Origin of the sequence: Pseudomonas sp., from assembly GCF_002796985.1 — a bacterium.
Classification (GTDB): domain Bacteria; phylum Pseudomonadota; class Gammaproteobacteria; order Pseudomonadales; family Pseudomonadaceae; genus Pseudomonas.
In genome coordinates, this window is the sequence record NZ_PEKX01000020.1 from 515,757 (window position 1) to 616,866 (window position 101,110).

Annotated in this window: 86 protein-coding genes and 2 pseudogenes (1 of these 88 running past the window's edge); 36 read left to right on the plus strand and 52 right to left on the minus strand. The window is 64.3% G+C overall.

Features of this window, described 5'->3' with window-relative positions:
* The 4 genes from CTR55_RS24670 to CTR55_RS24685 form a co-directional block, all read right to left on the minus strand.
* Positions 1-83: the 5' portion of a NirD/YgiW/YdeI family stress tolerance protein gene (locus CTR55_RS24670; protein WP_296290219.1), read on the minus strand. It extends 295 nt beyond the left edge of the window; only the first 83 of its 378 coding nucleotides appear in the window; it begins with the start codon at positions 81-83; its stop codon lies beyond the left edge, outside the window.
* Positions 84-201: 118 nt separating this feature from the next.
* Positions 202-1,122: an SdiA-regulated domain-containing protein gene (locus CTR55_RS24675; protein WP_296290221.1), complete on the minus strand. Its 921-nt coding sequence runs from the start codon at positions 1,120-1,122 to the stop codon at positions 202-204.
* Positions 1,123-1,206: 84 nt separating this feature from the next.
* Positions 1,207-1,872: a fumarylacetoacetate hydrolase family protein gene (locus tag CTR55_RS24680; RefSeq protein ID WP_296290223.1), complete on the minus strand. Its 666-nt coding sequence runs from the start codon at positions 1,870-1,872 to the stop codon at positions 1,207-1,209.
* A 159-nt stretch (positions 1,873-2,031) separates the two neighbouring features.
* Positions 2,032-3,426 (minus strand): FAD-binding oxidoreductase, encoded by a 1,395-nt coding sequence (locus CTR55_RS24685; protein WP_296290369.1) that lies wholly within the window; start codon positions 3,424-3,426, stop codon positions 2,032-2,034.
* A 190-nt stretch (positions 3,427-3,616) separates the two neighbouring features.
* Here CTR55_RS24685 and serA point away from each other — a divergent pair, with 190 nt between their 5' ends.
* Positions 3,617-4,846, plus strand: a complete 1,230-nt coding sequence (serA, locus tag CTR55_RS24690) for a phosphoglycerate dehydrogenase (RefSeq protein ID WP_296290224.1) — start codon at positions 3,617-3,619, stop codon at positions 4,844-4,846.
* A 174-nt stretch (positions 4,847-5,020) separates the two neighbouring features.
* On the opposite strand, the gene CTR55_RS24695 is transcribed toward serA, so the two are convergent.
* Both CTR55_RS24695 and CTR55_RS24700 read right to left on the minus strand, forming a co-directional pair.
* Positions 5,021-5,452, minus strand: a complete 432-nt coding sequence (locus CTR55_RS24695; protein ID WP_296290226.1) for a DUF4399 domain-containing protein — start codon at positions 5,450-5,452, stop codon at positions 5,021-5,023.
* A 140-nt stretch (positions 5,453-5,592) separates the two neighbouring features.
* On the minus strand, positions 5,593-6,087 hold the full coding sequence (locus CTR55_RS24700; RefSeq protein WP_296290228.1) for a DUF523 domain-containing protein: 495 nt from the start codon (positions 6,085-6,087) through the stop codon (positions 5,593-5,595).
* A 253-nt stretch (positions 6,088-6,340) separates the two neighbouring features.
* On the opposite strand from CTR55_RS24700, the gene CTR55_RS24705 reads away from it, so the two are divergent.
* Positions 6,341-6,889, plus strand: coding sequence for a DUF6160 family protein (locus CTR55_RS24705; protein WP_296290230.1), 549 nt, complete (start codon positions 6,341-6,343; stop codon positions 6,887-6,889).
* A 4-nt stretch (positions 6,890-6,893) separates the two neighbouring features.
* Here CTR55_RS24705 and CTR55_RS24710 read toward each other — a convergent pair whose 3' ends face one another.
* A complete protein-coding gene (locus CTR55_RS24710) occupies positions 6,894-7,517 on the minus strand; it encodes a 2OG-Fe(II) oxygenase (RefSeq protein ID WP_296290232.1) in 624 nt (207 codons plus the stop codon).
* Positions 7,518-7,617: 100 nt separating this feature from the next.
* Between CTR55_RS24710 and CTR55_RS24715 the strand changes: the two genes are divergently transcribed.
* Complete coding sequence (locus CTR55_RS24715) at positions 7,618-8,358, plus strand: hypothetical protein (RefSeq protein ID WP_296290233.1); 741 nt, start codon at positions 7,618-7,620, stop codon at positions 8,356-8,358.
* A gap of 153 nt (positions 8,359-8,511) precedes the next feature.
* Here CTR55_RS24715 and CTR55_RS24720 read toward each other — a convergent pair whose 3' ends face one another.
* Positions 8,512-9,450 carry an alpha/beta hydrolase gene (locus CTR55_RS24720; RefSeq protein WP_296290234.1) on the minus strand — a complete coding sequence of 313 codons (939 nt, stop codon included), beginning with the start codon at positions 9,448-9,450 and terminating at the stop codon, positions 8,512-8,514.
* A 122-nt stretch (positions 9,451-9,572) separates the two neighbouring features.
* Between CTR55_RS24720 and CTR55_RS24725 the strand changes: the two genes are divergently transcribed.
* Both CTR55_RS24725 and CTR55_RS24730 read left to right on the plus strand, forming a co-directional pair.
* Complete coding sequence (locus tag CTR55_RS24725) at positions 9,573-10,148, plus strand: DUF6436 domain-containing protein (protein ID WP_296290235.1); 576 nt, start codon at positions 9,573-9,575, stop codon at positions 10,146-10,148.
* Positions 10,149-10,236: 88 nt separating this feature from the next.
* Positions 10,237-10,737, plus strand: coding sequence for a transcriptional regulator (locus CTR55_RS24730; protein ID WP_296290237.1), 501 nt, complete (start codon positions 10,237-10,239; stop codon positions 10,735-10,737).
* A 3-nt stretch (positions 10,738-10,740) separates the two neighbouring features.
* Here the strand turns inward: CTR55_RS24730 and CTR55_RS24735 are convergent, their stop codons facing one another.
* Positions 10,741-11,790, minus strand: coding sequence for an AraC family transcriptional regulator (locus CTR55_RS24735; RefSeq protein WP_296290239.1), 1,050 nt, complete (start codon positions 11,788-11,790; stop codon positions 10,741-10,743).
* Positions 11,791-11,897: 107 nt separating this feature from the next.
* Here CTR55_RS24735 and CTR55_RS24740 point away from each other — a divergent pair, with 107 nt between their 5' ends.
* Positions 11,898-14,285: a penicillin acylase family protein gene (locus CTR55_RS24740; protein WP_296290241.1), complete on the plus strand. Its 2,388-nt coding sequence runs from the start codon at positions 11,898-11,900 to the stop codon at positions 14,283-14,285.
* Between the two features lie 410 nt (positions 14,286-14,695).
* On the opposite strand, the gene CTR55_RS24745 is transcribed toward CTR55_RS24740, so the two are convergent.
* The 8 genes from CTR55_RS24745 to CTR55_RS24780 all read right to left on the minus strand — a co-directional run bounded on the left by CTR55_RS24745 (position 14,696) and on the right by CTR55_RS24780 (position 23,899).
* The gene (locus CTR55_RS24745; RefSeq protein WP_296290243.1) at positions 14,696-15,571 is read right to left on the minus strand and encodes an ABC transporter permease subunit; all 876 of its coding nucleotides are present in this window, start codon (positions 15,569-15,571) and stop codon (positions 14,696-14,698) included.
* Positions 15,568-16,449: an ABC transporter permease subunit gene (locus tag CTR55_RS24750; protein ID WP_296290370.1), complete on the minus strand. Its 882-nt coding sequence runs from the start codon at positions 16,447-16,449 to the stop codon at positions 15,568-15,570. The genes CTR55_RS24745 and CTR55_RS24750 overlap by 4 nt, the downstream gene beginning before the upstream one ends.
* A 26-nt stretch (positions 16,450-16,475) precedes the next feature.
* Entirely contained in the window at positions 16,476-17,630 is a 1,155-nt protein-coding gene (potA, locus tag CTR55_RS24755; RefSeq protein WP_296290245.1) for a polyamine ABC transporter ATP-binding protein, read from the minus strand.
* Between the two features lie 149 nt (positions 17,631-17,779).
* Positions 17,780-18,847, minus strand: a complete 1,068-nt coding sequence (locus CTR55_RS24760; RefSeq protein ID WP_296290371.1) for a polyamine ABC transporter substrate-binding protein — start codon at positions 18,845-18,847, stop codon at positions 17,780-17,782.
* Between the two features lie 255 nt (positions 18,848-19,102).
* The gene (locus tag CTR55_RS24765) at positions 19,103-20,203 is read right to left on the minus strand and encodes a polyamine ABC transporter substrate-binding protein (RefSeq protein WP_296290246.1); all 1,101 of its coding nucleotides are present in this window, start codon (positions 20,201-20,203) and stop codon (positions 19,103-19,105) included.
* Between the two features lie 118 nt (positions 20,204-20,321).
* The gene (locus CTR55_RS24770) at positions 20,322-21,689 is read right to left on the minus strand and encodes an aspartate aminotransferase family protein (protein ID WP_296290248.1); all 1,368 of its coding nucleotides are present in this window, start codon (positions 21,687-21,689) and stop codon (positions 20,322-20,324) included.
* 61 nt (positions 21,690-21,750) lie between these two features.
* Positions 21,751-23,109 (minus strand): glutamine synthetase family protein, encoded by a 1,359-nt coding sequence (locus tag CTR55_RS24775; RefSeq protein WP_138524425.1) that lies wholly within the window; start codon positions 23,107-23,109, stop codon positions 21,751-21,753.
* 40 nt (positions 23,110-23,149) lie between these two features.
* On the minus strand, positions 23,150-23,899 hold the full coding sequence (locus tag CTR55_RS24780; protein WP_296290250.1) for a gamma-glutamyl-gamma-aminobutyrate hydrolase family protein: 750 nt from the start codon (positions 23,897-23,899) through the stop codon (positions 23,150-23,152).
* A 278-nt stretch (positions 23,900-24,177) separates the two neighbouring features.
* On the opposite strand from CTR55_RS24780, the gene CTR55_RS24785 reads away from it, so the two are divergent.
* The 4 genes from CTR55_RS24785 (at position 24,178) to aguA (ending at position 28,944) form a co-directional block, all read left to right on the plus strand.
* Positions 24,178-25,557, plus strand: a complete 1,380-nt coding sequence (locus tag CTR55_RS24785) for a glutamine synthetase family protein (protein ID WP_296290252.1) — start codon at positions 24,178-24,180, stop codon at positions 25,555-25,557.
* Between the two features lie 246 nt (positions 25,558-25,803).
* Positions 25,804-26,865, plus strand: coding sequence for a polyamine ABC transporter substrate-binding protein (locus CTR55_RS24790; RefSeq protein WP_296290253.1), 1,062 nt, complete (start codon positions 25,804-25,806; stop codon positions 26,863-26,865).
* A 55-nt stretch (positions 26,866-26,920) separates the two neighbouring features.
* Positions 26,921-27,562 carry a TetR/AcrR family transcriptional regulator gene (locus CTR55_RS24795; RefSeq protein ID WP_296290255.1) on the plus strand — a complete coding sequence of 214 codons (642 nt, stop codon included), beginning with the start codon at positions 26,921-26,923 and terminating at the stop codon, positions 27,560-27,562.
* 272 nt (positions 27,563-27,834) lie between these two features.
* Positions 27,835-28,944: an agmatine deiminase gene (gene aguA, locus CTR55_RS24800; RefSeq protein ID WP_296290257.1), complete on the plus strand. Its 1,110-nt coding sequence runs from the start codon at positions 27,835-27,837 to the stop codon at positions 28,942-28,944.
* Positions 28,945-29,019: 75 nt separating this feature from the next.
* On the opposite strand, the gene CTR55_RS24805 is transcribed toward aguA, so the two are convergent.
* Both CTR55_RS24805 and CTR55_RS24810 read right to left on the minus strand, forming a co-directional pair.
* The gene (locus CTR55_RS24805; RefSeq protein WP_296290259.1) at positions 29,020-30,396 is read right to left on the minus strand and encodes an OprD family porin; all 1,377 of its coding nucleotides are present in this window, start codon (positions 30,394-30,396) and stop codon (positions 29,020-29,022) included.
* A gap of 540 nt (positions 30,397-30,936) precedes the next feature.
* Positions 30,937-32,295, minus strand: a complete 1,359-nt coding sequence (locus tag CTR55_RS24810; RefSeq protein ID WP_296290261.1) for an OprD family porin — start codon at positions 32,293-32,295, stop codon at positions 30,937-30,939.
* 938 nt (positions 32,296-33,233) lie between these two features.
* Between CTR55_RS24810 and CTR55_RS24815 the strand changes: the two genes are divergently transcribed.
* Both CTR55_RS24815 and CTR55_RS24820 read left to right on the plus strand, forming a co-directional pair.
* Positions 33,234-33,557, plus strand: coding sequence for a hypothetical protein (locus CTR55_RS24815; protein WP_296290262.1), 324 nt, complete (start codon positions 33,234-33,236; stop codon positions 33,555-33,557).
* The gene (locus CTR55_RS24820; RefSeq protein WP_296290263.1) at positions 33,532-34,626 is read left to right on the plus strand and encodes an integrase core domain-containing protein; all 1,095 of its coding nucleotides are present in this window, start codon (positions 33,532-33,534) and stop codon (positions 34,624-34,626) included. The genes CTR55_RS24815 and CTR55_RS24820 overlap by 26 nt, the downstream gene beginning before the upstream one ends.
* Positions 34,627-35,374: 748 nt before the next feature.
* On the opposite strand, the gene CTR55_RS24825 is transcribed toward CTR55_RS24820, so the two are convergent.
* From CTR55_RS24825 to desA, 20 genes and pseudogenes are all read right to left on the minus strand, one after another.
* Positions 35,375-44,692: a DUF637 domain-containing protein gene (locus CTR55_RS24825; protein WP_296290266.1), complete on the minus strand. Its 9,318-nt coding sequence runs from the start codon at positions 44,690-44,692 to the stop codon at positions 35,375-35,377.
* 64 nt (positions 44,693-44,756) lie between these two features.
* A pseudogene (locus CTR55_RS24830) lies at positions 44,757-46,796 on the minus strand (filamentous hemagglutinin N-terminal domain-containing protein); the annotation flags it as partial.
* A gap of 106 nt (positions 46,797-46,902) precedes the next feature.
* On the minus strand, positions 46,903-48,603 hold the full coding sequence (locus CTR55_RS24835) for a ShlB/FhaC/HecB family hemolysin secretion/activation protein (protein WP_296290268.1): 1,701 nt from the start codon (positions 48,601-48,603) through the stop codon (positions 46,903-46,905).
* Positions 48,604-49,032: 429 nt separating this feature from the next.
* Complete coding sequence (locus CTR55_RS24840) at positions 49,033-50,154, minus strand: polysaccharide biosynthesis/export family protein (protein ID WP_296290270.1); 1,122 nt, start codon at positions 50,152-50,154, stop codon at positions 49,033-49,035.
* Between the two features lie 31 nt (positions 50,155-50,185).
* Entirely contained in the window at positions 50,186-51,586 is a 1,401-nt protein-coding gene (locus CTR55_RS24845; protein WP_296290271.1) for an undecaprenyl-phosphate glucose phosphotransferase, read from the minus strand.
* 120 nt (positions 51,587-51,706) lie between these two features.
* Positions 51,707-52,582, minus strand: coding sequence for a glucose-1-phosphate thymidylyltransferase RfbA (gene rfbA / locus CTR55_RS24850; protein ID WP_296290273.1), 876 nt, complete (start codon positions 52,580-52,582; stop codon positions 51,707-51,709).
* Positions 52,579-53,697: a glycosyltransferase family 1 protein gene (locus CTR55_RS24855; protein ID WP_296290275.1), complete on the minus strand. Its 1,119-nt coding sequence runs from the start codon at positions 53,695-53,697 to the stop codon at positions 52,579-52,581. Before CTR55_RS24855 ends, rfbA begins: the two co-directional genes overlap by 4 nt.
* Before the next feature lie 20 nt (positions 53,698-53,717).
* Entirely contained in the window at positions 53,718-56,333 is a 2,616-nt protein-coding gene (locus CTR55_RS24860; protein ID WP_296290277.1) for a hypothetical protein, read from the minus strand.
* Positions 56,302-57,537: a glycosyltransferase family 4 protein gene (locus tag CTR55_RS24865; protein WP_296290278.1), complete on the minus strand. Its 1,236-nt coding sequence runs from the start codon at positions 57,535-57,537 to the stop codon at positions 56,302-56,304. The genes CTR55_RS24860 and CTR55_RS24865 overlap by 32 nt, the downstream gene beginning before the upstream one ends.
* The gene (locus CTR55_RS24870; protein ID WP_296290280.1) at positions 57,534-58,532 is read right to left on the minus strand and encodes a glycosyltransferase; all 999 of its coding nucleotides are present in this window, start codon (positions 58,530-58,532) and stop codon (positions 57,534-57,536) included. Before CTR55_RS24870 ends, CTR55_RS24865 begins: the two co-directional genes overlap by 4 nt.
* A 52-nt stretch (positions 58,533-58,584) precedes the next feature.
* Positions 58,585-59,106: a transcription/translation regulatory transformer protein RfaH gene (gene rfaH / locus CTR55_RS24875; RefSeq protein ID WP_296290281.1), complete on the minus strand. Its 522-nt coding sequence runs from the start codon at positions 59,104-59,106 to the stop codon at positions 58,585-58,587.
* Positions 59,103-59,852: a WbqC family protein gene (locus CTR55_RS24880; protein ID WP_296290283.1), complete on the minus strand. Its 750-nt coding sequence runs from the start codon at positions 59,850-59,852 to the stop codon at positions 59,103-59,105. Before CTR55_RS24880 ends, rfaH begins: the two co-directional genes overlap by 4 nt.
* Before the next feature lie 27 nt (positions 59,853-59,879).
* A complete protein-coding gene (locus tag CTR55_RS24885; protein WP_296290285.1) occupies positions 59,880-62,093 on the minus strand; it encodes a polysaccharide biosynthesis tyrosine autokinase in 2,214 nt (737 codons plus the stop codon).
* A gap of 31 nt (positions 62,094-62,124) precedes the next feature.
* Positions 62,125-63,054: a glycosyltransferase gene (locus tag CTR55_RS24890; RefSeq protein WP_296290287.1), complete on the minus strand. Its 930-nt coding sequence runs from the start codon at positions 63,052-63,054 to the stop codon at positions 62,125-62,127.
* Between the two features lie 2 nt (positions 63,055-63,056).
* Complete coding sequence (locus tag CTR55_RS24895; RefSeq protein WP_296290289.1) at positions 63,057-64,577, minus strand: oligosaccharide flippase family protein; 1,521 nt, start codon at positions 64,575-64,577, stop codon at positions 63,057-63,059.
* Between the two features lie 10 nt (positions 64,578-64,587).
* Positions 64,588-65,682, minus strand: a complete 1,095-nt coding sequence (locus CTR55_RS24900) for a DegT/DnrJ/EryC1/StrS family aminotransferase (RefSeq protein ID WP_296290290.1) — start codon at positions 65,680-65,682, stop codon at positions 64,588-64,590.
* A gap of 80 nt (positions 65,683-65,762) precedes the next feature.
* Positions 65,763-67,172 (minus strand): hypothetical protein, encoded by a 1,410-nt coding sequence (locus CTR55_RS24905; protein WP_296290292.1) that lies wholly within the window; start codon positions 67,170-67,172, stop codon positions 65,763-65,765.
* Positions 67,172-67,651, minus strand: coding sequence for a hypothetical protein (locus CTR55_RS24910; RefSeq protein WP_296290293.1), 480 nt, complete (start codon positions 67,649-67,651; stop codon positions 67,172-67,174). Before CTR55_RS24910 ends, CTR55_RS24905 begins: the two co-directional genes overlap by 1 nt.
* Positions 67,652-68,225: 574 nt before the next feature.
* Entirely contained in the window at positions 68,226-69,194 is a 969-nt protein-coding gene (locus CTR55_RS24915; protein WP_296290294.1) for a sensor domain-containing diguanylate cyclase, read from the minus strand.
* Positions 69,195-69,332: 138 nt separating this feature from the next.
* Positions 69,333-70,514, minus strand: coding sequence for a delta-9 fatty acid desaturase DesA (gene desA, locus CTR55_RS24920; RefSeq protein WP_296290296.1), 1,182 nt, complete (start codon positions 70,512-70,514; stop codon positions 69,333-69,335).
* A gap of 181 nt (positions 70,515-70,695) precedes the next feature.
* Between desA and CTR55_RS24925 the strand changes: the two genes are divergently transcribed.
* From CTR55_RS24925 to CTR55_RS24955, 7 genes are all read left to right on the plus strand, one after another.
* Positions 70,696-72,969 carry a GGDEF and EAL domain-containing protein gene (locus CTR55_RS24925; RefSeq protein ID WP_296290297.1) on the plus strand — a complete coding sequence of 758 codons (2,274 nt, stop codon included), beginning with the start codon at positions 70,696-70,698 and terminating at the stop codon, positions 72,967-72,969.
* Positions 72,970-73,108: 139 nt separating this feature from the next.
* Complete coding sequence (gene oscA / locus CTR55_RS24930) at positions 73,109-73,291, plus strand: sulfur starvation response protein OscA (protein ID WP_088419983.1); 183 nt, start codon at positions 73,109-73,111, stop codon at positions 73,289-73,291.
* Positions 73,292-73,448: 157 nt separating this feature from the next.
* Positions 73,449-74,447 carry a sulfate ABC transporter substrate-binding protein gene (locus CTR55_RS24935; RefSeq protein ID WP_296290300.1) on the plus strand — a complete coding sequence of 333 codons (999 nt, stop codon included), beginning with the start codon at positions 73,449-73,451 and terminating at the stop codon, positions 74,445-74,447.
* A 123-nt stretch (positions 74,448-74,570) separates the two neighbouring features.
* Positions 74,571-75,389: a sulfate ABC transporter permease subunit CysT gene (gene cysT / locus CTR55_RS24940; protein WP_296290302.1), complete on the plus strand. Its 819-nt coding sequence runs from the start codon at positions 74,571-74,573 to the stop codon at positions 75,387-75,389.
* A gap of 10 nt (positions 75,390-75,399) precedes the next feature.
* Positions 75,400-76,272 (plus strand): sulfate ABC transporter permease subunit CysW, encoded by an 873-nt coding sequence (gene cysW / locus CTR55_RS24945; protein WP_296290303.1) that lies wholly within the window; start codon positions 75,400-75,402, stop codon positions 76,270-76,272.
* A gap of 14 nt (positions 76,273-76,286) precedes the next feature.
* On the plus strand, positions 76,287-77,276 hold the full coding sequence (locus CTR55_RS24950) for a sulfate ABC transporter ATP-binding protein (RefSeq protein WP_296290304.1): 990 nt from the start codon (positions 76,287-76,289) through the stop codon (positions 77,274-77,276).
* Positions 77,277-77,436: 160 nt separating this feature from the next.
* The gene (locus tag CTR55_RS24955) at positions 77,437-78,186 is read left to right on the plus strand and encodes a sulfite exporter TauE/SafE family protein (RefSeq protein ID WP_296290306.1); all 750 of its coding nucleotides are present in this window, start codon (positions 77,437-77,439) and stop codon (positions 78,184-78,186) included.
* Positions 78,187-78,293: 107 nt separating this feature from the next.
* On the opposite strand, the gene CTR55_RS24960 is transcribed toward CTR55_RS24955, so the two are convergent.
* Positions 78,294-78,857: a TetR/AcrR family transcriptional regulator gene (locus tag CTR55_RS24960; protein ID WP_296290308.1), complete on the minus strand. Its 564-nt coding sequence runs from the start codon at positions 78,855-78,857 to the stop codon at positions 78,294-78,296.
* Positions 78,858-78,963: 106 nt separating this feature from the next.
* On the opposite strand from CTR55_RS24960, the gene CTR55_RS24965 reads away from it, so the two are divergent.
* Both CTR55_RS24965 and CTR55_RS24970 read left to right on the plus strand, forming a co-directional pair.
* On the plus strand, positions 78,964-79,692 hold the full coding sequence (locus tag CTR55_RS24965) for an SDR family oxidoreductase (protein ID WP_296290309.1): 729 nt from the start codon (positions 78,964-78,966) through the stop codon (positions 79,690-79,692).
* Between the two features lie 82 nt (positions 79,693-79,774).
* Positions 79,775-80,365, plus strand: coding sequence for a 2-hydroxychromene-2-carboxylate isomerase (locus CTR55_RS24970; protein WP_296290311.1), 591 nt, complete (start codon positions 79,775-79,777; stop codon positions 80,363-80,365).
* Between the two features lie 211 nt (positions 80,366-80,576).
* On the opposite strand, the gene CTR55_RS24975 is transcribed toward CTR55_RS24970, so the two are convergent.
* A complete protein-coding gene (locus CTR55_RS24975; RefSeq protein ID WP_296290313.1) occupies positions 80,577-80,978 on the minus strand; it encodes a hypothetical protein in 402 nt (133 codons plus the stop codon).
* A gap of 158 nt (positions 80,979-81,136) precedes the next feature.
* Between CTR55_RS24975 and CTR55_RS24980 the strand changes: the two genes are divergently transcribed.
* On the plus strand, positions 81,137-81,940 hold the full coding sequence (locus CTR55_RS24980; protein ID WP_296290315.1) for a helix-turn-helix domain-containing protein: 804 nt from the start codon (positions 81,137-81,139) through the stop codon (positions 81,938-81,940).
* A gap of 6 nt (positions 81,941-81,946) precedes the next feature.
* Here the strand turns inward: CTR55_RS24980 and CTR55_RS24985 are convergent, their stop codons facing one another.
* Entirely contained in the window at positions 81,947-82,471 is a 525-nt protein-coding gene (locus tag CTR55_RS24985; RefSeq protein ID WP_296290317.1) for an Mpo1-like protein, read from the minus strand.
* 74 nt (positions 82,472-82,545) lie between these two features.
* On the opposite strand from CTR55_RS24985, the gene CTR55_RS24990 reads away from it, so the two are divergent.
* The 3 genes from CTR55_RS24990 to CTR55_RS25000 all read left to right on the plus strand — a co-directional run bounded on the left by CTR55_RS24990 (position 82,546) and on the right by CTR55_RS25000 (position 84,962).
* Positions 82,546-83,235, plus strand: coding sequence for a Crp/Fnr family transcriptional regulator (locus tag CTR55_RS24990; RefSeq protein WP_296290319.1), 690 nt, complete (start codon positions 82,546-82,548; stop codon positions 83,233-83,235).
* A 219-nt stretch (positions 83,236-83,454) separates the two neighbouring features.
* Positions 83,455-83,952: a porin family protein gene (locus CTR55_RS24995; protein ID WP_296290321.1), complete on the plus strand. Its 498-nt coding sequence runs from the start codon at positions 83,455-83,457 to the stop codon at positions 83,950-83,952.
* A gap of 242 nt (positions 83,953-84,194) precedes the next feature.
* Positions 84,195-84,962, plus strand: a complete 768-nt coding sequence (locus tag CTR55_RS25000; protein WP_296290322.1) for a hypothetical protein — start codon at positions 84,195-84,197, stop codon at positions 84,960-84,962.
* A gap of 4 nt (positions 84,963-84,966) precedes the next feature.
* Here CTR55_RS25000 and ppk2 read toward each other — a convergent pair whose 3' ends face one another.
* Both ppk2 and CTR55_RS25010 read right to left on the minus strand, forming a co-directional pair.
* Positions 84,967-85,968, minus strand: a complete 1,002-nt coding sequence (gene ppk2, locus CTR55_RS25005) for a polyphosphate kinase 2 (protein ID WP_296290324.1) — start codon at positions 85,966-85,968, stop codon at positions 84,967-84,969.
* Positions 85,969-86,050: 82 nt separating this feature from the next.
* Entirely contained in the window at positions 86,051-87,016 is a 966-nt protein-coding gene (locus CTR55_RS25010) for a magnesium transporter CorA family protein (RefSeq protein WP_296290326.1), read from the minus strand.
* Positions 87,017-87,104: 88 nt separating this feature from the next.
* On the opposite strand from CTR55_RS25010, the gene CTR55_RS25015 reads away from it, so the two are divergent.
* The 3 genes from CTR55_RS25015 (at position 87,105) to CTR55_RS25025 (ending at position 90,627) form a co-directional block, all read left to right on the plus strand.
* Positions 87,105-87,383, plus strand: coding sequence for a hypothetical protein (locus CTR55_RS25015; protein ID WP_296290327.1), 279 nt, complete (start codon positions 87,105-87,107; stop codon positions 87,381-87,383).
* 68 nt (positions 87,384-87,451) lie between these two features.
* Positions 87,452-87,685 (plus strand): TIGR02647 family protein, encoded by a 234-nt coding sequence (locus tag CTR55_RS25020; protein WP_296290328.1) that lies wholly within the window; start codon positions 87,452-87,454, stop codon positions 87,683-87,685.
* Between the two features lie 92 nt (positions 87,686-87,777).
* Positions 87,778-90,627, plus strand: coding sequence for a class I adenylate cyclase (locus CTR55_RS25025; protein WP_296290330.1), 2,850 nt, complete (start codon positions 87,778-87,780; stop codon positions 90,625-90,627).
* A 42-nt stretch (positions 90,628-90,669) separates the two neighbouring features.
* Here CTR55_RS25025 and rnk read toward each other — a convergent pair whose 3' ends face one another.
* The 4 genes from rnk to CTR55_RS25045 form a co-directional block, all read right to left on the minus strand.
* On the minus strand, positions 90,670-91,074 hold the full coding sequence (rnk, locus tag CTR55_RS25030) for a nucleoside diphosphate kinase regulator (RefSeq protein WP_296290332.1): 405 nt from the start codon (positions 91,072-91,074) through the stop codon (positions 90,670-90,672).
* A gap of 184 nt (positions 91,075-91,258) precedes the next feature.
* A complete protein-coding gene (locus CTR55_RS25035; RefSeq protein WP_296290333.1) occupies positions 91,259-91,465 on the minus strand; it encodes a DUF1289 domain-containing protein in 207 nt (68 codons plus the stop codon).
* Entirely contained in the window at positions 91,443-91,778 is a 336-nt protein-coding gene (cyaY, locus tag CTR55_RS25040; protein ID WP_296290335.1) for an iron donor protein CyaY, read from the minus strand. The genes CTR55_RS25035 and cyaY overlap by 23 nt, the downstream gene beginning before the upstream one ends.
* Positions 91,775-92,836, minus strand: a complete 1,062-nt coding sequence (locus tag CTR55_RS25045) for an AraC family transcriptional regulator (RefSeq protein ID WP_296290337.1) — start codon at positions 92,834-92,836, stop codon at positions 91,775-91,777. Before CTR55_RS25045 ends, cyaY begins: the two co-directional genes overlap by 4 nt.
* Positions 92,837-92,989: 153 nt before the next feature.
* Here CTR55_RS25045 and CTR55_RS25050 point away from each other — a divergent pair, with 153 nt between their 5' ends.
* The 6 genes and pseudogenes from CTR55_RS25050 (at position 92,990) to CTR55_RS25075 (ending at position 96,636) form a co-directional block, all read left to right on the plus strand.
* The gene (locus CTR55_RS25050) at positions 92,990-93,130 is read left to right on the plus strand and encodes a lipoprotein (protein ID WP_081515193.1); all 141 of its coding nucleotides are present in this window, start codon (positions 92,990-92,992) and stop codon (positions 93,128-93,130) included.
* Between the two features lie 146 nt (positions 93,131-93,276).
* Positions 93,277-93,453 (plus strand): annotated as a pseudogene (locus CTR55_RS25055) (diaminopimelate decarboxylase); the annotation flags it as partial.
* A gap of 13 nt (positions 93,454-93,466) precedes the next feature.
* Positions 93,467-94,297, plus strand: coding sequence for a diaminopimelate epimerase (gene dapF / locus CTR55_RS25060; RefSeq protein ID WP_296290340.1), 831 nt, complete (start codon positions 93,467-93,469; stop codon positions 94,295-94,297).
* 11 nt (positions 94,298-94,308) lie between these two features.
* Complete coding sequence (locus tag CTR55_RS25065) at positions 94,309-95,010, plus strand: DUF484 family protein (protein WP_296290342.1); 702 nt, start codon at positions 94,309-94,311, stop codon at positions 95,008-95,010.
* Positions 95,011-95,071: 61 nt separating this feature from the next.
* Positions 95,072-95,947, plus strand: a complete 876-nt coding sequence (gene xerC / locus CTR55_RS25070) for a tyrosine recombinase XerC (RefSeq protein ID WP_296290372.1) — start codon at positions 95,072-95,074, stop codon at positions 95,945-95,947.
* Complete coding sequence (locus tag CTR55_RS25075) at positions 95,944-96,636, plus strand: HAD family hydrolase (protein WP_296290344.1); 693 nt, start codon at positions 95,944-95,946, stop codon at positions 96,634-96,636. Before xerC ends, CTR55_RS25075 begins: the two co-directional genes overlap by 4 nt.
* Positions 96,637-96,806: 170 nt before the next feature.
* Here CTR55_RS25075 and sutA read toward each other — a convergent pair whose 3' ends face one another.
* From sutA to glnK, 4 genes are all read right to left on the minus strand, one after another.
* A complete protein-coding gene (gene sutA / locus CTR55_RS25080) occupies positions 96,807-97,139 on the minus strand; it encodes a transcriptional regulator SutA (RefSeq protein ID WP_296290346.1) in 333 nt (110 codons plus the stop codon).
* 78 nt (positions 97,140-97,217) lie between these two features.
* Complete coding sequence (locus CTR55_RS25085; RefSeq protein WP_296290347.1) at positions 97,218-97,643, minus strand: secondary thiamine-phosphate synthase enzyme YjbQ; 426 nt, start codon at positions 97,641-97,643, stop codon at positions 97,218-97,220.
* A 107-nt stretch (positions 97,644-97,750) separates the two neighbouring features.
* On the minus strand, positions 97,751-99,085 hold the full coding sequence (locus CTR55_RS25090) for an ammonium transporter (protein ID WP_296290348.1): 1,335 nt from the start codon (positions 99,083-99,085) through the stop codon (positions 97,751-97,753).
* A gap of 42 nt (positions 99,086-99,127) precedes the next feature.
* A complete protein-coding gene (glnK, locus tag CTR55_RS25095) occupies positions 99,128-99,466 on the minus strand; it encodes a P-II family nitrogen regulator (protein ID WP_003457590.1) in 339 nt (112 codons plus the stop codon).
* A 403-nt stretch (positions 99,467-99,869) separates the two neighbouring features.
* On the opposite strand from glnK, the gene CTR55_RS25100 reads away from it, so the two are divergent.
* Both CTR55_RS25100 and CTR55_RS25105 read left to right on the plus strand, forming a co-directional pair.
* Entirely contained in the window at positions 99,870-100,160 is a 291-nt protein-coding gene (locus CTR55_RS25100; RefSeq protein ID WP_296290349.1) for an accessory factor UbiK family protein, read from the plus strand.
* A 38-nt stretch (positions 100,161-100,198) separates the two neighbouring features.
* Positions 100,199-101,110: magnesium chelatase domain-containing protein (locus CTR55_RS25105; protein WP_296290350.1), on the plus strand; the 912-nt coding region annotated here is incomplete at its 3' end.

Here is a 101,110-nt window from a genome sequence, read left to right on the forward strand (position 1 = left end):
CCCGGGCCGGTATAGCCGGCGGCCAGGGTGAGGGTGGAGAACAGGCCAGCGGCAGCGATCAGGGGGAGATGAATCAGTTTCATGGAAATGCCTCCTGTGGCGTTTTCGATGGGGTCAGCTTAGTGCCGGTGACTGAAATCAGCCTGAATCCGGACTTAACCCAACCTTAAAGCCCCCGAACGCCCGCTCCCCCGACCCAGGTCAATCCACCTTGGCCGACTGCGGCTCGCGTTTGAACACGTAGAACAGGTCCGGCTCGCTGACCATATAGATGGTGCCCTGCTCGTCGATGGCCACACCTTCGGCGCGCGGAATCTTCTCGTGCAGGCCGTTCAGCCCACCGAGCAGACTGATGAAGCTGACCGGCTCGCCCTTCTCGTCCAGCTCCAGCAGCAGGTGCGATTCCGCCGACAGCACCAGCGTATGGCCAGTACGCGGGTCGATGCTCAGCGCCGAGACGTTGGTCATCAGCAGGTCGCTGGGCAGCGGCTGCAGAGCGCCACTCAGGCTCGAACCACCATCGCTGGCCAAGCTGAACAGCGCCAGCGGGTCGCGCTCCTGTCCCAGCACCAGGCGATGTTGACGTGGGTCCCAGGCAATACCCTCGATACCCTTGTTCTTCTTGCCGCGCGGCCCGAGGTCGAAGCTGGACAGCTTCGCGGTGCTCAGCTCGCGGGTCTGTGGATCGACGTGGAAGATGGTCAGGGAATTCTGGCGCTCATCGGTTACCGCGACATTGCCGTTCTCCAGCACCGCCACGCCTTCGGGGTTGGACATGCCCAGCAAGGGGATCACCCGCAGCACCTCACCGGTCAGCGACAGTTCCGCCAGTAGCGGCTTCTTGCCGGTGACGGTGAACAGCGTACGGGTCACCGGGTTGTAGGCGAGGTCGGAAGTTTCCTGTCCTTCGATGCCGCCCTTGAGCGCCTTGCCCTGGATCACCGCGCGGTAGCCCGGCAGCCAGATGCTCTCGGCGCGCGCCTGCGCACTGGTGTCCTGCTCGCGCAGCCAAAGGCTGGCGCGGTCATTCCAGTGGAAGCGGAAAGTCAGGATGCCGAGCACCACCAGGGCGAGCAGCAGGGCCAGCAACAGCCAGCGAGGACGAAGGATGGACATGGTCATGACGACTCTTGTTGATCAGCACGGCAAGGTGTCCCGCAACAAGCGAAGGCCGCATGAACAGCGGCCCTCGGCGGAACAATGAGGTTAAAGCACGCGGCTTTCGAAGCGACTGGCGCCGGGAAGTTCCAGTACCACCTCACTGCCGCTCTTGAGCGGTCCGACACCCACCGGCGTGCCAGTGGAGACCACGTCGCCCGGCTGCAGCGAGAAGTGCCCGCAGATGTGCTGGATCAGCGGCACGATGGGGTTGAGCATGTCGCGGCTGTTGCCGTCCTGGCGGACTTCCCCGTCGATGGTCAGACGGATGCCGATATCGGTCGGGTCCGGGAAGTGGTCGGCGCTGACGAAGGGCGCCAGCACGAAGGCGCCGTCGAAGGACTTGGCCAGCTCCCACGGCAGGCCCTTTTCCTTGAGCTTGGCCTGGACGTCACGCAGAGTCAGGTCCAGCGCCGGGGCGTAGCCGGAGATCGCGTCCAGGACTTCCTCGGCGCTCGGCTTGCGCGACAGCGGTTTGCCGATCAGCACGGCGATTTCCGCCTCGTAGTGCACCGAGCCGCGGTCCTCGGGAATGGCAAAACCACCGGCCGGCGATACGGTGCAGGAGCCGGGCTTGATGAACAGCAGCGGCTCGGTCGGTACCGGGTTGTTCAGCTCCTTGGCGTGCTCCGCGTAGTTGCGGCCGACGCAGACCACCTTGCCCAGGGTGAAATGGATCGGGGTGCCATCGACATACTGATGCTGGTAACTCATGACCGACTCCTGAACGCTTGGAAGAGTGATCCGCGCGGGGCTCGTGGTCCCGCACGGTTGCCCGCATCCTGCCGGCGCACGCGCCACTTCCGGTGACGCTGACGTGCGAAGGGCCGGCCCCTCTATCCAAAGAGCCGGCCCTTCCATGATTACTGCGACTTAGTCGGCGAAGATCTTCCCAGGGTTCATGATCCCGTTGGGATCGAACACCGCCTTGACCGCCTTCATGTAGCCGATTTCAGCCTCCGAGCGAGAGTACCCCAGGTAATCACGCTTGGTCATGCCCACGCCGTGCTCGGCGGAGATGGAGCCGTTGTACTTCTGCACGGTCTCGAACACCCACTTGTTGACGGTCGCGCACTTGGCGAAGAACTCGTCCTTGGTCAGGTTCTCGGGCTTGAGGATGTTCAGGTGCAGGTTGCCGTCGCCGATGTGGCCGAACCAGACGACTTCGAAGTCGGGGTAGTTGGCCTCGACGATGGTGTCGATGTCCTTGAGGAAGGCCGGGACCTTGCTGACGGTGACAGAGATGTCGTTCTTGTACGGCGTCCAGTGCGAGATCGTCTCGGAGATGTACTCGCGCAGCTTCCACAGGTTCTGCAGCTGCTGCTCGCTTTGGCTCATCACGCCGTCCAGCACCCAGCCCTGCTCTACACAATGTTCGAAAGTCGCCAGCGCCTCGTTGGCCACTTCCTCGGTGCTCGCCTCGAACTCCAGCAGGGCATAGAACGGGCAGTCGGTCTCGAAGGCCGGCGGCACGTCGCCACGGGCCATGATCTTGGCCAGCGCCTTGTCGGAGAAGAATTCGAAGGCGGTCAGGTCCAGCTTGTTCTGGAAGGCGTGCAGCACCGGCATGATCGAATCGAAGTCCGGGGTGCCCAGCACCATCGCGGTGAGGTTCTTCGGCTGGCGCTCCAGGCGCATGGTGGCCTCGACCACGAAGCCCAGGGTGCCTTCGGCGCCAATGAACAGCTGGCGCAGGTCGTAGCCGGTGGCGTTCTTGATCAGGTCCTTGTTCAGCTCCAGCAGGTCGCCCTTGCCGGTGACGACCTTCAGGCCGGCCACCCAGTTGCGGGTCATACCGTAGCGAATGACCTTGATCCCGCCGGCATTGGTGCCGATATTGCCGCCAATCTGGCTGGAGCCCGACGACGCGAAGTCCACCGGGTAGTAGAGGCCGTGCTCTTCGGCGAAGGTCTGCAGCTGCTTGGTGATCACGCCCGGCTGGCAGACGGCGGTGCGGTCGAATTCGTTGAATTCGAGCACCTTGTTCATGTAGTCGAAAGCGACGACCACCTCGCCATTGGCGGCGACGGCGGCGGCGGAGAGCCCGGTGCGGCCGCCCGAGGGCACCAGCGCGACCTTGTGCTCATTGGCCCAGCGGACGATGGCCTGGACCTGCTCGGTGCTCTTGGGGAAGGCGATCGCCAGCGGCGCCGGGGCGAAATGCTTGGTCCAATCCTTGCCATAGGTCTCGAGGGAATCGGCGTCAGTCAGCAGCTTCCCGGCATCCAGCAGGGGCTTGAGCGATTCGATCAGGGCTTCGCGGGTCATCGGGTGAACTCTCAAAGGATTCATGGTCGTCCTGAGAACAGCTCAGGTCGCAACCGGGCAAGGAAAAGGGAGAACATGCTAGCATACGCACCCCACGCAGATCGCCACTTGGCGCCGCCCCTGGCACCGGCCAGGCCTGCCAGAGCTGTTCATTTTCTAGCCACATTCCGGGACTACAGGTTCAAAGCAGATGAGCAAGACTTCTCTCGACAAGAGCAAGATCAAATTCCTTCTCCTTGAAGGCGTGCACCAGAATGCCGTCGATACCCTCCAGGCGGCCGGCTACTCCAACATCGAGTACCTCAAGACCGCACTGTCCAATGACGAGCTGAAGGAAAAGATTGCCGATGCACACTTCATCGGTATCCGCTCCCGCACCCAGCTGACCGAAGAAGTCTTCGACGCGGCGAAAAAACTGATCGCCGTCGGCTGCTTCTGCATCGGCACCAACCAGGTCAACCTGAACGCGGCCCGCGAACGCGGCATCGCGGTGTTCAACGCGCCTTACTCCAACACCCGCTCGGTGGCCGAACTGGTGCTGGCCGAGGCGATCCTGCTGCTGCGCGGCATCCCGGAGAAGAACGCTTCCTGCCACCGTGGCGGCTGGATCAAGTCCGCAGCCAACTCCTTCGAGATCCGTGGCAAGAAGCTGGGTATCGTCGGTTACGGCTCGATCGGCACCCAACTGTCGGTCCTGGCCGAAGCCCTGGGCATGCAGGTGTTCTTCTACGACACCGTGACCAAGCTGCCGCTGGGTAACGCCCAGCAGGTCGGCAACCTGCACGAACTGCTCGGCATGTCCGACATCGTTTCGCTGCACGTACCGGAACTGCCATCCACCCAGTGGATGATCGGCGAGAAGGAAATCCGCGCCATCAAGAAAGGCGGCATCCTGATCAACGCCGCCCGTGGCACCGTGGTCGAACTGGACCACCTGGCTGCCGCGATCAAGGACGAGCACCTGATTGGCGCCGCTATCGACGTGTTCCCGGTCGAGCCCAAGTCCAACGACGAAGAGTTCGAAAGCCCGCTGCGCGGCCTGGATCGCGTGATCCTGACCCCGCACATCGGCGGCTCCACCGCCGAAGCCCAGGCCAACATCGGCCTGGAAGTGGCCGAGAAGCTGGTCAAGTACAGCGACAACGGTACTTCGGTATCCTCGGTCAACTTCCCTGAAGTGGCCCTGCCGTCGCACCCCGGCAAGCACCGCCTGCTGCACATCCACGAGAACATTCCGGGTGTGATGAGCGAGATCAACAAGGTGTTCGCCGACAACGGCATCAACATCTCCGGCCAGTACCTGCAGACCAACGACAAGGTCGGCTACGTGGTGATCGACGTCGACGCCGAGTACTCGGACCTGGCGCTGGAGAAGCTGCAGCACGTGAACGGCACCATCCGCAGCCGCGTGCTGTTCTAAGCGCCGCTCGGTGGTAAGAAAAAAGGAGGCTTCGGCCTCCTTTTTTCGTTTCTATGCCGGGTGTTTCGGCACAAGGGTAATGTCCTGCAGGAGCGAGCTTGCTCGCGAACAATCCCCGCAACGAAGCGGTTCGCGAGCAAGCTCGCTCCTACGAAAAGCACCAGCCTTCTGCACTCACTTCACATTGACGGTGATCTGCTGCGACTCCACCGGCGGGTCGAGCGGCACGTGGTTCTTGTCGCCCACCAGCAGTTGCAGGGTGTGCTTGCCCGGCGGCAGGGTCACCTGGGTTTCGGTCTGGCCCTTGCCGAAGTGCTTGAGCTGGTCGGTCATCGGCAGCGGCAGATTCATCGCCGGCTGCTCCTTGAGGTCGATCAGCAGGTGATGGTGGCCGGTGGCCGGCGAATCCACGCCGGCAGGCGCGACACCCATGCCCTTGAGGCCGAATTTGACGGTGAAGGTCTTGTCCACCGTGGCACCGTCGGCTGGCTCGATGAAGTACACCTTGGCGCCTTCCGGGGCCGGGGTGCGCGGGAATTCCGCGGCGATGGCGGAAGTTCCGGCGAGCAGCGCGGCGAGGCCGAGGCAAGGCAGCATGGTTCTCATGTTCTTCTCCTTCTACGTGAACATCGGAAGGCGAAGGACCCGCTCAGGCCGGCCTCACCTTCCGCATGGAACCGACAAGCATAGGCGCCAGAGCCGCAGGCTCAAGGAAAATAGTGCGTCTTCGAGTGTCGACAACCGCTCTAACCCCCGGCTTCCAGCCCGGCCAGGCAGACGGCGGCGGCGTCCAGTTCTTCCTCGCTGAACACCAGTACGCCCATGCGTTTCAGCGCGGCGGCGGTGACGCCTTCGCCGGCGATCTTCTGGCCACTGAAGCTGCCGTCGTAGTTCTCGCGGTTGCCGCAGGACGGGCTGCGCGCCTTGAGCACGGCCAGGCGGATGTCATGGTGGCGCACCAGCGCCATGGCCTCCTCGGCACCGAGCAGGAAGGCTTCGCTGACGTCTTCGCCCTCCACTGTCATCACCGGGCGCGCCCGTTCCAGCACGGCCAGGCCCTGGCCGCCGGGGATTTCCGCCGGGGCGCGGGGCGTCGGCAGGCCACCGGCGACTTCCGGACACAACGCGACCACTCGCCCCTGGTCCAGCCAGCGCGACAGCAGGTCGAACGGCCCGTGAGCGCCGCCGTCGTAGCGGACGCGATGGCCAAGCAGGCAGCGGCTGACGAGAACCTTCTGCATGGGCGAATCACTCCCTTTTGGAAGGGGACAGACTAGCCGCTCGCTCTTTTGCGGTCACGCCGGGTAACGCAACTTTCATCGGCGGGTCTGTCGCAGCAGGTTTCCGCCCCGCCGAAAGTCGGGCTCTTGAGCGGTACGCCGGCCGTCGGCTGAAACCTGAGCACAACCTTCGACGGGAACAGCCGCCCGGCACTGGCTGCACCGCGGGGTGCCGCTCAGACTCGCGCATCGGCCAATCTCCCTGGAGCCCCCCATGCCCCGATTCTTTCTCTGTACCGCCACTTTCGCCGCGTTGTCCTACCTGCCCCTGGCCTTTGCCGAGCTCCAGGCGCTGGACAATGAGCACCTCGGCGCCGTCACCGGCCAGGACGGCATCAGCCTGCGCGCCGACGTACTGGCGCGCATGGACAGCGTGGCGTGGAACGACGACGGTGGCAGCGTCTCGTTGCGCAACGTGTTCATCGACAACGGTTGCGTGAAGGCCGGCGACTGCCCGGACGGCCGTGGCGGCAGCCTGCCCTACGGGCCCACGCAGCTGGGCCTGAGCCTGCCGATCTTCGGTATCGAGCAGCCGACTCTGCAGGTGGACGTGGTGCAGGGCACCGGCGGCCAGCAGCAACTGGCCCTGACCCTGCCCGATCTCACCACCATCAACCAGCAGCTCAACGCCAGCGGGCTGCCCTCGCAGACCATCCGGCTGCGGGTCACCGGCGATCTTTACGTGGGCAGCGGGCGACTAGGGAACATCGAAGTGCGCGACATCCAGGACATCAGCGGCACCCTGAAGATCTGGGGACACTGACCGCTCAGAGCGGAGCGTCTGCGCGGCGGCGGAACCACCCGGTGAGCGACAGGCGCTCATGGCTGGCCGGCAATACTTCGTGGGGGAAGTCACCGGAGAGGAACACCACCAGCCGGCCGGCCAGTGGCGGCAGGTCCAGCGTCCGTTCGTCGGGGAGGTACATGCGCAGTTCTCCGCCCTGCGCCACCGGCCAATCGCGGTTGAGATAGAACACCGCCGACACGCTGCGACGGTCATCATCACGGAAGCGATCCAGGTGCTTCTGGTAGAACGCCCCCGGCGGATAGAGCGCGAAGTGCCCCTCGAAGTCCTCCAGACCGAGGTACAGCGAGCGGTTGATCGCCCGGCGCAACACGTCCAGGGCATTCAGGTAAAGGTCGCAGGCCTCGGACTGGCCGGGCTCGATCCACTGGATGCGGTCGCCGCGAATGCCTTCGCGCACGGCCAACCCATCACCCCGGCCGATGGCGGCGGCGGCCAGTTTGCCGGCCGCCTCGCGGGCACGGCACTCCGTCGCCAATTGGGCGATCAGGGCATCGGGAAGGAAGGCGTCCTGCTGCGACCAGCCCTGGACGGCGAGGTCGTCAACGATGCTTTGCAGGAGGGCAGAATCGGCGTCGAAATGCATGGCGCATTGTAACGTCCGGCGCCAGTGTCTCGACAAGCGGGGCAAGCCTTGCCGACAATAGCCCCCGGCGAGCGAACCCTGCCGCCCCAAAGGAGTTGCAATGCGCGTACTGCTGGCCCTCACCCTTCTTGTACTGGGCATGCCTGCCCTGGCCGACAACTACCAGCGCCTGTACCAGGCCGCCGGCTGGCCGGAACAGCGAGCGCACTTCAACGACGCCCTGCACGCTGCGCAGAAGCGTTATCAGGGCAACCTGCCACCGGCGCTGTACCAGACGCTGGTGGACAACAGCAACCAGCGCTTCGCCCCCGCCGATATCGACCAGCGCGCCTTGAACGGCCTGCGCCAGAACCTGCCGGACAGCACCGCAGCGGTGAACTTCTTCGAGTCGCCCCTGGGCCGCAAGGTCGCCGGCGCGGAGACACTGGCCACTCGCAGCGACCAGTTGCAGAAGTACGCCAACGGCCTGCCACGCCAACAGGCCAGCGCGGTGCGCCAGCAGGTCATCCATCGCCTGAGCCAGATCCTGCCGGCCCGCGAAGCCGGCGCCGAAGTCAGCCTGGCCCTGGCCAGCGTGGCAGCGGACAGCCTCAGCCAGATGCTTCCGGGCCTCCTCGGCGGCGGCACCACGCAAAGCATGCTCGAAGGGCAGCGGCAGAAGCTGATGGGGCAGATCGGTGCCGATCTCGACAACACCCTGCTCTATGTCTACCGCGGCCTGAGCGACGCCGAACTGGGTCAGTTCGCCGACTTCAGCGAGTCGCCGGCCGGCCGCACCTATTACCGCGCAGCACTGGCTGCCCTTAAGGCTGGATTAGCGGCATCGCCCAACAATCAGTGATCGGAATAAGCCTACTCGGCTTGCGGGCCATTCCGAGAAACTTCCCTCGTAGAATTCTTCCCGCTGTACAGAGGGTGGCGCCTGAGGAGCATGGCGCAAGGAGTGAAGGACACACCCTCAATCACAGCGCCGCCGTCCTCCGCTTTCCCTCCCCTACCCCATCCGCTCGCTGAGAAAATCGAAGTAGCGCCTGCGCAACGTCTCGCTCTCGTTTGCCAGATGGTGCCGTGCACCGGTGAGCAGCAGGCATTCGATCTTCTCGAACTTTTCCTCCAGCACCTTCAGGTTGTAGCGCCAGTCCACCGTCTCGTCGGCGTCGCCCTGCACCACCAGCAGGCTCTGCGCACCATGGCCGGCCGCCTCGATGCGCGGAATCCAGCGCGCCAGCGCACCGACCCAGGCGGTGGGCAGGATCTTCGGCTGCAACGGGTCGCGGTCACGCAGGAAGGCGAGGAATTCGGCATCGTTGGAGTTCTCGCTGAAACGCCGCGGGATCGAATCCACGAACGGCCGCAGCATCTGGTAGCTGAACTTCGACCAGCCCCAGGCGCGCGGGCGCACCAACGGTGCCAGCAGGATGGTGCGGCCCAGCTCCGGACGCGGCGCGCCGGTAAGCAGGTAGTCCAGCAGGATCGCCCCGCCGGTGCTCTGCCCGCAGAGATGCCAGGGTTGTGGCAGGTCCAGCTCCCGGGCCTGGTCCAGCAGCGCGCCAAGCACCACCTGGTATTCGGCAAAGTCGCCAATGCTGGCCGCAGCGCCGCCTGACAGGCCGTGCCCCGGCAGGTCGCAGGCCAGCACCGCGAAGCCCATGCCCAGCGCCCAGTCGATCACATGGCGATACAGGCCCATGTGGTCGTAGTAGCCGTGCAGCAGCACCAGAGTCCCGCGCGCCAGCGCCGGCCGCCAGTACTGTGCGGCGATCAGATAGCCGCCGGCCTCGAAGGTGCCCAGGCGGCTCTGCAGGCCCGGATGCCGTCCGTGCAGGTCCAGGCCGTAGAAGTGCTGGTACAGCGCGATGCCGACCTCATTCGCCTCTGCGGTCAGAGGTCGCAGCAGGGTGCGCAGCAGATCGGGCTGGAAAGCTTCAGGCATGGGCGTTTCGCTTCTGGCAGGCGGGTGACGAAAGGAACGCGTGGAGCAGCGGATATTCTGCCGCGCCCGTCCTCGTGGCAAGCTTGTCGGCTATCTTACCGACTCTGTCACTGGTCGCTGCCATGTCCTCACGCCGAAAATCGCTGTTCAGCTGGCTGATTGCCGCACTCTGCCTGGGCGCCCTGCTCGCCACCTACGGGTGGTACGAGAACCGTTTTATCCGCCCGTTCAGCCACCAGCCGCAGCTGTTTTCCGGCGACCACCTGATGCTGCCGGCGCAACTGGCCGGCCCCGGCAAGATCCGCCTGGTGCACTTCTGGGACCCGGCCTGCCCGTGCAACGTCGGCAACCAGCAGCACCTCGCCGAGCTGATCCAGCGCTTCGGCCCGCAGGGCGTGGAATTCTTCGCCATCCAGAAGCCCGGCACCCGCGGCCACCTGCCCGACACGCTGAAGTCGATGCGCACGCTGGACGCCCTGCCCGGCGCCGAGCAGTTGCCGGCAAGCCCCGCCGTGGCGATCTGGGATGCCCAGGGCAAGCTGGCCTACTTCGGGCCTTACAGCGAGGGCGCGGTGTGTACCTCGGGCAACAGCTTCATCGAGCCGATCCTCGACGCGCTGATGCAAGGGCGTCAGGTGAACGCGACCCATACCCTGGCAGTGGGCTGCTATTGCCCCTGGGATGGCGCGAAGCACTGAGCCGCATCAACGAAGACGATGGCCAATCCATGACTACACTTGGAACGCCGGCCCACGAAGGGCCGTTCGCTATCAAGGAGCTTTTCGCATGCGTCTTCATTCCGCCCTCGCCTTCTGCACCATTCTCGCCCTGCCCCTGGCCGCCCACGCCGACGACACCCCCAGCAGCAGCCAGCTCATGGAGCAGCACAAGCAGGCCATCAACAACCGCATCGCCGACATCGACTACAAGCGCAAGCGCATCGTCGAAGCCAACATGAAGCTCACCCCGCAGGAAACCGAAAAGTTCTGGCCGATCTACAACAGCTATCGCACCGAGGCGGACAAGCTGAGCAAGCAGACCCTGTCGATCATCATCGACTACGCCAACAGCTATAACACCGGTTCGGTGGGCAACGATGAGTCGGCCAAGCTGCAGAAACAGGTGCTGGAGCTCCAGGACGACCGCCAGGACCTCAAGGAGAAGTACCTCAAGCGCATCGCCAAGGAAGTCTCGCCGCAGCGCGCCCTGCGCTTCATGCAGATCGAAGACCAGCTCGACGCCATGGCGCTGCTGGAAGTGAGCCGCGAAATCCCGCTGGCCGAGTAACCCTCAGCCTTCGGTGCCGCCCTGCAGGCGCTGGCGATAGCGCTCGGGCGGCACCGAATACCAACGCCGGAACGCCCGGTAGAACGGCGACAGCTCGGCAAACCCACAAGCTCGCGCCACCTCACGAATCGCCACACCCCCTTCGAGCATCGCTGCCGCCCGCTGCCGGCGCACTTCCTCCCGTACTTCCCTGAAGGTCTGCGCCCGGCTCGCCAGGTTGCGCTGCAGCAGCCCCGGTCGCACGCCCAGCTCACGGGCACAACTCTGCAGGGTGCATTCGTCCTCGCCCAGCCGAATGGCTATCAGGTAGCGCAGGCGATTGAGCAGGTCGTTCTCGTCCAGCGTCCCCAACTGTTCGCGGGCGTGCTCGGTGAGTAACTGGTGCAGCACCGGATTACCGGTACGGGACGGTCGGGCTAGTAACGTGCGGTCGAACAGCAAGGCGTCGTTGGGCTTGCCGAAGCTCGGCGTCAGGCCGAAAAGCCGTCGGTGCTCGCCCAACCTGCGCGGCTGTGGGTGGCGGAACTCGATGGCCTGAACGCGGAATTCATCGTCAGTGATCAGCGCCAGCAGCTTGAGGAACAGCAACATCAGGCACTCCATCTGCTGGCGCAGGTTGCTGGTGCCCAGGTAGTTCAGGTCGAGAATCAGCCTTACCTGCTCGCCCTCCTCGCGCATCTGCGCGGCAAAACCGCCGGAGAGGATGTGCTGGAAGCGCAGGAAGCTGTACAGCGCCTCGCGCAGGTCGCCGCTGGCCATCAGCAGGTAGCCGACCACGTCCAGCAGGCGCGGCTTCATCGCCTCGCCCAGGTGCAGGCCGATATCGGCGTCGCCGGTAATCTCGTCAAGGGTCTCCCAGAACAAGGGGGCGTCGTCATGCACCAGGCGGCCGCTCTGCGCCGGCGCCGGCAGGCGAACCTTCTGCAGGGCCTGGCGGTAGATGTCGGTCGGATCGAAGCCCAGCACCGAGAGCGCCTCGTACAGCTGGCGACGCAGGGTGGCGGACTGGGTCATTGCCGGGGTGGCGGGGAAGTTCAGTGCGGGGGCGGACATGATCACTCCTTGAATTGACCAGAAAATCCCACCCACGAGACATTTGGTCAATGAGCGACAAGCGGTATCCACTGCAAAATCGCCGCATAACTACAAGGAGTTGCCGCATGAAACGCACTTTGACTGTCCTCGCTGTCGTCATCGCCGCTGCAACGGCCGGTGGCGGCTGGTACCTGCACGGCAAGCAGCCGGTACGCGACGGACAACTGCCCCTGGCTGGTCTTTCCAGCGAAGTCACGGTTCGCTATGACGAGCGCGGCGTGCCGCACCTCAAGGCGGGCAGCGAGGAGGACATGTACCGGGCGATCGGCTACGTCCACGCCCAGGACCGCCTGTTCCAGATGGAGATACTGCGGCGCCTGTCCCGCGGCGAGCTGGCCGAAGTGCTCGGGCCCAAGCTGGTGGACACCGACCGCATGTTCCGCAGCCTGCGTATCCGCGACCATGCTGCCGAATACGTCGCCAAGCAGGACAAGAACACCCCAGCCTGGAAAGCACTGGTGGCCTACCTCGACGGCGTCAACCAGTTCCAGGACAGCCACCCGCGCCCCGTGGAGTTCGACATCCTCGGCATTCCCAAGCGCCCCTTCACACCCGAAGACACCGTCAGCGTCGCCGGCTACATGGCCTACAGCTTCGCCGCCGCCTTCCGCACCGAGCCGGTGCTGACCTACGTGCGCGACGAGTTGGGCGCGGACTACCTGAAGGTCTTCGACCTCGACTGGCACCCCGAAGGCGTGATGACCTCCAAGGCGCTGGCCGCCGCCGACTGGCAGGACCTGAGCGCCATCGCCCGCCTCAGCCACGCCGCGCTGGAGAAAGCCGGCCTGCCGCAGTTCGAGGGCAGCAACGCCTGGGCCGTTTCCGGCAGCCGCACCAAGAGTGGCAAGCCACTGCTGGCGGGCGACCCGCACATCCGCTTCGCCGTGCCGGCGGTATGGTACGAGCTGCAGGCAAGCGCGCCGGGCTTCGAGCTGTACGGCCACTACCAGGCGCTCAACCCCTTCGCCTCGCTCGGCCACAACCTGCAGTTCGGCTGGAGCCTGACCATGTTCCAGAACGACGACGTCGATCTGGTCGCCGAGAAGGTCAACCCGGACAACCCCAACCAGGTCTGGTACCACGGCCAGTGGGTCGACCTGAAGAGTGAGGAACAGACGATCGCGGTGAAGGGCGAAGCGCCGGTGAAGATTACCCTGCGCAGCTCGCCCCACGGCCCGCTGGTCAACGATGCCCTGGGCACTGCCGCAGGCAAGACGCCGGTGTCCATGTGGTGGGCGTTCCTGGAGACGCAGAACCCGATCCTCGACGCCTTCTACGAGCTGAACCGCGCCGACACGCTGCCCAAGGCGCGCACGGCGGCGTCGAAAATCCAGTCGCCGGGGCTCAACGTGGTCTGGGCCAACGCCCGTGGCGACATCGGCTGGTGGGCCTCGGCGCAGCTTCCAGTGCGGCCGGACGGGGTCAACCCGAACTTCCTGCTCGACGGCGCCAGCGGCCAGGCCGATAAGAGCGGCTTCTACCCCTTCAGCGAGAACCCGCAGGAAGAGAACCCGGCGCGCGGCTACATCGTCTCCGCCAACTTCCAGCCGGTACCGGCCAACGGCCGCCCGGTGCCGGGCTACTACAACCTGCCCGATCGTGGTCAGCAGTTGAACAAGCACCTGTCCGACGATTCGGTGAAGTGGGACCTGCAGAACAGTCAGGCGCTGCAACTGGATACCGCCACCGGCTACGGCCCGCGCTTCCTCAAGCCGCTGCTGCCGATCCTGCGTGAAGCCGCCGCCAATGACGAAGAGAAGGCGCTGGTGGAAAACCTCGCCAACTGGCAAGGCGACCATCCGCTGGACTCGGTCACCGCGACGGTGTTCAACCAGTTGATCTACCAGGTGGCCGACGGCGCCATGCGCGACGAGATGGGCGATGCCTTCTTCGACAACCTGCTGTCCACCCGCGTGCTCGACGTGGCCCTGCCGCGCCTGGCCGCCGACGAGAGCTCGCCCTGGTGGGACAACCGCAAGACGCCGGCGAAGGAATCCCGCGCCGAGATCGTAAAAGCCGCCTGGAAGGACGGCCTTGCGCACCTGCGTAGCACCCTCGGCCAGGACTCGAAGCAGTGGCAGTGGGGCAAGGCGCATACCCTCACCCACGGTCATCCGCTGGGCCAGCAGAAGCCGCTGGACAAGATCTTCAACGTGGGTCCGTTCGCCGCGCCAGGCGGCCACGAGGTGCCGAACAACCTGTCCGCCCGCGTCGGGCCGGCACCCTGGCAGGTGATCTATGGCCCGTCCACGCGGCGGCTGATCGATTTCGCCGATCCGGCGCACAGCCTGGGCATCAACCCGGTCGGACAGAGCGGCGTGCCCTTCGACAAGCACTACGATGACCAGGCCGAGGCTTATATCGAAGGCCAGTACCTGCCGCAGCACTATGACGACAACGAGGTGAAGGCCAACACCAAGGGCGTTCTGCGACTGATCCCCGTCCGTCGCTGAGTCGCCTCGCTGGAAATGAAAAACCCCGCTCCTGCGGGGTTTTTCATGGGTGCAGTGGTAGAGAGTGTTGCGGGAGATGCCGAAGCTCCCTGGCGCTTTATTTCCCCAAGGGATAACGACCGGGGTGTTGTATTGGGCGCCGTCTCCCGCACGGAGTGCCAAAAGGCGTCACTGGAAGTTTGCCGGCGGCGCGATCCGATCCTGGTTCGGGGGGTGACCGGAAAGCGCTACCGAACGCTTAGAGCGTAGTTGGCATTCCGCTGAGGGTGAGTCTTTGCGACCCACGGATTTTTCCGATTACTCTCGACTTTCCAAGCACTTCGGAATAACGCGTGCGCAAAAAACACGGGCCACCCGAAGGTGGCCCGTGGTTCGACAATCGCCGGATACTACCGGCCGACAAGACGGCGTCAGGCGGTGGCTGTCGAACTCTTCTGCTGCCAGTCGGTCGCGTTGGACTCCATGGCTTCCTGCACGGCGCGCTTGCGACGTTCTTCAGCACGACGGGTGAAGTACCAGGCGAAGAAGGTGAACAGCGAAACGGTCAGCAGGATCAGGCTGGCGACGGCGTTGATCTCCGGCTTCACGCCCAGGCGCACGGCGGAGAAAACCTCCATCGGCAGGGTGGTGGAACCAGGACCGGACACGAAGCTGGCCAGTACCAGGTCATCCAGCGACAGGGCGAAGGACATCATGCCGCCCGCCGCCAGCGACGGGGCGATCATCGGGATGGTGATCAGCATGAACACTTTCCAGGGCTTGGCGCCCAGGTCCATGGCCGCTTCCTCGATGGACAGGTCCAGCTCACGCAGGCGCGCCGACACCACCACCGCCACGTAGGACGAGCAGAAGCTGGTGTGGGCGATCCAGATGGTCACGATGCCGCGCTCCTGCGGCCAGCCGATCATCTGCGCCATGGCGACGAACAGCAGCAGCAGCGACAGACCGGTGATCACCTCGGGCATGACCAGCGGTGCGGTCACCATGCCGCCGAACAGCGTACGGCCACGGAAACGCGGGATGCGGGTCAGCACGAAGGCGGCCAGGGTACCCAGGGCCACCGAGGAGATCGCGGTATAGCAGGCGATCTCCAGCGAGCGGAACACCGAGCCAACCAACTGCTGGTTATCCAGCAGGCCGACGTACCACTTCACCGACCAGCCACCCCACACGGTCACCAGCTTGGAGCCGTTGAACGAGTAGATGACCAGGATGAGCATCGGCACGTAGATGAAGAGCAGGCCCAACACCAGCATGATGTTGGAGAACGACCAACGCTTGTTCATACCTTGCCCTCCAGCTCTTTAGCCTGGTTCTTGTTAAAGAAGATGATGGGCACGATGAGGATCAGCAGCATCACCACGGCAAGGGCGGACGCCACCGGCCAGTCACGGTTGTTGAAGAACTCCTGCCACAGCACCTTGCCGATCATCAGCGTCTCGGGGCCGCCGAGCAGTTCCGGGATCACGAACTCGCCCACCGCCGGGATGAACACCAGCATGCAGCCGGCGATGATGCCGTTCTTGGACAGCGGTACGGTGATTTTCCAGAAGCTGACGAAGCTGCGCGCGCCGAGGTCGGACGCGGCCTCCAGCAGGCTCATGTCGTGCTTCACCAGGTTGGCGTAGAGCGGCATGACCATGAAGGGCAGGTACGAGTAGACGATGCCGATGTACACCGCGAAGTTGGTGTTCAGGATCGTCAGCGGCTCGTTGATGATGCCCAGCCACATCAGGAAGCTGTTGAGCAGCCCGTTGTTGGACAGGATGCCCATCCAGGCATACACGCGGATCAGAATCGCCGTCCAGGTCGGCATCATGATCAGCAGCAACAGGACGGTCTGCATTTCCTTGCTGGCGCGGGCGATGGCATAGGCCATCGGGTAACCGATGACCAGGCACAGGAAGGTGCTGATCGCCGCCATCTTCAGCGAGCCCAGGTAGGCATCGATGTAGAGCGGGTCGTCCGTCAGCATCAGGTAGTTGCCCAGATTCATCACGACCTGAAGCGTCTGGTCGGCGTACTGGAAGACTTCGGTGTACGGCGGAATGGCCACGTCCGCTGCCGCCAGACTGATCTTCAGCACGATGGCGAAGGGCAGCAGGAAGAACAGGAACAGCCAGAAGAACGGCACACCGATCACGGCATGCCGGCCGTTCGGCAGGCGTTTCATGAGCGATTTGCTGATGTTCATGATTGCAGTACCACACCGCTGTCGTCGTACCAGCTGATGTAAACCGGCTGGTCCCAGGTCGGGCGCGCGACGTGGCGCTCAGCGTTGGCCATGAAGGCCTGGACGATGAAGCCGGAGGTCAGCTTGATGTAATAAACCGAGTGACCACCCAGGTAGGCGATGTCATGGACGGTGCCCTGGGCGACGTTGAAGCCTTCGTGCTCGAGGTTTTCCGGCTTCTGCGCGCTGACCATGACCTTTTCCGGACGCAGCGCGTAGGTCATGCGCTTGTTCTCGGCACGGGTACTGATGCCGTGGCCGATGTAGATCGGGTTTTCCAGCTGCGGGCAGGCGATGACCGCGTGGTCCTGCAGGTCTTCGACGATCTCGCCGTCGAACAGGTTGACGTTGCCGATGAACTCACAGATCAGGCGGCTGGCCGGGGTCTCGTAGATGTCCATCGGGCTGCCGATCTGCTCGATGCAACCCAGGTGCATGATGGCGATACGCTGGGCCATGGTCATGGCCTCTTCCTGGTCGTGGGTCACCATCACGCAGGTCACGCCCACGCGCTCGATGATTTCCACCAGTTCCAGCTGCATCTGCGAACGCAGTTTCTTGTCCAGCGCGCCCATGGGCTCGTCGAGCAACAGCAGCTTCGGACGCTTGGCCAGGGAGCGAGCCAGGGCCACACGCTGGCGCTGGCCACCGGAGAGCTGGTGCGGCTTGCGCTTGGCATACTGGGTCATCTGCACCAGCTTGAGCATTTCTTCGACGATCCTGTCGATCTCAGCCTTGGGCAGGCCATCCTGCTTGAGGCCGAAGGCGATGTTCTGCGCCACGCTCATGTGGGGGAACAGCGCGTACGACTGGAACATCATGTTGATCGGCCGCTCATAGGGCGGCAGGTCGGTAATGTCCTGGCCATCGAGGAAGATGCGACCTTCAGTGGGACGCTCGAAACCAGCCAGCATGCGAAGCAGGGTCGACTTGCCCGACCCAGAGCCACCGAGCAGGGCGAAAATCTCGCCCTTCTTGATGTCCAGGGACACGCTGTCCACAGCCAGCGTTTCATCGAACTGCTTGCTGACCCGGTCGATTTTTACCAGAACCTCTTTCGGTTTCTGGTCGCCACTCAAGGCTTTCTTGTAGGCACCGGAGGCTATTGCCATTACCACAACTCCCAAATCATAGAGGCCCGGCCCCCGCGGCCGGGCATGCTTGGTATTACAGGGCTGGCGCAGTTTACGTGCGCCGCAGAGCCTTTCGAGAGGCCCTGCGACGCTCCGTGCCCGCGCGGACGGATTTGGGGAAAACCGTCTTACTTGCCCGACTTGATCTTGGTCCAGGAACGGGTCATGAGGCGCAGGATCTTCGGCGGCAGCTCGTGCTGCACGAAGAGTTTGTCGAGAACCTCCTGGGATGGGTACACCTCAGGATTGTTGCGCACAGACTCATCCATGAATTCGCCAGCCTTGAGGTTCGGGTTGGCGTAACCGACGTAATCGCTGACCTTGGCGATCACTTCGGGTTTGAGCAGATAGTTGATGAACGCGTGGGCGGCCTTCGGGTTGGAGGCATCCTTCGGCACGGCGAGGATGTCGAACCACAGGTTGGCGCCTTCCTTGGGAATGGCGTAGGCGATGTTCACGCCCTTGCCGGCTTCCTTGGCGCGGTTGGCGGCCTGGAATACGTCACCGGAAAAACCGGCCGCCACGCAGATGTTGCCGTTGGCGAGGTCGGAAATGTACTTGGAGGAGTGGAAGTAGGTGACGTACGGACGCACCGCCATCAGCTTCTCTTCCACCTTCTTGTAGTCATCCGGGTTGGCGCTGTTGGGGTCCAGCCCCATGTACTTGAGCACAGCCGGCATCATTTCGTCGCCCGAATCGAGGAAGGCGACGCCGCACTGGCTGAGCTTCTTCATGTTCTCGGGCTCGAACAACACGGCCCACGAATCGATCTTGTCGACACCCAGCACGGCCTTGACCTTCTCGACGTTGTAGCCGATGCCGTTGGTGCCCCACAGGTACGGCACGCCGTACAGGTTGCCCGGGTCGTTGGCCTCGAGCTGTTTCATCAGGTGCGGGTCGAGGTTCGACCAGTTCGGCAGCTGGCTCTTGTCCAGCTTCTGGAACGCACCGGCCTTGATCTGGCGACCGAGGAAGTGGTTGGACGGCACGACGATGTCATAGCCAGTGCGACCGGCCAGCAGCTTGCCTTCCAGGGTTTCGTTGGAGTCGAAGACGTCGTACACCGGCTTGATACCGGTTTCCTTCTCGAAATCGGCGAGAGTGGTTTCGCCGATGTAGTCCGACCAGTTGTAGATGTGGACGGTCTGCTGTGCCTGGGCCAGCGAAGTCAGACCGAAGACGGAGACTGCAGCGATCAGGGTTCTGCGGAAGGGAATGTGCACACGTGAGTCCTCTCGTTGTTTTGACTTCTTCAAATCGGTTGCTGCCGGGGTTTCGACGGCCGGTCCGTGGGTAGCGCCGAACCCTTCATCAGCACGAGAGCGCCAGGGCTTGCGCAGCCATTCCACCGATGGAAGCTGTTTGTTGCTGCCGGTAGCAGCGAGGGAGCGCACTCCCCCGCTGCTTGCCCGGAACATCCGCTGCCGCACCAGGCGGCAGCGGCTACCCGATTACTTGCCGGACTTGATGGTGGTCCAGCTGCGGGTCATCAGACGCTGGGTCTTCGCCGGCAGGTCCGGGAAGGCATACAGCTTCTTCATGGTTTCCGGGGTCGGATAGATGCCCGGGTCGTTGCGGATCGCGTCGTTCACCAGCGGGGTGGCCGCCGCGTTGCCGTTCGGGAACTGCACGACGTTGGTGATCTCGGACATGACCGCCGGCTCGAGCAGGAAGTTGATCCACTTCAGCGCGGCTTCCTGGTTCTCGGCATCCTTCGGAATGGCAACGGTGTCGAAGAACGCGCCGGCACCTTCCTTGGGAATGTTGTACTTCACAGTGACGTTGTTCTTGGCTTCTTCAGCGCGGGACTTGGCCTGGTACACGTCACCCGAGTAACCGACGGCCACGCAGATGTTGCCGTTGGCGATGTCGGAGATGTACTTGGAGGAGTGGAAGTAGGAGACGTACGGACGAATCTTCAGGAACAGCGCTTCGGCTTCCTTCAGCTCTTTCGGGTCCTGGCTATCCGGCTTGTAGCCCAGGTAGTGCAGGGCGGCCGGGAGCATTTCGGTCGGCGAGTCGAGGAAGCTCACGCCACAGGCCTTCAGCTTCTGGATGTTTTCCGGCTTGAACACCAGGTCCCAGGAGTCCACCGGTGCGTTGTCGCCGAGCACGGCCTTGACCTTGTCCGGGTTGTAGCCGAGGCCGATGGTGCCCCACATGTAGGGGATCGCGTACTGGTTGCCCGGGTCGCTGATCTCCAGGGTCTTCATGATGTCCGGGTTGAGGTTCTTCCAGTTCGGCAGCTTGGACTTGTCCAGCGGCGTGTACACGCCAGCCTTGATCTGCTTGGCGAGGAAGGAGTTGGACGGCACCACGATGTCGTAGCCCGACTTGCCGGCCAGCAACTTGGCCTCCAGCACTTCGTTGCTGTCGTAGACGTCGTAGACGACCTTGATTCCGGTTTCCTTGGTGAACTTGTCGACCGTATCCGGCGCGATGTAGTCCGACCAGTTGTAGACGTGCAGCACCTTGTCATCTGCCTGCGCCATACCAGCCACAGCGCCTGCCAGCGTTACAGCGAGCAGGGATTTGCCGAAGGTCTTGAACATGCGGGTAGCTCCGTTTGTTTTTTTTGATGTTCCGGGTGGCGTGGACATCTCCTTCCGTCACCACCCGGTGAGCCTGGCCAACGCACAGGCGCAGTCTGTCAAAGGTCCGGTGAAAGACTCAAGACAGAACGGCTGCGGCGGTTTGATCGAGGCACTTGCGCGCCAGGGTGATCAGGTCATCGATCTGCGATTTCTCGATCACCAGCGGCGGCGAGATAATCATAGTGTCTCCCACCGCGCGCATGATCAGACCGTTGCGGAAGCAGTGCTCGCGGCACAGCATCCCGACACCCTTGCCTTCGAAGCGCTCGCGGGTCTTCTTGTTCTTCACCAGCTCCAGTGCTGCCACCAGGCCTACCCCGCGGGCTTCGCCTACCAGGGGATGGTCGGCCAGCTCTTGCCAGCGCTGCTGCAAATACGGTGCCGTTTCGTTCTTCACTCGCTCGACGATCTTCTCTTCGCGCAGGATGCGGATGTTCTCCAGCGCCACCGCAGCGGCTACCGGGTGACCAGAGTAAGTGAAGCCGTGGTAGAACTCCCCACCCTCATTCAGGGTATGGACGATCTCGTCGCGAACGATCACGCCGCCCATGGGGATGTAGCCAGAGGTCAGGCCTTTGGCGATCGGCATCAGGTCCGGGGCGTTGCCGAAGTACTGGCTGCCGAACCATTCGCCGGTACGGCCGAAGCCGCAGATGACTTCGTCGGCGATGAACAGGATGTCGTATTTGGCGAGGATCTCGCGGATCTTCGGCCAGTAGGTTTTCGGCGGAATGATCACGCCGCCCGCGCCCTGCAGAGGCTCGGCGATGAAGGCGGCGACCTTGTCTTCGCCCACTTCGAGAATCTTCTTCTCCAGCTGCTCGGCAGCCCAGATGCCGAACTCTTCCGGGTCCATGTCGCCGCCTTCGCCGAACCAGTACGGCTGGGCGATGTGCTCGATACCCGGGATCGGCAGGTCACCCTGCTCGTGCAGTGCCTTCATGCCGCCCAGGCTGACGCCGGCGACGGTGGAACCGTGGTAGCCGTTCCAGCGGCCGATGACCACTTTCTTCTGCGGCTGACCCTTGATGCTCCAGTAGTGACGAACCATGCGCAGCACGGTGTCGTTGGACTCCGAACCCGAGCCGGTGAAGAACACGTGGTTCATGCCTTCAGGGGCGACGTCGGCAATGGCCTTGGCCAGTTCCAGCACCGGCGGGTGAGCGGTCTGGAAGAACAGGTTGTAGTAGGGCAGTTCCTGCATCTGCTTGTAGGCGACTTCAGCAAGTTCCTTGCGACCGTAGCCGACGTTCACACACCACAGGCCAGCCATGCCATCGAGGATCTTGTTGCCCTCGCTGTCCCACAGGTACACGCCTTCGGCCTTGGTGATGATGCGCGCGCCCTTCTCGTTCAGCTGCTTGTAGTCAGTGAACGGAGCCAAGTGGTGATCGCGGCTGAGCGCCTGCCAGTGTTGGGTGTTGGCGCTGGTCTGGTTAGTCATCTTGATAAAACCTCTTCTCTAAGAAACACGGGGCCCGGCCACGCGCCGGACCCCACGCCGATCAGACAGAAAGCAGGAGGAACTCGCGCTCCCAGGAACTGATTACTCGCTTGAAATTCTCGTGCTCGGCGCGCTTCACCGCGACGTAGCCTCGAATGAACTTGTCGCCCAGGTATTTCTCCAGGGTCTTGCTGCCTTCCATGCACTCCAGTGCGGCCTCGATGGTCAGCGGCAGGCGCAGGTTACGCCGTTCGTAACCACGGCCCTTGACCTGGGCACTGGGTTTGAAGCCTTCGACCATGCCGATGTAGCCACACAGCAGACTGGCCGCCAGGGCCAGGTACGGGTTGGCGTCGGCGCCGGCCAGGCGGTTTTCCACGCGACGGTTGTCCGGGGTGGAGTCCGGTACGCGCAGACCCACGGTGCGATTCTCCTCGCCCCACTCCACGTTCACCGGCGCCGAGGTGTCGGGCAGGAAGCGGCGGAACGAGTTGACGTTCGGCGCGAACAGCGGCAGCGCCTCGGGGATCAGCTTCTGCAGGCCGCCGATGTGGTGCAGGAACAGCTCGCTCATGCTGCCGTCGGCGTTGGAGAAGATGTTCTTGCCGGTCTTGAGGTCGACAATGCTCTGGTGCAGGTGCATCGCACTGCCCGGCTCGCCGGTCATCGGCTTGGCCATGAAGGTCGCGGCCACGTTGTGCTTGAGGGCGGCCTCACGCATGGTGCGCTTGAACACCACGATCTGGTCGGCCAGGTCCAGGGCATCGCCATGACGGAAGTTGATCTCCATCTGCGCGGTGCCTTCTTCATGGATCAGGGTGTCCAGGTCCAGGCCCTGCAGTTCGCACCAGTCGTACATGTCCTCGAACAGCGGGTCGAACTCGTTCGCCGCGTCGATGGAGAAGGACTGGCGACCGGTTTCCTGGCGGCCGGAACGACCGATCGGAGCTTGCAGCGGGTAGTCGGGGTCGTCGCTGCGTTTGGTCAGGTAGAACTCCATCTCCGGCGCTACGATCGGCTTCCAGCCCTTGTCGGCATACAGCTGGAGGACGCGCTTGAGCACGTTGCGCGGCGACAGCTCGATGGGGTTCCCCAGCTTGTCGTAGGTGTCGTGGATAACCATCGCGGTCGGCTCGATGGCCCAGGGGACGAGGAACACGGCATTCTCGTCCGGGCGGCAGACCATATCGATGTCGGCCGGGTCCAGCAGGTCGTAATAGATGTCGTCTTCGACGTAATCACCGGTCACGGTCTGCAGGAGAACACTCTCCGGCAGGCGCATGCCCTTCTCGTTGAGGAATTTCGCGGTCGGCGCGATCTTGCCCCGGGCAATCCCGGTCAGGTCGGCGATCATGCATTCCACTTCGGTGATCTTGCGTTCCTTCAACCAGCCGCTCAGCTGGTCTAACTTGCTAGTCATAAAGACCTCAGGGTTTGAGAGCCCGGCCCCAACGCCGGACTCAGCGGTTCCCCGCCCTCTTGCTGCAGGCTTTGCCGAATGCCTGGAAGATAGCGAGATAGTTGGGGTTCGTTTCGACCTGCCATTCCGGGTGCCACTGCACCCCGACGGCGAAGGCCGCACCTTCGACGGAGAAGGCTTCAACCAACCCGTCAGGCGCCAGAGCTTCTACACGAAGGCCGGGCGCCAGACGATCAACGCCCTGGCCGTGAATAGAGTTGACCTGGAACTGCGAGGGTAGCCCGATACCGGCGAAAACGCCGCCCGGCTGCACGTCGACGACGTGCCGCAGCCCATATTGAATGTCGATCGGCTCACCAGCAGGTTCGCGGTGATCCATGAAGCCCTCGACCTCGTGCACCTTCTGATGCAGCGAACCGCCGAAAGCAACGTTCATTTCCTGGAATCCGCGGCAGATGCCCAGCACCGGAATGCCCGCCGCGACGGCGCGACGGATCAGCGGCAGCGTCGTGCTGTCGCGCTCAGGGTCATGAGGGGTGCCTGCAATGCTGGCGGAGCCACTATAATGATGAGGTTCGACGTTCGATGCCGAACCTGTGAAGAGCAGACCGTCGAACGCGGCCAGCATGGCTTCCTGGTCGATGGCATCGCCCAGGGAGGGAATGATCAAAGGAATGCCCGAGGCCCCGGAGATCAGCGCTCTGAGGTATTTGTCGCCAGCAACATGGTAGGGTTTGGAACCGATCTGCTTGAGGCAGGCGGACACGCCGATTAACGGCAGGCGAGACATGGGACACCCGTGTTTGTAAGTGTTATGGGCTTGAGGCCGAGCTTAGCCTTGTTCATTTTTTTACACAATAGCCATGTAAAAAATCAAACACGCCCCACTGAACAGCCCGCCAACAAAGGCTCTCCGCTGACTAAAAGCGGCTCGAAACGCCCCAAAACCGGCCCATCACGACTGATGCGCCCCACTTTGGTGCGACATTGACAACCCTTGCCAATTCGGATTGACTCACACCTCAGCTTTCGAATGATTGAAATTTTTAACAATAAAGGTGTTACATCATGTCGGTACCCCAGAGTGCCGTGTCGCTCGAAGAAGCGAGTGAGTTCCTGAAGGAACACCCCGAGGTCCAATTCGTCGACCTCCTTATTGCAGACATGAATGGTGTGGTCCGCGGCAAGCGCATCGAACGCACCAACCTGCCCAAAGTCTATGAGAAGGGCATCAATCTCCCCGCCTCTCTCTTCGCTCTCGACATCACCGGCTCCACGGTAGAAAGCACCGGCCTCGGCCTGGACATTGGCGACGCGGATCGCGTCTGCTTCCCGATCCCCAACACCCTCTCCATGGAGCCCTGGCAGAAGCGCCCGACCGCGCAGCTGCTGATGACCATGCACGAGATGGAAGAGCGTCAGCCGTTCTTCGCCGACCCGCGTGAAGTGCTGCGTCAAGTGGTGCAGAAGTTCACCGACATGGGTCTGACCATCGTCGCGGCCTTCGAGCTGGAGTTCTACCTGATCGACCAGGAGAACGTGAACGGCCGTCCGCAACCGCCGCGCTCGCCGATCTCGGGCAAGCGTCCGCAATCGGTGCAGGTCTACTCCATCGACGACCTCGATGAATACGCCGACTGCCTGCAGGACATCATTGACGGCGCCCGTGCCCAGGGCATCCCGGCCGACGCCATCGTCAAGGAAAGCGCCCCGGCCCAGTTCGAAGTCAACATGCACCACGTTGACGACGCCCTGAAAGCCTGCGACTACGCGGTCCTGCTCAAGCGCCTGATCAAGAACGTCGCCTACGACCACGAGATGGACTCGACTTTCATGGCCAAGCCTTATCCGGGTCAGGCTGGCAACGGTCTGCACGTGCACGTCTCGCTGCTCGACAAGGACGGCAATAACATCTTCACCAGCGAGGATCCCGAGCAGAACGCCGCGTTGCGCCACGCGATCGGCGGTGTGCTCGAGACCCTGCCGGCGTCGATGGCGTTCCTCTGCCCGAACGTCAACTCGTACCGCCGTTTCGGTTCGGCCTTCTTCGTGCCGAACGCACCGAGCTGGGGCCTGGACAACCGTACCGTCGCCCTGCGCGTGCCGACCGGAGCAGCGGAAGCGGTGCGCCTGGAACATCGCGTCGCCGGTGCCGACGCCAACCCGTACCTGCTGCTCTCGGCGGTACTGGCCGGCGTCCACCACGGCCTGACCAATCAGGTCGATCCGGGCCCGGCGATCGAAGGCAACGCCTACGAGCAACTGGAACAGAGCCTGCCGAACAACCTGCGCGATGCCCTGCGCGAGCTGGACGACAGCGACGTGATGAACAAGTACATCAGCCCCGAGTACATCGACATCTTCGTCGCGTGCAAGGAGCATGAGATGCAGGAGTTCGAATATTCGATCTCCGACCTCGAGTACAACTGGTACTTGCACACCGTATAAGTGGTAAACGAAACGCCGGCCTCGTGCCGGCGTTTCCTTGTGCCTCTGGCACACAAGGGGACAGCGACAGCGTGACGGCGAGGAGGGGCGCCGCTGCGACCCACTGTTGCGTCTTTTCCTGCCCGCGATGTCTCCATCCGTCCGCCTGGGCGTCCATCGCGTCTGTCGTGTTTTTGCTGTTGTGCTTTCGAGCGGCGATTGAATGCCGCGTCCGCTGATTACGTGGTTCATTCAGGGAGATCGCCAATGCCACGCCTGTACGCCTTGATTCTGATGCTGCTGTGCCCGCTGTCCGCCTGGGCCGACCAGGTCATCCGTGTCTACAACTGGAACGACTACATCGCTCCCGAAGTGCTCAAGGACTTCGAGAAGGACACCGGCATCCGGGTCGAGTACACGACCTACAGCACCGACGAAGAACTTTTGAAGGCGCTGGAGAAAGGCGAAAAAATCGATGTCGCCGTGCCTTCGCACAACGACCTGCCCGCGCTGATCAAGAAAAACCTGATCCAGCCGCTGGACTTCGCCAAGCTGCCCAATCGCAGCCACCTCGACAGCCAGCTGCTGAGCAAGCTCGCGGCGGCAGACCCGAACAACCAGCACGCCGTGCCCTACCTGTGGGGTGCCGTGGGCTTGGCAATCAACGAGCCCGAAGCCGAGAAAGCTTACGGCGGCAAGCTGCCGGACAGCTGGAGCGTGCTCTTCGATCCGCAGCAGAGCCAGCGCCTGAAGAGCTGTGGCCTGAGCCTGCTGGACGCGCCGGACGAAGCCTTCTCGGTGCTGATGAACTACCAGGGCCGCAACTTCGCCCGCAGCGCTCCGTCGCAGATCCGGCGTGCCGGCGAGGTGTTCGCCGAGCTGCGCCCGAACCTGCGCTACATCGACAGCGAGCGCTATATCCAGGACCTCAACAGCGGCAAGCTGTGCGTCGCCATGGCCTGGGTCGGCGACGCCCTGGGCGCGGCCAATGCCGGCCAGCCGGTACGTTTCGTGGTCCCGCAGGAAGGCTCGGTGCTGTTCATCGACAACCTGGTGGTGCCCACCAGCGCCGAACACCCGGACCTCGCCCTCAAGTTCATCGACTACCTGATGCAACCCAAGGTCGCCGCGCAGATCACCGCCGCCACCCTCTACCCCAACGGCAACAAGGACTCCGCGCAGTACCTCGACGCCGCCCTGCGCGACCAGCCAGGCCTCTACCCGGACCAGGAGACCAAGCGCCGCCTGTTCGCCCTGGAAACCGCGCCGGAGAAGACTGCCCCGGTCATCACCGAAGTCTGGGGCAAGCTGCGCGACGGCGGCAGCTGACTTGCCGAGCCCCCCGGAGCTGGCGTCCAATAGCCGCCCAGCTCCGGAGACCGCCATGCCCGCCCCTTCTACCACTCGCAAGCCCCGCGCCAGCAGCCAGGCACGCATCGCCGTGATCCTCGAGGCCGCCCGCGCACTGTTGGCCGAGAGCGGCGCAGCCGGCCTGTCGATCTATGCGGTGGCCGAGCGCGCGGGCATCCCGCCCTCCTCCGTCTACCACTTCTTCCCCAGCGTACCGGCGCTACTGCAGGGCCTGACCAGCGACGTCCACGCCGCCTTCCGCGCCTGCCTGGAAGCACCCGTCGACCACGCTGCCCTGCGCGACTGGCGCGACCTCGCGCGGCTGGTGGAGCAACGCACCCTGGCCGTTTATGCCGAAGACGCCGCCGCGCGCCAGCTGATTCTCGCCAGCCACGGCCTCGCCGAAGTCACCCAGGCCGACAGCCAGCACGACGTGCAACTCGGCCAGGCCATGCGGGAACTTTTCGAGCGTCACTTCGAGCTACCGCCGCTGCCGCAGGATATCGAGGTGTTCAGCCTGGCCATCGAACTGGGCGACCGCGTCTACGCCCTCTCCGTGCAGCGCCACGGGCAGATTACCGAGCGCCTGGCCGAGGAAGGCATGCGGGTGATCGACGCCTACCTCTCGCTGTATCTGCCACCCTGCCTGCCGAAACGCTCCTCACCTCTGGAATAATCGATTTTTATCCGATAAATATCCGAATAGACGGGCGCAATATTTCAATTTCGCCCTTCATAAACCGATTTTTATCGGATATAAACTCTCCTATCTGGGAACACACCCGACGCGATGACAGGACAGGCGACCTATACTGGCCCTCTGCAACGCTCGACGGCGACGACCTCCCGAATGACATAACCCACTCCGTAGGATGGGTGGAGCGCTGCGATACCCATCGATGGATATCGGCTTTACCTTCCGCGAAGCAATCATCAAGGACCCGCCCCATGACCACGCTGACCAGCACTCCCCGCGCCGATGGCTTCCGCATGCCGGCGGAATGGGAACCCCAGACCCAGACCTGGATGGTCTGGCCTGAGCGCCCGGACAACTGGCGCCTGGGCGGCAAGCCCGCGCAGGCTGCCTTCAGCGCTGTCGCCCGGGCCATCGCCCGCTTCGAGCCGGTGACCATCGGCGTGTCCGCTGGCCAGTACGAGAACGCCCGCGCCCAACTGGCCGACGCGGCCAATATCCGCGTGGTGGAAATCAGCAACGACGACGCCTGGGTGCGCGACACCGGCCCAACCTTCGTCACCAACGACAAGGGCGACGTGCGCGGCGTGGACTGGACCTTCAACGCCTGGGGTGGCCTGGAAGGCGGCCTGTACTTCCCCTGGCACCGCGATGACCAGGTGGCCAGCAAGATCCTCGGCATCGAGCGCTGCGATGGCTACCGTACCGAAGGCTTCGTGCTGGAAGGCGGCTCCATCCATGTCGACGGCGAAGGCACGGTGATCACCACCGAGGAGTGCCTGCTCAACCACAACCGCAATCCGCACATGACTCGCGAAGAGATCGAGGCCGTGCTGCGCGAGCACCTGGCCATCGACACCGTGATCTGGCTGCCGGACGGCCTGTTCAACGACGAGACCGATGGCCACGTCGACAACTTCTGCTGCTACGTGCGTCCGGGCGAAGTGCTGCTGGCCTGGACCGACGACCAGAACGACCCGAACTACGAACGCTGCCACGCCGCCATGCGCGTGCTGGAAACCGCCCGTGACGCCAAGGGCCGCCAACTGACCGTGCACAAGATCGTCATCCCCGGCCCGATTCACGCCAGCGAAGCCGAGTGCGAAGGCATCGACCTGGTGATCGGCACCCAGCCGCGCGATCCGTCGATCCGCCTGGCCGGCTCCTACGTCAACTTCCTGATCGTCAACGGCGGCATCATCGCCCCACGCTTCGACGACCCGGCGGACGCCGAGGCCGAAGCGACCCTCAAGCGCATCTTCCCCGAGCACGAAGTAGTGATGGTGCCGGGCCGCGAAATCCTCCTGGGTGGCGGCAACATCCACTGCATCACCCAGCAGCAGCCTGCTCCGCAGAAGCGCTGATTCGCTGAAGAAAAAGGCCGTCGTCCCGAAGGGGGCGACGGCCTTTTTCATTGCAAGTCCAGCAGGAGCGCCGCGTTACAGCAGCGGAATGCTGTAGCTGACGATCAGGCGGTTCTCATCCTGGTCGCGCTGGCTGGCAGAACCAGGCGTGCTGGCCGCCGGCAGGCCGCTGCGCAGGGAAGCATTCTTCCAGGCGACGCCGAGGTTCTTCAGCGGACCGTCCTGGATGGTGTAGCCCAGGCTGATGTCGCGCTCCCACTCGGTCTGCCTGCCGTAGGCGGTGTCGACGTTGTCGCCGCGCAGGTAAACGGTCTGGAAGTTCAGACCCGGCACTCCCAGCGCCGCGAAGTCGTAGCCGTAGCGCGCCAGCCAGGTCTTCTCGCCGGCATGCTGGAACTTACCGATCTGCGAGTCGGTGATCAGGTAGGACGAGGCTCCGTCACCGTCGTTGATGAACGGGAAGTCGCTGTCGCCCGAAAGAGTCTGGTGCCCGATGCCAAAGCTGTGGCCCTGGAGGCTGTAGGTGAACAGGCCGCTGAAGGCCTGGTTGTCGACCTTGCCACGGGTCACACCGTTACCGTAGTAGCCGGTAGTCGCGTAGAGCGGGTTATGGCTGCCGTTACTGCCGTCGCTGCTGCTGTGGAAGTAGCGCAGGTCACTCTTCAGCGAGCCCACACCCACATCCCAGTTGTGCTGCAGGCCGAGGAAGTGCTGTTTGTAGAAGTCCTTCAGGTTGCCGTAGTAGTACTGGACGGTGGTGTCCTCGTTAATCCGATAGTCGGCACCACCGTAGTAGAACTTGTTGGTGTACTGGGCGAACTGCGACTTGCCGCCAGCATTCGCCCCGGCGATCGACAGCCCCTGGTCGGAGTTGCTCGAGTTACGCCCCTTCATGTGCTCCAGTTGGCCGACAACGAAGGTCAGATCCTTGAACTCGTTGGAAGTGACCTGCCCACCGCTGAAGGTCTGCGGCAGCAGCCGACCGTCGTTGTAGGTCACCACCGGCAGCTTGGGTTGCAAGGTACCGTAGCGCAGCTCGGTCGCGGAGACCTTGGCCTTGCCGGTCAGCCCCAGGCTGGCGAAATCGTCCACCGCACGGCCATGGCTGTCGGTGGGGAAGACAATGCCGCCCAGGTTGCTGCTGTCGGGGTTGTACTGCTTGCCCTTGCCACTATCGAGCTTGACGCCGAGCAGGCCGAGGGCATCGACGCCGAGACCTACCGTGCCCTGGGTAAAGCCGGAGGCGTAGTTGAACATGAAGCCCTGGCCCCACTCCTCCTGCTTGCTCGGCGCGGCAGACCCATTGCGGTTGTCCTGGTTGATGTAGAAGTTGCGCAGGCCGAGGCTGGCCTTGCTGTCCTCGATGAAGCCATCGGCGATGGCGGATTGGGCCAGGCCAACGGTGGCGATAGCCACGGCCAGGCTCGAGCGCTTGAGTGTGCGGTAATGCATGACGATTCCCCATGACATGTTAGTGAGCACGTCATCGGGCAACCGGCGCAATGCACTCGGATGGGATGACGGCAGTCCTGGTCACGACGAGGGGGAGAAGGTGAAAGTCGGCGCCAGCACGGGAGAATCCAAGGACGATCTGCGCCGTCTAGAGCTCCGCTGATGACCGGTTGCGCTTGATTATCGCGGCTCATTCCGAACGTCATCCGCTGCGTCGTTCCATCACCGCAAGGCCTGCTCGATGCCTCTCCCCCGGTCCGTGCGACCGGCGCCACGATAAGAGAAGGGCATGCCGCACGAGGGAAATCGGCGGACAGCTGGAAGTCCGTTGCGCGATCTTTGACCCTGCTCACGCTTGGTTTTTTGGCCAGGCACGAGCCGCCCCGGAAATGAATGGGAAGTCTCTGATCGCAGCAGGAAGAACACGGATTGGGCCTAGGAGATTTCACTCCGGAAAAACAGACTCCAGGCTCATCCGGGCGCCATGAAAAAAGCCGCCACCTCTTGCGGGGTCGGCGGCTTGTCTTCAGCCCGTGAGGATTACAGCAGCGGAATGGTGTAGCTGACGATCAGGCGGTTCTCATCCTGGTCACGCTGAGTCGCGGTGCCCGAGCCGGCGGTCGGCAAGCCGCTGCGCAGGGCAGCGTTTTTCCAGGTAAAGCCCAGGCCCTTGAAGGTGCCATCCGGAATCACGTAGGCCAGGGAAATGTCGCGCTCCCACTCACTCTTGTCACCGTACTTGGTGTCGATGTTGTCACCGTGCAGGTACAGGGTCTGGAAGGTCAGGCCCGGCAGGCCAGCCTGGGCGAAGTCGTAACCGTAGCGGACCTGCCAGGTGCGCTCGCCGGCACGCAGGAACTTGCCGATCTGCACGTCGGTGATCAGGTAGGCGGTCGCGCCATCACCGTTGTTGATGTACGGGAAGTCGCTGTCGCCGCTGAGTTGCTGGTAGCCAGCGCCGAAGCTGTGGCCGCTGACGGTGTAGGTGAACAGGCCGCTCCAGGCGCGGTTGTCGACCTCACCCTTGGTCACGCCATTGCCGTAGTAACCGCTGGTGTAGAAGTTCTTGTCGTGGCCATTCTTGCCGTCGTCGCTGCTGTGGAAGTAGCGCAGGTCGCTCTTGAGCACGCCTGGGCCGATCGCCCAGTTATGCTGCAGGCCGAGGAAGTGCTGTTTGTAGAAGTCCTGCAGGTTGCCGTAGTAGTACTGCAGCGTCAGGTCCTTGGTCAGCTTGTAGTCACCGCCGCCGTAGTAGAACTTGTTGACGAACTCACCTGTGCGAGCGTTGTTCGCGCCGGCAATCGACAGGCCTTCGTTGTTGCTGGAGCTGCGGCCCTTCATGTGTTCCAGCTGGCCGCCGATCAGGGTCAGGTCCTTGAACTCGCTGGAGGTGACCTGGCCACCTTCGAAGGTTTGCGGCAGCAGGCGACCGTCGTTGTAGGTCACGACCGGCAGCTTGGGCAGCAGGGTGCCGTAGCGCAGTTCAGTGGAGGAAACCTTCACCTTACCGGTGGCGCCCAGGTGGGCGAAGTCATCCACCGCGCGACCGTCGCTATCGGTGGGGAAGACAGTACCGGAAAAGTTCGAGCTGGTCGGGTTGTAATGTGTGCCCTTGCCGCTATCGAGGCGCACGCCCAGCAGGCCCAGCGCGTCGACACCAAAGCCCACGGTACCTTCGGTGAAGCCGGAGGTGTAGTTGAGCAGGAAACCCTGACCCCACTCTTCCTGCTTGCTCGGCTCATTGGAACCGTTGCGGTTATCGGTGTTGATGTAGAAGTTGCGCAGGGTCAGGTTGGCCTTGCTGTCTTCGATGAACCCACCAGCGACGGCGGATTGCGCGAGGCCTGCGGCAGCGATGGCGAGCGCGAGGCTCGATTGCGTGAGAGTGCGGCTTTTCATTGGAATTTCCCCATTTTATTGATCTTGAAAGCAGGCCATTCAGGGCGACGACTGACTCCAGCGGGGCCCAACCGAACGGCCAAGCAGCAGCCATGGCGCGGCAAGCACGCTCGGCATGCGGTATTCGGTGTGGTCTCGGCGCTCCCCTATACGGGGGACGTGCGCAGGCAAGCAGGCGGGAAGGCAGCAGTTGAACGGAATGGCATGGATCGGATCTCGTGTCTTTTTGTTGTGGCGATGCACTGGGCATGCGCCAGTAGCTAGGCAATCCCCAGGCCAACCGGCCTTACCTGCCTGACACCCCGCCAATTCCGACACTCGGAACAATCTGCAAGCAAATTCCTTCAGAAGAATCAGCGGAAAACCGCCATGAGCCCCCTTCATCCTGGCGGATACCCGCCACCCCACTTCGCTGCCACGGCAACGCTGGGGGCCACGATAAAAGAAGCTCTATAAATCAAAAAAGAATTAATTATTACTATGTAATTTCTTTTGGAAATATATGGTAGCACGCAGATGGGTCGCCGCCGCCTCCCTGAGGAGGTACCCAGTTCGTGTGAAATGTCCTGGCGTTAGGAAAACTGGCGAGGAATTTCCTGACAACTCATGGGGTTCTACACAGACCTTCCCGAGCCATCCCACCCCATCTGCGTCAGCCGATTCCCAAGACACTGCGGGACGCGGAGCATTCCGCCCAAGCTGCGCAGGCGCCCACCCCAAAGCCGATAAGCTGGCGGCCATTCGACAGCCACGCAAGTCAGCCAAGCCTGGCGCAATCGCCCTTGGCGGCATGAGCGGCCTGTCCCACGGAACATGATTCTGAAAGGCCGAACGGCGCGGATCAGGTAAAGGAGTTTGCGATAACGCAAAAGACGCGGGCCGACGGTGGTTGCACACCGTCGGCCCGCTAACCACAACCAGCTAAAACGGAGCTGACCATGGCTGACGCCAATCATACGTCACACACCGCCCCAACTGAACGCCGCAACGCAGAGCGGTTCACCCCTCTGGATGCGGCCTCGCAACACAGCATCAACCCACGCAATGCCACGCTGTACCTGAACGCGGAGGCACCCGCCGATGCGTTATACGACGCGGCGGAGTATCGCTTGATGTCACTGATCGAACTGCTCACCACGCTGCGCCAGGGCGACCCGGAGCTGAGTCCCAGCTGCGCGGTTAGCCGCTCGCTGTTGGTGCTGGCCTCTGATGCATGGTCGTTGTATCAGGCCGACCATGAGCAGCGAGGTAGGCAGCGGTAAATCGCAGGCAAGAAAAACCCCAGCCGTTGGCTGGGGTTTTTGTATTCAAATCCAGTTGTTAAAAGACGCACAACACTCGAACTATCCAGACTTGCTGGGCGCAGTTCGATGCTACCGCTTCCGCCTGGGCGGCATGAAGCGTCCTTTTTGTCAGGGACGCACAATGGTTTCACTCAGGGGGTGGCAAGCAATCTGGCGGTTGCTGATCGGCCTCTTCTGCACGTTCATTACCGGGCACTGTTCCGCGCCGAAATCGGGCTGGCGACGAACCCGACAAAGCACAGCGCTTCGCTCGCCACGCAAGCCCACCAGGGTCATTGACGAACTGGTCCACCTCAAAGCCTTGATGCCGGCGGCGGGATGTCGGCGGATCAGCGACACCTTCAATCGCCTGCATGCTCAGCGCCGGCAGATGACGGTGAGCAAGTCCTTTGTTGCCTACACCCTGCGCCGCGAGCGTTATGCAGTGGAACGCCAGCGTCGTGCATTGCGCAGGCGCAAACCGTACTCACCTGAACGCAACGCCGTGTGGGCGTTGGACATGACCGGCAAGCAGGACATTCAAGGGAGGCAATACGCGATCTTCGGGCTGGTCGATCACGGCACGCGGCGACTGCTTCGTTTGGAATGCCTCGCCAACAAAAACGCCTGGACCTTGCTGGGCCATGTGTTTCTGAGCATCGGCCGTTACGGCAAACCCAAGGCGATACGTACGAATAACGAGCGAGTTTTCACCGGCAAGGTGTTTAGTGGCGCGCTGCGGCTGGTGGGCATTCGTCACCAGCGCACCGACCTGGGTTGCCCCTGGCAAAACGGGCGTATTGAAAGGTTATTCGGCACGTTGAAGGCGAAACTCGATCAATGGCGCGTGCTGGACGGTGAGCAACTTCGAGTGGCACTGCGGGAGTTCGATTTTTGGTACAACCGAGTGCGGCCGCACCAGAACCTGGCAGGGCGAACACCTTGGGAAGTTTGGTGCGGGATCGATCCGTACCGGCGCGTAGTAAAACGCGTGGAATGGTTTGAAGCCTGGGACGGCTTGCTCTGCGGTTTTTACCTGGACGGGTAGGCGCCAAAGGATTTGCGCACGGAGAAATCACCTGTCCACGGAACGGGGGAGTTCAGCTGCGTGAGAGGAGGGGAAACGACGAAAATAGGGTAACTATTAGCGGCGGATCAGTAGAAAATCCGACGAGCGAGGCGCCGGCGAGGTGGAGAGTCGAGCAGAGCACTCGAAATTCCACCCCGCCGCGAGGCGAGGAAAGTGGTTTGGACACTTGGACGGGACAGACACCCCCCCACGGATAATCTATCGTTATCCCGCCAGGCCCTATACGAATTGTCCTCTTAGATATGTAGCAATAAACTGCTTGGCCATAGAAAGCCTGCACAGCCACAACCCCCCAAAATCTCCCCATTCACCTATAAATCTACATATATTCAAAAAACTAGCCACCGCCATAGCTATAAGAATGACCATACGGCAGCTGTACATAAATCTAGAAAACCTATCTATCAATACAAGATACAAATTACGCACAAGCCTATGCAGAAAACCATAAATGTAAACCGCCCAATCTGCTCCCCACCTGCATCACCAGCGTATCTCAAATAAAGATGCGGACCATACATTGTCATATCATATAAGTATGCAAAAACATTAACCAGCAATATGCTTTGCAAAACAATTCGCGTAGCTCCGTCAAGGGCTGACTTAGCATTAATTCCGCTCAACACAAAAATAACTATTGCCAAGAAAACTAAAAATGAAATCTTTAGTCGTTCATCCAACCTGTTTAGCAAAATATACTTGCGCATCATTTTTTATCATCCCTTAAGTATTCATTTATTTTGCCTTTTAAATCAAAAATACTAATAATCGCTCCAACCCTAGCTCCCGCCGAATCTCCTATTGCCTTTGATAATCCGGCGTTAATTGCAAAGTCCTCAATCACTCCCGAGGTGGCCGAAGGTAGGCCTCCACTGAAGTAACCACTTCCGATGGATGCAGCAGTATTCCCATAAGTAAGAACCTGCCCTCCTAAACCAGCTGGAAAAATTAAACTCCCATAGGTAGTAGCTGTTGCAGCGTCATTTAAATTCTTAACCAAAAGCGCTCTCAGATACTCCTGAGAGCCAGCTGCAGAAACATCTAACCCAGCACCATATACCAGACACGCCGCGTCACCACATGCGCTAAATTTCGGATAGTAAATAGCTCCTTCCACATTACTCCCGGCCACGTATTGGTCGCCCTCACCAATTACCTTTCCAGTTAACCAATCCCTCTTTTCAGAATCCAGCCCAACACCCAACCCACTATTAGGGAATATCTTCGAAAACCCAGTCTCCGCCTCACTGGTCCAGTTGTAACCCGCAGCATTCTCCTTGATGTAGGCAATGACCTCCGGATCGGCCTTTTCAAAGGTCTGGACATACAGTCCGCTATTACCTAACGGTATCCAGTTCCCCGCTGGGTCATAGATTCCCGGCAACCCTACGACCATATCTGTCGCGGGCGTTCTGCCATCGTCGGTAGAGGCAATGCGTAGGGCGGCTTCAATTTGCTCCTGGGTAAAGCGGCCATCACTTTCCTCAGCCAGGGCTGCTGCAAGCTTCTTCGCGCCCGCATGCAACTGCCTGTTATAGGCCATGCCACTCTTGGCAATATCTCCCCCCATCTGCAAATCGCCATCCACCGCATTGGCCGCCGCAATCCCGACGATCTGCGCCGCCGCCTGCTGCATGCGCTTGAGCTGTTCGGAATCGCCCTTGAGCATGCCGTCGGCGAGGATGTTGGCCAGGGCTTCGCTGGCTCCGGCGGCCACGGCGCCGGTCTTGAAGTCGCCGCCCATGGCCATGGAGAGCATGCCGCCGGCCAGGGCGTGGGCGGCGGCGTTTTCCAGGCCGCCTGGGGGCAGGTGGAGGTCGCCCACGTACTTGAAGGCGCTGGCCTGCATGAGGCTGTAGAGGCTGCCTTGCAGGGCATCGCTGAACGAGCCCTGGCCCAGGGCTTCGTTGGCGGCGCCGGTGAGTACGCCCTGGGTCAGTTGCATGCCGGCGAAGTTGCTCCAGCCGGCGGGGTTGGTGATATCCGGGATGGCGCCGACACCCTGCCCCACCGAGGTGGTGGTGTTGGTGCTGGGGTCGGTTTGGCCGCCGAACCACTCGGGCCCGAAGTGGGCCATGAAGCCGGCCACGCCAGCAGCGATGGCGGCCTGTTTGAGGCTGTCGCCGCTGAAGGTGTCGCTGAGCGCGGTACCCAGGTCGCCGTTGTTGTTGCCCAGGCTGACGGCGCCGGTGGAAGCCATGGAGGCCATGCCGGTGGATATCGCGACGTTGGTCCAGCCGGCAGACGCACCCGCCGCGCCGGCACTGAAGGCCGAGCCGGAGGCGGCACCTGCGCCAATGGCGGAGCTGGCCGCGCCGTAGGTGGCGACGGTGGCGATGATGGCCACGGTGAGGGTCAGGCTCTGGCCCATGCCGGAATGGCTATAGGAGTAGCTGTCGTGCAGCTCCTTCACCGCGCGCCAATCCACATCGCCACGAGCTTCGGCATCCTTGAGCCAGGCCAGGTTCGGATCGGCCTTGACCATGGCGTTGATGGCTTGGCTTACAGACTTTTGATCGAGCTGCTTGTAGTCGATCTTCAGGCCGTCCACGGCGTGGATGAGGATGTCGCCGTTGGCGAGCAGTTCGCTCTGGCGCAAGGTTTCGTCGGTGTTGCCACGGCCCTCGGCGCTTTCGCGGGTAAAGCTGCTGTCGCTCTTCTGGTGGTCCTCCTGATGCATGTCCTTGGTGGCTTCGAAGGTCACCGCGCCACCACTGACGATGGCAATGTCCCCGCCGCTATCGAGCTTGGCGGCCTGGTATTTCTGGTCCCCGCCGCTGAGCATCGTGATGTCGCCGCCGGCGCTGATTTCACTGCCCACAGCTTTGACGTCAGTGACTTCGTTGTGGCGGGTTTTGTCTTTGGACTTTCGGTCATACAGCGAATGGTCGCTATCGTTGGCGGCCTGCAGTTCGATCTGGTTGCCAGCCACCAGGTAGGCTTCGTTGCCAGCGCTGATCTTGCTGCTGACCAGGGTGATGTCCTCGCTGGCAGCAATGAGTACGTCACCACCAGCCTTGACGGTGGAGGCCTGTTGCTGAACGTGGTCTTCCTGCTGGGTGACTTTCTTGTTGCCACTCTTGCTGTAGGAGTAGCTGTGCTCTTCATCGGCGGCCGAGGCGAGCGTTACGTCACGACCGCCGCTGATGGCAATGTCGCGCTCCGCATCGATCTGGCTGGCGATGGCCTTGATATCCCGCCCGGCACGAATATCGATGTCGCCACCTGAGGTGACTTCCGAGCCATGCTGCGTGATGGATTGCCGAATGTCGCGGTTCTCCCATTGCTGGGCGTCGCGATCTTCCGTGGCGGTAATCTGCACGTCACGTCCTGCGTAAATAGCGAGATCTTCTCCGCTGCGCACGGCGCTGCCACTGCTATAGAAATCACGCCCCGCACTGATGGCAGCATCACCCGCCGCTTCGATGCGCGCCTCTCGGCCAATGGCAGTACGCTCCCAGGAGAAGTCGGCGGAAGGACGACCTTGCTGGTAGTTGATTTCGCGCTGGTTGTTGACGTCGCGTCCGGCTTCGATCGTGAGGTTTCCACCGCTACTGACGTCCGCACCGAGGTTGCTGAAGTCCCGGCCTGCGTTGATGTTCAATGCGCTGTCTGCCGTTATTTGACTCGTGCGGTGTTGATTGAGGACGTCGCCCTGCAAGGCTGCGATGTTGACGTTGTTGCCGCTGATGACTCCGCCGTTGCGGTTGTACAGGCTGTCGCTTACCAGCAAGTCGAGACGTTTGCCCTCGATGACTCCGCTGTTTTGAAGATTGGCCGAAATGCTCGCCAGGTTATCGCTGGCCCGTAGCGTGCCCTGGTTGGCAAGGTCGCCGCCGCTGATCAGGGTAACGTCCTTGCCCATGATCAGTGCGCCATTAGGGCCTAGGCGGTTGTCAGCCTGGGCCAGGTAGAGCACCGGCACCAGAACCTTTTCACCATTGATTTCTGCTTCTTCGAGCCAGACCAGGTCGTGGGTCAGCGCGGCAACCTGCTGGGCACTCAACCCCACGCCAAGGCTCAGCTGGAGCGAGTCCTTGTAGGCGATGGCGTTGTCCATCAGGTACTTGAACAGGTTTTCGTCGTCGCTGATGCCGGCGAGATAGCGCTGGCCGGTGCGGGCGGCCACGGCATCACGAATCAGGCGTTGTTCATAAAGGCCATCGCCCAGGCGTTTCTGGGACTTGTCCGGGTCGTAGCCGAGCAGGCTCAAGAGGTAGTCGGAGCTCAGGAAGCTCTTGAGGCTGGTGAGCTCGGGGTTGGTTTCGATGAGGTATTTGTGGCTGTTGACCGGGCGCGCGGTGCTGGGGACGCCCTGGACCTGGGCGACGTTCCAGGCGGGGGCGTTGGCGCCGTCCTGGGACGGGCTGGCGCCGTTGAGTTGGACGATGTCGGCCGTTTCGCCGGTGCTGCCGGTGCGTTGGCTGCCACCGCTGACACCGGTGGCATTCCACTGCAGGTCACCCGCCCGGCCGCTGGCGCCATCGAGGCTGCGCTCGCGCTGGGAGAGGTTGATGCTTTGCCCGGCGAAGCTGTAGCCGCCGCCGACTTCTATCGTCAGGGCGCCGCTCTGGGTGCCCTCCTGGCCGCTGAGGCGGAACAAGCCATTACTGCCGCTGGGCAGGCTAAAGCCCGGCAAGGTGATGGGATTGACCTGCTGGTGAGACAGGTCAGGTGGCAATTGGGCATTCAGGACTTGGATGGTTGGGGCATGCTCTTCCACCGTCGCGGCACTTCCTCGTGCGCTACCCGGTGTATAAGCCGTGCCGGGGTGGAGAACGCCGTTGTCGATCCGCTCGGACGCCTGGATGTCGATATTTCCAGCAGCTTGGATGATTGCATCGGCGCTTACACCGGTGTTGCTACCGGTTGGCTGCCAGAGGTCGGAAATCAGCGTATGCCGGGTCACTTCGTCAGGCAGGGGGGCGAGGTTGGTCGGGGTGTAATTGGGATCGTGCAGAGGCTCCAGCATCGGTATCGAGGGATCGACGGGGAGGTAGGCATATACGTCGCAACCGTATGCCTCGCAGCCACCATCCCACCGATAAACTGGAGCTGTGCTGAGCTGTTGTCCATCCCAGTAGTAGGCGAAGGAAGGATCGGAGTGATTGATGTCGTTGTAGCCAAATACGGGCGCCATCAAGTTCCAAGCATCGCCGACGTACAGCTCACCGGCGTCGAAGGCACGTACACGGACACCCGCACTGCCGCCGCCCTGGTTCGTCAATGTCGCGACCGATAGGCCAATGTCATTACCTGCCGCCAACACGCTGGCCGTATTTTCGAGATCCTGACTGGCAATGTTCAGGTTCCGACCAGCCTGTATGACTGCACTGGCTGAGCTCTCCTCGGAGCCGCCTTCGTAGACTTCGCGCACATAGTAAGTAATGGGGTAATTGCCACGGACGCCACGGTTTATGCCGTCGCATCCACCGCCACAATCAATCGCAATGAAGCCGGTGACCAGTTTCTGCTCTAGGCCAAAGATATCGCGGGTATTGAGCAACTGATTACTGAAGATGGAGAGGTTGCCAGCCGCTTCAATCGTGGCAGAGCGGTTCTCGAGGCGGCCCGTCCAGCCCCCCGCATCATTGGCCGCAATCTCCAGGTTGCCCAGGCTGTAGAGGTCGGCAAAGCGGTTGGTCAGGGTGCCACCGACGCGCAGGGTCATGTCGTCGCCGCTGAAGAGCAGCGCACCATTCTGCTGGCCGTCGTTGAGCAGGTCCCAGGTGTTGATACGCAGCTTTCCGGCACTGCCCAAGGTGCCGTAGTTGTTCAGCGCGCCGGTGTTGGCGGTGAGGTTGCCGGCGGCGGTGACGCGCCCGTAGTTGTAGAGGCTGTCGGCGCCAAGCGTGGCGTTTTGCCCGCCAGTGACGCTGGCGCCCTGGCTGATGTCGAGTTGGTTGGCGCTGAGGTTGAGGTCGCCCAGGCTGGTGACGCGGCCGGCGCCGCCGTAGCTGCCCGTCAGCTGGATATCGAGCGTGCCGTCACTGGCGAGCAGGCCGTCGTTGTTCCAGTTGCCGCCGCGCCCGGTCAGGGCCTGGCTGGCGAGCAGTTGGCCGCTGGCGGTCTGGCTGAACTGGCCGATGTTGAGGTTGAGCCAGCCGGCTTGCAGGACGCTGCTGTTGCTCCAGCTGTCGGCGCTGATGTCGAGGCGCCCGGTGGTGATGAAGCTGCCGCCGGCCTGGGTGATTTGCTCGGCGTTGACGCCGAACTGGCCAGTGCCGACATGCAGGAAGGTGCCGCCGGCGTTGGCGAGCCCGCCGAGGTTGAGGGCAAGGTCGGTGTTGGCGGTTTCCAGGCGGCCGTTGCGGTTGTCGAGATAGCTGGTGGTGAGTGTCGTGGCGCCGCTTTGACCCAGGTCGCGCAGGCGGCCGTTCTGGTTATCGATGGAAGCGGCGTTGAGGTTGAGGCTGCCGCTGCTTTCGATCAGGCCACCCTGGTTGATCAGAGCGTTGCGAAGGCTAAAGTCGATGCTCGCGGCGCCAATCTGTCCGCCCTGGTTGTAGAGGTTGTTGCCATCGAGGGCGAGGGTCTGGCCGGCGTAGAGTCCACCGCCCTGGTTGTCGAGGGTGGTGGTGCTGAGGCGGTTGTCGCCGCTGACGGCGGAGAGGTGGCCGCTGCGGTTGTCGATTCTGTCTGTGGCGGTGATGTCGAGGCTCTGGCCCTGGGTGATGCCAGTGCTGTTATTGAACCAACCGGTGACCAGTTTGAGCGCGCCGGTAAGGCTGACGAGGATGCCGCTGACGTTGTCGACGCTTGCGCTGTTGAGGTCGACCATGCCGCTTTGGCTGAGAAGGCGCCCGGCCTGGTTGTTGATGGCGCCGGAGACGTTGAAGGTGCTGTCGTTCTGCGCTTGCAGGGTGCCGCGAACGTTGCTGACGTTGGCGGCACTGACGTTGAGTTGGCCGGCTTTGCTGAAGATCAGGCCGTCTTCGTCGTTGAGCAGGTCGCCGTTGAGGTCCAGGGTCAGGTCGCCCTGCGCTGCGAGGGTGCCGGCCTGGCTATTGTCGAAGCGGCCGGCAAAAAGGCTGAGCAAGCCTTGGCTGACGAACTGCCCGCCACGGTTGTCGATGAGGCCTCCATAGAACAACAGGTCGCCGCCGCTGGCGATTTGGCCGCCAGCGTTGGCCAGGATGCCCACCCCTAGGGTGAGGTCGCTCTGGCTAAAGATGCGGCCAGAGGCATTGTTCAGGTCGCCATTGTTGAGCTGTAGTTGCCCCGCGCCGATTTCGCCGCTGGCGTTGTTCAGGTTGCCGGCGTTGATCTGCAGGTTTTGCTGGGCGCTGATCAGGCCGTCGGCGCTGTTGTCGACGGTGTTGCCGATAACGAGAAGGTCCTGCTGGCTGGAAATGATGCCGCCCTGGTTGTTCAGGCTGCCGACACGCAGGACTTGATAGCCCTGGCTGACCAAGGCGCCTTGGTTGTGGTTGTCCAGCACGCCGCTGAGGGTGAGGTCGAGGAAGCCAAGCTTGCTGGAGAGTGTGCCGCCAGCGCTGTTGTCAAGGTCGTCCGCATAGACGAGCAGACCCAGCCAGCCAGAGAGCAGGCCCTGGTTGGCGTTGCGCAGGGCGACGATGTCCAGGGTCAGTTGCTGGGCACTGATGATCCGCCCGGCATCGCCGTTATCAATGCTCGCCGCACGAAGCATGAAGCTGTTTTCGCTGGCAATTTCGCCGCCACGGTTGTCGAGGTGGCGCAGGTTGTCGATGCGCAGCAGGCCGCCAACGCTGAGCACGGCGTCGCGGTTGTCGAGGTCGCCGCCGGCGAGGTCGAGGCTCAGGTCGCCGCCGGTGATCAGCCGACCTTGCTGCTGGATCAGTTGCTGGACATGCAGTTGCAGCAGGCCGCCGGCGGAGAGTTCGCCGCCCTGGCGGTTGTCCACGCGGCTGGCGAAGAGGTCGAGCGCGCCCTGGGTGGTGATCAGGCCGGCGCGGTTGTCGATGTTCTGCGTGCCGAGGGTCAGGTGTTGCTGGCCGCTGATAATGCCGTTGCGGTTGTCGAGATCATCGGTGTAGGTGCTGAGCAGGCGTTGAGCGACGATGCGGCCGTTCTGGTTGTTGGCGCTGCCGCTGAGCAGATAGAAGTCTTGCGCACTACTGAGGCTGCCACTCTGGTTGTTCAGGCTGCCGACCTGGATATGCAGCAGGCCAGCGGCAACCGCGCCATCGTCGTGGTTGTCGAAAGCGCCGTAGGTGCGGACCTGGGCGCCACCCTGGCTGGCGATGGTGCCGCCGGTGCTGTTGTTCAGGTCCTGGCTGTCGACCGCGACCTGGTTCTTGCCGTACAGCACGCCGGCCAGGCTATTGTCGATAAGACCGCCCAGCACCTGCACGCTCAGTTCGTCAGCGGAGACGATGCGCCCGCCCTGGTTGTTCAGCCCGCCCAGGTTCAGCTCGAAGCGTTGTTGGCTGGATATCTCGCCGCCGCTGTTGTTCACCTGCGCGAGGTTGCGCAGCAGCAGTTGGCCGGGGGTGGCGAGCAGACCGCCAGTGCGGTTGTCGAGGTTGCCGCCGGTAAAGTCGAGGTTGATTCCACCCTGGCCGTACAGTTGTCCACCACCGTGCTGGTCCAGAACCTTCACCTGGCCGACTACGCGCCCGGCGGCTTCGAGGCGGCCTTGCTCGCTGTTGTCCACGCGGGTTTGAGTCAACAGCAGGTCGGCGCCGCTGAGGATGCGCCCGGCCTGGGCGTTGAGCAGTGTGGCGCCGCGCAGGTCGATCACGCCCTTGGCGATGAGCACGCCGCCCTGGCGGTTATCGAGGGTGGCCGCGGTGACGTGGAGGGTGGCGTCGGTCAGCAGTTTGCCGGCCTGGTTGTTCACGGTGTTGGCGTTGACGTTCAGCGCCTGCGCGCTGGAGAGTGTGCCGGCGCGGTTGTCGACCTCGGCCGCCACGATACTCAGCGTGCCTTCGCTGATCAGTTGGCCACGGTCACGGTTGTCCAGCGTTCCGGTGAGGGCTAGGTCAACGTTGCCCTGGCTGCTGATGCGCCCCTGGCGGTTGTTCAGGTCACCGCCACGCAGCGCCACGGCGCCCTGGCCGATCAGGTCGCCGGCCTGGTTGGTCAGATTGTCGCTGCGCACTTGCAGCGTGTCATCGCTGGCGATGCGGCCGGCGCTGTTGTCGAGTTGGCCGGCATCGAGGCTGACGGCGCCGTGGCTGCTGATCTCTCCGCTCTGGTTGAGCAGTTCGCCGGCGCGCAGGTCGATGCCTTGGGTGGCGCCGACCCAGCCGCCCTGGCGGTTGTCGAGGGTTTGCGCGGATAGCGTCAGGGCACCGCCGCTGAGCAGGTTGCCGCCCTGATTGTTCAGGGTCGCCAGATTCAGGGCGAAGCTGTTCTGGCTAGAGACTTCACCGCCTGCGCTGTTGTTGAGCTGCGCCAGGTTGCGCAGCAGCAACGGGCCCGGCGTGGTCAGCAGACCGCCCTGACTGTTGTCGAGGCTGCCGCCGCTGAAGTCGAGGTCGATGCCGGCGTTGCTGACCAGTTGGCCGCCGCCGTGCTGGTCCAGGCTATTAAGTTGGCCGCTGATGCGGCCAGCGGCTTCGAGTCGGCCTTTGTCGCTGTTGTTCACCAGGCTCTGCGTGAGCAGCAGGTCGGCGCCGCCGAGGATGCGCCCGGACTGGCTGTTGAGCAGCGTGGCGCCGCGCAGCGTCAGCGCGCCCTTGGCGCTGAGCACGCCGCCCTGGCGGTTGTCGAGGGTTTGTGCGGTGACAGTCAGCGCGGCGTCGGTGAGCAGTTTTCCACCCTGGTTGTTCAGGGTATTGGCGCTGATGTTCAGCGCTTGCGCACTGGAGACGGTGCCGGCGCGGTTATCCACCTGAGCCGCCGTGACGGTCAGCCCGTCTTCGCTGGTGAGTTGCCCGCCCGCCTGGTTGTCGAGTGTTTCGGAGAGTTCGACGCTCAGGCCGCGCTGGCTGTTGAGCACCCCGCCCTGGCTGTTGTCGAGCGTGGCGCCCTGCAGGCTCAGACCCTGCTGGCTGAGCAGGCTGCCGCCCCGGTTGACCAGACGATCCGCCTGCACGTGCAGGCCGGCATCGCCGACCAGTTGGCCGCCGCTGTTGTCGGCGCTGGCCGCCGCTGTTGTCGGCGCTGGCCGCCTGAACTGTCAGGGTGCCGCGGCTGGAGATCGCCGCGCCCTGGTTGAACAGCTCCGTGGTGCGCAAGTCGAGCGCGTTCATGGCGCCGATCCAGCCGCCCTGGCGGTTGATCAACTGCCGAGTCAGCACTTGCAGGCTGGCTTCGCTGAGCAGCTCGCCGCCGTTCTGTTCAAAACGCTCGACCTGAGCAAGGAGATTGCCCTTGGCCGCGAGTCGCCCGCCGCTGGCGTTCAGGACGGTGCGGGCGTTGAGTGTCAGGGTGGCTGCGTCGCTCTGGATCAAGCCCGCGTTAGTCAGACTATCCAGCGCCAGATGCAGGTCGCGCCGGGCAGCGACACGGCCTTTGTCGCGGTTGTCCAGGCTGCCGCCGGAGAGGTTCACAGCGGCATCGCCGACAATTTGGCCACCCCGGTTGTCCAGCGCAGCGGCCTGCACGGCCAGCTCGCCCTGGCTGGAGATCAACCCGCCGCCCTGGTTGCTCAGTTGACCGGCACGCAGGTGTTGGGCGCCATCGCTGAGCACGCGGCCGCCCTGGCTGTTGTTCAGCACACCGTCGACTTGAGCCACGAGGGTGCCACCGCTGGACAGGCTGCCCTGCTGGCTGTTGTCGAGGTTGCCGAGTGTCAGGTTCAGTGCCTGTGCGGCACTGAACAGGCCCAGGCGGTTGTCCAGGGAGCCTCCTTGCACCTGAATGAGCTGCGCACTCATTTCCCCGCCAAAGTTGCTCAACTGCTGGCTGGAAAGATTCAGCTGATGATTGGCCAGCACACGCCCCTGGTTGTTCAGGACGGTGGCATTGAGGAGGGTGTTGGTCGCTCGCAGGCTAGCGCCAGAGGCGTTGTCGAGCGTGCTGCTGGCGTTGGCTTCGAGGGTGCGGCTGGCGACCACACTGCCGCTATTGCGCAGGTTTTGCGTGGTGATCGCCACGTCGCCCTGGGCGTTGCGGCTGTTGTCCGGATTGACCCCGGCTTCGACGATGTCGCTGTTACTGATCTGCGCGGCGGAAAGCTGCACGCGCGAGCCGGCGGCTAGTTGGCCTTGGTTGCTCAGCGTGCCGTTGGCCGCTAGCTCGACGTTGCCCGCCGCATAGGCCGGGCCGTTGACGCTGATGTCCTGCGCCTTGGCGCGCAAACTGCCTGAGGCGGCCGCCTGCGCCAGGCTCAATTGGCCGTTAGCGTCGATCTGGATGTCGCCAGCGCTGGCGGCCATGTTGCCGGCCAGCTTCACGCCGACGCCCTGCTCGGTGCCGACCAGGCGGATCGCCCCGGCGTACATGCCGCCCAGTGCGGAGCTGTCGATGGCCAGTTGCGGTTTGGTGCTGCCGTCGTCGGGTTTGGCAGTAGTGGCCAGGGTGTCGGCGTCCACCTGGTTACGCCCGGTGACGACCGTCAGTTGGTTGGCGTGCAGCTCTGCGTTGAGCTTCGTGGCGCGGGCGATCAGCTCGAACTTATCCTGGTCGAGGCCATTCAGCCCTTTGCCCTCAATCGAAATTTCGCCGCCGTTGACGTCATAACCGAGCAGGCGTCCAGCATCGAGAATTGGCTTGCCCGTGGTCAGCGTGACCCGTGGCGTATTGATGAACCCACACCCGGAGCAAGTGACGCCCCCTGGCGCGGCAACAATGACATGGGCGGCCTGCCCCGCCACTTCGGTAAAGCCCTGCAGATGCGCCGGATTGTTGCTGGTGACTTCGTTGAGGATCTTCTGCGCCGCCTGTCCACGCAGGTTCGGGTTACCGATGATCATCCCACCCTGCTGGGTGAGCTGGGTCTTGCCAGTGGCGTTGTTGAGGATCAGGCCGTTCTGCCCGACGTTGTAGTCGCTGAACTTGTTGTGGGAGAGGCCCGCGCCGTTGGGGGTCGCGATGTTCACCACCGGGACGCCGTTGCCCGCCGCGCCTATCGTGGTGTTGCCACCCGCGCTGCCATCCACTGCCAGATCGGCCGCTGCCGCAACCAGCGGGTTGAGGATCAGCAGACCCGAAAGAACGCTGGCGATCAGTTTGCAGGCGGGGTGGCGAATGTCCATTTTGCGCGTCTCGTCGCGGAAAAAATCGAAACGAGAACCCTAATGACTAGGCACCGAACGAAATATCAGCCAGTTCCTTCCCTGGCGTGGGATCGGTCTTCATCTCTCAGTAGAAGAGATCGGCTCGGAAGTAGATGGGGTGTTCACTGTGGTCGACGATATCCGGTCGCTGCAGCGAGTGGGCGAAGGTCATCGAGAAGGCGGCGTACTGCCCGCGCGCGCTGAACTCCACGCCATGGCCGCTCATGCGCCCGGAGAGGCCGGGGTTGTAGCGGTTGTGCTCGATGGCACCGAAGTCGTAGGCGTAGGCCACGCCGTACTCCTGCACCCAGGGCAGCAGCGGCTCCCAGGTCACGGCGCGGCGCCAGCGCAGCTGGTTGCGCCAGTAGTAGCCGGAGTCGCCGGAGAGGGTCTGGTCCTTGAAGCCGCGGATCGAGCTGAGGCCGCCGAGGCTGATGCGCTGGGGGCTGTAGAGCGGGTCTTCGCTGTGCTGGCCGGTGGCGAGGCTTTCGAAGCTGAAGGCTTCGTCCCACAGCTTGAACGGCTGCAGGTAGCTCAGGGTCAGGCTGTATTTGTTGTAGCGGGCAGTGGGGCTGCCGTGCGGGGCATCGTGGTCGTCATCCTGCGCGCCGAAGGCGCCGATGCCGCGCTGCCAGCCAATGTCGGCGTTGACAAAGGCGCTGCCGATGCGTCGGCCATGGTTGAAGCCCAGGTTGAACTCGCTGAGGTGGGTGCTGGAGACGTCGAGCAGGGTGTCATCGATGTAGTTGCGCGTGCGCTGGTGGCTGAGGCCGAAGTTCACCCCGGTCTTGCTCACGTCGTCGCGGTGCAGCACGCGCTCGGCACCCAGTTGGTGGGTCTCGTTGTCGCCGTCGTACTTGAAGGCAAAGCCGGCGTCTTCGTTGCGGGTGCGGTAGTAGTTGCGGCTGTAGCTGTAGTTGAAGGTCCACCAACCGTAGGGGACGCTATACCACAGGCTCTGGTTGTCGGAGTGCTTCCAGTGGTCGCTGACCACGTCCTCGCCGTAGCGCAGGCCGAACTGGTCGGCCAGGCCCAGCGGGCTGTCCCAGTCGAGGCCGACGCCGGCCTGCTGTTCGCCGGAGCTGGAGTCGCCGTTGTTGTCGCGGCTGGCGGAGACGCGCCAGGGCTTGCTGCGCTCGCCCTTGAGCTGCACGCGGCTGCCACCCACTTCCTTGCCCGGCACAAGCTCCATCTGCGCCTGGCGCGAAGGCAGGCGGTTGATCTGGTCGACCAACTGTTCCAGGTCACGCAGGTTGAGGACTTCGCCGGTGGCGCCGGGGAAGGTCATCGCCAGCTCGCGCTCGCTGGCCAGCTCCGACTGCTCGAAGCCCTCGAAACGGCCTTCGACCACGATGATCTTCAGCTCGCCGCTGGAGAGGTCCTGCTGCGGCAGGTAGGCGCGGGTGGTAACGAAGCCTCGGCTCAAATAGTTGTTGGTGATGCTCTTAAGCAGCTCATTGAGTTGGTTCACGCCCAGGCATTGCCCGATGTAGGGAGCGACTATCGTCCTACGGGTATCGGCGGAGAGGTTGCTGGCGCCGCCGATGGAGATGGAGTGGATAGTGAAGCAGCGGGTATCCGGCGCGGTGGTCGACGGCGCTTCGACGGGCGCCTTGCCAGGGAGCTGCTGGAGCTCTTCCAGGCGCTGGCGCTGTTCACGCAGCAACTGTTCCTGGCGCTGGCGCTGAAGGTCGTTGTCGCCCGGCGTTGAGAACGGGTCGGCCAGAACGTCAGTCGTCAGGAAGGCCAGCCAGGCCGACAGCCAGTAGTAACGGAGATTGGGCATCCTTTCGCTCTCTTGTTGGCTGGGTCCGGCCAGCCGTTTTTCCGGGAGCGAATTGGACCATGGTACGGCGCGACATCCCTGCCCGCTTTAACGCCAAAACATGTGTGATGTTTCCGATTCGACAGACCAACTGCCTGTGAACCTTGGAAGATGAACAGCACCACGGCCGCAGACAAGGCCGAATACGGGGCAAAAAAAACCCGCCGGCGCTGCAACGCGGGCGGGTTCGGGGCCTTGTGCTAGGGGAAGGCCCCAAAGGAGAGCAGCGGAGTGGAGTCCGCCTAGGAGTGGTGCATCCCTGCACCCGATGGCGGCGATGTTGGCCACCATCGAATGAGGAGTCGATTCCAGCAATCCGCTCGTGGCAGTAGGAAATTTCCCCAAGCCAACGAGCGGAGCTGGATAGTACCCGCCGGAACGGCTGCGCGATCAGTTACCACCGACGGCGGCGCTGGTGCTGACGATATTGGCCGACGGCAGCAGTTGGCTGATGAAGCGGTTCCAGCGAGTGATATTCGCCGGGCCGATGAACACCACGTCCTGCGGCTGCATGGCGAACTCCTTGGCCAGTGCGTAAGCCGTCGGGCGTTTGGCTTCCAGGTGGAAGACCTGGGCCTGGAAGGTACCCGGCGCGGTGCCGGCCACCGGTTCGGGGTTGCCGCGGATCACGTAGACCGAGTCGCCATCGGAAGTCTCCGGGGCCAAGCCACCGGCGTTGCCAAGCACTTCGAGCAGCGACAGACCGGTGGTGCGATAGGTGACCACCTGCGGACGCTCCACCTCACCCACGACGTAGACTTTCTTGCGGTCGTTGTACGGCAGATGGATCTGGTCGCCGTTCTTCAGATAGATGCCGCTCAGTGTCGAGCCGCTGCGGTTCAGCGCATCGACATCGAGCACGTACTCTCGGCCATCACGCCTGAAGGTCAGCCCGGACAGGTCCGCCTCGCCGGCGATCACACCGGCCTTGCTGACCGCCTGCACCAGGGTGGTGGGCGTGTTGTTCAGTTCGACCTGCCCGCCGTTCTGGAAGGCCCCGGAGAGCACCACATGCTGGCTGGCATAACGCAGCACGGTGACGTCTACCTGCGGGTCGACGATACCTTTCTTCGCCAACTGGCTGGCCAGGCGCGAACGCAGCTTCGCCGGGGTCTGCCCTTCGGCGCGCACGACGCCGGCATAGGGGAAGAAGATGTTGCCGTCGGCGCCAACCACGCGGCCGTTGGCTTCCATCTGCTGGGTAGAGCCGGGGCTGGTCAGTTCCGGGTGGTCCCAGACGGTGACCAGCAGTACGTCGCCCGAACCGATCAGGTAGTCCTCCTGCGGCGGGCGGTAGTTCAACAACTCAGCCGGTACGCCGGGTTTGGCGGCGATCGCCGCCTCCTGGCGTTGTAGCACCTGGGGCGTGATGGGCACGAGGGTGACGTTCATGCCCTCTTTTTTCGCCTCGCGCTGGATATCGGAATCCGTCATGTGCTGACCGGGAGAGAACACGCAGCCTTGTAGCGCCAGACTGCCGACTACAAAGCTGAAAGCGAGCAGGTTTTTCATGGCAATCCTTCCTTGAAGCGAGTGTGAAAACTCAGTAGGCATTGCGGTGTACGAAACCCTTGAACAGGGTCAGCAAGACGATCTTCAGGTCCCACCAGACGGACCAGTTCTCGATGTAGTCCAGATCGAACTCGATGCGTTTCTGCATCTTCTCCAGGGTGTCGGTTTCGCCACGCCAGCCGTTCACCTGGGCCCAGCCGGTGATGCCCGGCTTGACCTTGTGACGCAGCATGTAGCGGCTGACCTGACGCCGGTATTGCTCGTTGTGCGCCACGGCGTGGGGGCGTGGGCCGACCACCGACATGTCGCCGAGCAAGACGTTGAAGAACTGTGGCAATTCATCCAGCGAGGTGCGCCGCAGGAAGGCGCCCAGCGGGGTGATGCGGCAATCGTTGCGTGAGGCCTGGATGACGGCGGCGCCGTCCTCCATCACCGTCATGCTGCGGAATTTCCACACGCGGATCGGCCGGCCGTCCATGCCGTAGCGGGTCTGGCGGAACAGCACCGGGCCGCGCGAAGTCAGCTTCACCGCCGCCGCGATCAGCAGCATGGGTACGGCGATCAGCAGCAGGATCAGCGAGGCCAGCACCACGTCCTCGATGCGCTTGAGTACGGCATTGGGGCCGTCCATGGGCGTATCGAAGATGCTGATGGTGGCCAGCCCGTTGATGCTTTCGCTGCGCGCATGCAGCAGGTCGAACATGAACAGGTCTGGGATCAGGTAGACCGACACCGTGGTATCGGAAAGCTCGCGGATCAGCTCGTTGAGCAGCGGCTCGCGGGACAGCGGCAGGGTCAGGTAGACCTTGTCGATCTGCCCGGAACGTGCGGCCTCGATCAGCGCCAGGCGGTCGCCCTTCACCGGCACCCGTTCGCCCAGTTCCATCTGCTGCGGGCGGTCGTCGTAGAAGCCAATCAGGCGCAGGCCCATCCAGGGCGCCGCGAGGATGGTCTCGGCCAACCGCGCGCCGACTTCACCGGTGCCGTAGATGGCCACGTTGCGGCTGTTGAAACCGTAGCGCCGGGCCACGCGCAGCAACATGCGGATCGCCAGGCGGTAGCCGCACATGATCAGTAGGGCGCAAGCGAACCAGCCCAGGCGCCGTGGCTCTTCCAGCTCCACGTGGCGCAGGGAGATGTCCATCAGCAGCACCGCGAAGAACGCCAGCGACCAGTACAGGGTGACGCTCAGCGATTCGCGCAACAGTGATTCGCCGCGCCAGGAGCCGTAGAGCTGGTTCAGCTCGCCGAGCCAGTGGAACAGCATCACGCAGAGCAGCGCCGAGACCCAGAGTTGTGCCTCCAGCACGCCGCTGCCGGAACTGAGCAGCGCGACCCCGGTGAGCACGATCACCAGGATGTCGCTCAAACGGTGCGCCAGCGAGATCAGCGACTGGTGCGCACGCAGGATTCCTTTCGTCTTGTTAGCCATGATGACCTCGCGATTGCCGGCGTCGCTCCTGGCGCCGCTGCATCGTTAGCGCAGTCCGTGATAGGACGCATGGCCGGCGAAACCACCGCGCATTGCCTGCGGGGTCTCCCGGGTGCGGGTTCACTGTCGCTTGTCCAGCAGCAACTGCTGCAGGTAGCGGCCATAACCGGTCTTGCTCAGGCGCTCGGCCTGCAGCGCCAGCGACGTCTCGCTGAGCCAGCCCTGCTGGAAGGCGATTTCTTCCAGGCAGGCGACCTTCAGCCCCTGGCGTTCCTCGATGGTCTGCACGAAGTGGCCGGCTTCCATCAGCGACTCGTGGGTGCCGGTATCCAGCCAGGCGAACCCGCGGCCGAGCAGGCTCACGTGCAGTTCGCCGAGCTCCAGGTAGAGGTTGTTGATATCGGTGATTTCCAGCTCGCCGCGGGCCGAGGGGCGGATCTGCCGGGCCATCTCCAGCACGCGGTTGTCGTAGAAGTACAGGCCGGTGACGGCGTAGTTCGAACGCGGCGTGCGCGGCTTTTCTTCGATGGAAAGCACGCGGCCCGCCCCATCGAACTCGACCACACCGAAGCGCGCCGGGTCCGCCACCTGGTAGCCGAACACGGTGGCGCCGCGGGTGCGCGCGGCGGCCTCGCGCAGGGTCTCGGTGAAGCCCTGGCCGTAGAAGATGTTGTCGCCCAGCACCAGGCACACCGAGTCGTCGCCGATGAACTCGGCGCCGATCAGGAACGCCTGGGCGAGGCCATCCGGCGAGGGCTGCACGGCGTACTGCAGACGCACCCCGAACTGCTCGCCGTCGCCCAGCAGCGCGCGGAAATTCGGCAGGTCGGTGGGGGTGCAGATCAGCAGGATGTCGTCGATGCCGGCGAGCATCAGCACCGACAGCGGGTAGTACACCATCGGCTTGTCGTAGATCGGCAGCAGCTGCTTGGACACGCCCAGGGTGATGGGATGCAGGCGGGTGCCGGAACCGCCGGCGAGGATGATGCCTTTCATGGTCTGCCTCCTTGCTTGGCCATCTGTTTGGCGTCGAAGCGCGTCGGGCAGGCCGAGCGCTCCATCAGAAAAGTGTCGATCAGGCTGGAAAGCCGCAGCGCGGAAATGTCCCAGGAGTAGCGCAGGACGTTGTCCTGGCCCAGCCGGCAGAGCTCGGCGCGCAGCTTGTGGTCGAGCAGCACGCGGCGCAGGGCGCCGGCCATGCCCGGCGGATCGAGGGGGTCGAAATACAGCACCGAGTTACCCAGGACTTCCGGGATCGAGGCGCTGCTGGCAGCCACCACCGGGCAACCGCAGGCTTGCGCCTCCAGCGGCGGAATGCCGAAGCCTTCGTACAGCGAAGGGAAGGCGAAGACGGCGGCATTGCGGTATTGCTCGATCAACTGGTCATCATCCAGTCGGCCCAGCCAGCGCACCCGGTCGCCCTGCCCGCGTTCCTGCAGTTGCGCGTCGACGAAACTGCGGTTGGCGGCGCCGACGATATGCAGTTCGACGTCCAGATCGCCGAGCAGGCGAAAGGCCTCGATCAGCCGGGCGAAGTTCTTGTGCGAGGCCGGCGAAGACACCGCCAGCACGTAGGGGCGTTCATCTTTGGCAGGTTCCAACCCGGTGCAGAACTCGGCCGATACCGCGTTGGCGATCACATGGATCTGCCGGGGATCGATTCGGTAGTGCGAGGCGATCTCCTGGCGGGAGAATTCGCTGACCGTGACCTGCGCCAGCGAGCGCCGCAGCATCAGCGGGATCATCAGCCGGTACAGCGCGCGGAATTTCCAGGAGAAGCTCTCCGGGTGGCGCACATAGGTGATGTCGTGGTGGGTCACCACCTGCCGCGAGTAAGCCAGCGGCGCGGTGCTGCACAGCGAGACCAGCAGCGGCCGCCCGTGACGGGCCAGCCACAGCGGCAGGTCGATTTGCTCCCAGAGATGACCGCTGCGGCGGCCGATCTGCACGACATTCAGCTGGCGGGCGATGTCCGGTCGGAGGATTTCACCGGGCGGTGCGACGAACAGCAGGTCGCTGCGCAGCCGCGCCAGCGACAGTGATATCTGCTCGGCGAAACGCTGCACGCCGCTCAGTGGCTGGGTGAGGAAACGCGCGTTGATCACGATCATGGGAACTTCTCCGCGAGGGGTCAGCGCAGCGACAGTTGCGGGGCCGACGCGCTGCGCACCAGGGTGGGCGACTCGTCGATGCGGATGTTGGCCTGGCACTCGCCGCCGCCTTCGGGGCATTGCCAGGGCACCGGGTGGCCCTCGCGGAGGGCGATGCCTCGAGTGGCGTCCAGGCGCCAGAGGGTGTCGCTGCTGCCGGGCTTGCTGGTGATGTTCAGGGTCTGCTCGTGGCCCAGGGTCCAGGCCACCAGGATTTCCTCGCTGGCCTTGGCGAAGCGCAGCAGGTAGACGTTCGGGTCCTGGTTCGGCACGCGTCCGACGAAACGGTAGCGGCCGATGATGTCGGCGATGCTGGCCATGGCGTGGTAGGCCGGCTTGGGTTGGCCACCGGCGGTGAGCAGGCCGAAGTTGTGCTCCATGTCCGTGCGGTCGATGCCGTCGTCCACCAGGTCGTACCACCAGGCGCCCTTCACGTTGGGCAGGCTGCGCACCAGCACGTAGGCACGGGCCAGGTAGGTGGCCTGGCGCTCGCGGCTGATGCCGCAAGCGCCTTCGTGGGCCGGCCAGCTGAACTCGGTGAAGTACAGCGGCACCGGCTTGCCGGCGGCGGTTTCCAGCTTCTGGTTCACACCCTGGAACCAGTTCAGCCAGGCCTCAGGCGTGGACATCTCGCCCTCGCAGTACACCGAGGGATGCAACGAGATACCGTCGACCACATCCAGCACGCCGCCGCTGGCGATACGCTCGGCGAAGCCCTGGCGAATACCCTTGAGGGTGACGGCGCCGGCGAGCACCTTGGCCTGCGGGTCTTCCTCGCGAATCACCTTGGCGGTCGCGCGCACCAGGGTCAGGTAGTCGTCGCTGAAGTCCTTGTCGGTGGCGTTTTCCACGTCCCACTCGTTCCACACTTCGTAGAAGGCCACCTGCCCCTTGAAGCTGCGCACCACGTAGCGCACGTAGCGCAGGTAGCCCTCGCGGGAGGCGTCGTCACGCGGCTTGGCGTTGCCGTAGAACTGGTTTTCGTTGCCCAGGATCAGCAACGTGCTGATACCCAGGCTGCGGGTGCTGCGTAGCTGAGCGCGCCACGCCGCATCGATGGACAGCACGCCGCGTTCACGCTCGACGCTGGACCAGTAGGCATCATCGCGGAACGACAGGATGCCGGCCTCGTGGGCCAGGCGATTGATGCCGTCGCGGTTGCCGGGGCGGATGTTCTGGTGGGTGCTGGCGCCGACGATGAATTCCGCCGCAGCGAGATTCTCCACCGGTGCGTCCTTGGCCAACGCCCGAGGCGATTGCAGTCCACCGCCGATCAGCAGCGCGCAGGCCAGCAGGCTGAGCATCCCGCCCTGCAGGCGCAGGCTGCGCGGCGCTGGTTGCGGAGCCGTCTCGTCCGGCAGGCGCAGGGCGCGGCCGATGGCCAGGCCGAGGAACAGGCTGGGGATCGGCGATTCGAGCACGTCGCTGGTCCAGCCGATCAGCAGGATGCAGAAGGCGATGCCGAGCAGCGCGCGGGCTTCACGGCCGGGCTGGCATTGCAGGCGCATCAGCATCGGCACGGCCAACAGGTACAGGGCGCCGCCGGCGACGCCGAACAGGCACCAGAGGTAGAGCAACGAGTTGTCCGCCACCGCCAGTTGCTCGACGCCGAAGATCGGGAAGGCGGCATAGGCGCTGCCGGTCATGCCCAGGCCGGCGCCGGTGTAGATCCAGCCGTTGTAGTCCATCACCTTGATCAGGTTCGGCCAGGTGTTGACCAGGCGATCCACCATCGAACCCATCAGGTTGTCGCCGGTGGCGCTGGCCAGGTGCGGGTCGACCGGCGCATACAGACCGTACAGCGGCAGCAGTAGCGCGCCGAGCACCACCAGCAGTGCGCCGAAGAGGAACAGCAGGCGCTGGCGGCTGACGCTCATCACCAGCAAGGCGACGAAGAAGGCGCCGGCGGAGGACTTGTTGGTGGTCAACACGATGCCCACCAGCGCCGCCGCGTAGATCAGCCCGCGAACCAGCAACGGCAGGCGGAACGAGCCCAGGTACAGGCTGAAGATCGCCAGCATCATCGCCAGGCTCGAGGACATCCGCGAGAAGCCGGCGATACGGTCCAGGCCGTAGGCGTTCCAGGAGCGGTTGCCGCTGATCTCGACGCCGCCCATGGAGTAGGTGTAACCCTTCCACGGCACGTTGATCAGCAGGTCCAGGGCAATGCCGACCAGCGAGGCGAACAGGCAGAAGGCGATGACCCAGCCTACCGCCTTGCGGTGCATTTCCAGGTAGGGACCGCAGAGCAGGCCGAACAGCAACGGGGCGTAGATGAACACGGCGAAGAAGCCGCTCTTGAACTCGGCGCCGTGCAGCCGGCCGAGCAGCAGCGAGGCCGCCGCGAGGATCAGCAACAGCCACAGGCCGCGCTGCTGCGGACGGGTAATCAGCTCCCAGGCCACCGCGATCACGCAGAACACCTTGGGCAGGTAGACGATGGCCGACAGGCCGGCCTGGTCGGTATAGAAGCGCAGCGCGCCGTTGAAGGTTTCCACCAGCAGCAACGCCATCAGCACCCCGAGCGCCAGCAACGAGCGGTCGAAGGTCACGCCGCGCGCCGGCTCAAAGCGTGGATACGGGGATTGCAGATCCATGGTGCACTCCGCAGGTGAGCAGGGTTTGCCGCAGCACGGCCTCGTATTCGTCGAGCATCCGTTCCACGCTGAGCAGCGACTCGACACTCCCGCGCGCGCGCAGCGCCAGGCGCCGGCGCAGCTCCGGGTCTTGCGCCAGGCGTTGGATGGCCACACGCAGGGAGTCGGGCTCATCAGGGTTGCACAGCAGGCCGTTGACTTCGTCGTGGATGATTTCCACCAGCCCGCCGCGCCGGGCCGCGATCACCGGCAGGTGGTGGGCGCAGGCCTCCAGCGCCACCATGCCGAAGGGCTCGTGGCAGATCGTCGGGACCACCGCGACGTCGATCTCGCGGAAGAACTCGCTGGCCTTGCGATAGCCGACGAAGTGCACGCGGTGCGGATCGGCCTGTGCCTTGAGGCGGTTCACGTACTCCGGATCGCCCCGCCCGGCGATCAGCAGCGACGCCTCGGGCAGCGCATCGCGGAATGCCTCGAGCAGCCACTCCACGCCCTTGTGGGGGGCCAGCGTACCGATGAAGCCGTAACGCAGCGGCCGGTGCCGCTCCAGTGGCGCGGGGTCGTCGGCCTGCGGGGCGAAAGGCGATCCGTTGTGCACCACGTAGCTCCGGCTGCGAGCGAAGTACCCCGCCGAGACCAGGCTGTCGAGCTGATAGCGGCTGACTCCGACCACCGCGTCCACCTCGCTGGAGGCCTCGGCATGCGGGCGGCGCAGCAGCGCGCAGGAGGTGCACTGAACCTCGCAGTGCCGGCCGTTGCTGAAGCGCGTGCTGCGCGGGCAGGTCAGGTACTGGTCGTGGAGGATCTGCACGATCGGCAGGCCGGCGGCGCGAATCGCGTCCCAGGCGGAGATCGACCAGCCCGACAGGTTGTGACAGACCACGATGTCCGGCTCAACCTCTTCCAGCACCCGCTCCAGCACCCGGCGCATGCCGCGGTTGTAGCTATCCAGCGCGTGCCAGGCGAGGCGTTTCAGCGGCCCGCGGGCCTGCTCCTCGAACGGCCAGTAGAGGTTGCGCAGGCCGGCGCGCAGCACCGCGACACCATGGACCGTTTCGCGGCACAGCCCGTTGTCGGGGCCGGTGCATACCACCTGCACCTCATGGCCACGGCGCAGCAACCCTTCGCTCAGGGACTGCAGCATGACTTCCGCCCCCCCGGCGACATGCGGGGCGTACAGGGTATTGAGCAGCAGCACTCTCATAGCGGGTAGGCCCGGTTCATGCCCAGGGCGCCGGCCTCGCCGTCGCGGATCGCCTGCAGCACCAGCGCCAGGCGGCTTTCGCACTGGTGACGGCGGGCGAAGAAGTGCAGCAGGCGGATGAATACCCAGCGGTTGAAGCGGTACATCCGCGGCGAGGTGACCCACAGGTTCTTGTCGAACCAGGCCTGGTTGCGCGCGGCGTAGTAGGCACGCAGGTCGGAGCTGCCGAGCAGGTAGGTCTCGTAGATGTTGGAGGTACGCGCCTTGATGTTCCAGGAGTTCTCCAGGTCGTCCAGGCCGGCCTCGGGCACCAGGTAGAGATGGCCGCCCAGGGCGCCGATACGGAAGGTGTACTCGGTGTCGTCGGCGTAGAGCACCAGGTCGCGGCGCGGCAGGCCGATGCGGCGGAACAGGTCGGCGTGACCGAGCAGCCCGCCGTAGTAAGCGAATGGCAGCTCCAGCAGTGGCTGCGCCGGGCGCGGCCTGGGCTTGCCCCAGGGCGTGCGGCGCCAGAGCTTGTAGGGCAACTGGCGGACGTGGAACCCGAAGTAGCTGGAACGCGGCGGCGTGACGAAGCGGGTCGGCACGCCGGAGGCTACGTCGGCCTGGTGGCTCGGGCGGAAGCCCAGCACCGCGGTGTTGTCCGTGCCATGGCGCAGCGCACAGTCGATCAGGCGTTGCTTGAGCAGGGGGAAGGAGCCAGGCGTCGGTGCGTTGTCGTCATCCATCAGCCAGATGAAGTCGCAGCCACTTTTAAGCGCGGCCTCGATGCCCACGGCATAGCCATTGGCCGAGCCGGTGTTGCTGTCCAGCTCGATCACCTGCACGCGGTTGGGCCAGAGCAGGAACAGTTGGTCCAGCTCGGCCACCGAAGCGTTGCTGACCACGATGGCGCGGGTGATGTCCTTCTCGCGGAAGGCACGCGCCAACAGTTCTTCCAGGTACTCCAGGCGATCGCCATAGGTCAGCGTCACCAGCACGGTCGATCCATTCATCTCGCCACTCCTCCTTGTTCGTGTGCCTGCTCTTGTGAGGGCGCTGGGCGCGTCAGGCGCGCCAGCCGCCGTGGCCGCTCACCGCCGAGAGCTGGCTGAGCGGAACCCGGATACGTTGTTCGCGTTGCAGCAGGTTGAGCAGGATCAGCCCGCGCTCGGTGCCGTCGTCGCAGAGGAAGATGGCCTCCACTTCGCACTCGCCGGCGCACTTCACGCGCACCACCTGGCCTTGGTGGAAGCCGCTGGACGGGCGCTCAGGCATCGCTGCCAGCCGCTGGCGAATGCCTTCCACCAGGTCGTCGGCCACCGCCAGCGGTTGCGCGCCGAAACTGACGATGCGCGCCACGCCACGGGTGGAGCGGATCGGGAACCAGTTGTCGTGCTGCTGATCGAGGCGGATGAACAAGTAGCCGGGGAACAGCGGCTGCGGCCGACCGCCCTGCCCCACCAGCGGCCGATAGCAGGAGAAACCCTGGCGACCGAGGTTCTCCTCGGCGCGCAGTTCCTGGTGCGGCTTGGTCTGGATCAGGTACCAGCGGTACTGCGCGGCATCTACGGCGGAAGCGCCACTCATGACTCGTACTCCCCAAGGATGTCGGACGACGGAGCGGGTCGTTCCACGGTGTAGCGGCCCAGCAACCGCTGCATCTCGTCCGGCGGGTTGAACATCAGCACGTCGATGATCGACAGGCTGGGGACGAAATCCGGACTGAACTGCGGGTAGCTCAGCTCGTCCATGCGCAGGAATTGCAGTTCCAGGCCATGGGCCTGGAACACGTCGGGCGAGTACAGGTGACGGCCGCCCTCCGGGTTGAGGTAAACGTCGCCACCCGCCTGTTTCACCGCCTCGATCAGGCGCTGGTCGCGGCCGATGTCCTCGGCCAGGTCCAGCTCTGAGACCCGCGCCATGGGCGTGTCGATGCCCATGTAGTGGCAGATGCGGCGGATCGAGTGCTCGGCGAAGTGCGACAGGTTGCGCTCGGGGTGTTCGAGGATTTCCTCCAGCAGCGGCATCACCTGCGGGTAGCACGGCGCACGGTGGTAGGCATGGCGGATGGTGTGCAGCAGGCGCTGATTGCTCAGGCACATCTGCTCGCTCAGCCTTCGCTCATTGATCGCCTGGGTCTGCGAACCCTGTTCCAGGGGAAAACTGAACTGCCAGATTTTCCCGCCGACCAGCAGGCGATTGCGGTTGATCCAGCCGCGCCGGGTGTACTGCAGGCTGTCGCCGAGAATGAACAGGCTGCTCGCGGCGATCAGCTGGAAGTACCCCAGGTAGGGGAACAGGTACGGCTGCATGAGGCTGACGATGTGGACCATAGCTGCATCTCTTCCCTAAGTTCCCTTTCAGTCCTTGGCGTCGTAGCGGTAGGCATAGGCGCCGTAGTCGTACGCCGCGGTCGAGGCCTTGCGCTTCACGCCATTGAGGATCGCGCCCTGCAGGTGGATGCCGCTCTGCGCCAGGCGCCGCCGCGCGGTGTCGATCTCGCTGGCCGGGCTCTGGCCGAAGCGGGTCACCAGCAGGCAGATGCCGCACAGCCGGCCGACCAGGGCGGCGTCGGTCACCGCCAGCACCGGCGGGGTATCGACGATCACCAGGTCGTACAGGGACGAGGCATCGCGCAGCAGCTGGGCGAAGTTGTCGTGCATCAGCAGCTCGGAAGGGTTCGGCGCGGCGAAGCCACAGGAGATGAAGTCCAGCTCCGGGACTTCGGTGGGCAGGATCACTTCGCTCAGCGGGCGGTGCGAACTCAGCGCGTCGGACAGGCCGTGGCGCGGGGTCAGGCCGAACACCCGGTGCAGGTAGCCCTTGCGCATGTCGGCGTCGATCAGCAGGGTGCGCAGGCCTGATTGCGCGACGATGGCCGCGAGGTTGCTGGAGACGAACGACTTGCCGGCGCCCGGCGCCGGGCTGGTGAGCATCACCACGTTGTTGCGCGCTTCGAGCAGGGCGAAATGCAGGTTGGTGCGCAGGCTGCGGATCGCCTCGTTGGCCAGGTCGCCGGGGGCGGAGGCAGCGAGCAGCTTGGGCGTGTGCCCGAGGAGGTCGCCCTTGCGCTCCTTCTCCAGGCGCTCCTGCTGCCGCGAATAGGGGATCGCAGCGAGCACCGAAAGACCGAGCTGTTCGATCGCTTCGGGGTTCTCCACGCCACGGTAGAAAGCCTGGCGCAGGAACAGGATGCCCAGGGCGACGCAGAAGCCGAGCAGGGTGGCGAGCAGCACGATGACCTTGCGCATCGGCTTGGCCGGCTGCTCCACGTTGGCCTGGGCGGTGTCGATCACCCGCACGTTGCCGATGGTGCCGGCGCGGATGATGTCCTGCTCCTGGGCCTTGTTCAGCAGGGTGGTGTAAGTCTGCCGGGTGACCTGCATGTCACGGGACAGGCGCAGCAGTTCCTGCTGGGTGGCCGGCAGGGTCTGGATGCGTTTCTGCAGTTGCGCCTTGCGGTCTTCCAGGCTGCCCACTTGCTTGAGCAGGGCCTGGTAGGTCGGGTGCGTCGGGGTGTAGAGGCGGTCGTACTCGGCACGCTTGAGCTTGAGTTCGGACAGCTGGTTGTCGATGCCCACCACCTGGTCCAGCACGCCGCGGGTCTCGACGCTGATGTCAGCGGACTTGGCGGTGGTCTGGTAGGCGTTGTAGGCGGCTTCGGCGTGCTCCAGCTCCAGGCGCACCACCGGCAGCTGCGAGCGCAGGAACTGCAGGCGCTGGGAGGCTTCGGCGGAGCTGCGCTCGACGTTCTGCAGCACATAGAGGTGGCTGATCTTGTCGAGGATACGGTCAGCCTGCTGCGGGTTCGGGTCCTCCAGGGTCATGTAGATGATCCCCGAGTCCTTGCCAGCCTCGGCCACCTTGAGCAGCTTCTGGTAGTTCAGGGTGGTGGTCAGCAGGCGGTTCTTCACCAGGGTGAACTCGGTGCCGGGGCGCCCCACCAGCTCGTCCACCTCAATGCTGAAGCCCTTCTCCATCACGGGCTTCTTCAGCTCGCCACGCAGGATAAGCTCGTCGTCGGCGTTGAGCAGGTGGTAGGCCTCGCCACCATCGGCCACCAGGGTCAGCGGCTCGCCCAGGTACTCTTCCGGCACGTCGAGGGAGAACACCTTGATCTGCTCGCCGCCCCAGGCGTAGGAACCCATGCCCAGCCAGGGCGCAGCCAGGGTCTGCCCGGCTTCGGGCTTGTAGCGCCGCGCCAGGTAGTCACCAATCAGCGGCAGATGCCGGGGTTTGGCGACGATGTCCAGCTTGAGAATCTCCACCGCCTTGCCGAGCACCGCGCGGGATTTCAGCAGCTCGATCTCGGTGGAGGCGATCGACACCGAGTCGGGGCGGTTGATCACCTCCGGCGTGCCGTTGAGGCCGTTCTTCTTCTGCTCGATCTGGATCATCGCGCCGGACACGTAGATCGGCGTGGCGACTACCGCGTAGAAGAGCCCGAGCACCGCAAACAGGCCAGTGACGGCAATGATCATCTTCTTGTGATCGAACAGCAGGCGCAACAGGCCGGCGACGTCGATACGGGTGTCCTGGAGCGTTTCCAGGGACGAGCGGGGCATGACACTCATGGACTTCCATCCTCCAGTGAGGCGGCGCGGCTCAGCGCGCCTGAATCGGGTTCAGCCGCTTGAGCAGGTTGGCGCCGTGGTTGCCGATCAACATCAGGAAGGCCTGCACCTTGCGCATGGGCGAAATGGCCGCCATGGACAGCCGGCAGACCTGCATCAGGAAGTACTCGTTGAGTGCCTGGTTACCCAGGCGCTGGTAGTAGCGCGACAGGCAGTAATAGGTGTGCAGGGTCATCTGCTGCTGCACGCGGTCGGCCTGCATGGAGAAGATCCCGCCCTTGTGCACGCGGTAGGCGGCCGGGCGGATTTCCTCGATGAAGCGGCCCTTGCCGAAGGCGCCCAGCAGCGACCACCAGCACAGGTCGACCATGCGCGTGGTGCGCAGCTCCTCGGGCATCTCGGTGAGCACGTTGCGGAAGCAGGTGGTGAGCGTGGAGATCGGCCGCGCCTGTTGCAGCTCCAGGCGGCTGGCGTCGCGGCGGTACTTGCCGGTGAGCTGCCGGGGCTTGATCACGCCGTCCTCGTTGTAGGTGTAGGCGTCGTGGTAGGTGATCACGTAGTCCGGGTTCTTCTCCAGGAAGTCGACCTGGATCTGCAGCTTGCGCGGGTCGGTCCAGTAGTCGTCGCCCTCGCAGTAGGCGATGTAGCGACCACGCGCCTTGCGGAACACCGGCAGGCCGTGGGAGAAGCCCTTGGAGTACTGGTTTTCCTTGTGGAAGATCGGCTTGATGATGTGCGGATAACGTGCGGCGTAGTCGGCGATCAGCTCGCTGGTGCCGTCGTTGGAGGCGTCGTCGTTGACCAGCACTTCAAAGCGGAAATCGGTGACCTGCTCGAGGAAGCTGTCCAGCGTGCGGCCGATGTAGTTCACCTGGTTGTAGGCCAGGCAAACGATGCTCAAAAGGGGCTTCGGGTCTTCCGGCCAATTGGAGAGGATCTGCAGCTCGGAGCGGATATCCATGTCTAGACACTCGGCTTGTGGGACGGTTTGAACAGGCGCAGCAAAGCCGGGGCAGAGCCCGCGCCCACGAGGAACAGGGTGATCAGGCCGCACACGGCCAGTGCCGCGAGCAGCCACAGGCGCTCGCCGGAGCGGGCCAGCAGCGTGTAGAAGGGTTCGCTGATCAGCAGCCCGGCAGCACTGAGCGCGGCGATCTGCAGGGTGTCGCGCATCCAGGCGCCGTGCAGGCCGGGGGCGAAGGTGCGGTGCACGATCGCCGGCCAGATCAGGAACGACACCAGGCGCAGGCCGAACCAGCACAGCGCCACGCCCACCACGCCATACAGGTAGGCGCTGGCAATCACCAGCGGCACCGTCACCAGGGTCGAGATGGCGCTGTACCAGACGTGCATGCGCAGTTGGCCGTGGGCGTACTGCAGGTAGAACTGGAAGCTGGCCACCGCCATCAGGCCTGAGCCGAGTACGTACCACGCCAGGATCGGCCGGCACCAACTGGCGGCCACGGCATCGCCGCTCCAGGCCAGGACCAGGTCATGACCATGAGCGGCGATCACCGCGACCATCGGGAACAGCAGCACACAGACGAAGCGGTTCGCCTTGAGATAGAGCTGCTGCATGTCTTCGTGGCGTTCTTCGGCCACCAGCATGGTCATGCGTGGCAGCAGCGATTGCGCCAGCGGGTTGACCAGCGTGAGGATGCCGCCGGAAATCAGCGCCACCAGGGAGAAGTAACCGTACTGCTGCAAGGGCAGCAGGTTCGACAGCAGGACCTTGTCCAGCTGGGTGAGCACGATCCACAGGCAGGAGGTGAAGGACATGCCCAGGGCGAACGGCAGCACCGGGCGTACCGTGTCCCAGCAGAAGCGGGTCAACAGGCGCACGTCCAGCCACAGGTAGGCCTTGCCGCCCAGCAGCAGCGTCTCGATCAGCGACACCGCGACCTGGAACTGAAAGAACACCAGCGGATCCTGGCTGACCTGCGCCACCAGCAGCAGGCCGCCGAAATAGCGCAACGTGGTGATGAACACGTTCACCGCGTTGATGAAGCCGTGCAGCTCCTGGCCCTGCAGCGCGCTGCGGTACAGGGTGGCGTACAGCCGCAGGGCCACCAGCAGGCCCATCAGGCTGATGCACTGCGCCACCAGCTCGGGCGAAAGCTGCTGCACGTTCAGCCACTGCCCGGAAATCCAGGTGCTGCCGCCCCACACCGCCAGGCTGCTGAACAAGGTCAGCGGCAGCAGGATCAGCTCGAAGGAGCGCAGCAGGCGCGCCTGGTCCTGGCCTTCGCCGTTCACGCCACGGCCATGGGCGACCTGGCGCACCAGCGCCGGTGACAGGCCGACATCCAGCAGCAGCAGCCAGCTCTGCAGCACCGCGAAGAAGCCGATCAGGCCGTACGCCTCGGCCCCGAGGTGGCCGAGGTAGAACGGCTGGATCAGGATGCCGATGACGATGGCGTACGCCTGCCCTGCGTAATTGATCAGGGTATTGCGGACCATCGACAGCGAGCGTGCGGTGCGCATGATCGTCCCCTTACACCGCGACGGCGACGCGGCCGCTTTCCAGCAGCAGCACTTCGATCACCGCGCGCTGGACCTCCTGGGGCAGCCCCGGATACAGCGGCAGGCAGAGGATGCGCTGGCTCAGTTCGCGCGATTGCACCTGCGGCACCTGCGGGGCGAGGTAGTCGAGGGTATCCAGCGACGGGTAGAAGTAACGCCGCGGGTTGATCCCGACCTCGTTCAGCGCGGTGCGCACGCGCAAGACCTGGGCTTCGTCACGCAGGCCGATGGGGTAGTAGCTGTTGTTCAGCCGCGCGTAGCTCTCGCTGGCCTGCAGGTCGTAGTAGCCGCTGAGCGCGGCGGTGTAGCGCGCGGCGATCTCCTCGCGCTGGGCGAGGATGCTGTCGATATCGTCGAGCACGCACAGGCCCATGGCCGCGGAGAACTCGTTGAGCTTGGCGTTGATGCCCAGACCGACGATCTGGTCGACGCCGGCGATGCCGAAGTTGCACATCAGGCGGATCTGCCTGGCCAGATCGTCATCGGAGGTGACGATGGCGCCGCCCTCGATGGTGTGGAACAGCTTGGTGGCATGGAAGCTCAGGGTGGTGGCGTCACCCCAGGCCAGCACCGAACGGTCGCGATAGCGCGAACCGAAGGCGTGGGCGCCGTCGTAGATCACCTTCAACTGGTTGCGCTGGGCCACCGCCTGAATCTCCTCCACCGCACAGGGATTACCGAACACGTGGGTGGCGACGATGGCGGTGGTATCCGGCGCAAGGCTGGCTTCGATGCGCGCAGGGTCGAGGTTCCAGGTCCGCGCGTCGATGTCGGCGAAGCGCGGGCGGATGCTCTCCCACTGCAGCGTGCTGCTGGTGGCAACGAAGCTGAAGGGGGTAGTCACGGCACTGCCGGTCACGCCCAGGGCGCGGTAGGCCACCTGCAGGGCGATGGTGCCGTTGTTGGTGAGAATCACATGGCGAACGCCGAAGTAGTCTTGCAGGCGCTCTTCCAACTCCGTGACGAAGGGGCCGTGGTTGGTGATCCAGCCGGAGGCATAGATCTGGTCCACGTAGGCCTTGAACTTGTCCAGGTTGCCCAGGTAGGTCTTGGTCACATTGATCACGGTCGCATCCCTCTGTTGGATGGAAAGTCCGTCTGTTTGATGGAAAGCCTGTGGGATTCAGAGCCGGCGCACGCGCCGGCTCAACCCAGCGCCGACAGCGCGAAGGGCGCTTCGTCGATGCCGGTGTCCATGGCTTGCGCGGCTTGTGGCGTGCGGCTGGCCAGGTGTTCCTGGATGGCTTCGATGACCCGGCCGCTGGCGTCGTGGTGGAACTGCCAGACGCCATAGATACGGCTGTCGAAGGAGCGTTCGCTGCCCAGCATCGGGTTGGCCGCAAGGCCCGAGCCCAGGCCGAAGCTGTAGAGGCCGGGGATCGGCTGGCCGGTGCTGTCACGCAGGCAGCCGGCGGCGTCGGAATCCAGCCCGCCCTTGCTCTCGCGTACCTGCAGCGGTTCACCGTTGGCGTGGCGCAGGGCTGGCAGGCAGGGCTGGTAGCCGATGGCCTGGACGAACACGCCGTCCTCGCTGCAGCACTGTTCCAGGCGCTCGCGCACGGCGGGCGAGCGGTCTTCCAGGCACAGCAGTTCGACCTTCACCCGGGTGCCGCTGACGACCCCGTTGGACAGCACGTCGGTGCCGACCTGGTGGGCGCGGTAGCGCAGGCCGCCGGAGCGGTTGACCCGTCCGGAGACCGGGCAGACATCCATGCCTTCATCCACTACGTAGCCGGCCGCGCGGGCTTCCTCGGCACTCTCGAAGAACAGGCGGATCGGCGCACGGTGCAGCAGGGTGATCTGCTCGAGGCCCAGGCAATCGAGGGCGCAGGCCAGGTTGTCGAGGATCGAGAAGGCGCTGTGGGAGCCACCGACCACGGTGAAGCGGCTGCCGGGAGTGACCCGGTCGCCGAACAGCTCCACCAGCTCGGCAGGGTTCAGGCTGAGCAGCGCGTCGGAGGAGTAGACCGTGGGGCCGTCGTGGGACAGGTGCAGGTCCTGCTCGGCCAGGCTCCAGTTCAGGTATTCGCGGTTCTGCCGGCCACCCAGGTTCATCACCAGCGTCCCAGCGTCGACCTGCACGCCGTGGGAGCCACTGCGCAGCGCCAGCTGGAAGCTGCCGTCATCCTGCGCGGTGATCTTCTCGATGCGCGTCCCCAGCGCCACTTCGACGCCCAGGTGCTCGGTGACGTAGCGCATGAACAGCGTGGAGGCATGCGCCAGCAGCTCGCCCACCTGCGTGAGCATCGGCGCGCCGTGGGGGTCGTTCTGCAGAGCGCGGAACGCCGAGGAGTGCGCCAGCGGTGCGAAGATCGGCAGTAACGCCGGATCGCGCAGGCAGTCGAGGAACACATCGCCCACCGAGTTGGCGGTGATGTGATAGTCCCCCAGCCGGCCACGGCCGACCGCCAAAGCAGCGTCCACCACCAGCAGGCCATCGCGCGCGAGACTCGCCAGCGCACCGGTCTTGTAGGCGTTGAACAGGAAGCCCATGCCTGCCGGGCCGGCGCCGCCGACCACACAGGCATAGTTGGAACGAAGCGATTGCTCGGCCATCAGCCTTGACTCCCAGCGCGGCGAGGCGCGCAGCTCTCGTGATGCCGGCGCTGTCGGCCGGCCAGATGGCGGCGAACGCGCCGGAATTCCGTCACTCGCGGCGCAGCCGCCTCGGCACGCACCTTGTTCGGGAAGGTCGCGGGAGTGAGTTCGGAATGGAAGGCGGACGCCGACAGAAGAACTTCGGGAGTGGGCCGAAGTTGCTGTATCAGGGATGAAACAAATAACGTCTGGCGCAGCTCAAGATCAGCCGAAAGTTCAGCTTTGTTACACCCAGAGCTACACCTTAAAATATCGGCATAACAAACTTTCGAACTAACAGAAGCCGCTCGACTAAACTTTTCATTAACGCCACGGGGATCGGCGTCACTCTCCCGCAGTTTCACCAGCGAAACACTTTCCGCCAGGAAAGCGCTGCTCTTTTTGCTTTTTTCGACGGCACCAGAAGTTCCGTCTTTTTCCATTATTCCAGCGGCCATCGTCACTCACTCCAGATCAGGAGTTGCTCTGCGCCGGGCCATTGGCAAAACTCGAAGACAAGGCTACCGCCCGAGTTCGAATGACCCGATTCAACTAACGACAATCAACTGTTCGTCCCTGGAGTGGCCGTTACTTTTCGCTGGGCAAAGCTACCGCCCTTCGGCCATGTTCCGAAAATCTGGAAAAACAAAAGCAAAAATCTATCGCGCTTCCGCAGCGAGGGGGCTGACGGAAGTTGTCAGGCAGCGATAGGAAAGTGACAGGAAGAAGAGGTGGCAGAATCTTCCGTGACACACTGCTCGTGCGACTGCTCCCTGAGGTGTCTCATCCAGACACCACACGATATTGCTATGTGAATAGTAATAGTGGGGGGGGTGAAGGCATGTCAATCAACGAAGCAACGCCACGCCAAGAATCCGACAAAAGGCAATTCGTGCATTATAACTTGTTGATTTATAAGGCGTCATAATCCCGACACAAGCCTTTTGACAGCACGCACATACACCGTCGCATCGGCGCAAAAGGTATTAATCGGAAAGTATTAACCCTGCCGCGCGGACGCGGCGGAGTGTTTCATCCCTGAACAATGCGATCCTTTCCGGTGCGTTTTGCCTGATACAGCGCCGCGTCGGCACGGCTGTACAGCGCGGAAAGATTCTGGTCATCGGGCTGTAGCAGGGTGAGCCCCTGGCTGATGGTCACGCTGAAGAAATGCTCGGCCTCGTTGAAGCGCAGACGCTGCACCTCGCGCTGCAGGCGCTCCCCGATCTGCCGCGCCATGTTCTCGTCGCAACCGGGCAGCAGCACGGCGAATTCCTCACCGCCGATGCGGCCGAACAGATCGCCGCGGCGCAACGCTCCGGCACCGCTCTGGGCGATACGTTGCAGCACCACGTCGCCGACCTGATGGCCGTAGACATCGTTGATCTTCTTGAAGTCGTCCACATCCAGCAGCAGGAACGCCAGCGGTGTAGAGGTCGCCTTGCAGTCGCGGAAGGCCTGCTCGGCGCTGTCGAAGAAGTAGCGGCGGTTGCTGCTCTGGGTCAGTACGTCGGTGGTCGCCAGGCGGTGCAGCTCGGTCTCCAGGTGCTTCTTGTCGGTGATGTCCTCGGCGATGCCGACAATCATCAGCGGCAACCCGGCGTCGCTGTGCTGGCTGACGAAGCACTTGTCGCTGAGCCAGCGCACCTCGCCGTCGGCACGCAGGATGCGGTATTCGCGCTGCTCGATGGCGCCGCGCTCCAGAACCTCCTGCAGGGTGCTCTGGGCGTAGTCCAGGTCATCGGGGTAGATGCAGTTGCGCCACTCACTGTAGTCCGCCAGCAGTAGTGCGGCGGAGCGGCCGAAAATGCGCTCGTAGGCAGGGCTGACATAGACCATGCGCTGGGTCTGCCAGTCCAATGCCCAGAGCACCGAGTTGACGCTGGCCAGCAGTGCGCTGAAAAGCTGTTCGCGCTCCTTCAGGCGCGTCACCTCGGCTCGACTGTGCAGCAGCGCCAGCAAGGCCTCTTCCTGATCGGCCGGTAATCTATTTTCATCCATGTATCAGCATCCTCCCGCTCATTGACCGGGGCTATGACCGAAAACTACGCCGCGCTGCTGCAAATTAAACGAAAAGCCCGCCGAACGGCGGGCTTTTCTTCAGATGCATCTCTCAACGTCTCAGGACGTTTCCGCCACTCAGACGGCTGGACGCAGCGAATAGGTCTTCAGTTGCTCGGCAAACTCGCGCAAGGACTGGATGCCACTGGCCTCCGCCTCGTGTACCCACTGCTTGATCGCGGCGAGCATGTCGTGGCCGTTGGCGCTGGTTTTCACCCAGATCTGCTGCAGCGCCAGGCGCTTCTCGTAGATCACCTGCAGGGACTGGCTCTGTGCGAGCAGGTCCTGGATGCGTGCGTGGTGGCGCTCCTCCAGCAGGCTGGTCTCCCGCGAGAGCAGGCGCTTGGCGCGACGGAACAGGTGGCGCACCGACTCGTCGGCCTTGGCCAGTTCCTGCTTCACCAGCGGGCCGATCACCAGCTTGCGGTACTGCGCCATGATCTGGAAGCGGTTGTTGAGGATGGCCATGGCGGTGTCCATGTCCAGGCTGCCCTTGCCTTCCACGCGGTGGGCGATGGGCGCCACGCGGGCGACCCTGGCCAGGCGCAGGAAGCTGAAGACCTTGATCCAGGCCCAGCCCAGGTCGAACTCCCACTTCTTCACCGACAGCTTCGCCGAGTTCGGGTAGGTGTGGTGATTGTTGTGCAGCTCCTCACCGCCGATCAGGATGCCCCAGGGCACAAGATTGGTAGCGGCGTCGCGGCACTCGAAGTTGCGGTAGCCGATGGCATGGCCCAGGCCGTTGATGACGCCGGCGGCCCACACGGGGATCCACATCATCTGCACGGCCCAGACGGTCATGCCGAGCACGCCGAACAGCGCGAGGTCGATGATTGCCATCAGCACGATGCCGCCGGTGGGGTAGCGCGAATAGACGTTGCGTTCGATCCAGTCTTCCGGGCAGTTCTTGCCATAGATACGCAGGGTATCGGCGTTCTCCGCCTCCTTGCGATACAGCTCGGCGCCGGTGCGCAGCACGGTGCCCAGGCCCTTGTAAACCGGGCTGTGCGGGTCTTCGGCGGTTTCGCACTTGGCGTGGTGCTTGCGGTGAATCGCCGTCCACTCGCGGGTGTTCATGGCGGTGGTCAGCCACAGCCAGAAGCGGAAGAAGTGCTGCAGCGCCGGGTGCAGTTCGAGCGCCCGATGCGCGGAGTAGCGATGCAGGTAGACCGTGACACCGACGATGGTGATATGGGTCAGGACCAGGGTGACTGCCACCAGTTGCCACGGCGACAGATCAAGGAAACCGTTGTACCACATAGGCGATACTGTACCTCGAAAGGAGTGTAGGACTACGTCTTCGCCGGACATGCCTTGCCGGGAAAAGTCAGCCCGCATTATCACTAAGCGGGTCCGGAATTCCATCCGGTCTTTTAGATACAAATGCGCCCAAGTGGCCATCATTCATACTGCACAGCCAATAAATCCAATCCGCTACCGCATGAATCCTCGCCTCAGCGCCCTGCGCATCAGTCTGTTGTACCTGGCCCTGGGCACCCTCTGGGTGCTGCTCAGTGACCAATGGTTACAAAAGGTGCTCATCGATCCCGCCTCACTGACGCGCTGGATGGAGGTGAAGAGGTACCTGTTCCTCGGTATCACCTCGCTGCTGCTGTTCTTCCTGCTCTGGCGCCACTTCCGCGCCCAGCATCGCGCGCTGGAAGCCCTGCTTGACCGCGAGCGCCGCCTGAGCCGCGCCTTCGAAGTGGTCGAGGACGGCATCTGGGACTGGGACCTGGACACCCACCGCGTCCACTATTCCCCCGCCTACGCCGAACTGATCGGCCTGCCCCACGAGCGCCTGAGCGACGACCTGCTGCTGTGGGAACACCGCCTGCACCCGGACGACCGCGCCGCCGTCGTCGCCGCCCACCAGGACTGCATCGAAGGCCTGCGCTCGCCGCTGGAATGCGTCTACCGCATCCGCCACAGCGACGGCAGCTACCGCTGGGTGCGCAGCAGTGGCCGGGTCAGCCGCGACGAGAGCGGCCGGCCGCTGCGCCTGACAGGCGTCAGCCGCGATATCACCCGCCAGCGCAACAACGAAGACCATCTGCGCCAGGCCGCCGCCGTGTTCGAGGCGACCCAGGAAGGCCTGCTGGTGACCGATGCACGCGGCGTGATCGTGCACACCAACCCGTCCTTCTCGCGCATCACCGGCTACAGCGCCGAGGACGTGCTCGGCGGCCAGCCGTCGCTGCTCAAGTCCGGTCGCCAGGACGATGCCTTCTACCAGCGCATGTGGACGGCCCTGCAGGATCAGGACGTGTGGAGCGGCGAAATCTGGAACCGCCGCAAGAGCGGCGAGGTGTACCCGCAGTGGCAGCACATTCGTGCGGTGCGCAATGACGAGGGCGAACTGACCCATTATGTGGCGGTGTTCTCCGACCTCAGCAGCCTCAAGCGCTCGCAGCACGAACTCGACTTCCTCGCCCACCACGACCCGCTCACCGGCCTGCCCAATCGCCTGCTGCTGCGCGAACGCATCGATCAGGCGCTGGCCCGCGCCGAGCGCGAACAGGGCGGCGGCGCGCTGCTGAGCATCGACCTCGACCACTTCAAGCACATCAACGACAGCCTCGGCCACAACATCGGCGACCTGCTGATCCGCGCCGTGGCCGAGCGCCTGGAGAACTGCCTGGACGAACGCTGCTGCCTGGCGCGGTTGGGCGGTGACGAATTCGCCGTGGTCCTCGAGAGCCAGCAGCCGCACCACGCCAGCAGCCTCGCCCAGCGCCTGCTGGAAGCGATGAGCGCGCCCTTCGAGGTCAACGGGCAGGTTATCTATATCTCGGTGAGCCTGGGCGTCAGCCTGTTCCCCGAGGACGCGCGCAATGTCGACCACCTGCTGCAGCACGCCGACGCCGCGCTGTTCCAGGCCAAGGCCAGCGGGCGCAACCTCTACGCCTTCTATACCCCCGAACTCACCGCCCGCGCGCGCTCCCATGTGCAGGTGGAGTCGGCGCTGCGCCATGCGCTGGACCACGACGAACTGCGCCTGTACTTCCAGCCGGTGCACGACCTGGCCAGCGGCCGCATGGTCGGGGTCGAGTCGCTGGTGCGCTGGCAGCATCCGCAAAAGGGGCTGATCGCGCCCAGCGGGTTCATCCCGGTGGCCGAGGAAAGCGGCCTGATCACCGCCATCGACGCCTGGGTGCTGGAGCAGGCCTGCCGGCAGATGCGCCAGTGGCTCGACGCGGGCGTCGGCCTGGACTTCATCGCGGTCAACGTCTCCAGCCGGCTGTTCGGCCGCGGCGGCCTGGAGGAGCGTGTGGCCCTGGCCCTGGAGCAGAGCGGCCTGGAGCCGCATCACCTGGAGCTGGAAATCACCGAAAGTGCGGTGATGGAAAACTTCGACCAGGCCCTGGAGCTGCTCTGCCAGCTGCGCCTGCTGGGGGTGCACCTGGCCATCGACGACTTCGGCACCGGCTACTCCTCACTGATGCGCCTCAAGCGCATGCCGGTGCACAAGCTGAAGATCGACCAGGGCTTCGTCGCCGGCCTGCCGGACGAATCCGAGGACGCCGCCATCGCCTGCGCGGTGATCGCCCTGGGCCAGAGCATGGGCCTGCAGGTGGTCGCCGAGGGCATCGAGCGGCCCGACCAGGCCGCCTTCCTCCTCACCCACGCCTGCAACTTCGGCCAGGGTTACTGGTACGGCGCCCCGCAGCCGGCCAGCGCTCTGCTGCCGCAACTGCCACGCGACACCGCCTGACATCGCTCTAAAACTTTTGGGTATATAAAAATTCTTAAACAGTATTTTTAAGAATATTCAGCTCCTGCCTAAGATGCGCTCACACCGCACGCGCCGTTGGTGAATCGGCCGGTGGTCAACCCATTAGGAGCTGATACCCATGAGCGCAACCCTCCGTAGCCTGGACGGCCAGGACGAAGCCAACATCCTGCGCGAAGTGCAGAGCGCCCTGCGTGGCCTGCGTTTCGGCGCCGTCGAGATCACCGTGCACAACGGCCAGGTGGTGCAGATCGAGCGCAAGGAAAAATTCCGCCTGCAACAGACTCCCGGCAAACCTGCCTGAGCCCGAGCGGACCGACTGGACACCCGGAGCGTCGCCATGACCGAACTGCCCCACCGGTACTGCAGCTGTCAGCCGCGAATGCGTGGCTGACAACGCCCCTCCCCCGAAAGACCCTGCCCAACAAACATAAAGAACTGCATTTTTTCAGGAGCTGCACATGTCCATCCGCCGTTTCGCCCTGGCCGCACTGGCCAGCGCCTTGATCGCAGGCCCCGTATCCGCCGCGACCCAACTGCTCAACGTTTCCTACGACCCGACCCGCGAGCTGTACCAGGCCTACAACGCCGCCTTCATCAAGCACTGGAAGGCCCAGGGCGGTGACGACCTCACCGTGCAGCAATCCCACGGTGGCTCGGGCAAACAGGCCCGCGCCGTGATCGACGGCCTGAAGGCCGACGTGGTGACCCTGGCCCTGGCCGGCGACATCGACGAACTGAACAAGCTGGGCAAGCTGCTGCCCGCCGACTGGCAGGCCCGCCTGCCCGACAACAGCACCCCCTACACCTCGACCATCGTGTTCCTGGTGCGCAAGGGCAACCCCAAGGGCATCAAGGACTGGGGCGACCTGACCCAGCAGGGCGTGGAAGTCATCACCCCGAACCCGAAGACCTCCGGCGGCGCCCGCTGGAACTTCCTCGCCGCCTGGGCCTGGGCGAAGAAGGAATACGGCAGCGACGAGAAGGCCCAGGAATACGTGAAGAACCTGTACAAGCACGTGCCGGTTCTGGACACTGGCGCCCGCGGATCGACCATCACCTTCGTCAACAACAACATCGGCGATGTGCTGCTGGCGTGGGAGAACGAAGCCTTCCTGGCCAAGAAGGAACAGGGCGGCGAGAACTTCGAGATCGTCGTGCCGTCCGTGTCCATCCTCGCCGAGCCGCCGGTGGCCGTGGTCGACAAGACCGTCGACAAGAAAGGCACCCGCAAGGTCGCCGAGGAATACCTGAAGTACCTGTACAGCGAAGAAGGCCAGCGCATCGCCGCGCAGAACTTCTACCGTCCGCGTAATGCCAAGGTCGCCGCCGAGTTCGCCAACCAGTTCCCGACACTCAACCTGGTGACCATCGACAAGGACTTCGGCGGCTGGAAAGTCGCGCAGCCCAAGTTCTTCAACGACGGCGGCATCTTCGACAAGATCTACCAGGCGCAGTGATGCGCCACCCGCCCGGCCTCGCGCCGGGCGGCCCGCTCCACGCAGGCCGGTGCACAGCCCGCGTGGAAGGAAAACCCCCGCCCCATGGCGAGGGCTCAACGCGTTAACGAGAAAGGACAGACAATGTCGCGACGCATCTCCCCGGTCATACCCGGCTTCGGGCTGACTCTGGGCTACACCCTGGTGTATCTCAGCCTGTTGGTGCTGATTCCGCTGGGGGCCATGTTCCTCAAGACGACCCAGCTTTCCTGGGATCAGTTCTGGACCATCATCACCGCGCCGCGCGTGATCGCCGCGCTCAAGCTGAGCTTCGGCACCGCGCTGATCGCCGCCCTGATCAACGGCGTGATCGGCACCCTGCTGGCCTGGGTGCTGGTGCGCTACCGCTTCCCGGGGCGCAAGATCATCGACGCAATGATCGACCTGCCCTTCGCCCTGCCCACCGCCGTGGCCGGTATCGCGCTGACCGCGCTGTACGCGCCCAACGGCCTGGTCGGCCGCTTCGCCACCGAGATCGGCCTGAAGATCGCCTACACCCCGCTGGGCATCACCCTGGCGCTGACCTTCGTGGTCCTGCCGTTCGTGGTCCGGACCATGCAGCCGGTGCTCGCGGACATCCCGCGAGAGGTCGAGGAAGCCGCCGCCTGCCTGGGCGCCAAGCCGCTGCAAGTGTTCCGCTACGTCCTCCTGCCCGCACTGCTGCCGGCCTGGTTGACCGGCTTCGCCCTGGCCTTCGCCCGCGGCGTCGGCGAGTACGGCTCGGTGATTTTCATTGCCGGCAACATGCCGATGAAAACCGAAATCCTGCCGCTGCTGATCATGGTCAAGCTGGACCAGTACGACTACACCGGCGCCACCGCCATCGGCGTGCTGATGCTGGTCGTCGCCTTCGTCCTGCTGCTGTTGATCAACCTGCTGCAACGCCGCATCGAAACGCCTTGAGGAGCGCGCCATGAGTACCGCAAGCCTTTCCGCCGCGGCCGCTGCCAACGCTGCTCGCCGGGGTAATGTCTGGGGCCGCCGCGCCCTGATCGCGCTGGCCTGGCTGGCCTTCGCCGTGTTCCTGCTGCTGCCGCTGTTCGTGGTGCTGAGCGAGGCGCTGAAGCAGGGCTTCGGCACCTTCTTCGAAGCCATCCTGGAACCCGACGCGCTGGCCGCACTGAAGCTGACGCTGATCGCCGTGGGCATCTCGGTGCCGCTGAACCTGGTGTTCGGCGTCGCCGCCGCCTGGTGCGTGACCAAGTTCGAGTTCCCCGGCAAGAGCATCCTGGTGACCCTGATCGACCTGCCGTTCTCGGTCTCGCCGGTAATCGCCGGCCTGATCTACGTACTGCTGTTCGGCGCCCAGGGCTACTTCGGCGAGTGGCTGTCGGACCGCGACATCCAGATCGTCTTCGCCGTGCCCGGCATCGTCCTGGCGACTATCTTTGTCACCTTCCCCTTCGTCGCCCGTGAACTGATCCCGCTGATGCAGGAACAGGGCACCCAGGAGGAAGAGGCCGCACGCCTGCTCGGCGCCAACGGCTGGCAGATGTTCTGGCACGTGACCCTGCCGAACATCAAATGGGGCCTGATCTACGGCGTGGTGCTGTGCACCGCGCGGGCCATGGGCGAGTTCGGCGCCGTATCGGTGGTCTCCGGGCACATCCGCGGCGTCACCAACACCCTGCCGCTGCACGTCGAAATCCTCTACAACGAATACAACCACGTCGCCGCTTTCAGCATCGCCACCCTGCTGCTGCTGATGGCCTTGGTCATCCTGCTGCTCAAGCAGTGGAGCGAGTCGCGCCTGTCCCGCAGCAAAGTCAAAGCTGACGATGAATAAGTGAGAGCCACGCCATGAGCATCGAGATCCGTAACGTCAGCAAGAACTTCAACGCCTTCAAGGCGCTGAACGACATCAACCTCGACATCCACAGCGGCGAACTGGTCGCCCTGCTCGGCCCGTCCGGCTGCGGCAAGACCACCCTGCTGCGCATCATTGCCGGCCTGGAAACCCCGGACGCGGGCAACATCGTGTTCCACGGCGAAGACGTCTCGCAGCACGACGTGCGCGATCGCAACGTCGGCTTCGTGTTCCAGCACTACGCGCTGTTCCGCCACATGACGGTGTTCGACAACGTCGCCTTCGGCCTGCGCATGAAGCCGAAGAAGGAGCGCCCGAGCGAAGCGCGGATCGCCGAGAAGGTCCACGAACTGCTCAACATGGTGCAGCTGGACTGGCTGTCCGACCGCTACCCCGAACAGCTCTCCGGTGGTCAGCGCCAGCGTATTGCCCTGGCCCGAGCACTGGCGGTCGAGCCGAAGATCCTGCTGCTCGACGAACCCTTCGGCGCCCTCGACGCCAAGGTACGCAAGGAGCTGCGCCGCTGGCTGGCGCGCCTGCACGAGGAGATCAACCTGACCTCCGTGTTCGTCACCCACGACCAGGAAGAAGCGATGGAAGTCGCCGACCGCATCGTGGTGATGAACAAGGGCGTGATCGAGCAGATCGGCTCGCCGGGCGAGGTCTACGAGAACCCGGCCAGCGACTTCGTCTACCACTTCCTCGGCGACTCCAACCGCCTGCACATCGGCGGCGACGAGCACGTGCTGTTCCGCCCGCACGAGGTTTCGCTGTCGCGCTCCGAAGTGGCTGAACACCGCGCCGCCGAAGTCCGCGACATCCGCCCGCTGGGCGCGATTACCCGCGTGACCCTCAAGGTCGACGGCCAGGACGAGCTGATCGAGGCCGAAGTGGTGAAGGACCACGACAGCCTGACCGGCCTCGCCCGTGGCGAGACGCTGTACTTCAAGCCGAAGGCCTATCAGCCGGTGGCGAATATCTGATCGGGCGCGACGCTTTTCGTAGGAGCGAGCTTGCTCGCGAACCCGGCCCCGCAGCGGGGGTTGTTCGCGAGCAAGCTCGCTCCTACAAAAGCCACCCGTGCTTTCCCCTGACTTCCAAACCCTCGTATCCTGCAGACCTTGCTTTCAACAAGGCCCGGCCATGTTCGACGCCCTTCCCCAGCACCTCGAACTGATCGTCCTCACCTTCCTCCTCGCCGGCCTGGTGAAAGGCGTGGTGGGCCTCGGCCTGCCCACCGTCGCCGTCGGGCTGCTCGGGCTGGTGATGCCGCCCATGCAAGCGGCTGCCATTCTCGTCGTCCCCTCCACCGTCACCAACGTCTGGCAGCTCGCCGCCGGGCCGCGCTTCCTCGGGCTGCTCAAGCGGCTGTGGGGAATGCTCATCGGCATCGTCGTCGGCACACTGGCCGTGGGCTGGTGGCTGGCTGGGGAAAACTGGCCGGCGGCCACGCCGCTGCTGGGCGTGGCGCTGATCCTCTATGCGCTGCTGGGGCTATCGAACAAACGCTTCAGCGTGGCCCCGCGGCATGAGCGCTGGCTATCGCCGCTGATCGGCGTGATCACCGGCGGCGTTACCGCCGTGACCGGCGTCTTCGTGATTCCCGCCGTGCCTTTCCTGCAGGCCCTGGGCCTGGAGAAAGACGACCTGGTGCAGGCGCTGGGGCTGTCCTTCACCGTCTCGACGCTGGCCCTGGCGATCACTCTCAGTCAGCACGGCTCGCTGCTGCAGGCGGACGTGCTCGGCCTGTCACTGCTAGCGCTGTTACCGGCACTGGCAGGCATGTACCTGGGCACCTGGCTGCGCTCGCGGATCAGCCCGCTGGCGTTCCGCCGCTGTTTCTTCGGCGGGCTGTTGCTACTCGGTGCGGACCTGGCGATACGCGGTTTTTGAAGCCTACGCCGAGCTGCTTTTCGTAGGAGCGAGCTTGCTCGCGAACCTGGCCCCGCAGGCCGTAGGCGTTATGCGCCCTACGAGTTCGCAGCCAGCGGAGCTGCACCTCACTGCTCGTCGAGATGCCGCAGGAGGAAGTCCCGGCTCGATTCGATGATCGCCTTCTGGGTCTTCTCGCTGGCAACCATCCGCGCCACCACCAGCGCGCCGACACATTGCGCCAGCAACGCCCAGGCGTCTTCCGGCGAACCCAGCGCCTCGCCCCAGGCCTGCTGCAACTCCAGCAGCGCATCCTCGGCGCTCTGCCGCACGGATTCATCGGCGCGGGCGATCTCCGCGCCCAGCGCCGGAATCGCGCAGCCGGCGCCGGCATCCTGCACATGGCTGACGCTCAGGTAGCGCTTCAGGCCGCGCTCCAGGCGCGCACGGTCGAGCACCTTGCCCTTGGCGGCGAGGCGCTCGACGCTCTGCTGCAACTCGCGTTCGACGATGGCGGCGAACAGTTCATCCTTCGAACCGAAGTGGTTGTAGAACGCCCCACCGGACAAGCCCACCGCCTTCATCAGCCCGTCCACACCGGAAGTGGCGAAGCCGCCCTGCTTGGCGAGCGCGCCGCTGCTGTCGAGCAGGCGCTGGCGGGTTTCTTCCTTGTGGGTGGCTGAGTAGCGCATCGGGGCGACTCCGGCGAAGCGGTTGACGATGCTGCACAGATTAACATAACGTTCGTTTACCTAACGACCGTTTACCCAATTTCGCGCAACCGCAGAGGAAACGAGCATGTCGAACAAGAAAGTCGTCCTGGTCATCGGCGCCGGCGATGCCACCGGCGGCGCCATCGCCCGCCGCTTCGCCCGTGAAGGCTATGTCGCCTGCGTCACCCGGCGCTCGGCGGACAAGCTGCAGCCGCTGGTGGATCAGATCCGCGCCGAAGGCGGCGAAGCCCACGGTTTCGCCTCCGATGCGCGCAAGGAAGAGGCGGTGATCGAGCTGGTGGAAACCATCGAGCGCGACATCGGCCCCATCGAAGCCTTCGTCTTCAACATCGGCGCCAACGTGCCCTGCAGCATCCTCGAAGAGACCGCGCGCAAGTACTTCAAGATCTGGGAAATGGCCTGCTTCTCCGGCTTCCTCACCGGCCGCGAGGTGGCCAAGCGCATGGTCAAACGCCAGCGCGGGACCCTCCTCTTCACCGGCGCCACCGCCGGCCTGCGCGGCGCTTCCGGCTTCGCCGCCTTCGCCGGGGCCAAGCACGGCATCCGCGCGCTGGCCCAGAGCATGGCCCGCGAGCTGGGGCCGATGGGCCTGCACGTCGGCCACGTAGTGGTGGACGGCGCCATCGACACCGAATTCATCCGCGAGACCTTCCCCGAACGCTACGCATTGAAGGACCAGGACGGCATCCTCGACCCCGAGCATATCGCCGACAGTTACTGGTACCTGCACTCGCAGCCACGCGATGCCTGGACCTTCGAACTCGACCTGCGCCCCTGGATCGAGCGCTGGTAAAAATCGACAGACGACTCGCTGCGTGTCGGCCAGACGTCGTTGGAATCCGATTTTGCAAACCTATAAAAAGAGAAAGCCACTCATGAGCAAAAGCGTCGAGTTCTACTTCGATTTCGGCAGCCCGACTTCCTACCTGGCCTACACCCAACTGCCGGCGATCTGCGCCGAGGCGGGCGCCGAGCTGGTCTATCGCCCGGTGCTGCTGGGCGGTGTGTTCCAGGCCACCGGCAATGCCTCGCCCATCGCCATCCCGGCCAAGGGCCGCTACACGATGCTCGACATGCTGCGCTTCGCCCGCCGCTATGGCGTGCCGCTGAAGATGAATCCGTACTTCCCGATCAACACCCTGACGCTGATGCGCGCCGCCACCGGCGTGCAGCTGCGCCAGCCGGAACGCTTCGAGGCGCTGCTGGCCTGCGTATTCAAGGGCATGTGGGTGGACGCGCTGAACCTGGGCGACCCGGCGGTGCTCGGCCCGTTGCTGGCCGAGGCGGGCTTCGACCCGCAGGCGCCGCTGGCGCTGACCGCCGAGCAGGAAGTGAAGGATGCGCTGAAGGCCAACACCGAGGCGGCGATCAAGCGCGGGATGTTCGGCGCGCCGACGATGTTCGTCGGTAGCGAGATGTTCTTCGGTCAGGATCGCCTCGACTTCGTTCGCGAAGCGTTGGCGTAAAGCGGTCCGCATCCCACAGAGTCGCTGACGAGCACCAACGCAGGATGGTGTGGAGCGCAGCGATACCCATCAATTCCGTGCACCGACCGCCTGGGTAGCGCTCCAACAAAGCTTCATCGGCGAAGCCCGGCGTAAAGCGCTTCGCGAGCAAGCTCGCTCCTACGAAGAGCGCACCGGCGCTGACCTGTAGGAGCGAGCTTGCTCGCGAACATCACAGCGCAAGAACTGCCGAGCGGCGCAGGCCGAAGAACTCCAGCTCGGCCAGCAACAGGACCACCAGCGCCTGGCCGATGACGAAGGCATAGCCCAGGCTGGTCGGCTGCACATAACCAGTCACCAGCAGAGTGGCGCTCTCCACCACCCACAGCGCGTTCAGGGCAATCACTGCCCAGACGCCGGTGCGCGACAGCAGCGTCTGGTTGCTCATCCAGTAGAGCACCAGCGCCAGCGGCAGGAGCACGATGCCGGCCACCAGCAGCAGGACGAACGGCAAGCCCAGCAGCTCGCCCAGCGGTTGCGCGGCCAGGGCCATCAGCAGGCCCATGGCGCCACCGGCGATGGCGTCGACTTTCAGGGTCAGGCGAAGCAGCGGGGAAGGTTGCAGCAGAGTCATGGCGAAGCTCCTTCAGGGGTCGCCACCGGTTGGCGGCGTGTGGCTGAAGAATCCGCCCGAGACGTAGGGGCGTCGATTACCTGCCAGGTAATGGCCCTTACAGGGCGGCAGGTCTATCGTTCGATGCCATGACCCGTACTGCCATGAACGGTCCAGCCATGAACAGCCCAGCCCACAACAGCCCGGCCCAACCGGTCGGCGCTCTGCTCCGCCAATGGCGCCAGCGCCGGCGGCTCAGCCAGCTCGATCTCGCCTGCGACGCGGAGATTTCCACGCGCCACCTGAGCTTCGTCGAAACCGGCCGCGCCCTGCCCAGCCGCGAGATGCTGCTGCATCTGGCCGAGCAACTGGACATCCCCCTGCGCGAACGCAACCGCCTGCTCAGCGCCGCCGGCTATGCCCCGGTGTATTCGGAGAAGGGCCTGGACGACCCGGCGCTGACGGTAGCTCGGCAGGCCATCGACCAGTTGCTCAAGGCCCATGAGCCGAACCCGGCGATGGTGGTGGACCGCCACTGGAACCTGCTGGCGTCCAACCGCACGGTGGACATCTTCCTGATCGGCGTCGACCCGGAACTGCTGCAGCCGCCGATCAACGTGCTGCGCATGAGCCTGCACCCCAAGGGGCTGGCGCCGCGCATCCTCAATCTGGGGCCATGGAAAGCGCATGTGGTGGAGCGCCTGCAGCGCGACTTCGAAGCCAGCGGTGACCCGGCATTGGCGGCGTTACGCGACGAGGTGGCGGCCTACCCGGCACCGCCCTACGACGAGGCGGCCAGCGGCGACATGGTGCTGATTCCCGTGCAGCTGCAAACGGAGCTGGGCGTGTGCAGCCTGATCGGCACCATCACCGTGTTCGGTACACCGGTGGACGTCACGCTGTCGGAGCTGGCCCTGGAAACCTTCTTCCCGGCCGACCCCGACAGCGCGCGAATCCTGCGCCAGCTCAGTGGCACAGAGTGAGCCGGATCAGGCCGTCGCCTTCTTCTCGCGGATGCAGGTGGGGCCGGCGCGCTCTTCCACGGCGTGGCGCACTTCATCGCGCAGGCCGAGCAGGAAGGCCGCTTCGGCGGCAACGAACAGCGGGCCGACGATCAGCCCGGTAAGGTCATCGACGAACGCCGGCTTGCGGCCTTCGTACCAGTGGCCGACGAACTGGATGATCCAGCCCACCACGAACAGACCGATGCCCCAGGTGAGCCAGTAGGTGGTGCTACCGGCGGCCAGCGCCGCGCCGATCCACAGCGACAGCGCCAGCAGCGCGGTCATCAGCAGGCCGAAGCGCAGGTCCAGGCGCAGGTAGAACACCACCGATGCCAGCGCCAGCAGCGTGGCGGGGGAGACCAGCAGGCCGGCCAGCTCGAAGCCGGGGCGCGACAGCAGGGTGGCGATGGCCAGCACGATCATCGGAATACCGATGAAATGGCTGACGATGTTCCGCCGGTCACGGTGATAGGCGGCATATTGGGCAAGGTGATCGACCAGAGTTTTCATTATTGTTCTCCCGCAAGGTACTGGCATGATGGCGATCTGCGCCTCACCACTCTGTCAGCTAGCCGACATTGCCCATGACCGACGCCAAGCCCTACCTCTCCTGCCTGCAAGATGGGCGCTGGTTCCAGACCCTGCCCGAAGGTCTGCGCCAGGCCCTGCGCGACGCCGCTGTGGTGCGCCGCCTGCCCGCCGGCCAGCGCCTGTTTGCCCGCGGCGATGCACCGTGCGGCCTGTACTGTGTGGTGGAAGGCGCGATGCGCGTCAGCGTGGTCGGCGAAAGCGGCAAGGAAGCGCTGCTGGCGCTGGTGGAGGCACCCAACTGGTTCGGCGAGATCTGCCTGTTCGACGGCCAGCCGCGCACCCACGACGCCTACGCCGAGGGCGCCACCGTGCTGCTGCAAGTGCCCCTGGCGCCGCTGCAGACGCTGCTGGCGCAGCACCCGGAATACTGGCGCGACTTCGCCCTGCTGATGAGCCACAAGCTGCGCATCACCTTCGCCGTACTGGAGGAGCTGTCGTTGCTGCCGGCCGCACCGCGCCTGGCCCGGCGCCTGCTGATGATCGCCGAAGGCTACGGCGAATCCGCCATCGCCAAACGCGAGCTGCACCTGCCGCAGGAACAGCTCGCGGCCATGCTGTCGCTGTCGAGGCAGACCACCAACCAGATCCTCAAGGACCTGGAGGCCCAGGGCATCGTGCGCCTGAGTTACGGTGGCATCGAAATTCTCGACCGCGAACGGCTGCGCCAGGCTGCCCACGCCTGATCCGCGCCGACAGCCCCTGGAACAGCAGTCTCCGGAGCAACAGCCTCTAGAACAAAAGCCAGACGACTCTCGACAAGCTTCGATGGTCGGGCCCGGCACTCCCCCGCTCTAATGCCCCGCCGCCGCGCTGGCGCCAGACCGCCAGCGCGCGACGCGGCACCCACCTTTCCGCACGACAGCAAGGCGGCCGGCGCCCCGCGCCAGCCGCAAGGGAATCCTATGCGCCTTTCGAAACTCCTCTGCGCCCTCGCGCTGACCACTCCGGCCCTGGCGATGGCCGATGACAGCGGCCTCTACGTCGGTGGCGGCGTCACCCGCCTCGAGATCGACGACCGCTCCTTCGACGACCACGACAACAGCTACAAGCTGTACGCCGGCTACCGCCTGAACAACTACCTGTCCCTGGAAGGCGCAGTCGTGGACTTCGGCGACATGAGCGACGGCAAGAAGCACTTCGACGGCGAATCGCTGCAGGCCAACGTGCACCTGGGCTTCCCCATCGGCCAGCGCATTCGCCTTTACGGCATCGCTGGCGTGCACGCCTGGCACGCCGATGACGACGCTGCCGGCAAATCCGACGATGTGGACCCGCTCTACGGCTTCGGCGGCGAAGTGGACGTGATCGGCGGCCTGGGCGTGCGCCTGGAGCAGGAATACCTGGATGTCGGCGACATCGACCTCGACCAGACCACCCTCTCCGCCTACTGGCGCTTCTGACACCCGACCTGCCCGTTTCAAAGCCCGGCGGAGGGCTCGGCTCTCTCCCCAGAGCAGTCCCCCCTCCCGACTCCTCCGCCGGCACCTTCACCCGTACCAGGCATCACCCGCGCAAATCACTCTTTCGGTCAGTTGCAGCGGCAGCGTTCGCGGCTAGCCTAGGGTAGCTGCGTTTCTGGCGCCAGAAAGTCACACACCCGGCGATTCGCGCGGCTCACAATAACAAGAAGGACGCCTCCGCCATGTTCCGAAAGCTCGATGTCTATCGCGGTTTCCTGCTGTGCTGTTTCGGACTCCTCTCCCTCGCCGCCCAAGCCAACCTGCCCAGTGAAGAGCTGCAGTTGCAGACCCTGCAGGTCTATACCTGCCGCTCGATCAACAGCCTCTTGCTGCTACGCGGCGAAGGCTTCCAGGAAACCCACGCCGCCCAGCTCGAGAAGGACCTGGCCACGCTGGACAACGCCATCAAGGGCTACCCCAAGGCGGACGACGCGCTGCGCAAGGCCCACACGGAATTCGTTACCCAGATTCGCAATGGCGTTTCCTACGGCCCCAAGGAAGATGATCTGCCCTGGCGCTACAACCAGGACCTCAGTCGCGCCCTGCGCGACCTGCTCAACCAGGTCGAACGCTTCGTTCCCGCCACTGCCGACGCCAGCCAGATCCCACTGTGGGAGCTGCCGGTGCGCGTCGAATTCCTCGCCACCCAGTACCTGGGCCGCGCCTACATCAGCGGCCTGGAACTGGCCCGCGAGCAGCCCCAGGAATACCTCGGCCAGGACGAAAGCGCGCTGGTGCCGCTGCTGTCCCAGCGCATCGATCAGCTCCCCGACAGCGACGCAACCAGGAAACTGCACACCCGCTGGGAATACCTGAGCAAGGCACTGCTGGACATGAACAGCAAGAGTAATTCCGGGGTCAGTGCCTCCGGCCGACCCTGGGCGCCGATCATCGTCGATCGCAACGCCCGGGCCGTCTCCGGCCAGCTCATGCTGATCAGCCAGCAGTAACGCGTCAGGCGGGGAGCGGCTGCGGCTCGTTCGCCGGCGGCGGCACCGCCACCACGGCCTGCGCCGGACGCTCCAGTTCGTCGCGATCCATCAGCGCGGCGCGGCCCACCAGCAGGCCGTCCGGAGCGCGGGCGATCTTCGGGTTCTTGTCCGGATAATCCAGGCTGTGCAGGAAGTGGCGCAGGCAGTTGAGCCGCGCACGCTTCTTGTCGTCGGACTTGATCACCACCCAGGGCGCATCGGCGGTGTCGGTATGGAAGAACATCGCTTCCTTGGCCTGGGTGTAATCATCCCAGCGATCCAGCGACTGGATGTCGATGGGCGAGAGTTTCCAGTGCTTGAGCGGGTCGTCGCGACGCGAAACGAAGCGGCGCAACTGTTCCTCGCGGCTCACCGAGAACCAGAACTTGAACAGGTGGATGCCGTTGCGCACCAGCATGCGTTCCAGCTCCGGCGTCTGCTGCATGAACTCCAGGTACTGGCGCGGCGAGCAGAAGCCCATCACCCGCTCGACCCCGGCGCGGTTGTACCAGGAGCGGTCGAAGAAGACGATTTCACCGGCTGTGGGCAGGTGCTGGACGTAGCGCTGGAAGTACCACTGGCCGCGCTCGGCGTCGCTGGGTTTCTCCAGCGCCACCACGCGGGCGCCGCGCGGGTTGAGGTGCTCGGTGAAACGTTTGATCGTGCCACCTTTGCCGGCGGCATCGCGCCCCTCGAACAGGAGCACGATGCGCTGGCCGGTCTCCTTCACCCAGCTCTGCACCTTCAGCAGCTCGATCTGCAGTTCGGCCTTGGTCGCCTCGTATTCCCTGCGCTGCAGGCGCTTGCGGTAGGGATAGCTGGCGGGCAGGCCGGCGGAAGTGGAGTCCTCATTGCTGCCGCGCGGTGCCAGGGCGACAGTCAGCGCGACCGGCCCCTGGCTCTGCGCCTGGATCTGCGCGCCGCCCTCGGTGGTCGCTTCGGGCAGCGTGGCAATGGCGGGCTTGTTGGCTTCGGGTTGCGGCATGGTCTCCTCCTGTGAGACGTGGGGGCGGCCTTCCACTGTGCAACCCGTGCCGCCGGCCCTTCTTGACCCGCATCAATCCCCTCTAGAGCCAGCCTTTGTACTTGAACCAGTAGTAGGGAATGATCGCCGAGACCACCATCGCCACCAGCGCCATCGGGTAGCCGGCCAGCCACTGCAGCTCGGGCATGTGCGCGAAGTTCATGCCGTATACCGTGCCCACCAGGGTCGGCGGCAGGAACAGCACGGCGGCGATGGAAAACACCTTGATGATGCTGTTCTGCTCGATGTTGATCAGGCCGAGGGTGGCGTCGAGCAGGAAGGTGATCTCCCCGGCCATCTTCGTCTGGTACTCGCTGAGCGAGCGCACGTCGCGCTCCACCGACTTCATGCCCAGCTTCACCTCGTCGCTGATCCAGCCGTTGTTGCCCTGGCGGAAGTAGGCCAGCGGCCGGCTGATGCTCAGGAGGCTCTCGTTGAGTTTGGACAGCAGCGAGTTCTTGCGCCCCAGTTGCTTGACCACTTCCTGCAGGTCGGCCTTCTCGGTGGCCGGGCCCTCGCGAAAGATATCGTTGCCCAGGCTGTCAAGTTGCTTCTGCACGTTCTCCAGCACGTCGGCGATGCGGTCCACCACGCTGTCCATCAGCGTCACGAACAGCTGGTCGCTACGGCCTTCGCAGCCGCCACGCTGGGAGCGCGTCTCGAAAGTGCGGAAGGCCAGCAGGTCGGTGTAGCGCACCGTCACCAGCCAGTGCGGGGTCAGCACGCAGGTGACTTCCGAGGTGTTCGGCTTGTGCTCGCGGATGCCGCCGACCACGGTGGTGGTCATGTACAGCGCACCCTTGCTTTCGTAGAAGCGCGAGGAGTCCTCGATCTCGGCCATCTCCTCCTGGGTCGGCACATCCACCTCGATGATCGATTCCAGCAGCCGCTCCTCTTCCGCCGTGGGCTGGAACAGGTCGATCCACAGCGTGTCCTTGGGCATGCCATGGCACTCGCTGCCGTTGTGGCGCACCAGGCGGTCGCCGACGAGGGTGTAATAGGTGATCATGTCGCCCGACAATCCTTCTTGAGCCGGAAGTTGCCCCGCAGGTTGGCCAACTTCCCGGCGCTTCACAAGCCCATCGGAGCACACTGTGATGAGCGAGCAAGACGACAGCGAAGAGTCCTTCGCCGAAGACACCCTGATCCAGGCCATCGAGAACCAGATCGAAAGCGAGAGCCCGCCGGCCGCCCGCGCGGTGTTCAACAAGCTGACCCTGGTTGGCTATGAGCGCGAGGACGCCCTGCACCTGATGGCCCTGGTGCTGGCCCATGAGATCGAGGCAATGCTGGCCGAGGATCGCGCCTTCAACGGCGAATGGTACGAACAGGCTCTGCGCGCGCTGCCGACAATGCCCGACGGAACTGAGGCATAACAGCACTTGCCGAACCGGCCGGACTTGAGACTACACTGAGGCCTCATTGACCATCGGGAGTTAGGCGAATGGCTTTCACGAAAGAAATGGTTGAAGAACTGGACCTGCTGGCCCTGTATGACCTGGAGAACAGCCAGGCGGGATTGAAAGTCCACCAGGACGCCTCCTCCGAGGCGGTGGCCGCGGCCGGCCGCCTGCATGCCAAGGGGCTGATCGACCAACGCGACGGCGGCTACCTTACCAACCTTGGCATCGACGCCGCCGAGCACGCTCAGGTCCTGCTCGGCATCCTGCGCAGCTGACCTCAAGTTCCCCCGTGAGCGGGCGATAAACTGGCACCTATTCGAGCGCTGCATCCCCTGATGCGGCGCCGCTGGCCAGGCAGCAGTACGCCATGACGCTCACCCCCGAGATCCGCCCGGACATCGACGACGGCATCGACCGCAAGGTGCTGGCGCAACTGCGCCAGCGCTTTCTGAAGGTCAACCAGGGCCGTCTGCAACGGGCTGCCGAAGCACTGTCCACCCGCCAGCAGTTGGTATTGAAACTGCTGCCCCTGCTGCTGGACGTGAACCACCCGCTGCTGCCCGGCTACGTCTCGGCCAGTACGCCCGCCGGGCTTTCGCATTTCGTCCCTGACGACGACATCCTCGCCGAAGCCCAACGCCTGACCCGCTCCTTCAGCTACAAGATCCGCCGCGGCAATCCGCCCCTGCCGATCCACGGGCTGTTCCTGATGGGCAGCCTGGGCACCGTCGCCCAGGCCGAGCAGAGCGACCTGGACCTGTGGGTCTGCCACGCCTCTGACCTTGCCGAACAGGAGCTGGCCGAACTGCGCCGCAAGTGCGAGCTGCTGGAGCAATGGGCCGCGACCCAGGGCGCTGAAGTGCATTGTTTCCTCGTCGACCCACAGCACTACACCCAGGGCGCCCGCGAGGCGCGGCTGACCTCCGACGACTGCGGCACCAGCCAGCACTACCTGCTGCTGGACGAGTTCTACCGCACCGCCATCTGGCTCGGCGGCCGCACGCCACTGTGGTGGCTGGTGCCGGTGTATGAAGAGAACCGTTACACCGAGTACTGCCAGACCCTGCTGAGCAAGCGCTTCATCCGCGCCGACGACGTCCTCGACCTCGGCCACCTGGCGCGCATCCCGCCCGGGGAGTTCATCGGCGCCGGTATGTGGCAGCTGTTCAAGGGCATCGAGTCGCCCTACAAATCGGTGCTCAAGCTGTTGCTGACCGAGGTTTACGCCAGCGAGCACCCGCAGGTGGCCTGCCTGAGCCTGCGCTACAAGCAGGCGATCTACGCCGGGCGTCTCGACGTGGAAGAGCTCGACCCCTACGTGATGCTCTACCGACGTCTGGAGGAATACCTCAAGGCGCGCGGCGAAACCGAGCGCCTGGAGCTGATCCGCCGCTGCCTCTACCTTAAGGTCGGCAAGAAGCTCAGCCGCCCGCCGCGCCAGGGCCACAAGAGCTGGCAGCGCAAGGTCATGGAACGCGTTTCCGCCGAATGGAAGTGGGACAGCCGCGCCTTCGCCCAACTGGACAGCCGCAGCCAGTGGAAGGTGCGCCAGGTGCTGCTGGAGCGCCGCGCGCTGGTCAATGAGTTAACCCACAGCTACCGCTTCCTCTCCCAGTTCGCCCGTCTGCAGCAGGCCGCCAGCGGCATCAATACGCGGGACATGGGTATTCTCGGCCGACGCCTGTACGCCGCCTTCGAGCGCAAGGCCGGCAAGGTCGAATTCATCAACCCAGGCATCGCCCCGGACATCGCCGAAGACACCCTCACCCTCGCCCAGTTACCCGGCGGCGAGGCCGGCAAGCCGCCGTACTGGGCGCTATTCGGCGGCAACCTGTCGTTGCCGGAGCTGGCCGATTTCGCCCCGCTACGCCGCGCCCGCGACCTCATGGAGCTGCTCGCCTGGAGCCACCGCAACGGGGTGATCGACAGCACCACGCGGCTGTCCCTGCAACCGGGCAGCAGCGACCTCACCGAGTTCGAGCTGCAGAATCTGCTGGGCTGTCTGCAGCAGGCCGTCCCGCTGCCGCTCGACGAGGTGCCGGAAAACGCCCTGCTGCGCAGCGCGGTGCCTTCGCAGGTGTTGCTGCTGGTGAACGTCGGCGTCGACCCACTGCGCCAGCACAGCCAGATGAACGTGCACATGACCACCGAGCGCACCGACTCGCTCGGCTATTCCGGGGTGCGCGACAACCTGGTGCTGACCCTCGACCAGATCACTCTCAACAGCTGGAACGAACTGCTGGTCAGCCGCTACGCAGGCCCCCACGCGCTGCTCGACTGCCTGCGCGAATTCCTCAACACACTGCCCGCCGGTACCCCGCCGCCACGCCTGCTGGTGCGCTGCTTCTGCCGCAACCGCGCCACGGCCATCGCCCAGCGCGTCGAAGACCTGTTCCGCGACGCCCACGCGCAACTCGCCAGCGGCAAGGGTGGGCGCTACCTGCTGCAGCTTCGCCAGCACTTCCACCTACTGCATCTGATTCCAGGCAGCGTCAGCCACCGGGTGATCGACGGGCTGCCGGCGCTGGTCGAGCACCTGGGCGACACCCAGGACGACAGCGGCTTCCTGCAACTGGACCGGCACGCGCTGGAAGGCGACGACCTGGCGATGATCCTGCCGCTGGGGCGGGCCAACACCGTGCAGGTGTTCTACCGCCTGGACGAAGGCAGCGCCGAAGTCAGCATCCTCGACGAACGCAACGCCCTCTGGCGGCGGCGCCAGGAGTACGACAGCGAGGAAGGGTTGCTGCTGCCACTGCAGCGCTTCCTGCAATCGGTGCAGTACCGCCGCAACGCCATGATCCCGCTACTGGAAACCCAAGGTCCGGTGGGTGCCGACATCTTCTTCTACGAAGTGCTGACCAACGGTCATCAGCACGCACAACGCATCGAGCGACGCAGCGCCCCGCAGCCACTGGAATCGGTGCCGTTCTACAACGTGCAGGCCATCGTCGAGCCCGGTGAAAGCCAGCGCGCACGCACCACGCTGTACTGCAACCACCGCGAGTTCTCGGAACTGGAGTTCGGCAGCGGCCTGTTCCAGGCCGTGGCCCGGCACATCCTCGACCGCCGGCGCGGACAGGAGCGCTACCCCTGCTACATCACCGACCTGGACCTGTCGGCCCTGCGTGAGGGTGGCGAGCTGCAGACGGTGCATTTCCTGCGCTACAAGCAGAGCCTGGAGCAGGCTCTGAACCGAGCGCTGGCCGAAGCCTGAACGGCTGGACCGAGCGCCCGGTGGAGGGGTGTTGCGTGTGGATCAGCGATCGAAGTCGCCGGCCGCTTCCGGCTGGTATTCCACTTCCAGCAGGGTCAGCTTCAGCGTCTTGCCGCTGGGCACCGGCCAGTCGATGCTCTGGCCAGTGGTCAGGCCCAACAGGGCGGTGCCCACCGGCGCGAGGACCGAGACCTTGCCTTCACCGCCGACGCCGGCCGGGTAGACCAGCGTCAGGTGGTATTCCTTGCCGCTGCTTTCCTCGCGGCAACGCACCGTGGAATTCATCGTGACCACGCCCGGCGGTATCTCGTCGTGGCCGACCACCGTGGCGCGGGCCAGTTCGGCCTCCAGCGCCTCGGCTGCGGGGCCGTACTCATCCAGGCTGTCGAGCATGCGCTCCAGACGTTGCAGGTCGAGTCGAGTAACGGTGATGGGTGTCGTGGTCATGATGGTTGGCAGTCTCCTTACAGGAGAGCCCCGGACGCTCGCGCGTTCGGGGCCCTGGGTGTTCTGGCAGTAAAGACGTTCGGCGATCGAACGCGTAGTGAAATTCGAAAAATGAAAAACCCCGCCCTAAGGCGGGGTTTTTCTGGACACTAACACAGCACAGAAAATAAGCAACACTGACCAGTCACCACTTCGGCGAGTGGTTGTTTCGGCGCTTGTCGCACTCGCTCAGAATCGCCCGGCGCCGCTCACTGTCGGCCTCGTTCCACTCCAGGATCTCGCCCAGGGTGCGCCCGCAACCCACACAGACGTCAGCATCGTCCAGGCAGCAACGCCGGCAGCAGGGCGAGGCGACGCTCGTCCGCGCGTCAGATGCCGGGGAAGTCGACATCCTCGCCTGCCTGCTCCAGCGTGGCGCGGTTGAGCAGCGCGCCCAGCGGTTCGCGGGTGCTGTCGCTGATCCACAGCGAACCGGACTCGTCGTAGTCGAAGTGGAAGCCGCCGGAGCGCGCCGCCACCCACAGCTGGCGCAGCACTGGCTGGCGGCTGAGGATCAGCTGGGTGCCATTCTCGAAGCGCACGGTCAGCACGCCGCTGGAGTTCTCCAGGTCCACGTCCAGGTCGCTGTCGTCGAAGGCGTCCTCCACCGTTACCTGTACGGCGTCCACCAGGTCATGAAAGCGGGCTTCGCTCAAAGTGCTCATGCATCGTCCTCGGGATCAGTCAAAGGCACCAGTTTACGCCGGTATTCGCCCAGACTCTGCCCCGTCCAGCGCCGGAAGGCGCGGGCGAGCGAACCTGCTTCGCTGAAGCCCAGCAGGTAGGCGATGTCGGCGGTATCCAGCGCCGGGTCGCGCAGGTAGTGCAGGACCAGTTGCTGGCGGGTTTCGTCCACCAGTTGGCTGAACGACAGGCCGGTGTCGCGCAGACGGCGCTGCAGGGTGCGCGGGCTCAGCGCCAGCGTTTGCGACAGACGCTCCAGGTCCGCACCCTGCTCGGGCAACTGGCGCGCCAGTTCCAGGCGTGCGCGGTCGAGCACGCTGTCGCCCTTGTTGATTTCCACCAACAGGCGCTCGGCATAGGCATCCAGGGTGCGCTGCACCTGGGCATCGGCCTGGCCCAGCGGCAGCGCCAGCAGGCGCCTGGGGAAAGCCAGGGCATTGTCCGGCTGATCGAACAGCACCGGGCAGCGGAAGATGCGTTCGTGCTCGCTGACATCCGCCGGGGCGCTGTGGCTGAAGCGCACCTCGAACGGAGCCTCGTCCACCCCGCTGACCCAGTGGCCGAAGCTGACCCAGCCGGCCAGCGTCTCCTCACTCATCTGCCGCTGCTGCTGCGGCAGCAGCGGCTCCCAGCTGTGCTTCACCAGAGCCTCGCAGCCCTCGCGCGGAGGCTCGTCGGCCAGTTCGACGCGGCCGAGGTTGCCCACCAGCGAGGCATAGCGCGCCTGGCGATGCAGCGCGTCGGAAAGGGTCGCGCAGCTCATGATCAGATAACCGAGCACGCCGTAGTAGCCGGGCCGCACCGCCTCGCCCAGGTGCAGGCCGAGATTGTCGTCGCCGCTCAGGCGCACGCCGGCGCCGACCAGCTCCAGGTAGGCACTGGCGGCGATACGCTGGTCGCGTTGGGCGAGGATCGAGGGCTCCAGGTGCACCGTTGCCAGCAGCTGCGCCGGCTCCACACCCTGGCGCTGCAGATGCTCGACGAGGCCCTGCAGGTAGGCCACCGACACCGAACTGGGCAGGGGATCGCGATAGTCCATGGGGCTTCCCGTTTTTTGCCCGCAATCATAGGGCCAGTTGCCTGCCCGGCGCGAGCCGCAAGGCCCGCCGGGCGGGAGCCCGCTCGCATAGGCAAGCCGGCGGGGGGTCGGTATACTCCGGGGCAATTGACGCTTTATTACAAGGATTCCGCCATGAAGCGACTGCTGCTTCCCTTCGTCGCGCTCGCCGTCTTCACCGCCGCGCTGGCCGGCTGTGGCCAGAAAGGCCCGCTGTACCTGCCGGACGACCAGAAGGCCAAGAGCGAACACAGCAAGGACCGCTACGGTCTCTGAGGGCGTTTCCCATGGACGCCTTCAACGTCCGCGACGGGCAACTCTTCGCGGCAGACGTGCCGTCGCCGGCGATCGCCGGGCGCTTCAGCACGCCGCCCCGCGCAGCCAGCGGCTTCTTTGCCCGGCTGCGCAACCCCGTCCCGGAAGAAGGTGACCTGCTGGCCGTCCGCACGGCCGGCGCCTATGGTTTCGTCATGAATTCCAACTACAACACCCGGGGCCGCGCCGCCGAGGTGCTGGTGGATAGCTCGGCCGCGCACCCGGTGCGTCGCCGCGAGACACGACAAGAGCTGTTCGCTGGCGAAAGCCTGCTGCCGGACTGAGGCCGAGACGACGATGCTTCTGCGCTTTACCAAGATGCATGGGCTGGGCAATGACTTCATGGTCCTGGACCTGGTCAGCCAGCACGCCCATGTGCAACCACGCCACGTCAAACAGTGGGGCGACCGCAATTTCGGGGTCGGTTTCGATCAACTGCTGATCGTCGAGCCGCCGGGCACGCCGGACGCCGACTTCCGCTACCGCATCTTCAACTGCGATGGCACCGAGGTCGAACAGTGCGGTAACGGCGCGCGCTGCTTTGCCCGCTTCGTGGTCGACAAGCGCCTGACCGCGAAGAAGACCATCCGCGTGGAAACCAAGGGCGGCATGATCGAGCTGACCATTGCCAACGATGGCCAGGTCACCGTGGACATGGGCGCGCCGCGCCTGGCGCCCGATCAGGTGCCATTCCAGGCCAACGCCGAAGCCCTGAGCTACACCCTCGAAGTGGAAGGCCAGGCCGTCGAGCTGGCGGCAATCTCCATGGGCAACCCGCACGGCGTGCTGCGCGTGGATGACGTGGACAGTGCCCCGGTGCGCACCCTGGGGCCGAAACTCGAAGTCCACGAACGCTTCCCGCAGAAGGCCAACATCGGCTTCCTGCAGGTGGTGAACCCGAACCAGGCACGCCTGCGCGTGTGGGAGCGCGGCGTCGGCGAGACGCTGGCCTGCGGCACCGGCGCCTGCGCCGCCGCGGTCGCCGGCATCCGCCAGGGCTGGCTGCATTCCCCCGTGCAGATCGACCTTCCCGGCGGACGGTTGTCCATCGAGTGGGCAGGACCGGGGCAGCCCGTTATGATGACCGGGCCCGCCGTGCGGGTGTTCGAAGGCCAGGTACGTCTATAACCGGGACGCTTATGACCGATACTCCGCAGGACCCCACCGTTACGCTCGAAGCCGAACAGGTCGCCGACTACCTCCGTCGACACCCTGAATTCTTCGTCGATCATGACGAGCTGATCCCGGAGATGCGCATTCCGCACCAGCCGGGCGATGCCGTATCGCTGGTGGAGCGCCAGGTGCGTCTGCTGCGCGAGCGCAACATCGAGATGCGCCATCGACTGTCGCAGCTGATGGACGTAGCCCGCGACAACGACCGCCTGTTCGACAAGACTCGCCGCCTGGTGCTCGACCTGCTCGATGCCACCAGCCTGGAGGAGATTGTCAGCACGGTGGAAGACAGTCTGCGCCACGAGTTCCTCGTGCCCTATGTCAGCCTGATCCTGTTCAGCGACAACAATCTGCCGGTGGGCCGCTCGGTGAGCAGCGCCGAGGCGCACCAGGCCATCGGCGGCCTGCTTTCGGGTGGCAAGACCGTGAGCGGCGTGCTGCGCCCCCACGAGCTGGCCTTCCTGTTCTGCGAAAGCGAACGCGAGCAGGTCGGCTCCGCCGCCGTGGTGCCGCTGACCTTCCAGGGCCTGCACGGCGTGCTGGCGATCGGCAGCCCCGATCCGCAGCACTACAAGAGCTCGCTGGGCACGCTGTTCCTCGGTTACGTCTCCGAAGTCCTAGCGCGGACCCTGCCGCGCTTCTCCACGCCACTGCGCTCGGTACGCTGACCCCGGGCCGTCACCGCTGGGAGTTCATCGCTTGTCGCTCGAAGCTGATCTGGACGCCTATATGGAACACCTGCGCAGCGAGCGTCAGGTGTCCGTCCATACCCTCGACGGCTACCGCCGCGACCTGCTGCGCCTCGCCGCGCTCTGCGAAAAGGCCGCGCTGACCGAGTGGTCCGCGCTGCAGGTGCGCGACCTGCGCCTGTTCGTCGCCCGCCTGCACCAGCAAGGCCTCGCCAGCCGCAGCCTGGCGCGCCTGCTGTCGGCCACCCGCGGGCTGTTCCAGTACCTGATCCGCGAAGGCCGCTGCCGGCACAACCCCGCCGACGGCCTGGCCGCGCCCAAGGGCGCTCGCAAGCTGCCACGCACGCTGGATACCGATCGCGCCGCGCAACTGCTCGATGGCGGCGTCGAGGACGACTTCATCGCCCGCCGTGACCAGGCGGTGCTGGAGCTGTTCTATTCCTCCGGCCTGCGCCTGTCCGAACTGGTCGGCCTCGATCTGGAATGGCTGGACCTAAAGGACGGCCTGGTGCGCGTGCATGGCAAGGGCAACAAGGTGCGCGAACTGCCGGTCGGGCGCGCCGCGCGGCAGGCTATCGAAGCCTGGCTGCCGCTGCGCGCCCTGGCCTCGCCGCAGGACAACGCCGTGTTCATCGGTCGCAGCGGCAAACGCCTCACCCCGCGCGCCATTCAGCTGCGGGTGCGCGAAGCCGGTGTGCGCGAACTGGGCCAACACCTGCATCCGCACATGCTGCGGCACTCCTTCGCCAGCCACATGCTGGAGTCTTCCCAGGACCTGCGCGCGGTGCAGGAGCTGCTCGGCCATGCCGACATTGCCACCACGCAGATCTACACCCACCTGGACTTCCAACACCTCGCCTCGGTCTATGACCAGGCACACCCTCGGGCACGCCGTAAACCCGGAGCAGAAGAATGAGTATCCGTCTGGTCACCTTCGACCTCGATGACACGCTGTGGGACGTTGCCCCGGTGATGAACAGCGCCGAAGCCACCCTGCGCGACTGGCTGGCGGTGAACGCTGCGCAGTTGGGCGCGGTGCCCATCGAACACCTATGGGCGATCCGTTCGCGGCTGATGCAGCAGGAGCCGATGCTCAAGCACCGCCTGAGCGAGCTGCGCCGACGCATCCTGTTCCACGCGCTGCTCGACGCAGGCTATCCACAGGCTGAAGCCAGCGACCTGGCCGAAGCGGGGTTCCAGACCTTCCTCCACGCGCGACACCAGGTGGCGCTGTTCCCCGAAGTGCACCCGACCCTGGAGCAACTGGCCAACCGCTTCATCCTCGGCGTCCTCACCAACGGCAATGCCGACGTACGACGCCTGGGCCTGGCCGATTACTTCCAGTTCGCCTTGTGCGCGGAAGAACTCGGCGTCGGCAAACCCGACCCGCATCCCTTCCAGGAGGCGCTCAAGCGCGGCGGCGTGCGCGCCGATGAGGGCGTGCACATCGGCGATCACCCCAGCGATGACATCGCAGGCGCGCGCCGCGCCGGCATGAAGGCCATCTGGTTCAATCCCGCACGCAAGGAATGGGACGGCGAGGAAGCGCCCAGCGCGATCATTCACAACCTTGCCGAGCTGCCGGGCGTTCTGGCGAAGCTGTAACCGCGCTGCTCTTCGTAGGAGCGAGCTTGCTCGCGAACCAGAGCTCCCGGCAACCGCAGGATTCAAGCGGTTCGCGAGCAAGCTCGCTCCTACAACGCAGTTACAAACGGACATGAAAAAGCCCCGCCGCTCCCAACGGAGCGGCGGGGCTTTTCATGTCGCGTCGGATATCAGATAGGGCGGCTGCCGTACTTGCTATCCGGCTTCTTGGGCGGATCGGCGACCACATTGGGTTCGATCTCCTGCACCTGACCACCGCGAGTGAGGAACTCCTCCATCGCGCGAGCCAACGCATCACGATCCTTCTGCTTGGCCTCGACCGAGGGCAGTTCCTCTTCTTCCGCTGCAGCTTTGGCTTTCTTGCCACCGCCCTTGGAAGAAGGGGCTTCATCCCCATCGCCGCTGTCTGCTTCGCTATCGCCTTCTTCGGCCGCGGCGAGCTCCTCGCCATCGTCCTCGTCAGCGCCGTCCAGCTCGTCCTGTTCCAGTTCTTCGTCGCTCATTATTCAACCTCTGTGGTGCTGCAAAGCACGTTAGTTATAGCCCAGCTGCGCGCTTTGACGAACGCCGCCGGAAAAAATTCATGCAAGCTCGCCCTGCCAGGTCGCCACCACCCTGCGCGGGCCGCCGTGGTCACGGTGCTCGCCCAGATAGATACCCTGCCAGGTGCCCATTGCCAAGCCTCCACCCTGTATCGGCAGCGTCAGCTGACAGCCGAGCAGGCTGGCCTTGAAATGCGCCGGAAGGTCGTCCGGACCTTCGTAGTCATGTTCGTAGCCAGCCTCGCCCTGGGGCACCAGGCGATTGAAGAATCGCTCGAAGTCGCGGCGCACCGAGGGGTCGGCGTTTTCATTCACCGTCAACGAGGCGGAGGTGTGCTGCAACAGCAGGTGCAGCAGGCCAACCCGGCACTTCGAGAGCTCCGGCAGCGCGGCCAGTATCTCGTCGGTGACCAGGTGGAAACCTCGCGGGCGAGGGCGCAGGGTGATGGTCTTCTGCTGCCACATGGCGGGCAATCCTTCCGTCGCTAACGGTGATGCGCGCGCATTCTAGCGTGCTGATAAAAAAAACAAAGGGCGCCCGAGGGCGCCCTTGGTCGAACTTGCGCGAACCCTTACAGGTTGTAGCCGCGTTCGTTGTGCAGGGAGAGGTCCAGACCCACGGTTTCCTCTTCCTCGGTGACGCGCAGGCCCATGACCAGGTCCAGGACCTTGAGGATCACGAAGCTGACGATACCGGTGTAGACGATGGTGAAGGCCACGCCCTTGAACTGGGTGAACAGCTGCGCGCCAATGTCGGTCACGGTACCGAAACCGCCCAGTGCCGGGGCTGCAAATACACCCGTGAGCAGGGCGCCGACGATACCGCCGACGGCATGCACGCCGAAGGCGTCCAGGGAGTCGTCGTAGCCAACGGCACGCTTGAGGGTGGTGGCGGCGAAGAAGCAGATCACGCCGGCAGAGAGGCCGATGACGATGGCGCCCATCGGGCCGCAGGTACCGGCTGCCGGGGTGATGGCGACCAGGCCGGCAACCACGCCCGAAGCGATGCCCAGGGCGCTCGGCTTACCGTGGGTGATCCACTCGGCGAACATCCAGCCCAGCGCAGCAGCGGCGGTGGCGATCTGGGTGACCAGCATGGCCATGCCCGCGGTGCCGTTGGCGGCAGCAGCGGAACCGGCGTTGAAGCCGAACCAGCCGATCCACAGCAGGGCGGCGCCGATCAGGGTGTAGCCCAGGTTGTGCGGCGCCATGGCAGCGGTCGGGTAGCCTTTGCGCTTGCCCAGTACGATGCATGCCACCAGGCCAGCGATACCGGCGTTGATGTGCACCACGGTGCCGCCAGCGAAGTCCAGCACGCCCCAGTCCCACAGCAGGCCGCCGTCACCGCTCCAGACCATGTGGGCAATCGGTGCGTAGACCAGGGTGAACCACAGCGCGGTGAAGATCAGCATCGCGGAGAACTTCATGCGCTCGGCGAAGGCGCCGACGATCAGTGCCGGGGTGATGATCGCGAAGGTCATCTGGAACATCACGAAGACGCTCTCAGGGAACAGCGCGGCGGCGGAAGTCAGGCCGCTGGTGGTCAGGCCGCTGAGGAACGCCTTGTCCAGCCCGCCGACGAAGGAAGCGAAGTTGACCACGCCCTTTTCCATACCCACGGTATCGAAGGCCAGGCTGTAGCCGTACACGACCCAGAGGATGCTGATCAGCGCGGTGATCGCGAAGCACTGCATCATGATCGACAGGACGTTCTTGGCGCGCACCATGCCGCCGTAGAACAGCGCCAGGCCAGGGATGGTCATCAGCAGCACCAGGGCGCTGGAAATCAGCATCCAGGCGGTGTCGCCGCTGTTCAGGACGGGGGCCGCGGCCTCGTCGGCCAAGGCCAGACCGGGCATTGCGAGGGGCAATAGGGCGCCTAGCCCTGCGTATTTGCGCAGAGTCATTGTTGTTTCTCCTGGGGCGTGGGGGTTCGGTGTGGGCTTGGCTTAGATCGCGTCGGTGCCGGTTTCGCCGGTACGGATACGAATGGCCTGTTCCAGATTTACGACAAAGATCTTGCCGTCACCGATCTTCCCGGTGTTGGCAGCCTTGGTGATGGCCTCGATAACACGATCCAGTTGGTCATCGGCAATGGCGACGTCGATCTTCACCTTCGGCAGGAAATCGACAACGTATTCCGCGCCACGGTACAGCTCGGTGTGACCCTTCTGCCGACCGAAGCCTTTGACTTCGGTCACAGTGATGCCCTGCACGCCGATCTCGGACAGCGACTCACGAACGTCGTCCAGCTTGAACGGCTTGATGATGGCTGTGACTAGCTTCATGTAACTCTCTCCCGTGTTTTGGTGGACCCGCCCCAGGAAGAACGAACCCGGAGACAAGTCTAAGCGCAGTGTCTGGCTTTTGTAATGCGCCGGCCGCCCTACCTCAGCACTCCGACTGCCTTGATCGAAGCGATCCACCGCCTCGCCTGCCGCACCGGAACTGCATCGGTGCGCGCCATATCTGCCCCAAAGCATGAAGCTTGCCAGTTCGTAAAAATGCCCGTGGCATCAGGCACTTGACCTGAAACCGGGGCTTCTGGCGAAACGCCAGCGCGCTTCTGGCGCACCGAAAGCGCGCACGACGAGCGGGCACACTGCTCAAAAAGCGTGCAACCCCGCACGCCGCAGCCGCCGCCGGCTGCGTGATAGACTGCGCTCTGATTCAATCCGGAACCCATGAACCATGCTGCCGCCCAAAGCCTTCCTCGATGCCATCAGCCAACAAGCCGGACGCCTGTTCGGTGGCGAATCGCCCCTGCCGAAGGCCGAGCTGGAAGCTCAGTTCAAGGTGCTGATGCAAAGCGCCTTCAGCAAGCTCGACCTGGTCAGCCGCGACGAATTCGACAGCCAGATGGTCGTGCTCGCCCGCACCCGTGCCCGTCTCGAAGCACTGGAAGCCAAGGTCGCCGAGATGGAAGCGAAGCTCTCACCTTCCACCGACAACGCCACACCCGCCCCCGCCGCCGAAAAATAGGCCCCGCCAGGCGGGCGGCATGCGATCAGGAGTGATCCATGTCCCTCGCCATCGTCCATAGCCGCGCCCAGGTCGGCGTGGAAGCGCCCGGTGTCATCGTCGAAGCGCACCTCGCCAATGGCCTGCCGTCCCTGACCCTGGTCGGCCTCCCCGAAGGCGCCGTGAAGGAGAGCAAGGACCGCGTCCGCAGTGCCCTGCTCAATGCCGGCTTTGACTTCCCCAACCGCCGTATCACCCTGAACCTCGCCCCGGCTGATTTGCCCAAGGACGGCGGGCGCTTCGACCTGGCCATCGCCCTGGGCATCCTCGCCGCCAGCGGCCAGCTGGCCGACGCCGCCGGGCTGGACGAGCTGGAATGCCTGGGCGAGCTGGCGCTCTCCGGCACCCTTCGCCCAGTCCCCGGCGTATTGCCGGCCGCCCTGGCTGCCCGCGCCGCCGGCCGCGCCCTGGTGGTGCCGAAGGAAAACGCCGAGGAAGCCAGCCTCGCCAGTGGCCTGACCGTCTACGCCGTCGGCCACCTGCTGGAGCTGGCAGCGCACTTCAGCGGCCAGGAACGCCTGCGCCCTTATGAGGCGAATGGCTTGATGCGGGTGACGCCGCCCTACCCCGACCTGTCGGAAGTCCAGGGCCAGGCTGCCGCCAAGCGCGCCTTGCTGGTGGCCGCCGCTGGCGCGCACAACCTGCTGTTCAGCGGGCCGCCCGGCACCGGCAAGACCCTGCTCGCCAGCCGCCTGCCCGGCCTGATGCCGCCGCTGGATGAAGACGAGGCGCTGCAGGTGGCGGCTATCCACTCCGTCGCCGGGCGCGGGCCGCTGATCCACTGGCCGCAGCGGCCGTTCAGGCAACCGCACCACACCGCCTCCGCGCCAGCACTGGTCGGTGGCGGCTGTGACTTACGGGAATTAATGCGACACAGCGAAATAATCTGCGACAAGCAAGAAAAAGACTCA

Coding starts and splice junctions, on each gene's coding strand:
- CTR55_RS24675 (WP_296290221.1), bottom strand. CDS start 1,122: ATGACCATGTCCATCCTTCGTCCTCGCTGGCTGTTGCTGGCCCTGCTG.
- CTR55_RS24680 (WP_296290223.1), bottom strand. CDS start 1,872: ATGAGTTACCAGCATCAGTATGTCGATGGCACCCCGATCCATTTCACC.
- CTR55_RS24685 (WP_296290369.1), bottom strand. CDS start 3,426: ATGACCCGCGAAGCCCTGATCGAATCGCTCAAGCCCCTGCTGGATGCC.
- serA (WP_296290224.1), top strand. CDS start 3,617: ATGAGCAAGACTTCTCTCGACAAGAGCAAGATCAAATTCCTTCTCCTT.
- CTR55_RS24695 (WP_296290226.1), bottom strand. CDS start 5,452: ATGAGAACCATGCTGCCTTGCCTCGGCCTCGCCGCGCTGCTCGCCGGA.
- CTR55_RS24700 (WP_296290228.1), bottom strand. CDS start 6,087: ATGCAGAAGGTTCTCGTCAGCCGCTGCCTGCTTGGCCATCGCGTCCGC.
- CTR55_RS24705 (WP_296290230.1), top strand. CDS start 6,341: ATGCCCCGATTCTTTCTCTGTACCGCCACTTTCGCCGCGTTGTCCTAC.
- CTR55_RS24710 (WP_296290232.1), bottom strand. CDS start 7,517: ATGCATTTCGACGCCGATTCTGCCCTCCTGCAAAGCATCGTTGACGAC.
- CTR55_RS24715 (WP_296290233.1), top strand. CDS start 7,618: ATGCGCGTACTGCTGGCCCTCACCCTTCTTGTACTGGGCATGCCTGCC.
- CTR55_RS24720 (WP_296290234.1), bottom strand. CDS start 9,450: ATGCCTGAAGCTTTCCAGCCCGATCTGCTGCGCACCCTGCTGCGACCT.
- CTR55_RS24725 (WP_296290235.1), top strand. CDS start 9,573: ATGTCCTCACGCCGAAAATCGCTGTTCAGCTGGCTGATTGCCGCACTC.
- CTR55_RS24730 (WP_296290237.1), top strand. CDS start 10,237: ATGCGTCTTCATTCCGCCCTCGCCTTCTGCACCATTCTCGCCCTGCCC.
- CTR55_RS24735 (WP_296290239.1), bottom strand. CDS start 11,790: ATGTCCGCCCCCGCACTGAACTTCCCCGCCACCCCGGCAATGACCCAG.
- CTR55_RS24740 (WP_296290241.1), top strand. CDS start 11,898: ATGAAACGCACTTTGACTGTCCTCGCTGTCGTCATCGCCGCTGCAACG.
- CTR55_RS24745 (WP_296290243.1), bottom strand. CDS start 15,571: ATGAACAAGCGTTGGTCGTTCTCCAACATCATGCTGGTGTTGGGCCTG.
- potA (WP_296290245.1), bottom strand. CDS start 17,630: ATGGCAATAGCCTCCGGTGCCTACAAGAAAGCCTTGAGTGGCGACCAG.
- CTR55_RS24765 (WP_296290246.1), bottom strand. CDS start 20,203: ATGTTCAAGACCTTCGGCAAATCCCTGCTCGCTGTAACGCTGGCAGGC.
- CTR55_RS24770 (WP_296290248.1), bottom strand. CDS start 21,689: ATGACTAACCAGACCAGCGCCAACACCCAACACTGGCAGGCGCTCAGC.
- CTR55_RS24775 (WP_138524425.1), bottom strand. CDS start 23,109: ATGACTAGCAAGTTAGACCAGCTGAGCGGCTGGTTGAAGGAACGCAAG.
- CTR55_RS24780 (WP_296290250.1), bottom strand. CDS start 23,899: ATGTCTCGCCTGCCGTTAATCGGCGTGTCCGCCTGCCTCAAGCAGATC.
- CTR55_RS24785 (WP_296290252.1), top strand. CDS start 24,178: ATGTCGGTACCCCAGAGTGCCGTGTCGCTCGAAGAAGCGAGTGAGTTC.
- CTR55_RS24790 (WP_296290253.1), top strand. CDS start 25,804: ATGCCACGCCTGTACGCCTTGATTCTGATGCTGCTGTGCCCGCTGTCC.
- CTR55_RS24795 (WP_296290255.1), top strand. CDS start 26,921: ATGCCCGCCCCTTCTACCACTCGCAAGCCCCGCGCCAGCAGCCAGGCA.
- aguA (WP_296290257.1), top strand. CDS start 27,835: ATGACCACGCTGACCAGCACTCCCCGCGCCGATGGCTTCCGCATGCCG.
- CTR55_RS24805 (WP_296290259.1), bottom strand. CDS start 30,396: ATGCATTACCGCACACTCAAGCGCTCGAGCCTGGCCGTGGCTATCGCC.
- CTR55_RS24810 (WP_296290261.1), bottom strand. CDS start 32,295: ATGAAAAGCCGCACTCTCACGCAATCGAGCCTCGCGCTCGCCATCGCT.
- CTR55_RS24815 (WP_296290262.1), top strand. CDS start 33,234: ATGGCTGACGCCAATCATACGTCACACACCGCCCCAACTGAACGCCGC.
- CTR55_RS24820 (WP_296290263.1), top strand. CDS start 33,532: ATGAGCAGCGAGGTAGGCAGCGGTAAATCGCAGGCAAGAAAAACCCCA.
- CTR55_RS24835 (WP_296290268.1), bottom strand. CDS start 48,603: ATGCCCAATCTCCGTTACTACTGGCTGTCGGCCTGGCTGGCCTTCCTG.
- CTR55_RS24840 (WP_296290270.1), bottom strand. CDS start 50,154: ATGAAAAACCTGCTCGCTTTCAGCTTTGTAGTCGGCAGTCTGGCGCTA.
- CTR55_RS24845 (WP_296290271.1), bottom strand. CDS start 51,586: ATGGCTAACAAGACGAAAGGAATCCTGCGTGCGCACCAGTCGCTGATC.
- rfbA (WP_296290273.1), bottom strand. CDS start 52,582: ATGAAAGGCATCATCCTCGCCGGCGGTTCCGGCACCCGCCTGCATCCC.
- CTR55_RS24855 (WP_296290275.1), bottom strand. CDS start 53,697: ATGATCGTGATCAACGCGCGTTTCCTCACCCAGCCACTGAGCGGCGTG.
- CTR55_RS24860 (WP_296290277.1), bottom strand. CDS start 56,333: ATGGATCTGCAATCCCCGTATCCACGCTTTGAGCCGGCGCGCGGCGTG.
- CTR55_RS24865 (WP_296290278.1), bottom strand. CDS start 57,537: ATGAGAGTGCTGCTGCTCAATACCCTGTACGCCCCGCATGTCGCCGGG.
- CTR55_RS24870 (WP_296290280.1), bottom strand. CDS start 58,532: ATGAATGGATCGACCGTGCTGGTGACGCTGACCTATGGCGATCGCCTG.
- rfaH (WP_296290281.1), bottom strand. CDS start 59,106: ATGAGTGGCGCTTCCGCCGTAGATGCCGCGCAGTACCGCTGGTACCTG.
- CTR55_RS24880 (WP_296290283.1), bottom strand. CDS start 59,852: ATGGTCCACATCGTCAGCCTCATGCAGCCGTACCTGTTCCCCTACCTG.
- CTR55_RS24885 (WP_296290285.1), bottom strand. CDS start 62,093: ATGAGTGTCATGCCCCGCTCGTCCCTGGAAACGCTCCAGGACACCCGT.
- CTR55_RS24890 (WP_296290287.1), bottom strand. CDS start 63,054: ATGGATATCCGCTCCGAGCTGCAGATCCTCTCCAATTGGCCGGAAGAC.
- CTR55_RS24895 (WP_296290289.1), bottom strand. CDS start 64,577: ATGCGCACCGCACGCTCGCTGTCGATGGTCCGCAATACCCTGATCAAT.
- CTR55_RS24905 (WP_296290292.1), bottom strand. CDS start 67,172: ATGGCCGAGCAATCGCTTCGTTCCAACTATGCCTGTGTGGTCGGCGGC.
- CTR55_RS24910 (WP_296290293.1), bottom strand. CDS start 67,651: ATGGCCGCTGGAATAATGGAAAAAGACGGAACTTCTGGTGCCGTCGAA.
- CTR55_RS24915 (WP_296290294.1), bottom strand. CDS start 69,194: ATGGATGAAAATAGATTACCGGCCGATCAGGAAGAGGCCTTGCTGGCG.
- desA (WP_296290296.1), bottom strand. CDS start 70,514: ATGTGGTACAACGGTTTCCTTGATCTGTCGCCGTGGCAACTGGTGGCA.
- CTR55_RS24925 (WP_296290297.1), top strand. CDS start 70,696: ATGAATCCTCGCCTCAGCGCCCTGCGCATCAGTCTGTTGTACCTGGCC.
- oscA (WP_088419983.1), top strand. CDS start 73,109: ATGAGCGCAACCCTCCGTAGCCTGGACGGCCAGGACGAAGCCAACATC.
- CTR55_RS24935 (WP_296290300.1), top strand. CDS start 73,449: ATGTCCATCCGCCGTTTCGCCCTGGCCGCACTGGCCAGCGCCTTGATC.
- cysT (WP_296290302.1), top strand. CDS start 74,571: ATGTCGCGACGCATCTCCCCGGTCATACCCGGCTTCGGGCTGACTCTG.
- cysW (WP_296290303.1), top strand. CDS start 75,400: ATGAGTACCGCAAGCCTTTCCGCCGCGGCCGCTGCCAACGCTGCTCGC.
- CTR55_RS24950 (WP_296290304.1), top strand. CDS start 76,287: ATGAGCATCGAGATCCGTAACGTCAGCAAGAACTTCAACGCCTTCAAG.
- CTR55_RS24955 (WP_296290306.1), top strand. CDS start 77,437: ATGTTCGACGCCCTTCCCCAGCACCTCGAACTGATCGTCCTCACCTTC.
- CTR55_RS24960 (WP_296290308.1), bottom strand. CDS start 78,857: ATGCGCTACTCAGCCACCCACAAGGAAGAAACCCGCCAGCGCCTGCTC.
- CTR55_RS24965 (WP_296290309.1), top strand. CDS start 78,964: ATGTCGAACAAGAAAGTCGTCCTGGTCATCGGCGCCGGCGATGCCACC.
- CTR55_RS24970 (WP_296290311.1), top strand. CDS start 79,775: ATGAGCAAAAGCGTCGAGTTCTACTTCGATTTCGGCAGCCCGACTTCC.
- CTR55_RS24975 (WP_296290313.1), bottom strand. CDS start 80,978: ATGACTCTGCTGCAACCTTCCCCGCTGCTTCGCCTGACCCTGAAAGTC.
- CTR55_RS24980 (WP_296290315.1), top strand. CDS start 81,137: ATGAACAGCCCAGCCCACAACAGCCCGGCCCAACCGGTCGGCGCTCTG.
- CTR55_RS24985 (WP_296290317.1), bottom strand. CDS start 82,471: ATGAAAACTCTGGTCGATCACCTTGCCCAATATGCCGCCTATCACCGT.
- CTR55_RS24990 (WP_296290319.1), top strand. CDS start 82,546: ATGACCGACGCCAAGCCCTACCTCTCCTGCCTGCAAGATGGGCGCTGG.
- CTR55_RS24995 (WP_296290321.1), top strand. CDS start 83,455: ATGCGCCTTTCGAAACTCCTCTGCGCCCTCGCGCTGACCACTCCGGCC.
- CTR55_RS25000 (WP_296290322.1), top strand. CDS start 84,195: ATGTTCCGAAAGCTCGATGTCTATCGCGGTTTCCTGCTGTGCTGTTTC.
- ppk2 (WP_296290324.1), bottom strand. CDS start 85,968: ATGCCGCAACCCGAAGCCAACAAGCCCGCCATTGCCACGCTGCCCGAA.
- CTR55_RS25010 (WP_296290326.1), bottom strand. CDS start 87,016: ATGATCACCTATTACACCCTCGTCGGCGACCGCCTGGTGCGCCACAAC.
- CTR55_RS25015 (WP_296290327.1), top strand. CDS start 87,105: ATGAGCGAGCAAGACGACAGCGAAGAGTCCTTCGCCGAAGACACCCTG.
- CTR55_RS25020 (WP_296290328.1), top strand. CDS start 87,452: ATGGCTTTCACGAAAGAAATGGTTGAAGAACTGGACCTGCTGGCCCTG.
- CTR55_RS25025 (WP_296290330.1), top strand. CDS start 87,778: ATGACGCTCACCCCCGAGATCCGCCCGGACATCGACGACGGCATCGAC.
- rnk (WP_296290332.1), bottom strand. CDS start 91,074: ATGACCACGACACCCATCACCGTTACTCGACTCGACCTGCAACGTCTG.
- CTR55_RS25035 (WP_296290333.1), bottom strand. CDS start 91,465: ATGTCGACTTCCCCGGCATCTGACGCGCGGACGAGCGTCGCCTCGCCC.
- cyaY (WP_296290335.1), bottom strand. CDS start 91,778: ATGAGCACTTTGAGCGAAGCCCGCTTTCATGACCTGGTGGACGCCGTA.
- CTR55_RS25045 (WP_296290337.1), bottom strand. CDS start 92,836: ATGGACTATCGCGATCCCCTGCCCAGTTCGGTGTCGGTGGCCTACCTG.
- CTR55_RS25050 (WP_081515193.1), top strand. CDS start 92,990: ATGAAGCGACTGCTGCTTCCCTTCGTCGCGCTCGCCGTCTTCACCGCC.
- dapF (WP_296290340.1), top strand. CDS start 93,467: ATGCTTCTGCGCTTTACCAAGATGCATGGGCTGGGCAATGACTTCATG.
- CTR55_RS25065 (WP_296290342.1), top strand. CDS start 94,309: ATGACCGATACTCCGCAGGACCCCACCGTTACGCTCGAAGCCGAACAG.
- xerC (WP_296290372.1), top strand. CDS start 95,072: ATGGAACACCTGCGCAGCGAGCGTCAGGTGTCCGTCCATACCCTCGAC.
- CTR55_RS25075 (WP_296290344.1), top strand. CDS start 95,944: ATGAGTATCCGTCTGGTCACCTTCGACCTCGATGACACGCTGTGGGAC.
- sutA (WP_296290346.1), bottom strand. CDS start 97,139: ATGAGCGACGAAGAACTGGAACAGGACGAGCTGGACGGCGCTGACGAG.
- CTR55_RS25085 (WP_296290347.1), bottom strand. CDS start 97,643: ATGTGGCAGCAGAAGACCATCACCCTGCGCCCTCGCCCGCGAGGTTTC.
- CTR55_RS25090 (WP_296290348.1), bottom strand. CDS start 99,085: ATGACTCTGCGCAAATACGCAGGGCTAGGCGCCCTATTGCCCCTCGCA.
- glnK (WP_003457590.1), bottom strand. CDS start 99,466: ATGAAGCTAGTCACAGCCATCATCAAGCCGTTCAAGCTGGACGACGTT.
- CTR55_RS25100 (WP_296290349.1), top strand. CDS start 99,870: ATGCTGCCGCCCAAAGCCTTCCTCGATGCCATCAGCCAACAAGCCGGA.